The sequence below is a fragment of the Bacillus sp. EB600 genome, assembly GCF_024494385.1.
Taxonomy (GTDB): domain Bacteria; phylum Bacillota; class Bacilli; order Bacillales; family Cytobacillaceae; genus JAEVLT01.
Genome location: NZ_JAEVLT010000018.1, coordinates 1 through 93054 on the forward strand (window position 1 = coordinate 1; position 93054 = coordinate 93054).

General features: G+C 38.3%; 96 protein-coding genes, 1 tRNA gene and 1 pseudogene. 35 read left to right on the forward strand and 63 right to left on the reverse strand.

Features of this window, described 5'->3' with window-relative positions:
- Positions 1-377: 377 nt before the first annotated feature.
- The 11 genes and pseudogenes from JN080_RS17200 to JN080_RS17250 form a co-directional block, all read right to left on the reverse strand.
- Positions 378-773: an acyl-CoA thioesterase gene (locus tag JN080_RS17200; RefSeq protein WP_256237217.1), complete on the reverse strand. Its 396-nt coding sequence runs from the start codon at positions 771-773 to the stop codon at positions 378-380.
- Positions 774-852: 79 nt separating this feature from the next.
- Positions 853-1593, reverse strand: coding sequence for a 3-oxoacyl-ACP reductase FabG (fabG, locus tag JN080_RS17205; protein ID WP_256237218.1), 741 nt, complete (start codon positions 1591-1593; stop codon positions 853-855).
- Between the two features lie 204 nt (positions 1594-1797).
- Positions 1798-2946: pseudogene (locus tag JN080_RS17210) on the reverse strand (acyl-CoA dehydrogenase family protein).
- Between the two features lie 59 nt (positions 2947-3005).
- Positions 3006-6281, reverse strand: coding sequence for a fused isobutyryl-CoA mutase/GTPase IcmF (icmF, locus tag JN080_RS17215; protein ID WP_256237219.1), 3276 nt, complete (start codon positions 6279-6281; stop codon positions 3006-3008).
- Positions 6282-6305: 24 nt separating this feature from the next.
- Complete coding sequence (locus JN080_RS17220; protein ID WP_256237220.1) at positions 6306-7451, reverse strand: acyl-CoA dehydrogenase; 1146 nt, start codon at positions 7449-7451, stop codon at positions 6306-6308.
- Positions 7452-7589: 138 nt separating this feature from the next.
- Positions 7590-8360 (reverse strand): enoyl-CoA hydratase/isomerase family protein, encoded by a 771-nt coding sequence (locus tag JN080_RS17225; RefSeq protein ID WP_256237221.1) that lies wholly within the window; start codon positions 8358-8360, stop codon positions 7590-7592.
- A gap of 16 nt (positions 8361-8376) precedes the next feature.
- On the reverse strand, positions 8377-9222 hold the full coding sequence (locus JN080_RS17230; RefSeq protein WP_256237222.1) for a 3-hydroxybutyryl-CoA dehydrogenase: 846 nt from the start codon (positions 9220-9222) through the stop codon (positions 8377-8379).
- 39 nt (positions 9223-9261) lie between these two features.
- On the reverse strand, positions 9262-10440 hold the full coding sequence (locus tag JN080_RS17235) for a thiolase family protein (RefSeq protein WP_256237223.1): 1179 nt from the start codon (positions 10438-10440) through the stop codon (positions 9262-9264).
- A gap of 184 nt (positions 10441-10624) precedes the next feature.
- Positions 10625-11419, reverse strand: coding sequence for an enoyl-CoA hydratase/isomerase family protein (locus tag JN080_RS17240; RefSeq protein ID WP_256237224.1), 795 nt, complete (start codon positions 11417-11419; stop codon positions 10625-10627).
- A gap of 24 nt (positions 11420-11443) precedes the next feature.
- A complete protein-coding gene (locus tag JN080_RS17245) occupies positions 11444-12028 on the reverse strand; it encodes a TetR/AcrR family transcriptional regulator (RefSeq protein WP_256237225.1) in 585 nt (194 codons plus the stop codon).
- Between the two features lie 296 nt (positions 12029-12324).
- Positions 12325-12525 carry a hypothetical protein gene (locus JN080_RS17250; protein WP_256237226.1) on the reverse strand — a complete coding sequence of 67 codons (201 nt, stop codon included), beginning with the start codon at positions 12523-12525 and terminating at the stop codon, positions 12325-12327.
- A 467-nt stretch (positions 12526-12992) separates the two neighbouring features.
- Here JN080_RS17250 and JN080_RS17255 point away from each other — a divergent pair, with 467 nt between their 5' ends.
- Positions 12993-13577: a site-specific integrase gene (locus JN080_RS17255; protein WP_256237227.1), complete on the forward strand. Its 585-nt coding sequence runs from the start codon at positions 12993-12995 to the stop codon at positions 13575-13577.
- Between the two features lie 137 nt (positions 13578-13714).
- On the opposite strand, the gene JN080_RS17260 is transcribed toward JN080_RS17255, so the two are convergent.
- Positions 13715-13787, reverse strand: a tRNA-Val gene (locus JN080_RS17260).
- A 220-nt stretch (positions 13788-14007) separates the two neighbouring features.
- Between JN080_RS17260 and JN080_RS17265 the strand changes: the two genes are divergently transcribed.
- The 4 genes from JN080_RS17265 (at position 14008) to JN080_RS17280 (ending at position 16206) form a co-directional block, all read left to right on the forward strand.
- Positions 14008-14229, forward strand: coding sequence for a WYL domain-containing protein (locus JN080_RS17265; RefSeq protein ID WP_256237228.1), 222 nt, complete (start codon positions 14008-14010; stop codon positions 14227-14229).
- A gap of 158 nt (positions 14230-14387) precedes the next feature.
- Positions 14388-15116 (forward strand): alpha/beta hydrolase, encoded by a 729-nt coding sequence (locus JN080_RS17270; RefSeq protein WP_256237229.1) that lies wholly within the window; start codon positions 14388-14390, stop codon positions 15114-15116.
- A 148-nt stretch (positions 15117-15264) separates the two neighbouring features.
- The gene (locus JN080_RS17275) at positions 15265-15780 is read left to right on the forward strand and encodes a YjcG family protein (RefSeq protein ID WP_256237230.1); all 516 of its coding nucleotides are present in this window, start codon (positions 15265-15267) and stop codon (positions 15778-15780) included.
- A 3-nt stretch (positions 15781-15783) separates the two neighbouring features.
- Positions 15784-16206: a GNAT family N-acetyltransferase gene (locus tag JN080_RS17280; protein WP_256237231.1), complete on the forward strand. Its 423-nt coding sequence runs from the start codon at positions 15784-15786 to the stop codon at positions 16204-16206.
- 250 nt (positions 16207-16456) lie between these two features.
- Here JN080_RS17280 and JN080_RS17285 read toward each other — a convergent pair whose 3' ends face one another.
- Positions 16457-16708, reverse strand: a complete 252-nt coding sequence (locus JN080_RS17285) for a hypothetical protein (RefSeq protein WP_256237232.1) — start codon at positions 16706-16708, stop codon at positions 16457-16459.
- A gap of 118 nt (positions 16709-16826) precedes the next feature.
- Between JN080_RS17285 and JN080_RS17290 the strand changes: the two genes are divergently transcribed.
- A complete protein-coding gene (locus JN080_RS17290; RefSeq protein WP_256237233.1) occupies positions 16827-19121 on the forward strand; it encodes a UvrD-helicase domain-containing protein in 2295 nt (764 codons plus the stop codon).
- A gap of 66 nt (positions 19122-19187) precedes the next feature.
- On the opposite strand, the gene spoVIF is transcribed toward JN080_RS17290, so the two are convergent.
- From spoVIF to JN080_RS17330, 8 genes are all read right to left on the reverse strand, one after another.
- Positions 19188-19445 (reverse strand): sporulation-specific transcription regulator SpoVIF, encoded by a 258-nt coding sequence (gene spoVIF / locus JN080_RS17295; protein ID WP_256237234.1) that lies wholly within the window; start codon positions 19443-19445, stop codon positions 19188-19190.
- 122 nt (positions 19446-19567) lie between these two features.
- Positions 19568-19690, reverse strand: a complete 123-nt coding sequence (locus JN080_RS17300; RefSeq protein ID WP_256237235.1) for a YjcZ family sporulation protein — start codon at positions 19688-19690, stop codon at positions 19568-19570.
- Positions 19691-19821: 131 nt separating this feature from the next.
- Complete coding sequence (gene spoVAE, locus JN080_RS17305) at positions 19822-20178, reverse strand: stage V sporulation protein AE (protein ID WP_256237236.1); 357 nt, start codon at positions 20176-20178, stop codon at positions 19822-19824.
- Positions 20179-20182: 4 nt separating this feature from the next.
- Positions 20183-21208: a stage V sporulation protein AD gene (spoVAD, locus tag JN080_RS17310; protein WP_256237237.1), complete on the reverse strand. Its 1026-nt coding sequence runs from the start codon at positions 21206-21208 to the stop codon at positions 20183-20185.
- The gene (gene spoVAC, locus JN080_RS17315) at positions 21209-21685 is read right to left on the reverse strand and encodes a stage V sporulation protein AC (protein ID WP_256237238.1); all 477 of its coding nucleotides are present in this window, start codon (positions 21683-21685) and stop codon (positions 21209-21211) included.
- 14 nt (positions 21686-21699) lie between these two features.
- Positions 21700-22167 carry a sporulation protein gene (locus JN080_RS17320; protein ID WP_256237239.1) on the reverse strand — a complete coding sequence of 156 codons (468 nt, stop codon included), beginning with the start codon at positions 22165-22167 and terminating at the stop codon, positions 21700-21702.
- 248 nt (positions 22168-22415) lie between these two features.
- Positions 22416-23183, reverse strand: a complete 768-nt coding sequence (fabI, locus tag JN080_RS17325; protein WP_256237240.1) for an enoyl-ACP reductase FabI — start codon at positions 23181-23183, stop codon at positions 22416-22418.
- Positions 23184-23273: 90 nt separating this feature from the next.
- A complete protein-coding gene (locus JN080_RS17330) occupies positions 23274-25127 on the reverse strand; it encodes a monovalent cation:proton antiporter family protein (protein ID WP_256237241.1) in 1854 nt (617 codons plus the stop codon).
- A gap of 123 nt (positions 25128-25250) precedes the next feature.
- Here JN080_RS17330 and prpE point away from each other — a divergent pair, with 123 nt between their 5' ends.
- The gene (prpE, locus tag JN080_RS17335; RefSeq protein WP_256237242.1) at positions 25251-25991 is read left to right on the forward strand and encodes a bis(5'-nucleosyl)-tetraphosphatase PrpE; all 741 of its coding nucleotides are present in this window, start codon (positions 25251-25253) and stop codon (positions 25989-25991) included.
- Between the two features lie 74 nt (positions 25992-26065).
- On the opposite strand, the gene JN080_RS17340 is transcribed toward prpE, so the two are convergent.
- The 4 genes from JN080_RS17340 to JN080_RS17355 are packed head-to-tail and all read right to left on the reverse strand — an operon-like array spanning position 26066 to position 28852.
- Positions 26066-26959 (reverse strand): RluA family pseudouridine synthase, encoded by an 894-nt coding sequence (locus tag JN080_RS17340; protein WP_256237243.1) that lies wholly within the window; start codon positions 26957-26959, stop codon positions 26066-26068.
- A gap of 21 nt (positions 26960-26980) precedes the next feature.
- Complete coding sequence (locus tag JN080_RS17345; RefSeq protein WP_256237244.1) at positions 26981-27781, reverse strand: NAD kinase; 801 nt, start codon at positions 27779-27781, stop codon at positions 26981-26983.
- A 48-nt stretch (positions 27782-27829) separates the two neighbouring features.
- A complete protein-coding gene (gene yjbM, locus JN080_RS17350) occupies positions 27830-28468 on the reverse strand; it encodes a GTP diphosphokinase (RefSeq protein ID WP_256237245.1) in 639 nt (212 codons plus the stop codon).
- Between the two features lie 24 nt (positions 28469-28492).
- Positions 28493-28852, reverse strand: a complete 360-nt coding sequence (locus JN080_RS17355; protein ID WP_256237246.1) for a UPF0738 family protein — start codon at positions 28850-28852, stop codon at positions 28493-28495.
- Between the two features lie 127 nt (positions 28853-28979).
- On the opposite strand from JN080_RS17355, the gene JN080_RS17360 reads away from it, so the two are divergent.
- The 4 genes from JN080_RS17360 to JN080_RS17375 all read left to right on the forward strand — a co-directional run bounded on the left by JN080_RS17360 (position 28980) and on the right by JN080_RS17375 (position 31863).
- On the forward strand, positions 28980-29552 hold the full coding sequence (locus JN080_RS17360) for a CYTH domain-containing protein (protein ID WP_256237247.1): 573 nt from the start codon (positions 28980-28982) through the stop codon (positions 29550-29552).
- Positions 29553-29839: 287 nt separating this feature from the next.
- On the forward strand, positions 29840-30442 hold the full coding sequence (locus tag JN080_RS17365) for a lytic transglycosylase domain-containing protein (protein WP_256237248.1): 603 nt from the start codon (positions 29840-29842) through the stop codon (positions 30440-30442).
- 150 nt (positions 30443-30592) lie between these two features.
- Complete coding sequence (locus JN080_RS17370; protein WP_256237249.1) at positions 30593-31000, forward strand: globin domain-containing protein; 408 nt, start codon at positions 30593-30595, stop codon at positions 30998-31000.
- Complete coding sequence (locus tag JN080_RS17375; RefSeq protein ID WP_256237250.1) at positions 30997-31863, forward strand: ClpXP adapter SpxH family protein; 867 nt, start codon at positions 30997-30999, stop codon at positions 31861-31863. The genes JN080_RS17370 and JN080_RS17375 overlap by 4 nt, the downstream gene beginning before the upstream one ends.
- Positions 31864-32371: 508 nt before the next feature.
- Here JN080_RS17375 and pepF read toward each other — a convergent pair.
- The 5 genes from pepF to spxA form a co-directional block, all read right to left on the reverse strand.
- On the reverse strand, positions 32372-34192 hold the full coding sequence (pepF, locus tag JN080_RS17380; protein WP_256237251.1) for an oligoendopeptidase F: 1821 nt from the start codon (positions 34190-34192) through the stop codon (positions 32372-32374).
- 183 nt (positions 34193-34375) lie between these two features.
- Positions 34376-35572, reverse strand: coding sequence for a competence protein CoiA (locus JN080_RS17385; RefSeq protein WP_256237252.1), 1197 nt, complete (start codon positions 35570-35572; stop codon positions 34376-34378).
- Positions 35573-35675: 103 nt separating this feature from the next.
- A complete protein-coding gene (cls, locus tag JN080_RS17390; protein ID WP_305474217.1) occupies positions 35676-37187 on the reverse strand; it encodes a cardiolipin synthase in 1512 nt (503 codons plus the stop codon).
- Positions 37188-37271: 84 nt separating this feature from the next.
- Positions 37272-37937, reverse strand: coding sequence for an adaptor protein MecA (gene mecA, locus JN080_RS17395; protein WP_256237253.1), 666 nt, complete (start codon positions 37935-37937; stop codon positions 37272-37274).
- Positions 37938-38238: 301 nt separating this feature from the next.
- Positions 38239-38634: a transcriptional regulator SpxA gene (gene spxA, locus JN080_RS17400; protein ID WP_256237255.1), complete on the reverse strand. Its 396-nt coding sequence runs from the start codon at positions 38632-38634 to the stop codon at positions 38239-38241.
- 561 nt (positions 38635-39195) lie between these two features.
- Between spxA and JN080_RS17405 the strand changes: the two genes are divergently transcribed.
- Positions 39196-39423, forward strand: a complete 228-nt coding sequence (locus JN080_RS17405; protein ID WP_256237256.1) for a hypothetical protein — start codon at positions 39196-39198, stop codon at positions 39421-39423.
- A 452-nt stretch (positions 39424-39875) separates the two neighbouring features.
- Positions 39876-40871, forward strand: a complete 996-nt coding sequence (gene trpS / locus JN080_RS17410) for a tryptophan--tRNA ligase (protein WP_256237257.1) — start codon at positions 39876-39878, stop codon at positions 40869-40871.
- A gap of 97 nt (positions 40872-40968) precedes the next feature.
- Here trpS and JN080_RS17415 read toward each other — a convergent pair whose 3' ends face one another.
- The 4 genes from JN080_RS17415 to JN080_RS17430 form a co-directional block, all read right to left on the reverse strand.
- Positions 40969-41715, reverse strand: coding sequence for a YjbA family protein (locus JN080_RS17415; RefSeq protein ID WP_256237258.1), 747 nt, complete (start codon positions 41713-41715; stop codon positions 40969-40971).
- A 144-nt stretch (positions 41716-41859) separates the two neighbouring features.
- Positions 41860-42648 (reverse strand): DUF2268 domain-containing putative Zn-dependent protease, encoded by a 789-nt coding sequence (locus JN080_RS17420; protein ID WP_256237259.1) that lies wholly within the window; start codon positions 42646-42648, stop codon positions 41860-41862.
- Between the two features lie 130 nt (positions 42649-42778).
- A complete protein-coding gene (gene fabF / locus JN080_RS17425) occupies positions 42779-44020 on the reverse strand; it encodes a beta-ketoacyl-ACP synthase II (protein WP_256237260.1) in 1242 nt (413 codons plus the stop codon).
- Positions 44021-44140: 120 nt separating this feature from the next.
- Entirely contained in the window at positions 44141-45073 is a 933-nt protein-coding gene (locus JN080_RS17430; protein ID WP_256237261.1) for a beta-ketoacyl-ACP synthase III, read from the reverse strand.
- A gap of 205 nt (positions 45074-45278) precedes the next feature.
- Between JN080_RS17430 and JN080_RS17435 the strand changes: the two genes are divergently transcribed.
- Positions 45279-45503 (forward strand): hypothetical protein, encoded by a 225-nt coding sequence (locus JN080_RS17435; protein WP_256237262.1) that lies wholly within the window; start codon positions 45279-45281, stop codon positions 45501-45503.
- 28 nt (positions 45504-45531) lie between these two features.
- Here JN080_RS17435 and JN080_RS17440 read toward each other — a convergent pair whose 3' ends face one another.
- The 3 genes from JN080_RS17440 to JN080_RS17450 all read right to left on the reverse strand — a co-directional run bounded on the left by JN080_RS17440 (position 45532) and on the right by JN080_RS17450 (position 48019).
- The gene (locus tag JN080_RS17440; RefSeq protein WP_256237263.1) at positions 45532-45732 is read right to left on the reverse strand and encodes a ComZ family protein; all 201 of its coding nucleotides are present in this window, start codon (positions 45730-45732) and stop codon (positions 45532-45534) included.
- Between the two features lie 626 nt (positions 45733-46358).
- A complete protein-coding gene (locus JN080_RS17445; RefSeq protein WP_256237264.1) occupies positions 46359-47213 on the reverse strand; it encodes a hypothetical protein in 855 nt (284 codons plus the stop codon).
- 71 nt (positions 47214-47284) lie between these two features.
- Entirely contained in the window at positions 47285-48019 is a 735-nt protein-coding gene (locus JN080_RS17450; RefSeq protein ID WP_256237265.1) for an alpha/beta fold hydrolase, read from the reverse strand.
- Between the two features lie 193 nt (positions 48020-48212).
- Between JN080_RS17450 and JN080_RS17455 the strand changes: the two genes are divergently transcribed.
- Positions 48213-48395 (forward strand): YjzD family protein, encoded by a 183-nt coding sequence (locus JN080_RS17455; RefSeq protein ID WP_256237266.1) that lies wholly within the window; start codon positions 48213-48215, stop codon positions 48393-48395.
- Positions 48396-48461: 66 nt separating this feature from the next.
- On the opposite strand, the gene clpB is transcribed toward JN080_RS17455, so the two are convergent.
- The gene (clpB, locus tag JN080_RS17460; RefSeq protein WP_256237314.1) at positions 48462-51065 is read right to left on the reverse strand and encodes an ATP-dependent chaperone ClpB; all 2604 of its coding nucleotides are present in this window, start codon (positions 51063-51065) and stop codon (positions 48462-48464) included.
- Between the two features lie 287 nt (positions 51066-51352).
- The gene (locus JN080_RS17465; protein ID WP_256237267.1) at positions 51353-51532 is read right to left on the reverse strand and encodes a YjzC family protein; all 180 of its coding nucleotides are present in this window, start codon (positions 51530-51532) and stop codon (positions 51353-51355) included.
- Between the two features lie 289 nt (positions 51533-51821).
- Here JN080_RS17465 and JN080_RS17470 point away from each other — a divergent pair, with 289 nt between their 5' ends.
- Positions 51822-52514: a Crp/Fnr family transcriptional regulator gene (locus JN080_RS17470; RefSeq protein WP_256237268.1), complete on the forward strand. Its 693-nt coding sequence runs from the start codon at positions 51822-51824 to the stop codon at positions 52512-52514.
- A gap of 69 nt (positions 52515-52583) precedes the next feature.
- Here JN080_RS17470 and JN080_RS17475 read toward each other — a convergent pair whose 3' ends face one another.
- The 3 genes from JN080_RS17475 to JN080_RS17485 form a co-directional block, all read right to left on the reverse strand.
- Positions 52584-53309, reverse strand: a complete 726-nt coding sequence (locus JN080_RS17475; RefSeq protein WP_256237269.1) for a YwiC-like family protein — start codon at positions 53307-53309, stop codon at positions 52584-52586.
- Between the two features lie 341 nt (positions 53310-53650).
- Complete coding sequence (gene mobB / locus JN080_RS17480) at positions 53651-54178, reverse strand: molybdopterin-guanine dinucleotide biosynthesis protein B (protein ID WP_256237270.1); 528 nt, start codon at positions 54176-54178, stop codon at positions 53651-53653.
- Positions 54166-55431, reverse strand: a complete 1266-nt coding sequence (locus JN080_RS17485; protein WP_256237271.1) for a molybdopterin molybdotransferase MoeA — start codon at positions 55429-55431, stop codon at positions 54166-54168. Before JN080_RS17485 ends, mobB begins: the two co-directional genes overlap by 13 nt.
- 244 nt (positions 55432-55675) lie before the next feature.
- Here JN080_RS17485 and ric point away from each other — a divergent pair, with 244 nt between their 5' ends.
- Positions 55676-56374, forward strand: a complete 699-nt coding sequence (gene ric, locus JN080_RS17490; protein WP_256237272.1) for an iron-sulfur cluster repair di-iron protein — start codon at positions 55676-55678, stop codon at positions 56372-56374.
- A 78-nt stretch (positions 56375-56452) separates the two neighbouring features.
- Here ric and moaA read toward each other — a convergent pair whose 3' ends face one another.
- Entirely contained in the window at positions 56453-57469 is a 1017-nt protein-coding gene (moaA, locus tag JN080_RS17495; RefSeq protein WP_256237273.1) for a GTP 3',8-cyclase MoaA, read from the reverse strand.
- 360 nt (positions 57470-57829) lie between these two features.
- On the opposite strand from moaA, the gene JN080_RS17500 reads away from it, so the two are divergent.
- Entirely contained in the window at positions 57830-58528 is a 699-nt protein-coding gene (locus JN080_RS17500; RefSeq protein WP_256237274.1) for a Crp/Fnr family transcriptional regulator, read from the forward strand.
- Between the two features lie 26 nt (positions 58529-58554).
- Here JN080_RS17500 and JN080_RS17505 read toward each other — a convergent pair whose 3' ends face one another.
- Positions 58555-59685 carry a TIGR04053 family radical SAM/SPASM domain-containing protein gene (locus JN080_RS17505; RefSeq protein WP_256237275.1) on the reverse strand — a complete coding sequence of 377 codons (1131 nt, stop codon included), beginning with the start codon at positions 59683-59685 and terminating at the stop codon, positions 58555-58557.
- A 176-nt stretch (positions 59686-59861) separates the two neighbouring features.
- Complete coding sequence (locus JN080_RS17510; protein WP_256237276.1) at positions 59862-60170, reverse strand: metal-sulfur cluster assembly factor; 309 nt, start codon at positions 60168-60170, stop codon at positions 59862-59864.
- 365 nt (positions 60171-60535) lie between these two features.
- On the opposite strand from JN080_RS17510, the gene JN080_RS17515 reads away from it, so the two are divergent.
- From JN080_RS17515 to JN080_RS17525, 3 genes are all read left to right on the forward strand, one after another.
- Complete coding sequence (locus tag JN080_RS17515) at positions 60536-61345, forward strand: Cof-type HAD-IIB family hydrolase (protein WP_256237277.1); 810 nt, start codon at positions 60536-60538, stop codon at positions 61343-61345.
- 108 nt (positions 61346-61453) lie between these two features.
- Positions 61454-61612, forward strand: a complete 159-nt coding sequence (locus tag JN080_RS17520; protein ID WP_256237278.1) for a hypothetical protein — start codon at positions 61454-61456, stop codon at positions 61610-61612.
- Between the two features lies 1 nt (position 61613).
- Entirely contained in the window at positions 61614-61802 is a 189-nt protein-coding gene (locus JN080_RS17525; protein WP_256237279.1) for a DUF3813 domain-containing protein, read from the forward strand.
- Between the two features lie 60 nt (positions 61803-61862).
- Here the strand turns inward: JN080_RS17525 and JN080_RS17530 are convergent, their stop codons facing one another.
- Positions 61863-62264, reverse strand: coding sequence for an intracellular proteinase inhibitor (locus tag JN080_RS17530; protein WP_256237280.1), 402 nt, complete (start codon positions 62262-62264; stop codon positions 61863-61865).
- Positions 62265-62284: 20 nt separating this feature from the next.
- On the reverse strand, positions 62285-63127 hold the full coding sequence (locus JN080_RS17535) for a YitT family protein (protein WP_256237281.1): 843 nt from the start codon (positions 63125-63127) through the stop codon (positions 62285-62287).
- A 117-nt stretch (positions 63128-63244) separates the two neighbouring features.
- Between JN080_RS17535 and JN080_RS17540 the strand changes: the two genes are divergently transcribed.
- Entirely contained in the window at positions 63245-64102 is an 858-nt protein-coding gene (locus JN080_RS17540; RefSeq protein WP_256237282.1) for a DegV family protein, read from the forward strand.
- 43 nt (positions 64103-64145) lie between these two features.
- Here JN080_RS17540 and JN080_RS17545 read toward each other — a convergent pair whose 3' ends face one another.
- Positions 64146-64277: a DUF3941 domain-containing protein gene (locus tag JN080_RS17545; RefSeq protein ID WP_256237283.1), complete on the reverse strand. Its 132-nt coding sequence runs from the start codon at positions 64275-64277 to the stop codon at positions 64146-64148.
- 100 nt (positions 64278-64377) lie between these two features.
- Positions 64378-65241: a CvfB family protein gene (locus JN080_RS17550; RefSeq protein WP_256237284.1), complete on the reverse strand. Its 864-nt coding sequence runs from the start codon at positions 65239-65241 to the stop codon at positions 64378-64380.
- A 160-nt stretch (positions 65242-65401) separates the two neighbouring features.
- On the opposite strand from JN080_RS17550, the gene JN080_RS17555 reads away from it, so the two are divergent.
- Positions 65402-65893 (forward strand): YajQ family cyclic di-GMP-binding protein, encoded by a 492-nt coding sequence (locus JN080_RS17555; protein WP_256237285.1) that lies wholly within the window; start codon positions 65402-65404, stop codon positions 65891-65893.
- A 107-nt stretch (positions 65894-66000) separates the two neighbouring features.
- A complete protein-coding gene (locus JN080_RS17560) occupies positions 66001-66864 on the forward strand; it encodes an SDR family oxidoreductase (RefSeq protein ID WP_256237286.1) in 864 nt (287 codons plus the stop codon).
- Between the two features lie 118 nt (positions 66865-66982).
- On the opposite strand, the gene JN080_RS17565 is transcribed toward JN080_RS17560, so the two are convergent.
- The gene (locus JN080_RS17565) at positions 66983-67546 is read right to left on the reverse strand and encodes a DUF2777 domain-containing protein (protein WP_256237287.1); all 564 of its coding nucleotides are present in this window, start codon (positions 67544-67546) and stop codon (positions 66983-66985) included.
- A 174-nt stretch (positions 67547-67720) separates the two neighbouring features.
- On the opposite strand from JN080_RS17565, the gene asnB reads away from it, so the two are divergent.
- Both asnB and JN080_RS17575 read left to right on the forward strand, forming a co-directional pair.
- Positions 67721-69571 (forward strand): asparagine synthase (glutamine-hydrolyzing), encoded by a 1851-nt coding sequence (gene asnB / locus JN080_RS17570; protein WP_256237288.1) that lies wholly within the window; start codon positions 67721-67723, stop codon positions 69569-69571.
- A 189-nt stretch (positions 69572-69760) separates the two neighbouring features.
- Positions 69761-71302 (forward strand): alpha-amylase family glycosyl hydrolase, encoded by a 1542-nt coding sequence (locus tag JN080_RS17575; protein ID WP_375141685.1) that lies wholly within the window; start codon positions 69761-69763, stop codon positions 71300-71302.
- A 228-nt stretch (positions 71303-71530) separates the two neighbouring features.
- Here the strand turns inward: JN080_RS17575 and JN080_RS17580 are convergent, their stop codons facing one another.
- Both JN080_RS17580 and JN080_RS17585 read right to left on the reverse strand, forming a co-directional pair.
- Positions 71531-71890, reverse strand: coding sequence for a YisL family protein (locus JN080_RS17580; protein ID WP_256237290.1), 360 nt, complete (start codon positions 71888-71890; stop codon positions 71531-71533).
- Positions 71891-72011: 121 nt separating this feature from the next.
- On the reverse strand, positions 72012-73181 hold the full coding sequence (locus JN080_RS17585; protein ID WP_256237291.1) for a DUF418 domain-containing protein: 1170 nt from the start codon (positions 73179-73181) through the stop codon (positions 72012-72014).
- A 151-nt stretch (positions 73182-73332) separates the two neighbouring features.
- Here JN080_RS17585 and JN080_RS17590 point away from each other — a divergent pair, with 151 nt between their 5' ends.
- Genes JN080_RS17590 through JN080_RS17615 form a run of 6 tightly spaced genes read left to right on the forward strand, consistent with a single transcriptional unit; the run spans position 73333 to position 75293 of the window.
- Positions 73333-73554, forward strand: coding sequence for a spore germination protein (locus JN080_RS17590; protein ID WP_256237292.1), 222 nt, complete (start codon positions 73333-73335; stop codon positions 73552-73554).
- A gap of 18 nt (positions 73555-73572) precedes the next feature.
- Positions 73573-73803: a spore germination protein GerPB gene (locus JN080_RS17595; protein WP_256237293.1), complete on the forward strand. Its 231-nt coding sequence runs from the start codon at positions 73573-73575 to the stop codon at positions 73801-73803.
- Between the two features lie 26 nt (positions 73804-73829).
- Complete coding sequence (gene gerPC, locus JN080_RS17600) at positions 73830-74447, forward strand: spore germination protein GerPC (protein ID WP_256237294.1); 618 nt, start codon at positions 73830-73832, stop codon at positions 74445-74447.
- Positions 74444-74626, forward strand: coding sequence for a spore gernimation protein GerPD (locus tag JN080_RS17605; protein WP_256237295.1), 183 nt, complete (start codon positions 74444-74446; stop codon positions 74624-74626). Before gerPC ends, JN080_RS17605 begins: the two co-directional genes overlap by 4 nt.
- A 2-nt stretch (positions 74627-74628) precedes the next feature.
- A complete protein-coding gene (locus JN080_RS17610) occupies positions 74629-75015 on the forward strand; it encodes a spore germination protein GerPE (RefSeq protein WP_256237296.1) in 387 nt (128 codons plus the stop codon).
- Positions 75016-75074: 59 nt separating this feature from the next.
- Positions 75075-75293 (forward strand): spore germination protein, encoded by a 219-nt coding sequence (locus tag JN080_RS17615; RefSeq protein WP_256237297.1) that lies wholly within the window; start codon positions 75075-75077, stop codon positions 75291-75293.
- Between the two features lie 148 nt (positions 75294-75441).
- Here the strand turns inward: JN080_RS17615 and addA are convergent, their stop codons facing one another.
- The 5 genes from addA to JN080_RS17640 all read right to left on the reverse strand — a co-directional run bounded on the left by addA (position 75442) and on the right by JN080_RS17640 (position 85062).
- Entirely contained in the window at positions 75442-79227 is a 3786-nt protein-coding gene (gene addA / locus JN080_RS17620; RefSeq protein WP_256237298.1) for a helicase-exonuclease AddAB subunit AddA, read from the reverse strand.
- Positions 79220-82702 (reverse strand): helicase-exonuclease AddAB subunit AddB, encoded by a 3483-nt coding sequence (gene addB, locus JN080_RS17625; protein WP_256237299.1) that lies wholly within the window; start codon positions 82700-82702, stop codon positions 79220-79222. The genes addA and addB overlap by 8 nt, the downstream gene beginning before the upstream one ends.
- Before the next feature lie 192 nt (positions 82703-82894).
- Positions 82895-83449 (reverse strand): signal peptidase I, encoded by a 555-nt coding sequence (lepB, locus tag JN080_RS17630; RefSeq protein WP_256237300.1) that lies wholly within the window; start codon positions 83447-83449, stop codon positions 82895-82897.
- 19 nt (positions 83450-83468) lie between these two features.
- Positions 83469-84104 (reverse strand): TVP38/TMEM64 family protein, encoded by a 636-nt coding sequence (locus tag JN080_RS17635; protein WP_256237302.1) that lies wholly within the window; start codon positions 84102-84104, stop codon positions 83469-83471.
- A gap of 25 nt (positions 84105-84129) precedes the next feature.
- Entirely contained in the window at positions 84130-85062 is a 933-nt protein-coding gene (locus JN080_RS17640; protein ID WP_256237303.1) for an LCP family protein, read from the reverse strand.
- Positions 85063-85365: 303 nt separating this feature from the next.
- Here JN080_RS17640 and JN080_RS17645 point away from each other — a divergent pair, with 303 nt between their 5' ends.
- Complete coding sequence (locus tag JN080_RS17645) at positions 85366-85737, forward strand: YhjD family protein (RefSeq protein ID WP_256237304.1); 372 nt, start codon at positions 85366-85368, stop codon at positions 85735-85737.
- Between the two features lie 8 nt (positions 85738-85745).
- Here the strand turns inward: JN080_RS17645 and JN080_RS17650 are convergent, their stop codons facing one another.
- Positions 85746-86321, reverse strand: a complete 576-nt coding sequence (locus JN080_RS17650) for a competence protein ComK (RefSeq protein WP_256237305.1) — start codon at positions 86319-86321, stop codon at positions 85746-85748.
- Positions 86322-86684: 363 nt separating this feature from the next.
- Between JN080_RS17650 and JN080_RS17655 the strand changes: the two genes are divergently transcribed.
- Positions 86685-86930: an IDEAL domain-containing protein gene (locus JN080_RS17655; RefSeq protein ID WP_309144690.1), complete on the forward strand. Its 246-nt coding sequence runs from the start codon at positions 86685-86687 to the stop codon at positions 86928-86930.
- Between the two features lie 209 nt (positions 86931-87139).
- Here JN080_RS17655 and JN080_RS17660 read toward each other — a convergent pair whose 3' ends face one another.
- From JN080_RS17660 to JN080_RS17680, 5 genes are all read right to left on the reverse strand, one after another.
- On the reverse strand, positions 87140-88426 hold the full coding sequence (locus tag JN080_RS17660; protein WP_256237307.1) for a M48 family metallopeptidase: 1287 nt from the start codon (positions 88424-88426) through the stop codon (positions 87140-87142).
- 353 nt (positions 88427-88779) lie between these two features.
- Positions 88780-89085, reverse strand: a complete 306-nt coding sequence (locus tag JN080_RS17665) for an AzlD domain-containing protein (RefSeq protein ID WP_256237308.1) — start codon at positions 89083-89085, stop codon at positions 88780-88782.
- Positions 89075-89806 (reverse strand): AzlC family ABC transporter permease, encoded by a 732-nt coding sequence (locus JN080_RS17670; RefSeq protein WP_256237309.1) that lies wholly within the window; start codon positions 89804-89806, stop codon positions 89075-89077. Before JN080_RS17670 ends, JN080_RS17665 begins: the two co-directional genes overlap by 11 nt.
- A gap of 170 nt (positions 89807-89976) precedes the next feature.
- A complete protein-coding gene (lplA, locus tag JN080_RS17675; protein ID WP_256237310.1) occupies positions 89977-90966 on the reverse strand; it encodes a lipoate--protein ligase in 990 nt (329 codons plus the stop codon).
- Positions 90967-90982: 16 nt separating this feature from the next.
- Positions 90983-91717 carry an MBL fold metallo-hydrolase gene (locus JN080_RS17680; RefSeq protein ID WP_256237311.1) on the reverse strand — a complete coding sequence of 245 codons (735 nt, stop codon included), beginning with the start codon at positions 91715-91717 and terminating at the stop codon, positions 90983-90985.
- A 374-nt stretch (positions 91718-92091) separates the two neighbouring features.
- On the opposite strand from JN080_RS17680, the gene JN080_RS17685 reads away from it, so the two are divergent.
- Positions 92092-92997, forward strand: coding sequence for a nuclease-related domain-containing protein (locus tag JN080_RS17685; protein WP_256237312.1), 906 nt, complete (start codon positions 92092-92094; stop codon positions 92995-92997).
- The last annotated feature ends 57 nt before the right edge of the window (positions 92998-93054 follow it).

Sequence of the window (93054 nt, forward strand, 5' to 3'; positions counted from 1 at the left end):
ATAAATTTTCAAAAAAAGACTTCAATGGTATAGTAAAAATTAATCCCTGGTTGTTAAATATTCTAAATCTCTTAGATTTATGTTTTTTATTATAATGACATGATACAACTGGAACAATATCAACATTTATATAAGAAAGTAGAAACTATAATCGAGGTGATTGTGTGGAAATACGCCTTCTTGAGTACTTTGCTACACTTTGTGAGGAGTTGCATTTAGAATTTTTAATAAAACAGTACCAAGACGCTATTCATTTAACCTTAAACTAGATATTACGGAGAAAGTGTCAGTCCCATAACGCTTTAAATCGTTGGAGGACTGACGTCTATTTCGTTCCTTTAAATTTATAATATTTTAACAGACGGCGGAATGACTCCTTAGCTTAGATAAATGTATTCCTCAAGTTTTTCTCGAATTTGCGATGAAATAGTTTCAGGCTTTTGTGATCCATAATTAAAGTTCACATAAACGGTACTTCCTTTTTCCCATAATTGTTTATTTTGAAACAGTTCTTGATAGACAGTAAAACTTGTGTTTCCTATTTTTTTAATCCAAGTTTGAACTTCTACTTCTTTTCCATAGAAAAGTTGATGGAGATAATCAATGTTCATATTAACCAAAATGAGATTCCAGCTTTGAAAGGTTGAATCTGGAATAAATAATGAGTAGATTTCTTCTAGTCCAGCTTCAAGCCATACGGGTACGGTTGTATTGCTAATGTGACCAGTTCCATTAGTCTCTGATAAACGTGGATTAATTTTTGTTTTATACATTGTAATCCCCCATTCTTTTGTCCAATTTTACCTGTCTCCAGTCTAAGAAGTTTAAAAACATAGCCTGCCAAGAGATAGTTTAAAGTACCAATCCACCACCCACATTAATGACTTCACCTGTTATATATGAGGCTTCATCAGAGGCCAAATATGCAGTCATATTCGCTACATCAAAGGGATTTCCCACTCTGTTTAAGGGAATCTTAGTTATCATGATTTCCCTTGCTTTATCAGGAACCGATCTTGTCATATCCGTATCAATAAATCCCGGACAAATCACGTTACAAGTAATGTTATTTCTTGCTAATTCTCTGGATGCTGTTTTCATCAAACCAATTACACCTGCTTTTGAAGCAGAATAATTTGCCTGACCATAGTTTCCTTGCCATGCTACCGAAGAAATGGATATAATTTTTCCAGATTCATTTTCTTTCATAATTTTAGCTGCCTCTTTCGTACATAAAAAAGTTCCAGTTAAATTTACATCTATAACCTGCTGCCAGTCTTCTAATGTCATTTTATACAAGGTTGAATCCCTGTTAATTCCGGCATTATTCACAAGAATATCTACAGTTCCGAACTTTTCAATTGTAAATTTAAAAAGATCCTTAACCTCAACTTCTTTCGCGATATTGGCGACGAATGATGCTGCTATGTACCCCTTTTGTGAGAATTCTTCCACTGTTCCTTTACATATATCCTCATTCATATCCACTACCACTACTTTAGCACCTTCTAAACAAAGTTTTTCAGCAATTCCCTTTCCAAGACCTCTCGCTGCCCCTGTTACAATCGCTACTTTATCTTGCAATTTTCTCATTATCTTTTACCTCTCTAGTTATATTTTTCTAAAAAAAATTACAGTTACTTAGAAGTTCAAATTAATTTTCGGACATAAACCTTAAAAATGACCGCCTAACTTCCACTACGCAGGTTATTACTGCGTAATGAAGGTCTGTTCAAGCAGGCCGGCCATTTTTATGTCAGTCTTATAGTTTTGATCAATATACCAAGCTTTCAAATTTTATAAATCCAGTTGTTTAGCAATGATATTTTTCATCACTTCTGTGGTTCCTGCATAAATACTAGCAACTGGAATATCTCGATATCGTCTGGCAATCTCATACTCTTCCATATAGCCATACCCACCATGGAGATGAAGACATTCAGCAGCAACACGTTTTTCCATTTCACTAACCCACCACTTTGCCATGGACACTTCCTTAACCAAATTTTCACCTTTCACGTGACGTATTGTAATTTGATTGATATAGGTCCTGCCAAGCTCTATCTCCGTTGCCTTTCTGCAATTTTAAATTGTGTATTCTGAAATTTACTAATCGGCTGTCCAAAAGCTTGACGTTGCTTAACATAATCCATTGTTAAACGCAGCATTTCTTCCGCCTCAATCTGGCACTGAATGGTCACCACAAGACGCTCCTGCTGAAACTTATTCATCAAATGATAGAACCCTTTTCCTTCTTCTCCCAATAAATTAGAAACAGCAACTTTTGCATCCTCAAATATTAGTTCACTGGTATTACCGCTATGCATCCCAATTTTCTCAAGTTTTTTCCCTCTTTTAAATCCTTCTGTGCCATTTTCCACTACAATTAAGCTGATCCCGCGATGAGCAGGTGCTGCTTTAGGGTCTGTTTTGCAAACAACAATGGCTAAATCGGCCATTCCCCCATTTGTAATAAACGTTTTTTCTCCCTTTTAAAATATAATAGTCTCCTTCTCTTCTAGCAGTCGTTTTAATCCCTGCTAAATCCGAACCCGCGCCTGGCTCTGTCATAGCAATCGATGTAATTTTCTCTCCGCTGATACAGCCAGGTAGCCATTTCCGTTTCTGCTGATCAGTCCCTAAAGCAGCGATATACGGGGTAACGATTTCTGAATGTAAACATACGCCACTCCCCAAGCCTTGACCAACTCTCTCTAATTCCTCTATTAAAATCATTGAATAGGAAAAATCCAACCTAAGCCCACCGTATTCTTCATCTACCCAAGGGCAAAGAAACCCATTCTCCCCCAGCTTTAACCAGAACTCTCGAGGAATTTCCCGTGCTCTTTCCCATTCTTCATAAAAGGGGAAAGCATCTTTCTCCAGCATTTTTCGCAAAGACTTTCGAAACATCACATGATCATCAATAAAGATAGATGTTTGCATATTTAATTTGACCTTTCTTTTTATTAAATAGAGAATTTAACAATTTTATTTGGTTATTCCTACACATTCCTGCGATATTGCCCTCCGACTTCATACAAGGCTTCTGTAATTTGACCTAAGGATGCTACCTTGACACTTTCCATTAATTCTTCAAAAATATTGCCGTTTTGAAGAGCCACTTGTTTCAATTTTTGCAGGGCACTTGGACATGTCTCTTTGTTTCTGCCCTGGAATTCACGGAGATTTCGAATTTGCGTTTCTTTTTCTTCCTCTGTCGAACGGGCTAATTCAATTTCATAAGCGGTTTCTTCTGCATTTGGATTGATAAATGTATTGACACCAATAATCGGTAATTCTCCAGAATGTTTCTTATGTTCATAGAAAAGGGATTCTTCTTGAATTTTTCCACGCTGATACTGTGTTTCCATTGCCCCTAAAACGCCACCTCGATCATTGATCCGTGAAAATTCAGCTAATACCGCTTCTTCAACCAGATCTGTAAGCTCATCAATAATAAAGGCTCCTTGCAGCGGGTTTTCATTTTTTACGATCCCCAATTCTTTATTGATGATCATCTGGATGGCCATTGCCCTTCTCACTGAATTTTCTGTCGGTGTGGTAATCGCCTCATCGAATGCGTTCGTATGCAGGGAGTTACAGTTATCGTAGATAGCAACCAAAGCTTGTAATGTCGTACGGATATCATTAAAGTCCATCTCTTGGGCATGAAGCGAGCGTCCTGATGTCTGGATATGATATTTCAGCTTCTGGCTCCGTTCATTCCCGCCATACTTATTTTTAATGATCGTTGCCCAAATCCTCCTGGTGACGCGTCCCATTACCGTATATTCCGGATCTAACCCGTTACTGAAAAAATAAGAAAGGTTTGGTGCAAAATCATCAATATGCATGCCCCGGCTCAGATAATATTCTACAAACGTGAAACCATTTGCCAGCGTAAACGCTAATTGCGAAATGGGATTAGCCCCCGCTTCAGCGATATGGTAGCCGCTTATACTAACCGAATAGTAGTTGCGGACTTTATGATCAATAAAGAATTGTTGAATGTCCCCCATCATCTTGAGGGCAAATTCTGTGGAGAAGATACAGGTATTCTGGCCTTGGTCTTCTTTTAAAATGTCCGCTTGCACGGTGCCTCTGACGGTTTGCAGCGTCCATACCTTAATATTTTCAAATTCCTCTTCGTTCGGCTGGCGCCCGTTTTTCTCCACAAATTTTTCAACCTGCTGATCGATGGCTGTATTCATGAACATCGCCAGAATAATCGGCGCAGGCCCATTAATGGTCATCGACACACTGGTGGATGGGTGGCAAAGGTCAAACCCTTTGTAAAGCTTCTTCATATCATCCAATGTACAGACACTCACACCGCTGTTGCCAATTTTCCCATAGATATCCGGACGGTAGTCCGGGTCCTGCCCGTATAAAGTGACACTGTCAAAGGCGGTAGACAGCCGTTTGGCCTCATCATTTTGGCTGAGAAAATGAAAACGGCGGTTCGTCCGCTCCGGAGTCCCTTCACCGGCAAACTGGCGCTTCGGATCTTCACTGGTCCGTTTGAATGGAAACACCCCTGCTGTATATGGGAAATAACCAGGCAGGTTTTCTTTTAATCGCCAGCGGAGAATTTCCCCTGGATCCTCAAATTTAGGGACACTCACCCGCGGAATTTTATTTCCAGACAATGACTCGGTATACAATGGAGTAACCACTTCTTTATCCCGAACCTTTGTGACCAGTTGATTTTGCTGGTAGGATTTGCGAATTTCCGGCCACTCTTCCACCATTTTTTTACACTCTGGATCGATCTTGCCTTCGTATAGAGAGATCATTTCATCGAGTTTTGCTGAAAAGATTTCTGCTTCTTCTTTCGTCACGATGTTCCCGTTTTCACTCTCAATCAAGGCCTTCGTTCCCCGAAGCTGGTACCACTTACGAACCAGATTAACCTGTTCATCCGTGAACTTCCGATATTGATAAACAGATTGGACGATTTCCCCTAAATACCCGGTACGATTTGGAGGAATAATTAAATTTTGCTTCGTTACTTTTTGGATGTTGCTATCATAGGTAGTCGGCCAGCTGCCGTCGGACTTTTCTTCTACCTTCTTCATTAGATTGGCAAAAAGGACATTCGTTCCGGGATCATTAAATTGGCTTGCAATTGTACCAAAAACAGGCAATTTTTCGTCAGGGATTTCAAACAGCTGACGGCTGCGCTGATACTGCTTGCGGACGTCACGCAAAGCATCCTCTGATCCGCGGCGTTCAAATTTGTTAATGACAATAAGATCAGCAAAATCAAGCATGTCGATTTTTTCAAGCTGAGATGGAGCTCCAAATTCACTCGTCATGACATACATAGACAAATCACAAATCTCAACAATTTCGGAATCCCCTTGTCCGATACCGCTCGTTTCAATGATGACGAAATCATATCCGGCTGCTTTCACAATATTAATCGCTTCTTTTGTTGCCCGACTTAACTCGGACTTTGATCCGCGGGTAGCTAGACTCCTCATATAAACGCGGGGGTTGTTGATCGCATTCATCCGAATCCGGTCACCTAACAATGCTCCTCCTGTCTTCATCTTGGAAGGATCAACCGATATAATGGCAATGGAACGTTCCGGGAATTGATCAAGATATCGGCGTACGAGTTCATCCGTCAGAGAGCTTTTCCCCGCTCCCCCTGTTCCGGTAATTCCCAAAACTGGGACCATGGGAGCTTCCACATGTAACTGTTCTAACGCTGCTGAAACTTTTTCTTCTTCTTGATTCTTGCCTAGCTTTTCTTCAGCAAAGGTGATTAATTTAGCAATGGACCCCCAGTTTTTCTCTTGTAAGCCGGCAATATCTTGTTCAAGTTGCTTGGGTGTTAGATGATCACATTCCCGAATCATATGATTAATCATGCCCTGCAACCCTAGTTCGCGGCCATCATCAGGGGAAAAGATTCTAGCAATCCCGTAACCATGCAATTCTTTGATTTCGGAAGGAACGATCACCCCGCCCCCGCCGGCAAAAATCTTAATATGTCCTGCTCCTTGTTGTTGAAGCAAATCATACATATACTTTAAATATTCCACATGACCTCCCTGATAAGAGCTCATGGCAATTCCTTGTACATCTTCTTGAATGGCGGCATTTACCACTTCTTCTACAGAGCGGTTATGTCCCAAATGGATGACTTCGACACCCGAGTCCTGAAGAATGCGGCGCATAATATTGATGGCCGCATCATGGCCGTCAAACAATGCCGAAGCTGTCACAAATCTAACATTATGTGTTGGGCGGAAAACTTCTGTCTCCATCTTTTAGCACCTGCCTTAATCTATTTATTTATTACTTAATAGTTTCCCTGCAATGACCAAACGTTGAATTTCGTTTGTTCCCTCATAAATTTGTGTAATTTTGGCATCTCGCATAAACCGTTCGACCGGGTAATCTTTGGTATACCCGTAGCCTCCGAAAATTTGCACCGCTTCTGTTGTCACCTTCATCGCCGTATCACTGGCAAATAGTTTTGACATCGCTGACTCTTTTCCATATGGCAACCCATTCGACTCAAGCCATGCCGCTTGGTAGGTTAATAGGCGGGATGCTTCAATTGCCGTTGCCATATCTGCCAGTTTGAAAGAGATGCCTTGATTCGCGGAAATCGGCTTGCTGAATTGCTGCCGTTCTTTCGCATACCCTACAGCTGCGTCTAATGCCCCTTGGGCAATCCCAACCGCCTGTGCTGCAATGCCGTTTCGACCACCATCCAAGGTCATCATCGCCACTTTAAAGCCTTCCCCTTCTTTACCCAGCACATTTTCCTCCGGTACATGGCAGTCTTCAAAGATGATTTCCGCGGTCGGTGAAGACCGGATTCCCATTTTCTTTTCTTTTTTTCCTATTGAAAAACCAGGAAAATCTTTTTCGATAATAAAAGCGGTGATCCCATTCTTTTTCGAAGTTGGATCGGTTGTCGCGAAAACGATATACATATCCGCAATCCCCGCATTGGTGATAAAAATTTTTGAGCCGTTTAAAATATACTCACTCCCTGCTTTGCGGGCGGTAGTTTTCATCCCACCTGCATCGGAACCAGAGCCCGGCTCTGTTAAGCCGTAAGCACCAATTTTTTCCCCTTGTGCCATCGGTTTTAAGTATTTTTGTTTTTGTTCTTCCGTACCAAATTTATAGACAGGCCAGCCTGCTAAAGAAGTATGGGCAGAAAGGGTAACACCTGTTGATGCGCATACACGTGACAATTCTTCTACCGCTATACAGTACGATACATAGTCACTGCCGATGCCGCCGTATTCTTCCGGCCATGGAATCCCTGTCAAACCCAGCTCGGCCATTTTTTGAAAAATCTCCCGATCAAAGCGTTCTTCTTCATCGCGTTCTTCCGCTGTTGGTGCAATTTCGTTTCCGGCAAAATCCCGCACCATTTTTCGGATCATTTCATGCTCTTCTGATAATCGAAATTGCATCGTAACATCCCCTATTGGAAAAAGTTCATTTTCTTCTCTGAAGTTCTCAATCTATTATTTAGTGAATCTAATGATCGGCATTCATGCATTTTTTAGAAAAGAAACCAGCTCATTTTCTCCAGTATGTTTCACTAAAATTCACTTAAATTGAGGAGCTCGTTTTTCATAAAAGGCATTAATCCCTTCTTCGTAATCTTCCGATTGCATCAGAAGGGCTTGAATCATATTTTCCTGTCCTAATACATCATCCCAGCTTAACTTAACCCCATGGTTCAACATCTGCTTTACGTATTTATTGCTTACCTGCGGTCCATTTAATATAAATTGAGAGAATTCAATCGCTTCCTCGAGGACATCCCCTTCGGTGATCCGATTAATGATCCCCCAATTTTTGGCTTCTTCTGCTGTCATGATTTTCCCGGTTAGGATCCATTCTTTCGCTAAGCTTAAAGGTACCCGTTCTGAAAGTAACTTCATTAAACCCAAGTCAGGGATGACACCCACATTGACAAAACTCAAACCAAACTTGGCAGACTTATTTGCAACAATAAAATCAGAGGCAAGTGCCAGACTATAGCCCGCTCCTGCTGCAAATCCATGGACAGCGGACACGACATATTTATCGAGGTTTAGGATGGTTTTGGTTAAAGCCGAGGCTTTTTTCATATACGCAAGCTTTTCATTTGCTTGTGATAAATTCTTCATCGTCTCTAAATCTCCGCCTGCACAAAATCCTTTTCCTTCACCCGACACGATAATGACTTTCACATTTTCGTTTTTTCCAAGACTTTCTAAGTTATGTGTGAATGATTCAACTAAATCATTGGACAATGAATTGAGTTTCTCCGGTCGATTTAGGCGAATGAATCCAATTCCATTTTCAATCTTTATTAATGTCGCTTCATTCATGCAGATCACCTGCCTTTTAGTATTGATAAAATCCCTTGCCTGTCTTCCTGCCTAAATGTCCGGCACGAACCAGCTTTTTCAATAATGGACATGGACGGTATTTACTGTCAGATGTCTCTGTGTATAATGTTTCGATGACAAACAGTAAGGTGTCTAAGCCAATAAGGTCCGCTAGAGCAAGAGGCCCGATTGGATGGTTGGCTCCCAATTTCATGCCTTCATCAATATCCTCAGCACTGGCCGTTCCCTCTGCGAGCACAAAAATTGCTTCATTGATCATCGGAACCAAAATTCGATTAACGGCAAATAATGGTGCATCCCGTACCGTTATTCCTTTTTTGCCAAACTTCTCAACCAATTGCTTAATCTCTTCATAAGTTTCGTTGGATGTTTCCTGCCCGCGGACAATCTCTACCAGCTTCATCACGGGTACCGGATTGAAAAAATGCATTCCAATCACTTGAGAGGGACGGTTTGTGCAGTTGCCGAGTTCAGTAACACTTAACCCTGATGTATTGGAGGCAAAAATCGTGTTCGGTCTGCATACAGCATCAAGCCTTCGGAGCAATGATTTTTTGCTCTCCATGTTTTCAATGATCGCTTCGATGACAATATCCGCTTTTGCCAGTTCTTCAATATGAATCGTTCCCTGTATACGTCCGAGCGTTTGCTCCGCTTCCTCGCTGGAAAGTTTTCCTTTTTCAACAGACCGGTTTAGATTTCGCCGAATGTTATCAAGTCCTTTTTGTATAAAACTTTCCTTAACATCCTGCAGAATCACTTGATACCCTGCAGCTGCGACTGTCTGAGCTATTCCATTCCCCATCGTTCCTGCACCGATTACACCAATTAACTTTTCCATTTCTCGATCCCTCACTTTTAGACTTATTGTTTTTTCGTTTTATAGCGCTTCCACAATCATTGCGGCTGCAGGTCCACCGCCTGCACATAGAGATGCACAGCCATACTTAGAACCGCGACGCTGCATTTCATAGATTAACGTAGTCAGCAATCTGGCTCCCGTACAGCCAACAGGATGACCTAATGAAATTCCTGAACCATTTGCATTCACTTTATCCATCGGAATATTTAGTTCACGATTGACAGCTAAAAATTGGGATGCAAAAGCTTCATTTAGTTCCCAGTAATCAATATCATTCATTTGCAAGCCGGCAAATTGTAAAGCTTTATGAACTGCTGGAACAACCCCAATTCCCATTCTTTTAGGATCTACTGCAGCGGATGCGGAAGCGACGATTCTTGCTAGCGGCTTTAGTCCAAGCTCAATCGCCTTTTCCTTCGCCATTAGGATGACAGCTGCTCCGCCATCATTAAGGCTAGAAGCATTTCCGGCTGTTACGGTTCCTTCCTTTTTAAAAGCTGGCCGTAATTTGGACAACGTTTCGAAACTCGCGGCTGAATTGGGATGTTCATCATGATCAATCGTTTTCGTTGCTCGTTTTGTCTTCACTTCAACAGGGGCAATTTCCTGTTTAAATTTTTCATTTTGAATGGCTTCACATGCCCTCTGGTGACTAATGACTGAAAGTTCATCTTGTTCTTCACGGCTAATCTGATACTCCTCGGCAAGAGTTTCAGCGGTTACGCCCATGTGATAATCATTGAAAGCATCTACCAATGCATCATTTAGTAAGGAGTCCACAATTGAACTGTCTCCCATCTTCAACCCCCCGCGAACCTTTGGTAACAGATACGGAACATTCGTCATACTTTCGTATCCAACTGCTGCTCCAATATCAATCTTGCCCAGTATGATATTTTGGGCGACGATTTCTACTGCCCTTAATGATGAAGGGCATTGTTGATTAATCGTGGAAGCAACCGTCTCAACCGAACAACCGGATCCTAAAGCGACTTGCCTCGCGGTATTGCCTTTACAACCAGCTTGATATATATGACCTCCCACCACTTCTTCAATTTGATTTGCTTCAATCCCGGATACTTCAATTGCTGCTTTTAAAGCGTGTACTCCTAAATCCACTGCAGTTAATTCTTTAAACGCTCCGAAATAATCACCAATTGGTGTTCTTTTTGCACTAACAATAACAACTTCACGCATAGCTAATTCCTCCATTTGATAAAAATAATATCTATTCATTTTTTTAATGAATCAAAATCAAAATTTCTAACGTTCAATATACCTTCTAAACATCCTCTTTGTGCATTAGATGTAATGAAACAAATTAATTGTTTTTATAATACATTGAATATTCAGTTATTTTAACATATACAAGAGATAGAAGTTACCTTCCTGTAAAAACAGGACGATCTTTTTCAAGAAAGGCACGTACACCCTCTTTTTTATCCTCTGTCTCACATAATTCACCAAAGAATTTAGCCTCCATCTTGAGTCCTTTTTCCAATTCTTGAAGACCAGTCGCATCAATTGCCTTTTTAGCTTTGCTTACCGCAATGGGGGCCATATTGGTAATCGTCTTTGCAAGCGATATGGCTGTAGGTAAAGCTTGTCCTTTTGGCACCAATTTTTCGATGATACCGAATTGCAGCGCCTCTTCTGCACTAAACTTTTCACCTGAAAGAATCAGGAGCTTTGCTTTTCCTGCCCCGATTAATCGCGTCAATCGCTGTGTTCCACCGTAGCCTGGAATGATTCCTAATCCAACTTCAGGCAGCCCGAAAACGGCTGAATCATCGGCAACCCGGATATCACATGATAAGGCTAATTCGAGCCCCCCACCGAGAACATATCCTTGAATAGCACTGATTACCGGTATCTCTAATTCTGCTATATTTGTGAAAATTCTTTGCCCTTTCTTGGATAATGCAATTGCTTTTTCTTGATCTAAGCCGGTAAACTCCTTGATATCTGCCCCGGCGACAAAAGCCTTGTCACCTGAACCTGTTATGATGAGAGCACGACATCCTTTTTCTTCACGAATCCTATTGATAGCTTGATCCAATTCCTCCATGACATCTGCATTTAATGCGTTTACCGGTGGATGATTGATCGTTAAAATGCCAATCTGGTCTACCATCTCCATTTTTACCAGCTTTTGTTTTAAGTTAGGAAAATCCATTTCATAGCCTCCCAAAATAACTTTTTAAATCAATATTTTAAGTAAATATTCCGCATAGATTTTAGCAACGTCTTCTTTACTTTGTTTCCCCCCTGATGAGTACCATTGTTGGATCCAGTTCATTGCCCCTAATATGATCATGCGTGCCATTTTTGCTTCTTTTACACGGAATGAGCCATTTCTTTTTCCTTCCGCAATGATCTCGTCAAACAGTGATGAATATTTTTCTCGTTTTTCTAAAATGACACTGATATGTTGGTCAGCAAAAGTATTTTCTGGCTGAACAAGCATATTAAACATCTCTCGTTCATCAATTGCAAAGTAAATATGTGTAAAAATCGCTTTTTCCATTTTTTCAATAGATGTTATTTCTAATGCTAAAATGGCTTCTATTTCCTCTATGGCTTCACTTAAAATCATCTCATGGCATTGAAAAATCAATTCTTCCTTATTAGAAAAATAGTAATAGATTGCCCCCTTTGTCATTAGTAGTTCTGCCGCAATATCATCCATTGTCGCTCGATGGTATCCTTTCTTAGAAATCACCATTGCAGCAGATCTTAGCATGTCTTTTTTCTTCTTTAGCTGTTTTTTCATTTTAAGGTTCATTTTTATCGCCTACAATTTTCATTATTTTTCATAGATTACTTTCTTTCTATTTACATTCTAAACGGTAAAAATTTAAACATCAAGTATTTTTTAAATTTTCAGAATAATTTTAGTGGAATTCAATTTCAGTTCACCTATTCCCTCATCGAAATAATGGTTGACTTATTCAAATCGAGTAGGAGGGGGTGACTAACCCCCGACCTCTCAGTCGAGTAGTCCTTGGGATTTTCACCCAAAGACTCTCACAGAACCGTACGTGAACCTCTCGATTCATACGGCTCCTATCAATTAGCCATTTAAGGAGTTATTCCAAGAGCCCAATGTGCAAACATTCTGGGCTCTCTTTTTGCAATTTCTTTAAGCCACTTTTCAGCTTGCTTGCAATGTCCTCTAAATCTTTTGTATTTACACATTGCCCATTTAATCAGTCTTCGATTTAGACAGTCCATTGAGTATTTCACAGCGGATGGAGTGTACGGACATTCCATCTGCTTCATTTACTCTATACCACCTTCGGCAGTAAGGACTTTGTCTTGTGTTGCAGACTTATCCAATGGTACCTAGCCTTATATGAAGTTCGTATTCCACAGGCCGGAGGTTTGCCGCCCGCTTCCTTCAGATTCCGCGTCACCGCGGACACCCTTGCGTTAAGCTAACCACTACTACTGCCTTCGTGGCTCGGGACTTTCACCCTATAGACTACACCCATGCCGGGCGCACAACAAAAGAGCCGGTTAATTTTTACTTTAACCGGCTCTCTCAAAAATATGACCACATGCTTCCGCTTTTCAGGTAGTGCACGAAATGGTACACATACTTAATTTTTTTAATTGAACTGGATTGATCTAGATTACTTTTAAGGTACCTAAAACCCTTGATAAATAAGACTTTTTTTATTTTTTTTGAACATATTTAACGCAATTTATCCACTGGAATGCCTCTGGCAGCGTTGAGGTCAGCAAGTTTGAATTTGGTTATAAAAAACATTTTGAGTTCTATATATGTTACAGCCATTTTTACAGGAATGCGTCGAGGTGAACATCTCGGATTAAAGTGGAATGACATTGATTTTAATGCTGGTACTATTCATGTTCAGCGGAGCCTTACTCGGACAAAAAGCAATGGATTGATTTTAAGAGATGTTAAAACCAAGAGTTCAAATCGAATTATTGTCATATCTGATTATGTACTACAAATCCTTCAGGACGGAAAGGCCAAGCAGGATTTAATGCGCCAAAAGCTTGGAAACGGATACTCAGATCATGATTTGGTAAATTGCACTGAAGATGGGAAACCAATTGGCCCAAGAAATCTCTTGCGTCAATTCTACAGGCTCTTGGAAGAAGCTAACGTCCCAAAAATAACCTTCCATGATTTACGCCACTTGCATGCAACATTGCTCATGGCATTAGGGGAAAATCCAAAAATTGTTTCAGAACGGATGGGGCATTCACGGGTACAAGTTACGTTGGACACCTATTCCCACGTCAGTGCAGATATGCAGCGAAAAAGTGCTAACCGGTTTGAAAACGCAATCCTGCAAAATTAAAACGTGCATCGTTTGTGCAATAGATGTGCAATTTAGCAAAATTGGGTGGCTGGGAATTAAAAAAGACCACTTCCGAAGAAGCAGTCTTTTATCAAAGAACCCTTTGTTCCGAAGGGTTCTACGGGTTTGGCACCCAATGACCTGTACAGGGCTTGAACCTGTGACCCCCACCCTGTCAAGGTGATGCTCTCCCAACTGAGCTAACAGATCGTATAAAATATAATTTCACACTTCCAAATAAAATGTGAGGACATTTATAAATATAATATGTTTTTCTTTTAATGTCAATAATTATTTTTCATATTCTTTTTCATATGTATCATTATGATTTGCTCCACTTTATTTCAATAAAAAGAACACACGTTTTCTTTTTATTGAATAAAGAACACATATTCGTATATAATACTACTAAGAAAAGGAGTGGCTGATCATGAATCATCTTTTTGAAAGATCTAAAAATGAAAATCTGCCATTGGAAATCATTTATCTTTCCGAAGATCATCAGTTTTCACAGCGAAGGCTGATTGTCAAAGAAATTAACAATCAATACATTCGGGCCTATTGTCTGCTTCGGAAACAAATGCGGACATTTCGGGTCGAGAACATCCTGTCGATTATTCTGGATTCACGATCAAATAATTTACTTCACTAAGACATGCTTAAATGAAGCGAACCCATTGAATCAACGATCACCTCCGTATTTTGCATCCTCTAACCTTAACTTCCTCCCGCAGCATACTTACTTGAAGCTTTCTAACTATTTTTATGATAAAATCAACCATACCGATAACTGCCTGAGAGGTGATTGCAATGCTGTTTCCGCGAGGAACGGTTAAAGAACTTTTCTTTCAAAGTAAGGAGCTTGGAGAGGAGTTGGAGATTCTCATTCACTTTCCTGCCAACTATTCTCCCCTTTTTAAATATTCCCTCTTAATTGCTCAGGATGGGCGCGATTATTTTCAACTGGGGAGAATCGGCCGCTTTGTTGATGAGCTTTTATACAACCGTGAAATTGAGAATATGATTGTTGTAGGAATCCCCTACAAAAATATTGAAGACAGAAGAAAAAAGTATCATCCTAATGGCGAGCAGCATCAAGCCTATGGTCGCTTTCTGGCTCACGAATTAGTTCCTTTTTTAGATAAGGAATATCCTACTTACCAAATGGGCTCAACGCGTGCGTTAATCGGCGATTCGCTTGGCGCCTCTATTTCATTATTAACAGCGCTTCAATACCCATATACGTTTGGGAAAGTGCTGCTGCAATCTCCGCTTGTCAATGATCTTGTTATTAATAAAATTAAAACGTTTACTAAATCCGAACTGCTAGATATTTATCATGTCGTTGGAGATAATGAAACAGAAGTAAAGACAACCGATGGCAAAACAAGCAATTTTCTTGAACCAAATCGAATGCTTTCAAAACTGCTTCTGGAAAAATCATGTACATACTTCTATGATGAATTTAATGGAAATCATTCCTGGACCTATTGGCAGCCTGATTTAGAACGGGCCTTAAAATTAATGTTTCACTTATAACCAGATTTGTTCCGCCACAAAGTTTGCAGTATTTCATAACCAAGAAAATCTTGATATAATTATCGGAAACATACCTTAATAATAGCAATTTTTCATTTTGCCATACCGAAACGATCATTGAAATTACTTATAAAATGGAGGTATCAGTATGAAATATGGTGTTGTTATTTTCCCGTCCAAGGCACTCCAGGATTTAGCAAACTCGTATCGTAAGCGCTATGACCCACATTATTCGTTAATTCCTCCACATATGACTTTAAAAAGTCCATTTGAGGCAACGGAAAATGAAATAAAACCATTTTCAGATAAATTGCGTTCGCTTGCAAAAAGCTTCGAACCCTTTACATTAAAAACGACGAAGGTCAGTTCATTTAAACCAGTTAATAATGTTATTTATTTCAAGGTGAGTCCAACTTCAGAGCTTGATGGGCTTCATAATGAAATCAATCAACAATTTAGCGAACAAAATTTAGAATATTCATTTGTCCCTCATATTACTATTGGTCAGAAGCTTTCAAATGATGAACACTCTGATGTCTACGGCTCATTGCGGATGCTGAAAGTTGAACATGAAGAAGTGATTGACCGCTTCCATCTTCTTTATCAGTTAGAAAATGGCTCATGGACAGTATATGAAACATTTCGACTTGGAAAGGAAGCATAATAGGTGAACCTAAAGATTGTTGAAAATGAAAAAGAATTAAATGATGCATACTCCGTAAGAAAAATCGTTTTCGTCGAGGAACAAAATGTTCCTTTGGAGGAAGAAATTGACCAGTTTGAAGATGAGGCGACCCATTTCGTTTTATATAATGAAAGCTCTCCGATTGGAGCCGGAAGATTCCGGATTGTAGATGGCTATGGCAAAGTGGAACGAATTTGTGTTTTAAAAGATGCGAGAAAAATCGGCGCTGGTAACGTGATAATGAATGGTATTGAAAAGTTTGCTGAAGATAAAGAATTAAAGAAATTAAAGTTAAATGCACAAACTCATGCCATTCCTTTTTATTCTCAACTCGGCTATGAAGTGGTCTCCGAAGAATTCCTGGATGCCGGAATTCCTCATAAGACAATGATTAAAAAAATATAATAACAAAAGCGCAAGCGCCCGTTTAGCGCACGACAGGACTGGAGCACACCGACTGAGATAAAGGAAACACGAAGAGAGTTAGCGCATTCATGCTTGACTTATCGTAGGGAGGTGGGCGAAGTACACTAGTCGCTGGGCGATGTAGCTAGACGTTGATTACCTCATTCAAAGTTATCAACAGGTTATTATTTTGTAATTTCCTAGATAAGCAAAAAGCACTTGTCCAGAATTACGGGCAAGTGCTTTTTGGTTAAATACGTTCATTAACATTTCCCCCTATTCCCGTTAAAAAGGCATAGACCTTTTCTGCATCCCTCTCCGGTTGCTTAGTATGTTTACTCTTGGGTGAGACTTTTTTATTTATTGGAACTTCAAGTTGAAATAAATAGGCTCGTTTTAACTTATCGACCCTGACCGTTCGACTGTAACTGGATTTCACTGCTCTTATTCGATTTTGATATTCCTGGTATTGGTTGGGTTGAACTGGAGGTATATAGCCCATTCAAGACACTTCCTTTCCCATCTCTGCCAATTTTTTATATGCCAAAAAGCAAACCTATCACTCTGTTATATGATAAGATAGAAACTATCGGATTTCACATATATAGATGAGGGAAAAAATGAAAACAGCAAATTATCAAAACAGAATACTTACAATTGATCAACTTAAACGACAAGACTATCAAAAAATATATAATGCTGGAAAAAATGGTGAACTTTCATGCCCTGCCTGCCAGGAAAAGGTTCGTTTTTATCTTGGGATCCATGAATCCCCTCACTTTTTCCATATACACTTAGTTGGAAAAGAATGTCCTGATGCAATTCCTAGCAGCAAAAAAGAAGATGTTGAAGAACACATTGTTGAACGGGATGGCTTTCAGATTCCACAAGGAAGAACCATCGTAGAGGATAAATTGACAAGTGAGCTTTTTAAAGCAGTTAAAATCATAGATTCCGGAATACCCTTCTCCCTTAAAAATAGGTCAATTGAGCAAATTAATCAACCAATATACCTCAAGCAATTGGAAGAACAAGGTGTGCATTTGGACGAAAGTCAGTCTATCGCTGTCACAAGAACAGAGGGAGCACTGTTAGTACTGGCCGGGGCGGGCAGTGGCAAAACCAGGGTTTTAACAGCTCGAACGGCCTTTATGCTTGAAGCTAATAAAATTGATCCACGAAGGATTATGCTTGTTACCTTTACTTCAAAAGCAGCGAATGAAATGAAAAATCGCTTACTTTCATACCCGCAAGTGAATAAAGGAAAAGTCGGACAGCTTGTCACCGGTACATTTCATAGTATTTTTTATCGAATCCTTATGTTCCACTCACGTGATAAATGGAATGCTGCTAAACTATTGAAAAAGGATTGGCAGCGTGATCGGATTTTAAAAGAAGCGGGAAAAGAGATTGATCTAAGCGAAAAAGAGTTTGCCTTTGATTTGGCTCTCCAGCAAATTGGATTTTGGAAGAACTCACTAATCCTGCCTCATGAAGTAAAGACTGCTTCTGATTGGGATAAAAAAGTAGCTTTTTTATACCGAAAATATGAAGAATATAAAGCCAATGCTGATCTGTTTGATTTTGATGATATGTTGATTGGCTGCTATAAGCTGTTCCTTTCTTCACCAGAATTACTAAAACAGTATCAAGAGCGTTTTAGCTATTTTTTAATTGATGAATTCCAAGATGTCAATAAGGTACAATATGAGTTAATCAAACTGCTTTCGCGAATAAATCAAAATGTCTGTGCCGTTGGTGATGATGACCAATCTATCTATTCCTTTCGCGGCAGTGATCCAAGCTATTTACTTTCATTTGAAAAGGATTTTCCATCTGCAAAAATAATTACACTCGACCAAAACTACCGTTCATCACATGAAATTGTCACAACAGCGAATCAAATTATTAGGCTGAATAAAACAAGACGAGCCAAAAAAATGAATGCCCAATTTTCGCTGGGTATGCCTCCAGTCCTTTTCTATCCTTATGACGAAGAAGAAGAAGCAACCATGATCGTAACCGATATTCAGGAGAAAATAGCAAAAGGGTCAATCCCATCCGATTTTGCCGTTTTATTCCGGACACATGCCGGTTCGAGGGCAATTTTTGAACGGCTCGCTAATTCGAATCTTCCCTTTAAGATTGACTCAGATGCAGAATCATTTTATGACAGGCGAACTGTTAAAAGTATACTAGCCTTTTTAAAAATAAGCCTGAATGAAGACGATGTACATGCCCTTAGCGATATGCTGCCGTCCTTATTTTTAAAGCAATCTGCTCTAAATGATATTAAGGCAAACAGCATTTTAAGTGACTGCAGCTTGCTAGAGGCACTTGCCCACTTGAAAACAGCCCATAAGTTTCAGGAAAAGAAGGTAAAGAAAGTTGTTGAATTGACTCGAACATTGAAATATTCATCCCCACTTTCAGCTATAGAAACAATTGAAAAAGACATTGGCTTTCAAGACTTTCTGAAAAAAAAGGGGGATGAAGCAGGCAAACTCGAAAAAGGATCGGATGATATTAAGGACTTAAAGGTAGCAGCTAAAAACTTTGATTCGATCAAAAACTTATTAGAACATGCTGCTCATATGTCATCGATGAATAAGGAAATTAAAAACCTGGGGAAACACTTTCCAGACGCTATCACTCTTAGCACGATCCATCGGGCTAAAGGTCTTGAATATAATACCGTTTATATTATTGGCACTGTCGACGGCAGCCTTCCACATGATTTTGCTTTAAACAATGGGGATACTTCAGCTATTGAAGAAGAAAGAAGGCTTTTGTATGTTGCTGTAACAAGGGCTAAGAAGCACCTCTATCTGTCCATTCCCGAAAAAAGGCGGGGCAAAAAAGCGAAAGCCTCCCGCTTTTTGTTACCTTTAAAAAAAGACGTTAAAAAAGGATAACGTATGCTTCAGTATACATTCAATTAGCTAAAAAAAAGACCTGTTTCCAAGCCTAGGAAATCGGTCTTACTTTTTATTATTCATCATTTTTGTGATTGTATTAAAATCAAGCTGCTTGCCATCATTAACGATTGATTTTACAAGTTGATCTTCTACTTCTTTGCTCACTGGTTTATTGGCAATTTGTGATACTCTGCGTATGACATTTCTAACTGTTTTTTCATCTTTAAAATTGGCGTTTTGTAAAGAATTGGCTAAATCAAAAATATCTTTCATGTTTACGCCCGTTTTCTTTTCTATATTTTTAAAAAAACCATTATCCATTTTAAGATTCACTCCCTTTATCAATTACTATATTGTATGAAGGAAGTGAAGATTGGTGAAGTGATATATGTAGAAAGGGCTGGCCAATTTTAGCCAACCCTTTTTGTTAGTTCAAGCAGCTATTAATAGAAGCTTGCACCTACAATAATTAATAGGATGAACAATACAACGATTAACACAAATGTTGAACCGCCGTAAAAGCCGCCGCCATAACCGTAGCCGCCATAACCATATCCGCAGAACATAAGTCAGTCACCTCACTTATCTAGTCTCATAAATAAGATATGAGAAGGCTTGTAAAAGTGTATAGGCAAGCAACCGTACATCAAGAAAATTGGCAAATATCCCTCTATTTATAAGTTTAAGTCCGCTTCATTTACCCCTTTGGCTTAAAAACAAGTGCACCGATAAACCCAAAAATAATTGCTGCAGAAATACCGGAGCTTGTTACTTCAAACATTCCTGTTAATACTCCGACAATTCCGTGCAAATCGGCTTCCTGCATTGCGCCATTAACAAGAGAATTACCAAAACTAGTAATGGGGATGGTCGCCCCGGCACCGGCAAAGTTGATCAATGGCTCATAAAGGCCAATTCCACCTAAAACGGCACCTACAACTACAAGTAAGCTCAATGTATGTCCTGGCGTAAGCTTGGCAACATCAATTAGCAACTGACCAATGACACAAATGATTCCGCCGATGATAAACGCCCAAAAAAACATCGCTAACATTGGATCACCCCTCTTCTCCATTGGTTTCAATGGCTACTGCATGGGCAATACATGGAATACTTTCATTCTGCTGAAAGGTTAATGGAGACAATAATGCCCCTGTAGCACATACAAGTATGCGTTTATAGACACCTTTCTTCATCTGATTTAATAAGTGTCCATATAAAACAGTGGCGGAGCAGCCTGCGCCGCTTGCCCCCGCTTGAACAGGCTGATCTTCCTTGTAAATCATTAAACCGCAATCTTGAAATTGACTTTTTTTCACTTTTAGTCCGCTTCGTTGAATAAGTTCAAAGGCAGTTTCATTTCCTATTTTTCCAAGGTCGCCAGTTACAATTAAATCATAATAGGATGGGTCGATTTGCAAATCACGAAAATGAGCCATGATCGTGTCTGCAGCAGCAGGGGCCATTGCTCCGCCCATATTAAATGGGTCAGTCAATCCCATATCAATTACTTTACCAATTGTCGCAGCTCGGACGACAGGGTGTTGTTTTGAAGAATCATTAGGACAAACTAGAGCAATCCCGGCACCTGTCACAGTCCACTGTGCCGTTGGCGGCTTTTGGCCACCATATTCGGTAGGATAACGAAATTGTTTTTCCACTGCCGCATTATGGCTCGATGCGCCAGTCAATACATATTTTGCCCCCTGATAATTAACGACAAAGGAGGCCAATGCCAAACCCTCCATCGAGGTAGAACATGCCCCAAAAAGACCAAAGCATGGAATTTGAAGCGTTTTGGCTGCAAAGCTTGTTGGCGTAATTTGATTAATTAAATCGCCGGCAAATATAAATTGCACCTGTTCCTTTTGGATTTTCGCTTTATTTAAGGCTGTTTTCATCGCTTCCTCGATCAAAACTCTGTGTGCTTTCTCGTATGAATCCATCCCCATCCATAAATCCTCATGCAAGATATCAAAATCATTAACAAGGTTGCCGTTTGCTTCAAATGGGCCGCCTGAAACACCCGTCGCAGCGATCATTGGCCTGTTTTGGAAGACCCAGGATTGATGTCCTTTTAACAATTACAAAACCCCCCACATCCCCAATAATGTTTTGATTAATGCAACAACAAATGCAGCAAATACTCCAAATAAAATAACCGATCCAGCCAACTTAAACATATTCCCGCCAACCCCAAGAACAAAGCCTTCGGTACGGTGCTCAATTGCTGCGGATATAACTGCGTTTCCAAAGCCTGTCACCGGAACAGCGCTGCCAGCTCCCCCAAACTGGGCCAATCGATCATATACACCAAAGCCTGTTAGCAGCATCGCCAAAAAGACCATTGTTGCAACTGTCGGGTTTCCAGCTGTCTGCTCGGTAAAATTAAAAAAGTAAATGTAAAAATAACTAATTGCCTGACCAATTACACAAATTAACCCTCCAATAAAAAAGGCTTTGACACAATTTTTAAGGATTGGGCGTTTAATTTCATACTTTTTTTGAAGCTGTTGATAATTTTGCTGCTGCGGAGTTAAATTTTTTTGTTTGCTTGCCATAGCTATTTTCCTCCTTATGTTGTTTCATCTTTTAATTTAATAATTTTTTGCAGTTGTTTTTCTGCTTCCTTTTTTGAAAGATCCTTGGTCTTCATCGCTTCTTTTAGTCTTACTGCCTCCAGAAAAATTTTATAATCACTTGAGACTTTGAAATTTTCCTTTGGATATCTTTTTTCCAGGAATTTGTTTATTTTTGCTTCAATCGCTTTCATTCTGAATCGATTCATATGTTTCACTTTATAGACGACAAGTGTATCTTTTTTCCCTTTCATTACTGCCACATCATACACTTCTGGAAAGGAGCTGACATCATTCTTAATTTTCTCAACATGGCTTGGTTTACTTGTGCCAATCGTAATTGGAGCTGGATTGGTTGTCTTCAGAAGTGCACCTTTACTTTCATTGCCATGATTTTGCCCACATGCGGCCAACAAAACAAAAATTGCCGCAATAATTTGAATCTGTAAAAATCGTCCGGTCATTTTTCCACCTTCCAAACATTCTTGTTTTTAGGATTAGATATTTGTTGTTTTTATATTTCAACAATCGGTCCTAATATATGTACAGTTATTAATTTCTCCTTGCGCAAGAACTTTATCAGCCAAATCCATTAATGGGATTTTTTGGTTATGAAGGCACAAAAAATCGCCTATCCTTGGAGGGATAGACGATTATCATACAATTGAAACTGGTTATTCAAAATTCTACTTTGAGTACTAACAAAAAGTTTTTAAACAATATGGTATCCTGAATCAACGTGAATGTTTTCTCCGGTAATTCCACGGGATAAATCACTAAATAAGAAAACAGCAGTATCTCCAACCTCTTCCGGAGTTGTTGCGCGGCGAAGTGGAGCTTTTGCTTCAATTTCTTTTAAAATCAAATTGAATTCGCCAATTACTTTTGAAGACAATGTTCGGATTGGACCAGCAGAAATCGAGTTAACTCGGATCCCGTCTTTGCCAAGGTCTGCGGCAAGGTACCGGACACTTGCATCAAGTGAAGCTTTTGCTACACCCATGACATTGTAGTTTTCAATAACACGTTCGCCTCCCAAATAGGTTAACGTTACAATACTTCCGCCCTCAGTTATTAACCCTCTTGCTGCTTTGGCAACTGCTGTTAAGGAATAAGAGCTAATATTTTGCGCTAACAGGAAGCCTTCCCGGGATGTGTTTACATATTCACCTTTTAGCTCTTCTTTATTTGCAAAGGCAATACAGTGGGCAATGCCATGAATGACACCAACTTCGTCTTTTATTGCTGCGAAGCATTGGGCTATTTCTTCATCATTCGTGACATCACATGGTAAAACAAGCGTATTATCAGCTTTCAGGGAATCTGCAAGCTCGCGAACACTGCTTTCAATCCTTTCGCCTGCGTATGTAAAGATGAGTCTTGCTCCTGCTTGATGGAGAGAACGTGCTATACCCCAAGCGATACTGCGTTTATTTGCAACACCCATAACGACAAATGTTTTTCCAGCTAATGATAGCATTGAGTATGCCTCCTATAATAACAAGTTATAGTACTTGGTACTAATTTTACACTATTGGGCAAAAAATGAAAAGCAGCAGCCATCCAAACATTAATCCCCAAATTCCAGCTCTCTTTTTAATTCATCAACATACTCTTTAGAACCAGTTACAACCAACCTGTCATTCAGTTCTAATTCTGTATCCCCATGCGGGACAATCGAATCCTTTCCGCGAAAAATCCTGACAAAAATGGTATCGCCAATGAATGGAAACCGGCGTAATAGCATCCCGTCATACTGCTCGTTTTGCATTTGAATTTCATATAAGGCATTTTCCTGATTGGTAAAAATATTGATAACACTCGGTGATTCTATAAGGGCTCTAAGCAATACTTTTGTTGAAAAAAAGGAAGAAAATACTTCTACCTTTTGCTCGCTAAGGCTTTTTTCTAAATCCGGACTTTCAATCCGGGTAATGACTCTAGGTACTCCCGATTCCTTTACACCTACAGCAAGTATTGCATTAACTTCTTCATCTCCAGTAGATATAACAACCACATCTGCATGCTTTACTTCTGTTTTTTCAATGGACTCAAGAGAATAATCGGGGATCTCAATCACTTCAAATAAGGAATTTGCACTTTGTACATCAGAATTTTCTACTTTCTTATGATAAACCATAGTATCATACAATCCAGACATTAGCTCCCTTGAAATTGGCAGGGTTATCTGAGTGGCACCTAAGAAAACAACTTTACTTTTTTTATTTAGTGCCTCTGTTTTTTGAAATAGCTTTTTAAAGACAATCGGAGAAAAAATTGAAGTAATAACTGCTACTAAAATTAATGTACCGCTCATCTTTGAGGTAATAATTTTCATTCTTTCGCCTATTGTGGCAGCTGCAATTACAAGTGATAAGGTGGATGTTAATAAAAAGCCAGAGGCTACAACAGTCTTCGTATCATACCAAATTTTTAGTAGATACACCGGGACCAGCTTAGAAATAAACAATGCTAAAAGCAAAAGAGGAATTAACAATACTAGCTTGGGATCACTTAAAAGCACCCATAAATTAAGATTTACGCCAACCATTACAAAAAAGATAGGAATTAGAAATCCATAGCCAAAGGAATCCAGCTTATGAAGCAGTTCCTGATTGGGAGATAGCAAGGAAACAAGAACTCCGGCAAGAAAGGCACCCAAAATATTCTCGGCACCCACTTTTTCAGACAGACCAACTAAAACAATAATAAGCGTGAATACTCCCCTTGTACCAATTTGAACAGTACTCGTTGATAAGGCTTCAATATATGCCCGATTTTTAAATCCTCTCGCTATAAAATATAGACATACCCCTCCTGCAAAAAGGACAAGCAGCAGCCATGTATTCCCCTTTCCGCTTTCCTGGATTGATACGAAAACAGCAAGCAGGATCATTGTGACTAAATCAGCGATAACCGCTGTCAATAAAATAATTTGGCCGATTACCGTTTTGCTAATGTGGGCTTCTTTTATCGTTGGAACGACGACTCCTAAAGAAATGGTTGATATGATCATCGTCATTAAAAAAGCATTTTGAATAAATCCAGCCCAAACAAATAAAACTGACAATCCTAAAGAAATAACAAAAATACCTGCAAAAATAAAACCGGAAGCCAGAAAAGAATTGGGTTCTTTTTTACTGTTTGGAAGGGGTCTCCCCTTTTTATTATTTGAAAAAACCGTAAAATCAATTTCAAGACCACTTAAAAACATCAAAAAGATAAATCCCAGCGTGGAGAGGGTTCCAAGCCACGTGTCATCACGGACCACGTCAAACCCGCTCTTACCGATTATAAGTCCCATCAAGATTTCAGCGACGACAACCGGGATAAAGGCCAACTTTAAACGGTGTAGAATAATAGGTGTAACAAATGCAGCTGTGACAACAATAAGTAAGGAAATAACAGATGCATGCTGATCCATGAGGTCCACTTCTCCCTTCTTTGGTAACGTAATAAATAATAACTTATTCATGACCACGAAATAATAGATATAAAAAAAGAAACAAAACAAAAATAAACAAACTGGATTTAAGGAGGGTTTAACTTGAAAATTGATATTATTGGGGATATACATGGTTGTTTAAGAGAATTTCAAGACCTAACTCGAAAGCTTGGCTATAAATGGGAGACGGGTATTCCGATTCATCCCGAACAGCGCAGCCTAGGATTTGTAGGTGATTTAACTGATCGGGGCCCTGAATCACTTAAAATAATTGATATTGTCTGGAAGTTGGTTATTGACCAAAAGCAGGCCTATTATACCCCGGGAAATCATTGTAACAAGTTGTATCGCTATTTTATCGGCAATAAGGTGCAGACTAAGCATGGACTTGAAACTACTGTAGCAGAATACGTAGAATTAACCAAAAAAGATCAGCAAAAGGTTCGACATCAATTTATGGAGCTCTATGAAAAAGCACCGCTTTATTTAACACTGGATGACCAAAAGCTGATCATCGCCCATGCTGGAATAAAGGAGAAATATCTAGGTAAAACAAATTCTAAAGTCAAAACATTTGTCCTCTATGGTGACATTACGGGTGAAACTAATCCCGATGGTACCCCCGTTAGAAAGGACTGGGCAAAAGAGTATACAGGCAACGCCTGGATTGTATACGGCCATACCCCTGTAAAAGAAGTTAGGAAGGTTAACAATACCTATAATATTGATACGGGAGCTGTATTTGGAGGCAAGCTCTCCGCTTTAAGATACCCCGAAATGGAAATCATTTCCGTCCCTTCTACTATGCCATATGTAGCCGAAAAATTTAAGGAATTTGCCTAACAAAATAGTAAACATCAATTTTGGCAAAGGTAAAACCCAAATGAAGCACAAAGCTGACCAACACTTTATGTTGGTCAGCTTTGTTTTACCTTTTCCATATCCTCTGCAAGCGGTACAGAGAACTTCATTTCACTCATTTGAAATGGATGAATAAATTGGAGCTGTTTACAGTGTAATGCCTGGCGCTCAATTACTACTTTATCACCGCCATATAAATCATCACCTAGTAACGGGTGACCTAAAAAAGCCATATGAACCCTAATTTGATGGGTTCTACCTGTCTTCAACTGCAGTTCAATGTCAGTAAACCCACCATAGCGTCCCAGGACACGAAAGTGGGTGCAGGCATATTGTCCATCTGCACGCACTTCTCTTTCAATAATACTGTCTGTTCTTCTGCCTATTGGTTCCTCAATTTTGCCGCAGTCGGGGCTGAGACATCCACTTGCAAAGGCCTCATACGTCCTTTTAACCTCGCCCCGCTTCTGTGCTTCACTAAATAAATGATGGACATGACGATGCTTAGCAATTAAGACTAGTCCGGATGTATTTCTGTCGAGTCTGGTTACGATGTGTGAGGTTGCTGTTATCCTTTTTCTTTTATAATAACCAATAAGGGCATTTGCGAGACTTCCCGTTGGATGTTCCCTTGAAGGTATGGTGTTCATACCGGGAGGCTTGTTTACGACAAGCAAATAGTCATCCTCATAAATGATCTCTAATGGAATGTTCTCCCCGCCTAGCCCTTTACTCGGGGTTTCAGGCGGGAAATATAAGCGTAATAAATCATCCTGCTGAAGCTTGTAGCGAACATTTTCTTCTTGTTCATTAACGAGGATCGCCCCGCCTTTAAACTTAATATCTGTTAAAGCAGTTCGAGAAATATCTTGTTCTTTTAGAAAATCTTTGATTAGTTTTCCAACATTCTTTTGATCAATCACCCATTTAAGGCTAAAACGTGAGGACATCTTGATTACTCCATAATAGATTTAATCCGAATCTGAAATAAATGAATCGTGGACCCGCTTCCAAAATGGAAATGGCCGAAAACGTGCAAACCGGACTCTTTCTTCCGGGACCCGAAACTGGATTGATTTTACGTCTTTATGCAGGTAGGTCAAATGGTCGATTCCAACTTGAAAATCATCCCGATTGACAGGTTTTAACATACACGTATGATGTGCTGGTAAAATAAGCGGTGAACCAACTGTCCGGAACACTTTATTGTTAATGGATGCCATTTCCGCAACTTGGATTGCTGAAATCGATGGATGAATAATCGCCCCGCCAAGAGCTTTATTATAAGCGGTACTTCCAGATGGGGTGGAAATACAAAGGCCGTCACCGCGAAACCGTTCGAAATGCTCACCTCGAATTTCCACATCCATCACTAATGTTCCCTCTACGCTTTTTACAGTTGATTCGTTTAAGGCTAGGTATCGTGCTTCCTTCCCGCCATTCTGGTAGCGAATAATTACCTCTACAAGAGGATATTCAACTACTTGAAAAGGAGTCTTGGCAATCGCAATCACCAATTTTTCAATTTCTTCTGATGTCCAATCCGCATAAAAGCCAAGATGTCCGGTATGGATTCCGACAAATGCTGTTTTATCCAAACGACTTGCATAACGATGGAATGCATATAGTAGTGTTCCATCCCCGCCAACGGAAATCACAATTTCCGGTTGGTCCTCATCATAAATGAGTTCAAAATCTTGTAAATAGCTTCTTATTTTCTGCATTAACGTGTTTGACTTCTGGTCCCCTTTTGATGTAATGGCAAACTTCATTTTCGTTGACTCCTTATTTTTATATCATTTGCTTTTTTACATCGATTATTAACTGTTATCCTTTTGTTTTAGTTCTTTTTTTTGTGTAAAAAAAGCCTGTGCCTCCTGTATTTCACCACGGATAAGTGACATTTCCTCATCCAATCTAAATGCAGCCTCAGCAGCCCGCAACAGCCTCATTTGAATGTCCTCAGGAAAGGCGCCCTTATATTTATAATTCAGTGAATGCTCAATCGTGGCCCAAAAATTCATTGCCAGTGTACGAATTTGAATTTCAGCTAATATTTTCTTCTCTCCATGAATCGTTTGGACAGGATAGCGGATTACAACATGGTAGGACCGATAGCCACTGATTTTTTTATGAGAGATATAGTCTCTTTCTTCAACAATTTCAAAATCATTTCGATTTCTTAGTAAATCCACGACAGAGCGAATATCATCTACAAATTGACACATCATTCTTAGACCGGCAATATCTTGCATTTCAGTTTCTAATTCATCTAGTGGAATTCCTTTTTCATTCGCCTTATCAAGTATACTTGCAATTGGTTTTACTCTGCCCGTAACAAATTCGATCGGTGAATGGGAGGAAGCCAATTCAAATTGGCCCCGCATTCCTTTCAATTTTACCTTTAGTTCTGAAACCGCTTGTTTATAAGGGGCTAAGAACTTATCCCAATATATCATTTACACCCCAACCCTTAAGATAGCTTAAAATATCTGCTCTACTTTTCCGACCATTTCATCTCCGTAATTTCCATTCCCTTTAATATTGTTAATGACATATTCCAATTCTTCTTGAAAGGCAATTAATTCAATTTGTTCCTCTTCGGAAATGACCATAGCAGGGAATTTATTAATGACAGATTCCTTTAGTGTTGACCATATTGATTCGGGTAGTACGATATATGTATAATCATCATGACCTTCCATTAAGTAAATAAATGAAAAATGGTCTGAATCCACAAGGATATGCTCTCTTGGAATTAAACCAGTAATAGCTTCACTTGTGATTAAATGTAAACGATTATTTTCTATTTGCGCTGCATCTATTTTAATTGTTTTATTCATTCGAAAACCTCCCAGATTTACTCTCTTATTTTAACATAATTCGCTCCATTCTCCCAAGGATTGCTTTATACCTTTATAATTAAGAATAAGAACATTAGATTATTTTACCGGAAGGAATGAAAACCCTTTGTCACAAAACCTTGAAATTGAATTTAAGAATATGCTTACCAAAGAAGAATATCAAATGCTGATTCATTTTTATCACATTCCTGAAAACGATATTTTTTCGCAGGAAAATCATTATTTTGATACATCAGATTTTTTGTTAAAGGATAAAGGGTCTGCATTACGGATACGCCAAAAGGGTGGGGATTATGAATTAACGTTAAAGCAGCCATTTCAAGATGGATTACTCGAAACAAATCAACGATTGTCAATCGAGGAAGCGACCCTTGCTATTACAACAGGCAAACTTCCTAATGGAAGTATAAATGAGCTAATCTCAAATCTAGATATTCCTTTTTCAAAAATGGAGTATTTCGGATCACTTTTAACCAAAAGAGCTGAATTTTCCTATAAAGAAGGTCTGTTAGTTCTAGACCATAGTTTCTATTTAAATAAAGAGGATTATGAGTTAGAATACGAAGTAGAAAATTATCAAGACGGTCAGAAACTATTTTTACAGTTTCTTAAGCAGCATAACATCCCTCAACGGAAAATAAAGAATAAAATCCAGCGGTTTTATGAAGAAAAGCGATAGCGCCCGTTTAGCGCACGACAGGACTGGGGCCATATCGACTGAGATAAGGCGAACCTTCAATCAGCGAATGTTTTTCTCTCGCTGATTGTTAGTTGACCCACCGGGTTTTTACGGGCAGTTGAGAATCTACTTCCCGTTAATACGCGGCAAAGGAAACACGAAGAGCGCAAGCGCATTCGTGCTTGACTTATCGTAGGGAGAGGGGCGAAATACACTAGTCGCTGGGTGATAGAGTCAGACAGTTGTCAAAGTTCAAATTAAATAAAAATGATAGGGGGAACTGGTTTATGAATATCGATAAACTTAGAGCTATGTTGGATTTAAAGGCCGTACAAAACTTCAGCACAAACAATACTTCAGCTAATGAGACTTCCATGTTTCAAGATATATTAAACGAGATTCTTACAGACGATGAAAGAGCAGAATTTTCGAAACCGCTGAACAGTTCCCCAGTATCGACAGTAAGTCCGATCGCTATGACCTCTTTGCCACCGCTGTCCTTATTAAATACAACTAGTGATATGGATCAATTGATCAATCAAGCTTCTCAACAATGCGACTTACCAGCAAAATTAATTAAGGCCGTTATCCAGCATGAATCAAACTTTAATCCGAATGCCCTCAGTAAAGCTGGTGCTTCAGGCTTGATGCAATTAATGCCGGCAACAGCTAGATCTCTAGGTGTTAATGATGTCTTTGATCCAGAGCAAAACATCCTCGCCGGCAGTAAATACTTAAAACAAATGCTTGATAGGTATGATGGCAACCTTGAACTTTCCCTTGCAGCCTATAACGCAGGGCCTGCTAACGTGGATAAATACGGTCGAATTCCCCCATTTAAGGAAACTGCAAACTATGTTCAAAAAATCACTGACTCTTATTATAGCTAAGTCCTCCCCCCTGTTTCTGTAACAGGGGTTATTTGTGTTATAGAATAGGTTAGAATATTACAAAATAGCTTTTTAGAGGCTATTTATTTGAGATATAAAAGGGGCATTGCTAAAATAATGATATAGACACAAAATAAAGGAGTAATCAACATGATCGAGAAAAATACCACACCATTTGATGCCATCGGTGAGGAAAACTTGCACCGTCTTATTGACACTTTTTACGGCTTGGTTGGACAACATCCTGATCTTTCTCCTATATTCCCAGACGATCTAACAGAAACTGCAAGAAAACAAAAGCAATTTCTAACACAATATTTAGGTGGTCCGCCCATATACACCGAAGAACATGGTCACCCAATGCTGCGTGCACGTCACATGCCTTTTCCGGTTACTCCAAAACGGGCAAATGCTTGGTTATCCTGCATGCGTCAAGCAATCGAAAGGGTTGGTTTAGAGGGTCCCATCAAAGATGAATTTTATTCCCGGCTTTATTTAACTGCCCAGCACATGATTAATACTCCAGATGATCAAGACTTACTTGGTGACAATCTGTGAAGAACCAAGATCAATTGTTTACCGCTCATCATTGTTTTGGCAGCGATAAAAAGCCTGTGGAAATATACTTTTTTATTGACCCTGTTTGTGCCGAATGCTGGGCGCTTGAGCCAATCTTAAAGAAACTGCAAATCGAATACGGACGATACTTTTCTCTAAAACATGTGCTAAATGGGAAATTAGCAGATTTAAATGTAAGGAAAAAAAAGAAGTGCGACAATCGAATAGATTCTTTAGAAAAAACAACAAGTGCAGGGTGGTCTTGTGATAAGGAGATTTGGTTGGGGAATCCTGTCCATTCTCCATTTATTGCCTCAATTGCGATAAAGGCGGCAGAATTACAAGGAAGAAAAGCAGGAAACCGATTTTTGCGGATATTTCAAGAGATCCTTTTTTTGGAAAAGAAAAATATTACCAACTTTGAAGTTTTACAGGAATGTGCCGATAAGGCAGGATTAGATGTTGATGAGTTTATTTCAGATATTCATTCAAAAAGTGCTGCTAAAGCATTCCAGTGTGATTTAAAAATCACTTCTGAAATGGATGTTCATGAAATTCCCACTCTCGTTTTCTTTAATGAAAATGCTGAAGAAGAAGGAATTAAAATAGCTGGTGTGTATCCTTATGAAATTTATGTCCAAATTCTCGAGGAGATGCTTTCCGAGCAGCCACACCAATCATCGCCGCCACCACTAGAAGCTTTTATTAAATTTTTTAGACTTGTTGCATCCCAGGATATTGCAACTGTTTATAACATGTCGATTGCTCAAGTAGAACGTGAAATGAAAAAATTACTGTTAAAACAAAAAGTCGAACAAATCTCCGCAAGAAACGGAAAATTCTGGAGATATATAGAGGAATAGCCATCAGTACGTAAAGGATCAGGCTGTTTATTCTTTTTTAAATGAAAAAGACCCCAGCAAACGGTGCTTAGGGTCTTTTTTCTATAAATATACGAACAAAGGGGATGGGAGAAATTTTTCACGGTCAAACAAAGGGGTATATGTTTGTTGTGATCAACTTCACGTACATACTATAACATGGGAACATAGAGGATTCAACAGCCTTGTGTTTCATTTCACAATATTGTCAAATTCATAAATTAGGAAGAAGAATTATACAATAGAAATGGAAACACATTATAGGTAAAGGTGGAAAATTAAATTGAGGAAACTTAAAGTTTTCGCGATGTTACTTTTTATCCTATGCTCTTTCTTTCTTCATTTGCTGGCAATGTTAGATTCATTCCCCCTGCTGCTAAGTACCCCGCTCTTGTTTAGTTCATTTCTCCTCTTTTTTATGATGATTAATCATCAAAGTAAGTTTAAGGGACTTTAATAAAGCAGACTGCCATAGCAGTCTGCCCCCCTATTAAGATAACAGTTGTTCCATTTCGGTTAGCTTTTCTTCAAACACTTTGCAGGCATTTCTGACTGGTTCGGAGCTATTCATATCAACCCCAGCTTTCTTCAGCACTTCGATTGGGTAATCTGAGCTTCCAGCGCTTAAGAATTCTTTAATATAGCGATTGACTGCTGGATCGCCTTCTTCTAAAATCTGCTTACTTAATGCGGTTGCAGCACTGAAACCGGTCGCATATTGATAGACATAATAATTGTAGTAAAAATGAGGGATTCTCGCCCATTCTAAACCAATTTCTTCATCAATAACGATATCTTCCTCACCATAATACTTTTTATTTAAAGCATAATATTCGCTTGTTAACAAATCTGCTGTTAAGGCTTCGTTATTTTGCGCTTTTTGATGGATTAAATGCTCATACTCAGCAAACATTGTTTGGCGGAACACCGTGCCCCTAAAGCCTTCTAAATAATGATTCAACAAATAAATCCGTTTTTGCTCATCATCAATTGTCTTTAATAAATGATCATTTAATAATGCTTCATTGCAGGTTGAAGCAACCTCAGCAACGAAAATAGAATAATCACCATATGGATACTGCTGCGTTTTACGAGTGAAATAGCTATGAACAGAATGCCCAAATTCATGGACTAACGTAAACAGGTTATTCACATTATCCTGCCAGTTCAAGAGGATATACGGATTTGTTCCATATGCACCTGATGAATAGGCGCCACTGCGTTTCCCTTTATTTTCATGAACATCCACCCAGCGATTCTCAAAGCCAGTTTTTAAAACTTGTAAGTATTCTTCTCCTAATGGTGCAAGACCTTTTAAAATAATCTCCTTTGCTTCATCGTACTTAATTTCCATTTTCACATCTTTAACAAGCGGTGTATATAAATCATACATATGCAGTTCGTTTAGACCTAACACCTTCTTGCGCAGTTTAATATAACGCTGTAATAAAGGAAGATTTTCATTAACTGTTTGAACAAGGTTATCATAAACACTCTCTGGAATATTGTTTGAAGACAATGCAGCCTCCCTTGCAGAGCTATACTTTCTAACCCTCGCATTAAAATTGTCCTTTTTCACGTTACCGCTTAATGTGCTTGCAAAGGTATTTCGGTAATGTCCGTAGGTATCATAAACTGCTTTAAAGGCGTCATGCCGAACCCGCCCGTCTGCACTCTCGAGAAAACGGCTGTATCTCCCATGGGTAACCTCGACTTCGTTTCCATTTTCATCTTTAATCGAAGGAAACTCCAAGTCCGCATTGTTTAACATCCCAAATGTATTGCTTGAAGCGTTCATGACCTCTCCTGCTTCAGCTAATAATGCCTCCATCTCTGCAGAAAGAACATGCGGCCTTTGCAAATTGATTTCCTCGAGAGCATGTTTATACAATTGTAATTCTGATTTTTGCTTTAAAAAGTCAGTTATTTTTCCTTCGTCAATGGAAAGAATTTCAGGAACAATATAGGCTAGTTGGCTTGCAGCCTGTGAGTACAGATTCTTCATCCTGTCGTCCAAGCCTTGATAAAATGAATTCGTAGTGTCCTGGTCATATCTCATATGTGAATAAGCATAAAGTTTTCCAATTCTCTCAAGCAGCTTGTCTTGATTCTGAAGAGCTTGAAAGAGTGTATCAGCACTTTCAGCAAGCTTTCCTTCGAACTTCTTTACTTCTGGGATTAAGTTTTTAACTTCCTGGAATTCTTTTTCCCATTCCTCATCACTTGGAAAAATATCTTCCAATTTCCACGTTTCTTCTGTTGGAATTTCACTTCTAGCAGGAAGTGACTTTACTGCAGCTTCATTTGTCATATACATCCTCCATTCATTGAAAAAAATTTTTTCCCCTTTAGTTTATATCAATTATTCAAAACTAAAGGAAAAAACGATTCTAGCCTTAAGAAAATCGATAGTCATTATATATTCTCCACTTATCCCCTGCAGCCCTTTAAAATTGATAACATATCCTTTTTTATTATACCCATTCGCTTTCTTTCATTTATTCTTTTCAAAGATTTGGCGATTTTTTGTGAAAAATTGAAGGGTTAGTAGTTCCTTCTCCCGATTCGTTAGAGGGATATCCAAGCATCTTTGTACTTGATAAAAATTGTTCATTTTTTTCACTAACACGCCAAGCTTCTCTAACAAGCGGGTATAGTCGATAAAAGCTTCTAATGGTTTATGTTTTTGTATCTGAGGAAATTGTCGAGGGACAATTTCATTTTTCTTTATTCGCTTTGCCAAACTCCTTTCTATTTGCTGTATACTAATATATTCTCCAGGAAGCTTATTTCGCAAAACATCAAGATAGTAATAAGCTTGCCATATAAATGGAGGGGTTTGAAAGTATAATCCATGGGGAACCGGCAGACCAATTTCAGGGGGAAACAAAAAGAAATTAAGGCGATTGTTATATACTTCAGTAAAAAAACGTCTCTGGTGGACGCTGGGATATACAGACCAATTCAGTTTATACTTTGCACTGGCGGATATCCATTGATCTACATTCAACTTTGGCACTAATTTTGGCTCTAACAAAGCTGCAAGCTTTACTTTTTCAATTGGATTTGCAATTTTTTTAAGAAATACATTTTTTATGGAATACGGGAAGATTGAATAAAGGATTGTAATTATATTTTGATCTGGGGAAAAGCTGGGGATAAATAATTGACCATCCTTGGTCCGGCGCAAAAATAAATAGTGGAAGTTGGTTAAGCTTTCAGTGCGAAGTTTTTCCTTCAGATTATTGCCTCCAATAATCCATAATGGTGTATAACCGTGAGAAAAATAGTTTTCCGTTCTCTTTTTAAACAATTGTTCAGAAATGGTTGAACATTGAAACTCTAATGCGTATTTTCGGCCGTTATCATAAAAGAGAATATCTGGCCGCTGCTGAATTTCACGATCATAAAACTCCAGTACCGCCGGAACTTTTTGCTGCCTTAGCCACTGATAAAGCCTAAGTTTTCCTTCCATATGGTACTCCGTTTCATTTTCGTAAAAGTCACGGCAGTTTCCACCCTTCTTATGAGAAAAATGATAAATCTTCCTTTCCCCTAATTTAAGAATCACCCTCTCCTCACAAATCGGGCAAAAAAATTCCTCTTTCTGTCGAAGTGCTACCAGGGTTTCTTTCTTGAATGGGTAACCAAGACAAACCTTTTTTCCATTTTTCGTTTTTGCCATTAACATATTACTGCTCACCACCCTTTTCATACATTTCGGTTCATCATAATGAAAATCCTTCCGAAAATAAAAAAAAGCGGTTCATAATTTTGAATCCGCTAAGGTAAACCTATAGAAGTGGTGATAAAAGTCTTGCAGTCGACTCTAGCAACCGGATTCCTAAATTCCTTTCTCTGAATATCTCCAGATCCAGTTGTTCCGAATCCTTTAGATCATTTAGATATTCTGTAACCAATTTTTGCGTACTTTTTGTACGGTATAAGAAAGCATTCACCTCAAAATTTAGATGAAAGCTGCGCATATCCATATTAGAAGTACCGATCGACGCAAGTTCATGATCAACAATGACGATTTTGCTATGCATAAAGCCTCGTTGATACTCATAAACCTTTACACCTGCTTCGAGAAGTTCAGGAAAATAAGAGCGGGAAGCATGAAAAACAATCCGTTTATCAGGACGATTGGGTACTAACAACCGGACATCAACTCCACTTAAAGCTGCTATTTTGATTGCTGAGAAAATATCCTCATCAGGAATGAAATAGGGTGAAGCAATCCAAACGGATTTTTTTGCTGAGGTGATCATCGCAAAGAAAATATTTTTTATAACACTCCACTCATTATCCGGTCCACCTGCAATTAATTGAACACCGCCATGACTTTTATCACTTGACTGAGGCGACAAATATTCCGCTGTTAAAAAGCTGTAATTTGTCATATAATACCAATCCTGCAAAAAGATAAGCTGGAGCGTTCGAACTGCTTCCCCTTTTAACATCAAATGAGTATCCCGCCAAAATCCAATCTGTTTATCCCTTCCTAAATATTCATCCCCAATGTTTAAACCACCGACAAACCCCACATTACCATCGATAACAATGATCTTCCGATGGTTGCGAAAATTAAACTTACTATTCAAAAACGGCATCCTAACTGGTCCAAATGGAACTGTTTCTATTCCAGAATTTCGTAGTTCCGCAATATATTTTTTGGATAACTTCCATGACCCAACAGCATCAAACATAAAGCGAATCTTAACCCCTTGTTTCGCTTTCTCGATTAAGATATTTTTTATCTGCTCTCCAATATGGTCATTGCGGATAATATAATATTCGAGATGAATATGATGTTTTGCTTTTTTCAATTCCTTAAGTATATGGTAAAAGGTTTCCTCTCCATTTGTTAATGTTTTTGTTGCTGTATCAAAGGATATTGGACTATTCCCAAGTTTTTGTGCCAATGTAAATAATCTGCTCTGTTGAATCCCGAACTGAACTGCTTTTTCCTCACTTCTTGGATTATTTTCACCTTCTACTGTTAAGAAGGCCTGCTTATCAAGGAAGTATTTTTTTTTATACATCCGTTCCTTCCGGTAACTGCGTCCAAACAGCAGATAAAAAATAAATCCCACAAGCGGGAAGCTTCCTAATACCACTAACCATGTTAATGTCTGTGTTGGATGGCGATTTTCAAGGAAAATAACAAATCCGATAAAGATAACGGAAAGCGTGATCAATAAACTTAAATAACTAAAAATCCCACCTTGCAAGTCATCCTTAAAAACAAATACAAGGAAACTTACAATCACCAGAAATAAAATAACCCTAACTGTATTTTTCAGAATTACTCACCCGCCTACCGAACCTCTTTACTATTTAGGATAATGGTAAAAAAAACCGATTTCAATAACGAAATCGGTTACTAACTAATCAAAGTGTTTTCTTAATTCTGAAAAAACATTCTCCGAAATCAGTTCTTTTCCATACTCCTGAATTCTATGAATCGTTAATGATGTCTCATATCCATATTCAAGAAGAACACTTAAAATATCATCAATTTCATCTTCGTCAATTAAATCCTCAGGAAATTCTACATATAAGTAGTATTTTCCCTCAAAGTAAAAAAGCTTCGTCAATAGGTCATCAAGTTCTGACCGTTTTGACAACATAATGACGTCCTCAAAATCCTGAAAAGCAAGTAAAAATTCAAGAATATCTTCCTCTTCAAGTAGTTCATCATCATGAGAACCACGGGGATTGAGATGATGGTCTAAAAGATCCTCAATTCTCTCATCGACTGGAATATCCTTATCACCGGGAATGGGCAATTCAAATTTTTGTCCATCCTTAGAAATCTGGGCTTTTGTAACTAAAATTTCCAATCCCTTTTCTAATGCTTGGACCTGAATCCAAAGTGGACCCTCAACCGTAAATTCTTCCTCTTGATGGACTTCCTCCATCATTTCCCAAAAAAGTTCTTCGCTCCGCTCACGATTATACCAAATTTCTTCCCGATCGAAGCCTCTATCTTCTATATCAACGTATGAAATATAAAACTTAACTGTATTTTCATTTATACGTTCTATATCCATCGATCTTTCTCCCTTCCGTTTCCAGATTGAAGGGACTAAATACCCCCAAGCAGACGATACTGGATACCATTTACCCTTTATTAAAGGTTTTATTTAGTGCTAACATAAAGGTATACTCTTGTACTTATATTTTATGACAAAACCGATAATAAGGGAAATAAAATATCTAGAAAATTTATTTTTTCTAGATACCCATTGATTCATTCTATAATAACAAAAATACACTTACATCACAAATTCAAAGCTCCGAAAAGGTCCTAAAGATAAAACAAAAGACCTCCTAAAGAAGGCCTTTTGCATTTTAGTTGACCATTCGCTGTGCTTCGCGAAGCTGGAAGGTACGTACTTTTCTTGGTAAGAAACGTCGGATCTCATCTTCATTGTATCCAACCTGCAATCTTTTTTCATCAATGATAATTGGCCGGCGGAGTAAGCCGGGATTCGCTTTAATAAGTTCAAATAGGTCCTGAAGCGGCATGTTTTCCAAGTTTACATCCAATTTTTGAAACGTTTTTGAACGAGTCGAAATAATTTCATCCGTCCCATCTTCGGTCATTCTCAAAATTTCTTTAATTTCATCAATTGACAATGGTTCAGAAAAGATATTTCTTTCTTTATATGAAATCTCATGTTCTTCAAGCCACGATTTTGCTTTTCTGCATGATGTACAACTTGGTGAAGTGTATAATGTTACCATCAGTCTCCACACTCCTTTATTTTAAGGGTTCCGATTATATAAAAGCATTGTTTGAGTTAATAAAATTGTCGCTAAATTAAAATGAATTTAATTAAATAATTTATATCATAATTATACACCACTACCTAAAAAAAAGGTATCCTTTTTAAAAAATATTATTCAAACAAACTGATATGTAAACAAAAAAATAAATATTTACGAAATTTGTCGAAATTTCGCCTAATTTTTTCATATTATTTCTTTTAAATATCTTGCTTAGAAAAGGATATACTAAATAATTCGAATTCACGTCCACCTTTCAGACGGACATTTTGTTGAAAAAAAGGATATAAAATAACTTTTTTCTTATTTACATCTTTATATATTACTTCTCAAGGCTTAATTTTCCCTTAACACTTTCTCAATTAACATTTTGAAATGAAAACGGATACATGAATCCTGATATTTTTAACATTTTTCACTTTTATCTCTTCCTTTAAGTAAAAAGTTCTTTTAAAATAGAATAAGGAAGGCAAATGTACTTTTACAATCTTTGTTAATGATGAAACGGGAGGTTTTATTATGGCAGGTTATATAATCGACGTCGCCATTGTTACAGTCCTATCAGTGGGACTTGTTGCAATAATGGGTGTTATGCTAAATGGCATTGGGGAAAAGGTTTTCGCTAGAAATAAGAGAAATGAATTTGTTGATCAATCAGCAAGATTTCAGGTTGGCTGGAACAGCGTTGGCGGTAATTGGTCTAGTGTTGGAAGCCAATGGAAGGGTAAACGCAGTAAACAAAGATAAGAAACGCGGCAGCGCTCTGGTTCTATAAAATAAAAAAGTGATCTCACATTTGCGAGATCATTTTTTTATTTTATCTGTTTCAATATTTCTCATACTCTTCATCGAAGCAGAGGACAAAATGACCCTTTGCTATCTCCCGAAATGATAATGGTTCATTTTCAGCATATTGATGAACAATTGGATCATACGAATGCAGGGTGCGGGATCGTTCAAAAATTGATCGCTTCTACATGGCTGGCTACTTGTTTTTTGTATGCTGATCGGTCTGATTTTCTATTATGTTTAGCATGCTTGATTACAAATATTCATTTCATTATAATAGGAATAGAAACTAAAATTATAAGCAACAAGTTTGAGTAATTTAGGGTGGTACCGCGAACCATTCGTCCCTATAACTAGGATGAATGGTTTTTTATTTATGACTAACCATTGATTAGTAGGAGGAAATGGAAATGGAAACGATCTTTTCGGGAATTCAACCTAGCGGAATGTTGACGCTTGGAAACTATATCGGTGCATTAAAGCAGTTTGTTGAACTACAGGATGAATATAACTGTTATTTTTGTATCGTTGATGAGCATGCCATTACTGTTCCACAAGACCCTAAACAACTTCGTAAAAATATTAAAAGTTTAGCGGCGTTGTATCTAGCGGTCGGAATTGATCCTAAGAAAGCAACATTATTTATTCAATCAGAGGTTCCTGCGCATGCCCAGGCAGGGTGGATCATGCAGTGTGTTGCTTACATGGGTGAGTTAGAAAGAATGACTCAATTTAAAGACAAATCAGCGGGTAAAGATTCGGTCCTCGCCAGTTTGCTAACCTATCCACCATTAATGGCCGCTGATATTTTATTATACAGCGCTGATGTTGTTCCTGTTGGGGAAGACCAAAAACAACATATGGAATTAACCCGCGACCTAGCTGAACGGTTTAACAAAAAATATAATGATATTCTAACAATTCCTGAGGCTAGAATTCCGAAAGTTGGCGCAAGGGTCATGTCCTTACAGGAGCCAACAAAAAAAATGAGTAAATCTGATCCAAATAATAAAGGCTTTATATCCCTGCTTGACGATGCCAAACAAATCGAAAAGAAAATAAAAAGCGCTGTAACCGATTCTGATGGAATTGTGAAATATGACAGAGGTAATAAGCCGGGGGTTTCCAATCTGTTATCCATCTATTCAATTCTAGGCGGTAAACCCATTCCTAGTATTGAAGACATGTATAGTGGGAAGGGCTATGGCGATTTTAAAGCCGACTTAGCTGAAGTAGTTGTTAATGCTTTAACACCAATCCAAAACCGATACTACCAATTAATTGAATCCAGTGAGCTCGACGAGATCTTGGATGAAGGTGCAGCGAAGGCTAATGAAGTTGCCAGTAAGATGCTTAAAAAAATGGAAAACGCTATGGGGCTTGGTCGTAAAAATAGAAAAGCGTAAGCGCCCGGTTAGTGACGAATGGAACCAGTTATAACTTATAATACTAAAAAAAAGCCTGACCCCAAAGGTATCATTTACTACCTTTGGGGTCAGGCTTTTAATTTACTTTAGAGCCGTGCTCCATTTCCCATAATTTTTCAAAAAACGGCTGCCCTTTTATGATGTTTTCACAAAAATTCTCATGCTTTCCTGTCCAGCCATACTTAATCTCATTAAACAAACAATCCCATGCATCCTCAAATTGTAATTCCTGGATAGACGGATAACGCTCGGGACACCACTCTGTATACCAATATCGGACCTCTGCTTCATTTTTTGTCGAATGCAGTTGATCAAGCGCCATAAACAAAAGCTGCTTTAATTGCCGCTCTTTTCTAGTTAGCCCCGTCATTAATCCCGGCTCAGGAGACAAAATATGAAAGTCTTTAGCCAATAGATTTTCATGGAATGTATAATCTATTGCATCATGATTTTCAATCATTTCGTAAACTAATTGTTCTTGCCTCGGAATAAGCCTGCTTTTCCTGATTGGAATCGTATAGCCTATCGTATCAACCGCCATGATCCCCACACCATCAGTAACAACAAAACAATAATCTAACTGAACTCTTTCATGGTTTTTTCTTAAATAAGCTTTTTGAAAAATATCGTCTAGAAGCTGTTGCGGTAATTCTGATAGATCATTTTCAATATAGCGAAATAAAATTGGCTTAACTTTTATAAGGGGCACTTGGTCTAACAATTCAACCCCGTCATCCTTTCGCCATTCGTGAAAGTGGCAAACATTGTAACCATTTTCTTCTCCCTCAAACCAATTGACCCAAACATCATGAAGATACAACATTGTACAACCCCTCACTTCAAGATACTATTTGTCAATCAGTATGGGCAGAGATGAGTTAAATTATTCCTTTGTAGATAGTTAAAACCATTTAGTTTTTCTTTAAGCAAGGGGATGAAAAATCGTTTGCTATAATCCTTATTTTTTCTATAACTTATAACTAGTTTGGTCTATTAATTTTTCAGCAGAAAGTGTAAATGATTTTTTTGTTGAATAAGGATGTTTTTGATAATATTCGTGGACGATCGAAAATCCTGCCGCATATCCGACAAGTTTCGGAAACCGACCAAGCCCGTATAAAAGATCATCATGAAATTTCTCCTTTTTCTTACAGTCTAGATTATTTTTCAAATACCTTTCCCAAAACTGCTTGATTTGGTTTTCCGAATACAGATTGCACCACTCTGCTAAATATTTTTTTCCACAATTCTTTAAGACGGCATATTCCGCCAGTCCCTCGATAATGATCGAATCCAATAACGTATAATCCTCCATGTTTCCTTTCAACATGTTTAATCTACATATATGGTGGTATTCATGAACGAAGAGAGCTTCTACCTCTTTTAGATTGACATCCTCTGATAAAAACAAAAACATTTTATCTGGAAAAGATACCCCTGACTTACTCTTTTCTACTTTTCTAAAAAAACCGCTATTCGAATTGATCGGAAATAAAAAGACTGGGATTTTTGGTCCAGACCACTTCTCGGTATATAGCTGATAGATCTCTTCAATTCTAGTCCATGTATGATTATCGATCATTTTTTCCAAAGTATTCCGGCTCATCCTTGACGGTTTAAACATTCCAAATCGCAATAACTGCTGGTAGATTTCATGTTTGTTTTGCCCTTTAAAGTATGGAGCCAACCGTTCACAAATTCTTGTTGGATAGTTAAACTCCTGCTGCAGCCATAGATCAGTTTTAATGATCCCCATTTTCCCCACTCCAATTTGTGTTACTTATCTAATGGTATTTTATTAATGAGATAAAAATGGGTTCACAGCGCAGTTGATGTTTGTAAAAAAAGGGCCTGACATGGATTAACCAAGTCAGGCCTCTGCTTTTCTACTTATTATACTTTTTAAAGATGATTGTTGCGTTATGTCCGCCAAAGCCAAGAGAGTTGCTCATCACAGTGCTAATCTCTTGGGTGCGGGCAGTATTCGGTACATAATCTAGGTCACACTCTGAATCTGGAGTTTCCAAATTGATCGTTGGCGGAAGAATGCTGTCCCTTAATGACAGCACTGAAAAAATTGCTTCAATACCGCCAGCTGCTCCAAGAAGATGTCCTGTCATTGACTTTGTAGAGCTCATTGCTAATTTATAAGCATGCTCCCCAAAAGCTTCTTTTACAGCAGCAGTTTCAAATTTATCATTGTATTCGGTACTTGTTCCATGAGCATTGATGTAGTCAATCTCTTCAGGCTTTAGTCCTGCATCGTTCATAGCCATTTTCATAGCCCTTGCTCCACCTTCTCCACCTGGAGCAGGTGCAGTAATGTGATAGGCATCGCCTGTTGCTCCATAGCCTATAATTTCCCCATAAATTTTTGCACCGCGTGCTAAGGCATGTTCAAGTTCCTCAAGAACAACAATCCCTGACCCTTCACCAATAATAAATCCATCACGATTCTTATCGAACGGCCGACATGCTGTTTTTGGGTCTGGATTTGTAGAAAGCGCTGTGTTGGCGCAAAATCCAGCGACAGACATTCTTGTGATTGGTGCTTCTGCCCCTCCAGTGATCATCGCATCAGCATCTCCGCGTTGAATCACCTTAAAAGCATCACCGATTGAATTTGTACCAGTTGCACAGGCTGTAACAGTACATGAATTAAACCCTTTCGCACCTAGTAAGATCGAAACCTGGCCTGCAGCCATATCTGGGATTAACATTGGTACGAAAAAAGGACTAACCCTGCGGTACCCTCTTTTTAGAAATGTCTCAAATTGTTGTTCGAAGGTTTCCATACCTCCAATTCCAGATCCAATCCAAACACCGACACGAGCAGCATTCTCCTCAGTAATAGTAAGATTGGCATCCTTGGCAGCCATCTTTGCTGCTGCAACTGCAAACTGGGTAAAGCGATCCATTTTTCTAGCGTCTTTTCTGTCCATGAAAGCTTCCGGATCAAAGTCCTTTACTTCTGCGGAAACCTTGGCGGGATATTCATCTGCATTTACTCGTGTTAATGGTCCGATTCCTGATTTACCTTCAATTATATTCTTCCAGGTGGTTTCAACATCGTTTCCAAGCGGAGTGACTGCTCCAACGCCCGTCACCACTACTCTGCGCTTTTCCATTTTGTGCATCCCCTTATCTGCAAAATTTAAGTAAGATATTCAATTGTTATAGCTCAAACTTTATTTCAATTTAAAATTCCCTCATTGTCTAGTACCATCATTCAAGGTATGCTTTCGCATTTATTTACCCCAACGGATCGCAATCGCTCCCCAAGTAAGTCCGCCGCCGAATCCGACCATAACGATAACATCATCATCCTTAATTTTTCCGGCTTCTAATTCCTCGACAATGGAAATTGGAATGGATGCAGCGGAAGTATTGCCATATTTATTAATAGTTTTGGACATTTTCTCCTCTGGCATCTCAAGTCTTTGTCTAGATGCTTCCATAATCCGAATATTGGCTTGATGTGGAATAAAGAAATCGACTTCATCCTTTGAAATTCCAGCTTTATCTAGTACATGAATACAGCTTTCTCCCATTTGGCGAACAGCAAACTTAAATACTTCACGGCCATTCATGATGATATACTCGTCTTGATAGAGGTGTTTTCCTCCAGTCCCATCTGCACCAAGCTCAAAGGAAAGGATTCCTCGATTGCCTGATACAGGTCCGATTATAGCTGCACCTGCACCGTCTCCAAAGAGAACAGCAGTATTACGATCATTCCAATCGGTAATTTTCGAAAGCTTTTCAACCCCAACGACTAACACATTTTTATAGGCATTTGTCTCAATAAATTGTTTTGCTGTAATAATTCCATACATAAAGCCGGCACATGCTGCACTAATATCCATCGCTGCCGCTTTTGTTGCTCCTAATTTTTCTTGAAGCATACATGATACCGATGGAAACGGACGATCTGGTGTTACCGTTGCAACTAGAATTAAATCAATGTCCTCTGCATTTATGTTTGCATTTTCAATCGCCTTTTTTGCGGCTTCGAATGCCATATCGGATGTATCAATATCGTCTCCGGCTATTCGGCGTTCTTCAATCCCTGTCCTCGTGCGGATCCATTCGTCTGAAGTATCCATTCTTTTTTCAAGATCAGCATTTGTAACAATATTTTCTGGTATATATCTTCCTATTCCGACGATACCGGCGTTCATACACCCATCTCCTTTAAACATATAAATCATTCTTACTATATTTTATTTTGTTATTATCAATTATTATGACTTGGTACTAATTTTAGCAATGATTTTTGAATAAGGCAACCTTTATATCAAGTTAACTTCCGCATCTATCCATACCGATGACCAAAATAAATCATATTCTAAATATTAGGAAGAATAGAGAGGGGTAAGATTACGCATGGAAGAAGACAAGAAGAGTGATGGCAAGGTCGCTGAAGACCCATTTTCACGGATGATGTTTGGTTCAAAAAGTGAGGTGGAGGAAAACCAAGTTCAACAAGCTTCTTTAGATTATGAAGAATTAATGGTAAATATTGACTCCCTTATCGAATCCGCACAAAATTTAAAACCATTGTTCCATAAAGTCTTTCCGATCATCGAACAATTGTGGAAAAAAGAGTAAAGAGGATGCCATCATCATCCTCTTTCGCTTACTCTTGATTTACTTCCTTACTTGCTTCTTCCCTTCCGAGTTCATAGGCCTCTTGCATAACTTTTGTAAATAATTCCATAAATGGCTGAATCACATCTAATGACAACTCCACGCCAGCTTTATCTAGTTGCTCTTTTGCCTGGGGCAAATATTTTAAGGCAATTTGCATAAATTGTAGTGATTTATCTTGATCGTTCATATAGAAGTCTCCTTTTAGTTGTTTGTTTCCTTGTTTCATTTTAATTTTAAATTCGTTTATTCATTTTTATTTTGCTAGTGCTTCTTGATAGAATCCCTCAATTTCCTGCTGCCATTCATATGTAGCAAATGATCCCTACTTTATGGGGATTTTACAAGTGAAAAGCAACCATATCCCTCTAACGCATTTCTGCTTCCAAGAGTAAACCTCTCACTTTGCTGATTAACCACCTATATTCTAACCTTATGAAAAAAAAATGAAAAGCTAATTTTGCAAAGAAAAGCGGAAACGACCGTTTAGCGCACGACAGGACTGAAGCACACTGACTGAGATAAGGTGAAACTTCAATCAGCGAGGTTTTATTCGCTGATTGTTAGTTAAGCCAATCGGGTATTAACGGGCAGTTGAGAATCTACTGCCCGTTAATACGGGATAAAGGAAACACGAAGAGCGTTAGCGACTCGATGTTGACTTATCGTAAGGTAGTGGGCGAAGTACACTAGTCGCTGGGCGCTGGCCCACTAAAAGCGCCGCCGTCCTGGCGGCAACGTCGGCACTAGCACGTCCTGTGCGTCGGAGCTAGACAATTCTAAAGTTAAAATACTTTCTTATCTTTCAAAATGAACTTAGGATTCATCCTCCAAGTCGCGTAAGAGGGATATGTGTTCCCTTTGAATCGTAAGTGATTCACTGTATGGAGTAATATTTTGTAAAGATAGCTTTACTATTTGTTCATCACTTTTAATGTCTACACTCTCACATTCACTTTTTATGCTTTGGTCAATTTTTAGAAAGTCAGCACAACGCTTCCAACTCTCAGGAATACCGCTTTCAAGCAAGAAACTTCCCGGTTTACCTGTTTGGATTGTCTCAAACATCGGGTCAAGTGCGTCATTAATAAAAATAGCATCAAATGGCCATTCTCTTATTACAATTTGTTCTTCTATTTTATTTAGCTGGTTTAACAGCAATCTTTGAAAAAGAAATGAAGGTGGCTGCCAAGGACCAAAGATTGTTGGTAAATAAACAAGCTGGATCGAGCGATCCTTCCGTTTTGTTTCCTTTAAAAAATCCTTTACATCCTCGATGCCATTTAAATCGTTAGAACCTGTTATCAATTGAATCGGGAGCAGGTAGACAATCTGGTTTTTAGTTTGTTTTTGTTTGTTTAAAGATTGGACCATGTTTGCGAATACTTTTTTAGTAGTTAATGCAGATTCTTTATATGTCATTAACAAATCATAGAGTGAAATAATAATAATCGCAGGCCCGCTTTCAGCTTCGCTCAGATTATCCGAATCCTGTAGTGCCTTCTCTACAAAATTTGCATTTCTGCCAACTTCTAGTCTTTTTTCTTCTACAAATAAGGCATCTTCCATATTAAAATGAATCCCGGTTACACAATAGCCTTTTTCAAGAAATCCCTTGCAAAGGTGAAATCCAACAAATTCATGAACACCATAAATAATAACCTTGTCCAATTTAGCTCCCCCCAATTAATTCCTAATGAATCCTATGCAGATTCATTAGGAATTATTTCATTTGGCTTAACTCACAAGACTTTCTCATGACTGTTAAAAAATTTTACAATCATGGTTCCCAGCTGCTGCTTTTTTTCAGGGAGTATTAAGCTAGACTCAACAGTTTTGTTTTCAACTTCATGTTTTATTAATGACTGGTTATACTTCGTTTGGTTATAGGATCTGCCGCCAGTCAGAACATGAATCATTTTAATCGGTATCCCACTATCAAGGGGAATATCCTCTTCACAATTAGAAATTTCAACTTCTAGTTGCTTAAAACTGCATTGATAAGCACACTCCAATTCCTTTGAGAGCTTTTTGTAAAAGAATTTATGCTCTCTTTCCTGTTCAAGGTGATGCTTCAATGAAAGGATTGGATTAAGAAAGACGACAGACCTTATCTGGTCCCTCATTTTTTTCATCAATTTTAGAGCTGTAAGGGCACCCATACCTTCAGCAAGAATATGAATTTTGCTATTTAAAATTTCTGATCTTATCACATGTTGATACAATCTTTCTGCTAAGTCCGCGGCTTTCTCACTTCCCCAACTTCGTCCATAAAGGTTTGAGGAAAATACCATGTACCCTGATTGTTTAAATTTATTTATAATAGGCAGCTTCCCTTCATTCTGTGACCAGAAGCATTTTCGAGCATCTACGAAATGACGTTCATCTCCTAAAATCAAGATACCAAACCCTGTAGGTTTTTCAGGGTAATGGATCGTATTCCACTCAGTATCAAGCTGAAAATTCCGGTTCTCCATGATTAAACTCCTTTTGCCAGTTTTCCTCACCTTATTTTATGTTGCTTCCAATAAAGTGAACGGGGCCAGCGCCTATTGTTACAATACAAACTAAAAAAAATAGCAAAATGTCGAAATTATCTTTTATTATTTCTATTTTTTTTTGCATATGGTAAGATAAAAATGGATTATAATAGGTAAGAGGTGAAAAATTGTGCGATTTTTTTGGTCTTTATTCTGGGGATTCCTTCTTGTACAAATGTTGACTTACGTGATCACTTCCATGCTTGGAACTGCGTATGATTTTAAAATTGGTAGCATTCTAGCTTTAGTTGTTGTAGTTTTGGTGTATGCAATATCAGCAGTTATTCCAAACGACCCAGTCGAAAAACATTAATTTTTTCTTTAAAGGTCATCCTGCTATGCACAGGATGACCTTTTTACTTTTAGTCAACGTCCCTTTTTAAACGATCGCTTCCGCTTCTATTCTTATTTCTCCATTTTCGATAGTGACGTTTACCTTTGAATGATCGTGAATATGCCCAGCAATAATTTCACGAGCAAGCTTTGTTTCAAGATTTCTTTGAATAAATCTCTTTAATGGTCTTGCACCATAGATTGGATCGAATCCATTAACTGCAATAAATTCTTTTGCTTCCTCTGTCAGCGTAACTTCAATCTGTTGTTCGTTTAATCTTTGCTGCAGTTCTTTAATAAGCTTTACCACAATATCTTTTATTTCCACTACTGATAACGGCTTGAACAAAATAGTTTCGTCAATCCGATTTAAAAACTCGGGGCGAAAATGGGCCTTTAACCCATTTAAAACATTTTTTCTCGTGTCCTCATCTATCTCATTTCCTTGTCGTTCAAGCAATAGATTGGATCCAATATTAGAGGTCATGATGATAACTGTATTTTTGAAGTCCACCGTCCGTCCCTGCGAATCTGTTATCCGTCCATCATCCAGTACTTGCAATAAGATATTGAAAACCTCAGGATGCGCTTTTTCAATCTCATCAAGCAGAATAACTGAATATGGTCTTCTTCTAATGGCTTCTGTCAACTGCCCGCCTTCTTCATATCCGACATAGCCTGGAGGCGCCCCAATTAACCGTGAAACAGCATGTTTCTCCATATATTCGGACATATCGATACGAATCATTTGATCTTCACTGTCAAATAATGATTCTGCTAAAGCCTTGGCTAATTCAGTTTTCCCAACACCAGTAGGTCCAAGAAAAAGGAATGAACCAATTGGACGATTGGGATCTTTGATGCCTGCTCGTGCCCGTAATACAGCATCTGTTACTAATTGAACCGCTTCATTTTGGCCAATAACACGTTCATGTAGAAGACTTTCTAATTTCAGTAATTTTTCTCGTTCACCCTCAACAAGCCTTGCAAGCGGGATGCCTGTCCATCTAGCCACAATATTGGAAATTTCTTCTTCGGTAACTTCTTCTCGGAGCAGCTTTTCTTCATTCTGCATGGCTGTTTTCGATTCCATTTCTTTTAATTCTTTCTCAGCTAATGGAATCTTTCCATGACGCAATTCTGCTGCTCGATTTAAATCATAATCATCCTCTGCGTTTTGCAAATCCCTTCGCAGTTTTTCGAGTTCTTCCCTTTTTTCGCGTAATCTTTGAATACCTCCTTTTTCTTGAATCCATTGTGCTTTCATTAAATCGGCTTGTTCTTTTAGGTTCGCCAATTCTTTCGTTAGTCCTGCTACTCTTTTTTTACTTACTTCATCCTGTTCCTTTCTTAAAGCAGCTTCTTCTATTTCTAACTGCATGACCCTTCTGGTAACTTCATCAAGCTCAGTTGGCATTGAATCAATTTCGGTTCGGATTAAGGCGCAAGCCTCATCAACAAGATCAATTGCTTTATCTGGGAGAAAGCGCTCTGTTATATATCGATCAGATAGGGTAGCCGCTGCTACAAGTGCCCTGTCATGAATTTTGACACCATGATAGACTTCGAATCGCTCCTTTAAACCACGTAAAATCGATATGGTATCCTCAACATTCGGCTCTTGGACAAGGACCTGCTGGAACCTTCGTTCAAGTGCAGCATCTTTTTCAATATACTTTCGATATTCATCTAATGTTGTGGCACCGATGCAGTGAAGCTCCCCGCGGGCGAGCATTGGTTTAAGCATATTACCTGCGTCCATCGCTCCTTCCGTTTTTCCTGCACCTACAATTGTATGCAGTTCGTCAATGAACAGCAGGATCCGCCCTTCACTTTTTTTCACTTCATTAAGAACAGCTTTCAATCTTTCCTCAAATTCACCGCGAAATTTTGCCCCTGCAATCAACGAGCCAATATCCAAGGAAAAAACTGTCTTATCTTTAAGGCCCTCCGGCACATCCTTTCTGACGATCCGCTGTGCAAGTCCCTCCACGATCGCGGTTTTCCCAACACCAGGCTCACCAATTAGAACCGGGTTATTTTTTGTTTTCCGGGATAAGATCCGAATGACATGTCTTATTTCGGTGTCTCTGCCGATAACGGGATCCATTTTCCCCGTTTTAACCTCAGCAACGAGATCTCTGCCATATTTTTTTAAAACATCATAAGTAGCTTCTGGATTTTGGGATGTCACTTTTTGATTCCCCCTTATTTCTTTAATTACTTGTAAAATTTGATCGGCAGTTATTTTGTAGGTGTTTAGTGCTTTGGCTATGGCTGAATCATTTGTATAGACTGCAGCTAATAATACATGCTCAACAGACATATATTCGTCAGAAAAGTTTTTTGCCAGTTCCTCTGCTTTTACAATGATCCTTTGCAATCGGGCAGTTATATAAAGTTTTCCTTGTTCAGCACCTGTTCCACTTACTTGAGGAATTTTTGCTAGTTCCTTTTTTAAAGAATTCTCAATTTTTTGCTGTTCAATGTTTAATTTATGCAGAATGGTGGAAATCAAGCTATCCTCTTGGCTCATAAGCGATAAGAACAAATGTGGTTCATCAACCTCTTGATGGTTTGACTTTATTGCCAATGATTGTGCATCCATTAATCCGTTTTGTAAACGTTCTGTCATTTGGTTCAAGTCCATCATTTTCACTCTCCATTTGACCATTTTTGACCTTTTATTTTATTATAGTCTAAGAAAAAATGAAAGAAAAGTCATCCGATTTGGATGACTTTTCAATTTAATAAATAAGGACATCTCTTTTAACTTTGAGAACTGTCTAGCTTCAGCGCCCAGCGGCTAGTGTACTTCGCTCACTTCCCTACGATAAGTCAACATCGAAACGACTATAGCTCCGTGTTTCCTTTTTCTCAGTCAGTGAGCTCCAGTCCATACGTCGCTTAACGGGCGCTTCCGCATTTCTATTTAATTTAAGGTTTTCTTAAGTAAGTCCATTTGCGATTGTGGTTGGAGTTTTCAGGGAATGCCTCCCCTGCCTTCAGCTTGATCTTCTGCGGGTTATTTATAGTGCTGCCTGTCTCACCAATTTCAATATATATTCCATTGTTAGGCGCTTTTTTCCCTGCTCCAAATTGCCGGTTTTGTCCCAATCCAATTCCTCCTTTCATTTGTCTTTTTTTATTATTTCCTGTTAGGGATTTGATGATAAATGGAAGTTTTTTTAGTTTTTTACCAGCAATGCACTAATTTACAGCTATTTTCCTGTAATGCATATAAAAAAGATACAAATTATGACTAAAATATGAAATAATAACTGATATCATTGAAATGCATTTGTAGTAAACACTATAATGATAGTAGAATCATGATTACTCATGTCCGACTTACTTTAAAAATTTTTAAACAATTGATCTCCCCTTTAAAGGTGGTTATATAATTATGCAGTCAATCGAAAAAATTCCAACAGCACTGCAAGAACTATTCGAAATAGTTCATCATACAAGAAAAGTTGAAAAGGGCACTTTCCTTTTTCAGGAAGGTTCTCTTGCAAATGAATTGTATATTATCCATAGTGGCATTGTTCAAATAAATAAAATTATTCCTGATGGAAGAGAACTAACAATACGTATGTGTACGAGCGGAGATTTAATCTGTGAACTCGATTTATTTTGTCCCGCTGAAAAATATTTACTAAGCGGCCGTGTTACTGAAAGCGGAGAAGTTTCTGTCATTATGAAAGACGTCCTTGAAGAAAAGCTCTCGAAAGATCACATCCTTGCAGCAGAATTCATGAGATGGATGGGTTTCCAATTCCGTAAAACGCAAGCAAAATTTCGCGATTTAGTCCTCAATGGAAAAAAAGGAGCACTTTATTCAACTTTAATTAGAATTGTTAATAGCTTTGGAGAAAAGACAAATGAAGGGTTCTTAATTAGTGTTCCTTTAACAAATCAAGAATTGGCAAATTTCTGTGGTACATCCAGAGAAGTAGTCAATCGTCTCCTAAGTGAATTGCGTAAAGAGGGAGTAATCTCCGTCAATAAAGGGATCATTACCATCCATAATCTAGAATTCCTTCGTAATGAAATTGATTGTGAAAACTGTCCAATTGAGATCTGTAAAATAAACTAGAAATACTTCAGCGTCAACTGAAACATATAATAAAAGCTCAAGCATATGAGATGCTCGAGCTTTTTTTGTTTATCCCGCCACAATTAATTGAATACTGATAATAATAAAGAATAGTGCTGCATTAACAATTTCATATATACCCACTTTTTTTGTTGATAAAGGTTTTCCATAAAAGCCTATTGCTCTAAGTAAACTCGGTATATAGGCAATTGCCGCGATCCAATACCCAAGAACAAGCCAGCAAATTGGTACAAGAATGTGGTAAATCCAAGATATCCATTTGAACTGAACATTCTTCCTTTCCCTGATCATGGTTTTAACATAAAAAGTGCAGCCAATAAAAAAAAGCACTGATGATGAAAAAACAAAGACGGCCATTGCAGTTACCGACCCGGCACCCAGAAAACTACTTGCAATACTTGCAAACGAAAAAGCGAAGATTGCGCTAAAGTCATTCATAAGAGCACGGTCTTTATTTTTAGCTGAATAAAACGCATTTATAATAAAAAAAGGAATCATTAGCAGTCCAAAGTAGATAATGCCGTAATTTTTAAAGAGTGGAAAAAGCAACAATAAAACGGCTGGGACCATATATAGGAATGTCCATTTCGTATAGAATGGGATTTTTTTCTTTTTGAATAATAGAAGCATCGGATAGGTTGCTAAATATAATAAAAGCCATCCGATAAAAAAAGGAACATGCTGCCAAACAACCCCGCCTTCAATTGCCCCCAGCCAAAATGGAATAATTACCATTGCCCAAGCACCATGTTGTTTTGGTAAAAATAATTTCATGTCGATCACTCCTTTTCAGCTATTTTAACTATAAGACAGCTATACTGAAAGGTAAGTGAATCAAATCACAGAAAAATAAAAAGAAGGCCTCAGCCTTCTAAATTGTAACGTATTTTTCATAAACTATGGCTCAAGTGAGTGTGGAAATACTCATGTGAATTTTACATTCACGTAACTGGTAGCTTCTTTACACAGTTGAAATGAGCATTTCCATAACTCCCTTGACCAAATATATCAACAAACATTATATCCCCTGAGTTCATTATATACTTAATTGAGAAAAGGGGCAGTGACTATAGTCACAATTTTGTCATTTTTTAAATTAATTTTTCAAACGAAGCTCATAACTGACTTTTTAAATAACCTATCGCCCACTCAATTGACCTTTTATCATTTATTTGGAAACATGGGATATCTATTTGAGAATCTACTTCTAGTTTCAATCTTTCATCCCAGGTAATAACGATCTTTATATCCCTAACTTCTTTTAATAATTCAAGATCTTCAGCTTTTCTTACTATCAGTAATTTAGGAAATAGCTCACCTTTAAATCCTTCTAGTAAGATAACATCTGGTTTAAAAAAGCTCAATAAGTCAATTTCCTCTTTTAAAGTCCAGTTTGGCTTCTCAGCTCGCAATAAAAGGCGGCCATCACCTTCTACTATTGATGCAAGCGCCCCAGAATCGAGGTGCTTCGAGGAATCCTTGTTTTCAATAACACTTGGTTTTCCACCATGCCCATGGTGTTTAATGGTAACGATGTTCATACCCTCTGTCTTAAGCTGATTAATCAGTTGCGACACAACTGTCGTTTTCCCGCTATTTTGATAGCCAACCACCTGAAAAATAACAGGTTTTACCAAGGCCATTCACAACCCTGCTTATCCTCAAGCATCAGGACTTCTACTTCTGTCCCTATTTCATAACCTCTTGTGCCTCCCGGAAGGATCATTAATGAATTGGAACCAGCAAGACTCATAATGATATTTGATTTATCTAATCCACTTGGCGAAATTCGCAGCTTCCCATCGACAATAGTTAGAGCACTTCTTACAAATCGTGTAAATGGATTTGCTTTTGGAAAATTGGCATCAAGAATTGCCTTTTCTTTCCGAAGATGTGGTTTTTGTGAGAATAGCATCCTCCTGATAACAGGGCGGGCGAATAATTCAAATCCAACATAACATGCAGAAGGATTCCCCGAGAGTCCAAAAAGCAATTTACCATTATACTCGGCAACGGTCGTAACACTTCCAGGCCTCATTGCTACTTTATTAAATAAAACATTTGCCCCTAGCTTTTGGTATATTTCAGGAAGGTAATCAAAATCGCCTACCGATACTCCCCCGGTTGTTACCAATAGATCAACCTTATCCAAGGCATCTTTAACAGCATTGAAACACGTTTCAAATTCATCTGGAAGCTTCCCTAAGTAGTCTACCTTACCACCAACGCGCTCAATTTGTGCTGAAATCATATGGGAATTGCTATTGCGAATTTTCCCAGGAACTAATGGCTCGTTTACCTCTAAAAGTTCTGTACCCGTTGCAAATAAGCCGATAACCGGTTTTCGAGCGACAGGAACATTAGCATATCCAAAAGTAGCGAGCATAGCTTGGATTCCTGGATTAATCACTGTTCCTTTTTCCACAAGGATCTCTCCTTCCCTGGCATCTTCACCATGAAAGGAAACATTTTCTCCCTGTTTAAAGCTCCGTTTAATCGTCATATAAGATTTTCCATTTTTTTGAGAGGTTGGTGCAACCTCAAACATGACAACGGCATCTGAACCCGCTGGCATCATTGCACCGGTCATAATTCTAACAGCCTGATTTTCCTTTAGTGTTTTAGTCGAAACCATTCCAGCTCCTATGTGATCGATAACCTCAAATTCAATCGGATTTGTTAATGATCCTGCCTTGGTATCCACAGACCTCACTGCAAAGCCATCATATGGAGCCCTATCAAAGTGGGGAACGTCACAAGTTGCAATTAAATCCTCCGCAAGAAAACGACCATAGCTATCATCGATCGAAATCAATTCCGGTGTCCCACTATATTGGTATTCCATTATTTTTTGGACAGCATCCCCAATTGAAATCGGTGTTCTTCTTTCAAACATTCTCATCAGCTCCTAAAACAAATAAGTTTACATTATTAAACGGTTAGACATTTCATATTCAGTAATTAATATTATCACTATAATTTCAATTAAAACACAGTAACACATGGAACTATGGGAAGAACTCTTCAAGTATTAATTATAAAGAAAAATCACCCAAGAAGTGTGATGCCCATCACCCATTTTTCTCTTTCATTCCTATATGCTTATGTCATGCGATGCAAAATAGAGGAGGATTACACAAATGAATATCCCTTTTTCAAAAAATTCTCTAGTTAAAGATATAGTAAATGAACTGCCTAAGTCTAGCGACATCTTCAAAAAACATCGGATCGATTTTTGCTGTGGCGGCAATATTCCATTAATACAAGCAGTAACAGAAAATGGAATTGATATGGATCAATTATTATCAGAATTAAACGATGTCTGTGAAAAGAGCCAGTCAGGAGAAACAAACCTTGAGGTTTGGACGGACTCAGATTCAAATACAATTATTGATCACGTTATTTCCAACTATCACCGTCCACTTGAAGAAGAACTTACTATGCTTAGTCCATATGTAACGAAGGTTTCCCGTGTACATGGCGATAACCATCCAGAGCTTCTTAAAGTGAATGAATTATTCTACGCGTTCAAAAAGGGAATGCTTGAACATATGGTCAAAGAAGAAGCAGTTGTTTTCCCCCTAATTAAACAGCTAGAGGCAAATACTGTTGAAAACCGTGAGGAAGCAATTAACATGATCAGTGAATTGGAAAAAGAGCATGATGAATCAGGTTCTCTATTGAAAGAATTGCGTACTGTTACAGCAGATTTTCAATTACCCTTTGATGCTTGCGGGACATACACTTTAGTTTATCAGCGACTTGAAATGCTTGAAGAAGAAACCTTCATGCATGTACACCTTGAAAATAATATCCTATTTCCTAGGTACCTAAAATAAGCTTAAACAGTTATCCATAGTGGCCAAGTCTATAATTTCCTAGAACATGAAAAAACTCTCCTTCAGAGAGTTTTTTCTTTATCCGCCGATATAGGACATTTCAATTTTCTTTCGGTTTTTACGGGTTTCTGCTGTTCTCTCATCTGAGTATCTGTCCGTTCTTCCCGACCAAATTTCAATGATTCTTTCACGAAGCTGCTCATCGGTAGCGCCATTTCTCATAAAGTCACGAATGTCATGACCATTTCCATTGAACAAACAAGTGAATATCTGTCCATTGGCGGATAATCGGGCCCGGGTACAGCTGCTGCAGAATGATTCAGAAACGGAAGTGATAAAACCTACATCTACTTGTGAATCTTTATAATGATATAGCTTTGCTACCTCTCCAAAGTAAGTAGGCTCTAGTGTTTCAAGCTCATAATGTTTTATTAGGAGTTCATAAATCTCTTTTTTTGTAACAACATCATCCATTTTCCAACCGTTGGTCGAACCTACATCCATATATTCAATAAATCGAAGCTGCAGGCCTTCATTCTTACAGAATTCAGCCATCGGAATAATTTCTGAATCATTCAACCCTTTTTTTACAACCATATTTATTTTTATGCCTAACCCTGCCTGTTTTGCCGCATTAACCCCATCTAATACGGGCTTTGTACCAATACCGCGCCCATTAATTTTCCCGAATAACTCATCATTTAGGCTGTCTAGACTTATATTAACTCTTTTTAATCCTGCCCTTTTTAGATCCTCCGCAAGCTTGGATAGAAGTACCCCATTGGTTGTAAGCCCAATATCATCCAGGCCTTCAATAATTGAAAGCTTTTTTACGAGGGTTGGTAAATCTTTCCTCAACAGGGGTTCTCCGCCCGTCAGCCTGATTTTTTTTACTCCTAATGCTACAAAAATTTTAGCTAAACGTTCAATTTCTTCATATGTTAATAACGCACTTCTTGGTAAAAAAACAAAATCGGAGCCAAATTTATCAGCTGGCATGCAGTATTGGCAACGAAAATTACAACGATCGACAACAGAAATTCTTAAATCGTGCAACGGTCTATTCAATCTATCATTAATAATGGTATTTCCCAATAGTATCAACTCCATTATTTTAAAAGCGGATATAAAACAAGTTTACCAATATGAGAATAAAAATACTGTTATTTTTTTCACTTTCATTTCAATCCAAATAAGTTAGTGGGAGTATTAATTGATCTTAGCAGCAACGGAATTCTTTATTTTACTTCCTTACATGCCTGCTTAGATGTTAAAAATGTCACATTTAAGAGTAGTTAAGCCGCTTTTTACGAATAGTTTTCACTGTATTGTCATTGTTTAGATCAATTATACATATCAACTTGCGCTAAAATAAAGTAAAAATAGCAGTCGTAACATAAAAAATACTTTTTTAAAGATAACATCGACTTCATTTCAATAATAAGGGTGAGATAATTGCTAACAAAAATAAAACCAACGCATTCAATTCAAATTAAAGAATTGCTCCAATTTGCTGACCGGAAATTTAAGAGTGAAAGAGGTGCTTTTTTATTTCAAGAAGGAATGGAAGCTGCAGAGCTTTATATTATTCTCTCCGGGCGAGTCCAAATCAGCAAAATTACTACAGACGGCCGTGAACTTTCATTACGAATTTGTGGGGAAAATGATATTTGCGGCGAATTAACCTTATTCACTCCAGATCCTAGATATTTATTAAGCGCCAAAGTTTTAGAGGAAGGTGAAGTAGCAGCCATTCGAAAAGATGTTTTGGAAAATGAAATTTTTCAAAACAGTTCGCTTGCGTTTGAATTTATGAAATGGATGAGTGATCATTTCCGAAAAACGCAAACAAAATTCCGTGATCTTGTTTTAAACGGAAAACGGGGCGCACTTTTCTCTACACTTATCCGTATGTCAAATAGCTTTGGTGTAAAACTAAAAGATGGAATTTTAATTGATTTGCCATTAACAAATCAAGAACTTGCCAATTTTTGCGGAACTTCTCGGGAAAGTACCAACCGTATTTTAAGCGAATTAAGAAGAGATAAAATTATTTCCGTAAAAAAAGGTAAAATAACTATTTTAAATTTACAATTCTTAAAGGATGAAATAGGCTGTGAAAATTGCCCAGCCGTGTATTGCAATATAGAGTAAAGGGACGGTTCTTCCGTCCCTTTTGTTTATACTTCTTGTTTTTCTTTTTCCCTTAATGCTTTGGGTATATACACACAGAAAGGTTCACTTTCAAGATAATCTCCCGTCATTGCATAGGCTCTCGACCTAGACCCTCCACAGACATGCCGGAATTCACAAATACCGCACTTTCCTTTATAAAGATTAGGATTTCGCAAGGATTGGAAAATTGGTGACTCTCTGTAAATTTCGGCCAATGGTTGTTCACGAACATTTCCTGCTTTAATAGGTAAAAGACCACTCGGGTAAACATCGCCAATATGTGAAATAAACACGAACCCATTTCCATCATTGACACCCTTCGGAGCTCGCCCAAGACCATCAATTGAGCCGGTTAACCCTTGCTCAGTCAGGGCATTTAAATAGGTGATTTCTTGCGTTTCTCCTTTTGCTTCCCGCATTTTTTGCTGGATTACAACGCGTCGGTAGTGCTGCGCTGCTGTTGTCTTAATATCAAAAGAGACACGTTTGCTTAATTCATAAAGCCATCTGAATACTTGCTCGTGCTGTACAGGTGAGATCATATCGGATACCTGGCCTCTGCCAGTCGGAACAAGAAAAAATACACTCCATAAAACACATTTTAAATCTTCGACAACCTTTGCCATTTCATCTAAGTAATCTATATTATATTGAGAAATAACGGTATTGATTTGCACAGGGATATTAAGTTCGTGTAAATATTTTATTCTTTCTAATGTTAAATCAAAGGATCCAGCAGTACCTCGAAAATGGTCATGAATATCGGCAGTCGGACCGTCAAGGCTAAATGCCCAACGGGATAATCCAACTTCCTTTGCTTTCTCCATTGCTGCTTTTGTTACGTTCGGTGTTGCACTTGGAGTCATTGAGACCCGGACGCCCTTCTCAACAGCGTACTTGGCAATATCAAATACATCCTCACGCATCAAAGGGTCTCCTCCGGTAAACACAAGCATTGGATTATTCATTTCGTATATTTGATCTATTAGCTTTTTCCCTTCTTCAAATGTTAATTCGCGGGGATCACGATGATATTGGGCCTCTGCACGGCAATGCAAACACTTTAATTGACAAGCCCTTGTTAGTTCCCAAATAACAATAAATGGGTCTTTATTAAAATTACGGCTAAACACCATATAAAACGCCTCCTAAAACCGACTTTTTCAATCCTACAGGCCTTAATAATAGTATTATAATGGTGTTTATATTTTCATAAAGTGAACTAACTCACTGCCGTGATCATGCATACGGTAAAAATATGACCAAAAAAGTGCCCTCTGTACTTCTTTCAGAGGGCACCGCACTATTGTTATTATTTAATTCCCAGTGCAATTTTAGCATATCTTGACATCATATCTTTATTCCAAGGTGGATTCCAAACAATATTTACTTCGACATCTTTAATTTCAGGAATATCAGCTAATGCCCTTTTTACTTGATCAATAATCGTTCCAGCAAGTGGACAGCCCATTGCAGTTAATGTCATGTTTACAGTAAGATTTCCTTCCCCATCCATTTCAAGATCATAGACTAGACCTAAATTAACAATATCAATCCCAATTTCCGGGTCGATTACAAGCTCAAGCGCACCCATAATACTTTCTTTTAGTTCGTCATTCATATATATCACTCCTTTTATTTGTCTAGCTTCTTCTTTTCTTAATCATAATTGTTTGATACCCCATGAACATCAATAAGAGCCTTTTTCATAAACTTCTTTAAGCTTGTTTATCTCACTGGTGGAATTTATTACTTGTTCCCAAACACTGATATAAAGCGTCTCCTCCTTAATTATACAAAATGTAAAAATTTCATGAAGTGAAATTTTTTACAGGATAGATATAAAATTGTTAACATAGTAATTATAGAAAGAGTAAAAACCTTTTTCCACTTTTATTAAAATAAAATTCCTAGCTAAGTTTAACATCTAATAGAACATTTTTCTAAAAAAAAACTTAAACCAAATGATGAAGAAGAAGGTGACTTATGACTGAGCGACACTTAATTGCATTAGATCTAGATGGAACTTTGTTAAAAGATGATAAAACCATATCTTTTAAAACAAAAAAGATAATAAAAAAAGCAAAAGATCAGGGACATGTTGTAATGATCGCTACTGGAAGACCGTTTCGTTCAAGTGAAATGTATTATCATGAACTGGAGCTTGATACTCCTATTGTTAATTTTAACGGTGCCTTTATTCATCATCCACTCGACCAAAGTTGGGGAACCTACCATTACCCACTCGATATTAAGGTTGCAAAGGATATTGTGGATGTCTGCAGGTCTTATCATTTTTATAATATTGTTGCTGAAGTGATGGATGATGTTTATTTTCACTATCATGACGAAAAATTATTGGATATTTTTGGGTTCGGCAATCCAAAGATTACTACAGGGGACTTAGCCAATTACTTACATGAATCGCCGACAAGCCTATTAATTCATACAGAGGAAGAACAACTTAAGCCCCTTCGCCACCACTTATCCGCAGCACACGCCGAAGTTATTGAACACCGCAACTGGGCAGCCCCATGGCATGTTATCGAAATTATTAAGAGCGGACTAAATAAAGCGGTTGGTTTGGAAAAAGCAGCAAATTATTATAACATCCCAGCTGAAAGAGTCATTGCCTTCGGTGATGAGGATAATGATTTAGAGATGCTCGAGTATGCTGGCCGTGGCATTGCAATGGGTAATGGGATCGATCAAGTAAAAAATATCGCCAATGATATTACACTTAGCAATGAAGAAGATGGGGTTGCTGCTTATTTAGCGCAATTTTTGAATCTTTAGTGAAGTGTCAGTGATTACCTAATTTGATAATAGTCCAATCGGGCATACTACTAAGGAAGCAGCGAGGCTGAGGCTGTTTCGACAAGCTCAAATATTGGAGGGATTCGAATGGGTAAAGGTAGATCAAGCAAATCGAGACGCTTTGTCCAACAAGGAAAAGATTCCGTGACGATGCATTCCAAGCGCATTCCCTATCACATGACGTATGCGGAAGCAGAAGCCTATAAAATGTCCAATACACATGAGACTTCCTTTGGAGGATTATAAGATGGGTAATCAACTTTTCCAAGAAGCTAGAAGATTTGTTGAGATGGCCAGAACCGCAAGTCCTGCTGACAGACAAACTGCAATGGAGAAAGCAAAAAATGCATTAAGCTCTGCTTATGCAAACTCAACCATTGCCGAAAAAAGTCAGCTCCATGAAATGCAAGATGAGCTTGAAAACCTTAGTCATTAAGCTTTAAACGAAAAGGAGGATGTCGCAAAGGGTTCTGTCCCTTTTCAACAACCTCCTTTTCTAATGATAAAATTGTTCGAGAGTAATTGGATAGGAATGAATCATTTTCCCATTTGCATTGCGCTCATACAAGGTTAAGACCACACCTCCATTATCAGGAAGCGCTGTATCTGGAATATTTATTATGATTTTAAATGGATGCCATTTTTTTGTTTTTCCGTCTACTTTAACCTTTTTTTCACGAATGAATTGGACATGCCCATCTTCAACTGTATAAAAAAGAGTGCTATTCTTTGGTTTAGCTTCGCCGGTAATAACATAGTTCCCCTTAAATCCCAATTTATAAATTTTCCGATAAACCTCATCTCGCATCATAGTGTCTTTACTCGTATGCTGGTACCCTCTGATATCAGCCGTGGGAGTAATAATTAGTAACAAAAAAGCAATCAAAATTGCACGCATTCGGGTAACCTCCTCATTGCTTAATCTCTGCGAAAAAAACCGACCACATTTGTTGTCTCAATAATATTTGTGAACGCATTTGGGTCTACTTCATTTATAATTCGCTCTAAATCAAACAGCTCGTAGCGGGTGACGACGATCATCAGCAAATCCTTTGATTCATTTGTATATGCCCCTCTTGCTGGAATTGCTGTGATTCCTCTGACAAGCTTGGAATGGATCGCTTTCCTCAATTCTTCCCCTTTTCTGGTGACGATCAAGGCCGTCAGCTTTTCATGTCTTGTGTGTATCGTATCAATTACTCTTGTTGTAGTGTAAAGGGCAACAAGCGTATAAAGTGCTTTTTCCCAACCGTATAAATAGCCAGCGGTGAAAATAATAATTCCATTTAGGATGAACATATAGTTGCCAATAGGTTTATCCTTCTGACGAGAGAGTACCATTGCGATAATATCCAATCCGCCAGTTGATGCTCCCCATTTTAAAGTAAAACCAACCCCTACCGCTAAAATCACACCGCCAAAAACAGTATTTAAGAGAATATCATGGGCCACCTGTTTAATCGGGATCATTTCTAAAAAAATGGTAGAAAAGAGAACACTCATGGAACTATAAATGGTAAATGATTTCCCTACCTTTATCCATCCAATAATGGCAACAGGGATATTAAGAATTAACAGCAGATAACCCATTGAAATGTTTACTGGTGTATATTCTGTTAACACTTTTGATAATAATTGAGCAATCCCTGCAAATCCACTGGAATAGACGTTTGCTGGGATTAAAAATAAATTCATTGATATGGCAACTAAAAATGCACCGAAAATAACAACAACCGTTTTTTTTGTTTGGAGCCAAATCATTCCGCCACCCCCAATAAAATAGCTTCAATACACGTTATAATTGTTAATTGTATTTTTGCATTGAAACCGATAAACTTACCTTATGAACTAAATTGGCTTGAAAGCAGGTGAGCATGAATGCAAGTAAAAATACTCGCAGATAGCGCATGCGATTTACCGCTTGATTTTTATAACGAGTATAACGTGACATTATTTCCGTTAAAGGTACAATTAAATGGCATTGAATATGAAGATGTAAAAACCATTGAACCTAAACTGGTCTACGATGCTATCCGAAATGGAACTGTCCCGAAAACTTCTCAGACTTCTCCATTATTGTTTGAACAAGTCTTTACCAACATGGCTGAGAATAATGAAGACGGAATCTACATTGCTTTATCCTCTGCACTATCTGGTACGTATCAAACCGCTGTTATGATTCTTGACCAAGTTAAGGAAAATTATCCTAACTTCCATTTAACAATTGTCGATACTAAGTGTGCTTCCCTTGGTTCAGGGCTAATTGTGATGGAAGCAGCTAGGCTTGCGGCTAAAAATACGCCAAAGGAAGAGATTTTACAGAATGTCTTGTTTAGAACCCAACATATGGAACATCTGTTTACAGTAGAAGATTTAGATTACCTCGCAAAAGGGGGACGCGTTTCCAAGGCTTCAGCCTTTCTTGGAGGATTATTAAATATAAAACCACTTTTAAATGTTGAGGATGGTAAACTCGTTCCAATTGAAAAAATAAGAGGAAAAAAGAAACTCCTTCGCCGGATCCTTGAAATCATGAAGGAACGAGGTACAGATTTAAATGAGCAAATCATTGGGATCAGCCATGCGGATAATGACGAAACTGCATCAGAAATGCAAAAGATGATTGATGAAGAATTTCATCCGAAAGATGTCTATATTTCAGCAATTGGCTCTGCCATAGGCGCCCATACTGGACCAGGAACAATTGCGATCTTTTTTTTGAATCAGCTGCCTTGAAGAAAGAAAATGAGTGAGATACTTATCTCACTCATTTTTTCGGTCAGAGATGATCGGTGTTCTTCGAGTATTGATTCTTGCCTGCTTTCCGATTCTTTTCGCGCATCATATTTTTTTCATGGCGAAGGGCGTTGTTATCCTGTGCTTTTTTATCATTATCAGAAGTAGTTGGCATGCATACTCTCCTTTCCTTAACCTTCCTTACATACAATAGTTTTTGTTAATAAAGTGAGAGTATGTACAGAAAAAACAAGCATCATTCCATGCTTGTTTTTTTAATCCTTCTTTACGTATGTCCAATTGTCTTCCTGATAAATTTTCTTTTCCTTCAAAAGCTTTCCTAACGCTCGTTTAAAAGCACCTTTGCTTAGTTGAAAACGCTCTTGAATTTCTTCCGGCATGCTTTTATCGCTAAACGGCATCGCACCGTTTCTGCTCATCAAATATTCATAAACCCGTTGTGCATCCTGATCCAAGGCTTCTTCTTTCCGAGCTAGCAGTGATACATTGATGGTCCCATCTTCCTTAATATCGATAATCCGCCCCTCAACTTTTTCACCGAGCCGAGGCTCTGTTAAACGCTGTGATTCATGAATAAAGCCTTTAAAGCCTTCGATTGTATAAATCCAGCTTCCTACCTTTGCCGTTCGATAGATATGACCCTGAACGTTTTTATTAAATTCTTTTCGCGTTGCTTTCGTAGAAATGGACTGAATCACCTGATCACTCGCAAGCCTCGCATATAGACGATAATTCCGGTTCACCCTTAAGGTAATATAAAGCATATCACCAATCTCCGGCCAAACAGATTTATGCGCAGGCAGATCTTCCTCGCCAAGCAATAAATCCTTCTGAATGCCAATGTCTAAAAACACTCCGATACCTGGCTTAATATCTGTAACCTTAACCCAATTGTATTTACCTGCCAAGACTTTAGGGATTACTGTTGTGGCCGAGACTCTTCCATGCGCATCCGGATAAAGAAAGACCTCCAAACTTTCCCCCTCTTCATACTCATATTCGGTTTCATTTATATGCAACAATACATCTTCTTGTCCGTCTGTTAAAAAAAAGCCAAATGGTGCTTTTCGAGCAACCGTTAAAGTGGTAACCTGTCCAACCAATTCCATCAATGACAAATTTAACCCCTCCTCATTTCTTTTTAATGGTGCTTTTTCCAAAAGGTTGTTTGAACTGCTATATTTTACTATAATGAAGCCATAAAGGGAAATTTATATAAAAAAATGAATCATCTCCAGCGTTGTATAGTTGGAATTGAAGAATGCGGAGGTTTTTTACATGGCCAAAGAAAGTTCATTTGATATTGTATCCAAAGTTGATTTTTCTGAAGTAACCAATGCAATTACACAAGCAATGAAGGAAATCCAAACACGCTATGATTTCAAAGGAAGCAAAAGTGAGGTCTCGCTTGATAAAGAAGAACTAGTTTTAATTTCTGATGATGAGTATAAATTAGACCAGCTTAAGGATGTATTGCTGGGAAAGCTCATTAAAAGAGGTGTTCCCATTAAGAATCTTGATTATGGGAAAATCGAAAAGGCATCGGGTGGAACCATTCGCCAAAGAGCCAAGCTTGCCCAGGGAATTGACAAAGAAAACGCCAAAAAGATTAACACCATTATTAAAAATAGCGGCTTAAAGGTGAAAAGCCAGGTGCAGGACGACCAGGTTCGGGTCAGTGGAAAAAGCCTTGATGAGCTCCAACAAATCATTTCCGCCGTAAAAGCAGCTGACTTATCGATTGATGTTCAATTTATTAATTATCGTTAGAAGCGAAAAGCCTTACTGCTTTTTGCTTTTTTCTTTATCCATTTTTTTCTATGTTTGTTCTTCGTCAAAAAAGGAATTATGAAAGTAGAAGAAATGGAGGAGATTGAATGAGTAAAAACAAGCAGAAGGTATTTCCAGCACAGCATCAAAATCAGCAGCCCGGGCTGGAAAGTGAAATGAATCCAAAACCCATTTCCGTTCAGCAAAATTATAAAGGAAGTGGTAAATTAGCGAATAAAACAGCTATCATTACTGGCGGTGACAGCGGCATTGGGAAATCTGTTTCTATTTATTTTGCAAAAGAAGGTGCTGATGTTGCAATTGTCTATTTGAAAGAAACCACAGATGCAGAGGAAACCAGGCGGCTAATCGAAGCTGAAGGCAGAAAGTGCCTGCTTTTTTCAGGGGATATTGGTTCTGAAGAATTTTGTAAAGAGACCGTTGGCAAAGTGCTCGCAGAGTTTGGAAAAATTGATATTCTCGTAAACAATGCTGCCGAGCAGCATCCACAGAAAAGTCTGTTGGATATTACATCAGCACAGCTTGAGAAGACCTTTCGAACAAACATCTTTTCCTTTTTTTATATGACAAAGATGACTTTGCCCCATTTACACAAGGGAGCATCAATCATCAATACCGCATCGATCACCGCTTATGAAGGCAATGAACAATTGTTGGATTATTCTGCAACAAAAGGTGCCATTGTTTCTTTTACACGTTCCCTCGCTAAATCATTAGCCCCACAGGGAATACGTGTCAATGGTGTTGCCCCAGGTCCGATTTGGACACCGCTCATTCCTTCAACCTTTACTGCAGATCAGGTTGAAACATTTGGTTCAGACACGCCCTTCAAAAGAGCGGGACAGCCTTGTGAACTTGCACCAAGCTATGTCTACCTTGCCTCAGAAGACTCATCCTATGTAAGTGGCCAAATGCTCCATGTAAATGGCGGGACCATCGTAAATGGATAATAAATATTTTTGAGTGGCACCTAACGATAGGTAAGAATATGGAACTAAAGGTTCCTAACTTGGAGCAATTGGATCATTCGTGAAAAAAGGAATCCCTACCTCACAGGGATTCCTTTTTTCACGAAATCATTTTCTCAATAATTAGCCGTTTGCCAGTATTTAATGTGAATTCAAAGCGATCATTGGTTTTTTCGTAATAGCAAAAGTGATGCTGCACATTGCAAATTTGTGATTGATTGTCAAAAACCATAAAGTTTACTCCATCTTTACGGGTATCATCCGCCAAAAATGTTAAATGATTATAACAATAAAGACAATCATAGATCGAAAAATCTAATGAATTTAAGGTTGTGACGAATTGGAAAAAGGCATCGTCATTAATTGCATCTAATAATCTTTCAAGCGAATAAATGATATGCTTTCGCACCCTAACGAGGTCCTGATCGCGGAGTAATAAAGTTTCCTTCCCAATTGCCATTTTTCCAGACGCAATCAGGACTCCTCTTTTCCAGCGATTCAAGCGAAATATTTCAACTTCCTGCTGCAGAAAATCCTCCATTAATGAGGCTTCCTCTGTTTCTGCATCAAAAAAAATCCATTGATCGTTAATTTGTTCAATTGCCCCTTCTGTGTAGGCTCTTACTTGTGTGTTGTATAGTTTTAATCGTTGCTGTCGATTCATCACTTAACCTCCGTGATTGATACTTTCTTCTTCTTTGTAGACATCTTCCTGCTTTTTTATAACAGTCAATTACGTTTTTAGGACAATTAACCAAATAAACTGGGCTGAATAGTATATAAAACAATTTCCTAAGAATTTTAACTGCTCCATTTATTGGAGAGAGGAGGCAGTGATATGTGCGGAATTTCAGGTTGGGTTGATTTTAAAAGAGATATGCGAAAAGAAACGAATGCTATTGAAAAAATGGCGCACACGTTAAGTAAACGAGGGCCGGATGAAACAAATATTTGGAATGATATTCATGTCGGTTTTGGCCATAAACGGTTAATTGTCGTTGACCCTGAAGGAGGAAGGCAGCCAATGTCAAAGTCCTCCAACCATGGCAGCCATTATACCATCTGTTATAATGGAGAGTTATATAATACCGAAGACCTTCGCAAAGTTCTCCATACTAAAGGATATTCTTTCAAGGGTCATTCTGATACAGAAGTATTGTTAACAGCCTATATAGAATGGGCAGAAGACTGTGTCCATTATTTAAATGGGATTTATGCTTTTGCTGTATGGGATAGTGAACAAGAAAAGCTTTTCATTGCGCGTGACCGTTTAGGTGTTAAACCTCTATTCTTTTCGGAACAAGGCAACGGAATTATCTTTGGTTCTGAAATTAAGGCTATCCTTGCAAACCCTGAAATCAAAACGGTGCTTGACCATTCAGGACTAGCCGAAGTATTTGGTTTAGGACCGTCTAAGACCCCAGGAACAGGAATTTTTAAAGGGATCAACGAACTTAGACCAGCACACGCTCTCACTTTTTCAAAAAATGGTTTAAAAATTTGGCGCTATTGGAATGTAAAAAGCAGCGAACACACGGAGAATGCGCTTGAGACTGCCGAACATATCCGCTATTTAGTCACGGATGCTGTTACAAGGCAGCTTGTTTCTGATGTTCCCTTGTGTACATTCTTATCCGGTGGTCTAGATTCAAGTATTATTACTGCCATTGCCGCAGCTGGATTTACAGATCAAGGTAAAGGCCCCCTTCATACTTATTCAATTGATTATGAAGGAAATGACGTCCACTTTAAAGCAAATGAATTTCAGCCAAATGCAGATGGAGTTTATATTCAAAAGGTTTCAGATGCTTATAATACCATTCATCATAAAAAAATAATTTCTCAGGACCAATTAGCGTATGACCTCATTGAAGCTGTCTATGTAAGAGACTGCCCCGGAATGGCTGATGTTGACTCGTCGCTGTTGTGGTTCTGTAAGGAAATCAAAAAAGACTTTACCGTCAGCCTTTCCGGTGAGTGTGCTGATGAAATATTCGGGGGATATCCATGGTTTCACCGTAAAGATGACCTCGAACGCCCGGGTTTCCCATGGATGCGTTCTGTAAACGAGCGGCAAAACTTATTAAACGAGCACTGGCGAAATAAATTAACAATTAATGATTACGTAATGGATAAGTACAATCAAACGATTGCTGAATCCCCTATTTTAGAAGGGGAAAGCGGAGAAGCAGCCCAGCGCAGACAGTTATTTTATTTAAATATGATATGGTTTATGACAACCCTCCTCGACCGAAAGGATCGGATGAGTATGGGGGCAAGTCTTGAGGTCCGGGTCCCATTTGCCGATCATCGCTTGGTTGAGTATGTTTGGAATATCCCCTGGGAAATCAAAATGTACGACAACCGGGAAAAAGGGATTTTACGAAAAGCATTTGAAGGTGTTCTACCTGAAGAAGTTCTTTACCGAAAGAAAAGTCCCTATCCAAAAACACATAATCCACAGTATACCTTGGCAGTCCAATCAATGCTGCGGGAGATCTTAACAGATAAATCCTCCATATTACATGAATTATTTGATAAGGATTACTTGCAAAGTATTGTAGAATCCGGGGGCGCTGCCTTTAAAGAACCATGGTTTGGTCAATTAATGACAGGACCCCAGTTATTGGCCTATTTAGCACAAATTCACATCTGGTTTAAAGCTTATAACATAAACATTTCTGATTAGTATAGCGAAATGGCAAGAAACAAGCTCCATCTTCAAAAAAATCTGTCCCAAGTGATAACTCTTTGGGACAGATTTTTTTGCATCATTCAGATAATATTTTTCAAGAAGAGGACAAGATTGTTGGACAAAACCCTTTATTTCATTAAAATGTATGTAGGGAAGGGAGACCTTCCTTTTTAATGAGGGGGAATGGGATTGAAAAAAGGGGTTTTTCTTTTAACACTAATTATAGTATTGGTCATTTCAACCGTACCGGCAAGTGCAGCGGTAACAAAAAACGACCGAAAGTGGCAGGATGAGTCGATTTATTACATAATGGTGGACCGCTTCAATGATGGGGACTCAAGGAATGCAATAGACGTAGATACAAAGAATCCGCTTAGCTTTAACGGCGGGGATTTCCAGGGAATCATAGATAAACTAGATTACATCAAAGATATGGGTTTCACCACTATATCACTGACGCCTATTTTTGATAATGCAAAACAAGGCTACCATGGCTATTGGATTCAAGACTATTACAAAACAGATGAGCATTTTGGCTCAATGAAAATGTTTCAAAAGCTTGTACAAGAAGCGCACAAGCGCCAAATAAAAGTAATGATTGATTTTGTCGCCAACAGTGTGGCCCCTACCCATCCATGGGTACAAGATCCAACTAAACAAGGATGGTTTCATCCAAAGCAGTTTAACGATACTAACCAACATCTGCTTGAAAATAGTTGGATTGGCGGACAGCCTGACCTAAACCAGGAGAATCCTAAGGTTAAAAAGTATTTAATCGATACTGCAAAATGGTGGATAAAACAAACAGATATTGATGGGTATCGTTTAGCCGCTGCTAATTACGTCCCTATTACATTCTGGTCAGACTTTTCCAAGGAAATAAAGGCAGTAAAGAAAGATTTTTATTTGCTTGGAGATATTCAATCCGACGACCCAAATGTCGTCACTCAATACAAAAATACCGGTATAGACGGTTTTGTTGACACAAATTTAAATAAGGATTTACGGAAGGGTTTTGCTACGACCGATCTGCCATTATCGAGCCTATTTGGCGATTGGGAAAAAGACCAGCAAACAATTAAAAATCCTTACTTAATGGGAACATTCATGGATGACCCTCAATCGACTAGGTTTACCCAGGACATTGTTGCGAACAAGCAATTCCCTGGTTCGCGCTGGAAGATGGCTTTAACCTATTTGTATACAACACCGGGGATACCGGTTGTCTTTTATGGTTCCGAAATCGCCTTAAATGGAGGAAACGCTCCTGATAACCATCGCCAAATGAGTTTTAGAGCAGATAAGGATCTGATTGATTATCTAACAAAGCTCGGCCAATTAAGGAAACAGCTTCCATCCTTAACAAGAGGAACATTTGAAAAGCTTTACGAAAAGAATGGTATGGTAGTCTATAAACGTGTTTATCAAACTGAAACGGCCGTCATAGCTATAAACAATACGAGCAAGTCACAGCATGTTACCATATCAAGCAAACAGCTAGAGGATGGAAAAGAATTGCGAGGCTTATTAAATGGAGACGTAACGAAAAGTACTAACAACCAATACAACATCATCCTTGACCGTGACAATGCTGAAATCTATGTATTGGCTACTAAATCTGGAATAAATGTGCCATTAATTGCGTCGATTACAGTCGTTTATGCTGCCTTTTTCGTTTTTCTTTATTTTATTTTCAAGAGACGGAAGAACAAGAACCAAAAATAAAAAAGAAAAGCGGAAGCGCCCGTTTAGCGCACGACAGGACTGGAGCACACCGACTGAGATAAAGGAAACACGAAGAGCGGAAGCACATTCGTGCTTGACTTATCGTAGGGAGGTGGGCGAAGTACACTAGTCGCTGGGCGCTGGAGCTAGACAGTTATCAAAGTTTAAAGATAAATTCTGATACTAAAAGAAAGGCTGCTGAATAAATTCAGCAGCCTTTCTTCACACTTAGAATATATGAATTCCAAGCGGTAATTTAAAGCCTAAATATAAAACTAGTAATAGCGCTACTACAAATTGAATCCATAAAACGGATGTTCTTTCTTTTTTGGCTGTTTTTATGAGAATCAATTCAAACAAGGCGATGATCCAAAGTCCAACAACCGCTTTTAAAATGTACAAAAGGCTTATATGATAAACTGAAGAAAACAGCATACCGCCTGTTAGTAAAATAAGTAAATAAAATACCCTTATTATCATGTGAAGGATCTTATAGCCTTTTGCTTTTCCGCTTTTATTTAAGCTTAGTGCGATAAAAAATAATACTAATGTCAAAAACCATGCTGTGATATGGGTATCAGTAGTCATTCAATTTCCTCCTTATGGAAGTCCATAGATTCGAAAATATCATACCACAGCCAGCACAAAAAAACTAAAAATACGATTTACACATTATTTAACATATTTTTATTAGAAAAGTAAAAAAACATTAAGAAGTCTTTTTCCACCTTGGAACCTTCAAATAGGTAATACAGCGCCAAAGCCATTCCACCGGACCATAGTCATGTCTTCTCATCCAAAAAATACTGAACATGGCTTGGAAAACAAATAGGCCTAAGGCTAACAAACTGCCACTAAATAAGGAAGTCTTCCCAAATAACTGCAGCCCATAGCCATAAAAAACTAAGACTGCCAAACTGGATTGCAACAGATAAGTAGATAATGACATTTTTCCAGCAAATGAGAAAAACACTAGAAACCTTGCAGCTCTTTTTTTCCGGAGCAAAATTACAATCATACTCGCATAGGAAACTGCTTGAAGACTACCGCCAAATACATCCTGCAGATAGTCAACTGCCCTACTATTTCCAGCAAAATACGGAAGCAATTTAAACAGCATACCAAAAAGAAACGTCCATACCAGGGATCCCTTCCACTTGCCCTCATTTCCTTCAACCTTTTCAAGCAATCTCAATTTCGACAATCCTGCTCCAATTAAAAACAGCGGGAAAACGGTAAATAAAAGCAGGATGAGGGCTTGCGGGTTGTACTCCATCATCCAATCATGGACTCTTTGCCCAGTAATCTCTGCAAAGGTGCCCTGCTGATAGATTTGAACTACTGCTTGTGCCAGTTTACTATATCCATTGCTTCCAACAGGATTAGGATGAATGAAATCCAGCCCGGCTAGAAACAATGCAAATAGGGTATTGGCTATTGCGTACAAGAAACAGCCGAACAAAAATATTATTTTGGGAGCCATTTTTAAAAACCAGAGCGTAAGAAAACCTACTAATGCATAAACCATTAAAATATCACCATGCCAAATAAAAAAGGCATGAATAAAGCCAATTATAAACAGAAAGCAAAATCTTCTCGTCACCATCCTGTTAAAAGGCAGGTTTTTTTTCAGAGTTCGCTCGCGAAAGATCGTCAGACTGTAGCCAAACAGGAGCGAGAACAACGGGTAAAAACTGGCCTGAAAGAAAAGATCAATAACGATGTATGTAAAATGATCCCTCGGGTCTGTCCACCATTTTAATGGATTGAGATAAAGAAATGGTGAGTGGAACGACATCATGTTGACAATCAGGATTCCAAACAAGGCAAATCCTCTGATTACATCCAATGCTAAAATCCGGTTATTGCTTTCAAGCATAAGTTTTACTCCTTTATTTGTGTTTATACCGGTCAAAAAACACAGTTCATAGGATCAATTGTTGGAACCATTTTTTTGGGCGAATGAATCACATTACATTCGCCCATACATACGATAGTAGAAATAACATACCAGAAAAGGGTGAAGCAAAATGCCAGCTATTGTCGGGATTGCCCAGGTGCTTTCATTAGGGAGCAGTTCTATTTTTCATATTGGAGATGTATACAAAATGATGCCTTTGTCAAATGCCAAAACTTTTTCAGGAGCTGGTTCATTTAACACCGGTGAAAGTTTAAGGTTGCAAAATACTCAAAGTTCTACAAATGCACTTGATCCTGATTCCATTGATCAAGGAATTATTCTTAATGCTTAAGCGTAAGGGTGGTTCTGAATGAATTTTTATATTCAGCAGTCGATTCATATCCATTTTATCAAAATTGGCGGAATTACCAATTCCTCTGTCTTACAAATTGGCAGTGCCGGTATCATCAAGCCCACATCCCATTTATATAATACCGGTGGATTTACCGGGCCGGCTCCGTTAGCACATAAACCAGGTCCACCAACAACTTCCCCATTGCTTTTAGCGCCATCCGTTCCATTACAAGCACCCGTAACGTAAATCAAAGCTTATCGCGAGGTGATTTTATGCATCAAGATTATTACCAATACATTCAATGGCTGCAACAGTGTGTCCAATCACAAGAAAATCGGCTTGTTCGTTTAGAACAATTGGTACAACAAATGGCTGCTGAACTAAGACAAGTAAAAGAAAAGCCGCCGATTCATGTTGGTACAATTGAATACAAGTTTGACCAATTAAAGGTAGAAACGGTCGAAGGTACTCTAAATATTGGCTTGAATCCCTCTGATTTACAAGGAATTGAAGATTTTGCCACAGGTAATAAAGATATAAATACCCCTGTTCATCCAAAAGCACAAATGCAGCGGTCGATGGAAATAGAAGAGGATATTTATAACTATTTAGAAACAGATTTACCTAACATTATTGCCGAAACACAAACCAAATTAAATATTCATCCAAATGAGGCCTATTTATCATTCATCAAAGAGGATATTAAAAAACAACTTCCAAGCCGAATTGACTTCCATATAAAATCGGCTGCAGCACAAGCTCGAACAGAAGAAAACGTGAATGCGCTTAATGAGCATATTATTAATGCCATTAAGCAAGAAATCCAAAACGGAGTACATGCCTTTTTTCAACATTTACCTGAAAATCTGAAAGGAATGAACCAGCAATGATTTTTGAAGTTTATAACAGAGATATTTGCGTTGATTCGATCCGAGTCATTGGGGTTGCCAGCTCATCACTATTGATGGTTGGTGATACGCAAACCATTCAGCTCATGTCAACTTTTGATACCCCGGCCGAATCATTAATTATCGGTCCATTTGTCCCATTAGCTGCGGAAGTGTCCTAATCATGCTCCAACGTAGCTCTTATGTTGATCACGTCTATGTAAAAGTTACCTCCTTTTCCTCGATCGTGCAGCTTGGTGATTCCTGTATTATTAACGGATTCTCCCGGGCCTTAGCCGTACAAAGGGAGGCAGAAATTGAATATGGAAATGAAGGTAATTACGAAGCCTATCCCACTTTTTCAGAACCAATCCCATTTGAGCCTATCCATGAGAATGTTTCATTTCGATCACATCATCTTAATCCGATTATTAAAGTTAATAAACTAAATGTTATCGGGGTTTCTTCCGCATCAGTTTTACACGTTGGCAACAGTAATCACATTTCTATGGAAACAAGAGTAAAGCATATACGGCAGCTGCTTCCACAAAGTGAGGAACAAAGTAGATAAGGTCAGCATATCTTACCTTACGCCCATGTATAACGAGTTTAGAGAAAAGGATGTTTGATATGCCAGCGATAATTGGACCGGTTCAAATTATAAATGTCGGTGGGGGGATTGTCCAATTCGGCGACGCCGCCTGGATTTCCCCGAAAAGCAGCAGCAAGACATATGCTGGTTCAGGCGGCTTCAATACAGGAGGATTCATTGTTACAAATAGTGGTATAAACGGTACCAACGTGCTTGATACAAATCTAATTGACCAGCCGACAATTGGAAATAGCTAAAAAAGACATAAACCAATTAATGGTTTATGTCTTTTTCTATGGAAAAGGGGCGGAGCTACGCAAAAAGTAATCAGTATAACTAATTTTAGAACAATCAATTGATTTCTCACTTTGATTTTGAGATAGACTTGCTTCGCACACACCGCCTTTATTTTTTGTTCAAATTTAAGAAATGAGCCCCATCAAAGAAGAACAAATACCTTTCGGACACTTTTCGTTTCCATATTTGCTCAATTGCTTTTGTGTACAAATTAATTTGCAGTTTATAGCGATCTTCAAGAATTGGTCTAGCCTGTTCAAATCCCTCTTTAAACCGGCCAGTTATTCCATCAGATTTATAATCTAATAAAACAAGTCCATTTTCATCTTCGAAAATACAGTCAATGACCCCTTGAACAAATACATGTTCATTTTCGCCTTTCCAATCCATATACACTTCTTCGGCTGGAAGCGTCAAGGTAAAAGGAACTTCCCGCTGAACCCTGCCTGCAGCTGCCATTCGTTTGCCTAAAGGAGATTCAAAAAATTGTACTATAAGCTCTGGGTCAATGATCTGGGCTTGTTCCTCAGTAAGCAGCTCCTGGTCAATCATCAAATTCAATTGCTCGTTAATTGAATTAAGACTGACCTGTTTGGATATGTCCACATGCTGCATCACTAAATGCAGTGCCGTTCCTCGTTCTGCAGGTGACAATGATTTCTCTTGCATAAACCTTGGACGGTTTAAAATCGACTTTTTAAATTTCCGAACCAAATCAGTTCCGCTGTACTCATCTGAGATTTCCCGCTGTCTTTTTATCTCTGATACCGATTGTTTCGATCGATGGCTGGAAGCATCAGGATATAAATATTTCCATGAAAGGCGCTGATTTACTTCATCTGCAAATGGAGATTTTACAGGCACGATCTTCATTTCCTTCACAAGATTTAGAAATTCATCCTCGTCTTCTTCTTGAATCATCTCTTGTTTTTTAATATCCTCTGCAGTTAATCTCGTGATTTTCCATTTGGAGGGGTAACAGCTAATTTCCTCCGGAACAAGCGGATTGAGCAAGTTTGTTTGGACCAGCTCCTCACAATCATGGTGACGGATAAGTGCAGGGCCAATCCAATCAAGATAACTTTTTGCAGAAGCTCTCACATAGTCTTTTAACAACCACTCGTTATTTGCTGACCCTTCTTGCCATTGTTCGATTTGTTTCTCGGTATCCTTTACTGAGCCGATTAAATATAGCTTTTCTTTTGCTCTTGTCATCGCCACATAGAGAATTCGCATTTCCTCAGCAAGCATTTCCATTTTTTTCTTGCGTTTAAAGGCCAGTTGCGGCAGTGATGGATAGGAAAATCTTTTTTCTACATTTACATACCTTGCCGCAAAGCCGAACTCTTTATCGAGCATATATGGTTTTCGAAGATCCATCATATTAAAATTTCTGGCCAGCCCGGCAATAAACACAACCGGAAACTCGAGCCCTTTGCTGCTGTGAATCGTCATGATTCTGACGACATCCTCCTGCTCTCCAAGCGCCCGTGCGGCTCCAAGGTCACCGCCTCTTTCGGTCATTCTTTCAATGAACCGTAAAAAACGGAATAACCCGCGGAAGGATGTTTCTTCATATTGGCGGGCACGGTCGTATAATGCCCTTAAGTTCGCTTGTCGCTGTTTTCCTCCTGGAAGTCCGCCGACAAAATCATAAAACTGAGTATCCCGATATATTTGCCAAATTAATTCCGATAAAGAGCCTTGTCGAGCCATCGTCCGGAACTTACGGAGCAGGTCATAGAAGGTTCGTACTTTATCATAGAATCCTTCTTCATCTTCCAGCGGTTTTTGCCGGCAAAACAGCGAAACAGCATCCCAAAATGAGCCCATCTTTTGATGGATCCTTACTTTTGCCAACTCCTCCTCGTTAAGACCGACAATCGGAGACCGTAATACAGATGCTAACGGAATATCCTGGACTGGATTATCGATGACCTGCAATAAAGACATCATGATCGCCACTTCTGTTGCTTCAAAATACCCCGTTGACAAATTAGCATAAATTGGAATGCCCTGCTGCTTAAATTCTTCCATAATCTGCGGTGCCCATGTCATTGAACGCAGGAGAATCACCACATCCCGATACAAAAGCGGCCGCATTGATTTTGCTTTTGGATTATAAACTTGTGCACCGCCAGCGATTAGTTCTTTTATCTTTCCGGCCATAATCCTTGCTTCAAGCTGTGATTTTTCAAGATCAACTTGATCAAATTTGCTTTGTTCTGCAGCTGTATCCTCTGTTATCTCAGCAGAAGGCTCATTTCCCGCTTCAAGATCCATTAGCAACAGCTCGACCGGATAGGACTCTTTTTCAGGATAAGAAGCACCCGCTTTTAATTCTGCCCGTTCATCATATTCGATCTCGCCAACCTTTACCCCCATTATTTGCTTGAATAAAAAATTGGTAGCTTCCAATATCTCATGACGGCTTCTGAAATTGCAGGCGAGGTCAATCCTTACTCCAGCAGCCTTCCCATCATGGGTAAACTGATTATATTTTCCTAAAAATAAATTTGGTTCTGCCAACCGGAAACGATAAATGCTTTGTTTTACATCCCCAACCATAAACAGGTTTCCGAACTGCTCTTCATCCTTCGAAACAAGCTTTAAAATTGTTTCCTGCACCATGTTGACATCCTGATATTCATCGACAAATACCTCTTTAAAATGACTGCGATACGCTAATGCAGCATCCGACGGAAGCAATTCACCTTCTCGGCTGCTCTCGCTCGTTAAAATTTCAAGGCAATAATGCTCCAAATCCGAATAGTCAACGAGCCCCTTCTCCTGTTTCTTTACTGCAAATCGCTCCGAAAACGATTGAACAAGCTGAACAAGCGTTTGGATAATTGGTCTCATATTCTTCATATCCTGTAAAAAGCTTTCCGGTTTCCTTGAAAAAAGTTCATCCTGGAGATCTTGAATTTTTTTCTTTGCTTGATCGCGGAGCTTTTGAGCCTTTTCTGTTAGGGACTTATCATATTCATCACCTTTTACTGACTTTGCCCTTGAAAATGACCATGTTTGCATTGCCTGATAGAGTGTTTGCCAAGAATCCTTTTTAGCCAGAATAAGTGTATCAATTATCTGTAAATCGGCAATAAAATTATCTGCTTTTGGAGCGGGCCCCCCTGGAAGCTTAGTTAGCTCAAGTGCCCGTTTAATCATTTCTCTTGATGCTTCTAATTGGAGCTCGATATCATAAAGAAGAGCGTCAATAAATGGAAGCTCTTCAAGGTTTGTCACTGCTTCTACATCGTACATAGAAACAATCTTTTGTAAATATTGATCCGGCATCGGATTCGATCTCGCAAAATCAAAAATTACGCGAACAATCTCCTGTAAGTCAGTGTCACTCCGGTCATTTGTAAATGTATCAACGAGCGTGAAAAAAGCTTCATTATCTTTTTTTCCATACTCTTCTTCAAATAACTCATCGATGACTTCGTCTCTCAGTAATTGTGCTTCTGTTTCGTCTGCAATTCGAAAACCAGGATCCAAATCAATTAAATAATAATATTTACGAATTACCTCCATACAAAAGGAATGGAGTGTGGAAATGGATGCTTTATTTAACAGGCTCAACTGTGCTCGTAAATTTCTTGACTTCGGATCCTGAATAATAGCTGCTTCTAAAGCCTCACCAATCCGATGGCGCATCTCAGCGGCAGATGCACTTGTAAAAGTTACCACTAATAATTCATCAACATTCACTGGATCATCAGTAGAAAGGATCTTTTGAATAATCCGTTCAACCAAGACAGCCGTTTTTCCTGAACCTGCAGCGGCGGCAATGAGGATATTTTTATTTTTGGCCTTAATCGCCTTCCATTGATCCTCGGTCCAGGTTGCACTTTCAGGCTTTGGCGGGATATTTAAGACGTTATCCATTTTCCTTCTCCTCCCTTCTTATTAACTCAAACACTGCTTCATTTGATTGCGGAGTGAGGTTTCGATAGTGATTATTTTCAATTGCTTCATCAAATTGACAAACCGATTTATAAGCACAAAATGTGCAGGGTGTTTTTTCCTTTAATTTGTATGGAGCAATTTCGACATTTCCGTCAATAATCTCATTACCTGTCTTAACATAAAGCTCCCGAACATAGTGCCGTAAATCTTCAAATTCGTTCATGCTCGCAACCTTTGAGTTTTTCGTTAACGTTCCGTCCTTTTTAATGCCAGCAGAGATGATTTGCGAATTACCAGACTCCAGTGATTGATCCATCAACCGGATGACATTTTGATCACTAAGCATTAATCCGTTCATTTTAAATTTTTTCAGCAATTCTTCTTCAATTTGTTCTATCGTCAGCATTTTCGAAGAATGAATGATTGGGTTATGAACATGAAAATATAGCACACCCGCCGGGGTTGCTTCCATCTGAACCAACTCATTTGAATAGGTCATGATGATATCAAGATATGTCAGCATCTGCAGGGATAGGCCAAAATATACCTCACTTAAATTCAAGTCCTTTTCACTCGATTTATAATCAACTATTCTTAAATAGACACTATCCTTTTCGTCAACAGCTTTATCAACGCGGTCAATTCGTCCAACCAGTTCCATCTTTTTGCCATTTTTCAATGAGAAGGATAATGGCGGCAGCTTGCCTTTTGGTCCAAAGCCCAGCTCCAATTCAAGCGGAGAAAAACCGCTTAATTTTGCATGTTCACTTAGAACAAAGGATGCTCTTGTAATGATTTGCTCTAATTTCCGTTTTATATAGTGATGTCTGGCCGAGCTTAATAAAATTTCATTTTGCAGCCTTGGTGCCAGCGCGCTAACTGCTTGTTTTGCAAGATGTTCACACTGTTCTTTCGTTAAATTAGCCCAGGAAATGTTCTGCTCATTAACAATTTCGGCAATATGCTTTAATGCGGCGTGGAACAATTCTCCAATATCAGGGGCTTCCAAGCGGAAGATCTGCCGTTCACGAAGCTTCAAACCATGGCGGGCATAATGAGAAAATGGGCAGCCATTATAAAGCTCCATTCGTGAAACACTTGCTTGAATCGCATCACCGTATAATTCGTCCGCAACCTCATTAGTAAGCTTCGCTGTTTGATTTGTGTAGAACAAGCTTGAAAGGACCTTTTGAGCTTTGTCCTTCAATGGACCCTTTACATAATAATGATAAACATCCCACCAGAAATCATTTACCGGATAGTTTCTTTTTTTCAATTGAAGCTGGCTCGTCAAATAGGACAATGCTGTACTGGAGCTTGCAATGAAAGCCATCTGATCAGCTTCTGGAAGCTCAGCAGGATCGTTTTCATAAAAATGCTCATGATGGTTTGGAAAAAGCTCTCCGATTCTTTTTATATAGGACGACGGGATCAATGCTTTTCCCTCATCATTCGCAAGTGGATAGCTGATATAAAGCACCTCTGAGGGAGTTGTAAATGCTTTATAGGCTAAAAGGTTTTCATCAAGCAAACGTGTGCGGCTTGCCGGTGCCACCTTCATCCCTGCTGATAATAGCTGTTCACGGTCTTCATCAGCTAATATTCCGTCATCAGACATCTTCGCTGGAAGTACTCCTTCATTTAAGCCAATCACAAATGCTGCCTTGATTTCCGAGAGTCTTGATTTTTCCAAATCAGCAATAATTACCTGATCCAATGATGGAGGGATTAGGGAGAAATTCAATGAATCAAACCCAGCCTCCAAAATAGATGCAAATTGCTTAACCGCTATCTTTTCCTCTCCAAGAATTTCAACATATTGATCTAAAAGATCAATAACCGCGTTCCAAACCTGGTCATGCTCACGGACTTTAACTAGATTGCCGCTCTTTTCTGCTTCGTTTTTCCACTTTTCAAGCTTAGCGGGAATCTCCAATTCTTCTAAATATAAATAGACTGCTTCGCAGAGCTTCCGGCCAGAATCTGCCTTTTTCAAACGACGCGAAAGTCTTGAGATAGGAGCCGTTATCATCAGTCTTAATTCATTTATTTCCTGTTCTACTTTTTTGTCTGCATCGGTTTGAATGATCGAGTCAATTTCAAGTCCACTAATCCTTCGATACACCCAGCGATCCTTTCTTGTCCACTTCTCGCCCTTTATTCCATATGCTAGGACATAGTTTTCCAGCCTATCCATCTTTTCACGCAGCCGGCCTGGTGCTTCCTGAAGCGGAAATAATAGCTCCGTCTTGATGGCGCGAAAAATCGGCTCATACCTCCAGTAACTCGTAACAACCTCAAGACTTGAGCGAATGAATTCAATGAGCGGATGATTTAGCATCGTCCGTTTCTGATCAATAAAGTAGGGAATGTCAAAATCAGAGAAAACAGGCTCGACGATTTCATGATAGTCCCGGCCATTCCTAATTAGCACTGCAATATCTCGATAGCGGTACCCTTTTATCCTGACCAAATCAAAAATCTCTCTGGCAATCCCTTCAATTTCTGCTCTCCGGTTAACAGCCTGACCGATATGAACAGCGGATTCTCCTGAGAAAGGGGCAACAGGGAGACTATCAAATTTCGCTTCTAAATGCTGTAAAGATTGCTCGGCCCATTTTTTTGCCTCCGTTAAATGGACTGGGGCATCAATATGAATTCCTTCATTTTTTGCCAATTCGTATATGGAATTGCAGGCATTCCCAGATAACCGGAATAAATCTAGTTCATCAGGGGCTGAGTCAAGATAGAGCTTGTCCGTTGTGAATGAAATTGTTACCCGTTCGCAATGCTTTACTAATTTGGTGATGACGAGATATTCCTGCGGTGTAAAGCTGTAAAAACCATCTATATAGATTTCGGCATCCTTTAAGTATCGAGAGGAAGATGCTTTTTCAGCCAACAGCCGGAAGTAATCCTCTGAATCAATGTATTTATCAAATATAGCTTCTTCAAAACTTTTATAGATAATTTCCAAATCATTTAGCTTATCCTGTAAGGCCTTCGATGTTCCTGCCCTTAAACCTTCTTGGGTCAGTTCCTCCGGCCGGACACAATACCGTTTAAACTCAACCATCATTTGTTCAACCTGTTGAATGAATCCATTTTTATCGGCTGCGCGGTTAAATATCTTTAACTGTTCTTTTTTATCCTCAATGATTTTGCGAATAATCATACTGATTCCGACACTGCTTAGATGGTAACGGCTAATACCGCCGGTTTCTTGTAAAATCCTCCAAGCCAGGCGGGAAAAACTATAAACCTGGGCACGGATCATTCCTCCAAGTGCCGGGTCTGTTGATAGCCTGTATTCCGACAAGAATGTCATCTGTTCAGGAACAATATAAATAATCGGTGTACCGTCGGGATTCTCTATCAGCTGACTGCGGATTTCATCAAGAAACATCTCAGTTTTCCCGCTGCCCGTTCTTCCGATTACCATTCTTAACGACATAATTTAACCTCCAGTCTAGTAAATCCTTTCAGACTCGTTACCTTCCATTCTATCACAAAAGGGGCACAAACGTTTGGAAATCCATACATTACCTTTCCATAAATACTCCGAAATTGTACTTCTTAGTAAGTTTATTTTCTAGTTATATTAGTAAACAAAAAACATGCTTAGGATTCCAAGCATGCCTTTTGTTTAAAAGTGTACGTTTACCTCATTTAAGGGCCAGTATCTTAGGTCGACTTTTCCAACAACCTCTTTACTGGAAATAAAACCAAAGTGACGGCTATCCCAGCTTCCGAGGCGATTATCTCCAAGAACAAATAACTTCCCTCTTGGCACTGTTTTTTTACCGGTGATTTCCTCCAGCGTAAAGTCACCTGTAAACTTTCCTCCCGGCATTTTTTGCTTGTACACATCCAAGAAGGGTTCAGCTACCTTTTGCCCATTTACGAATAGTTGATCATTACGATAATCAATTTTATCTCCTGGCAGGCCAATAATTCGTTTAACATAATCCTCTTTTTTATTGGCGTGGAAAACAATTACGTCAAAACGTTGAAGATCATCAACCTGGTAACCGATTTTGTTGACAACCAGTTTATTCCCCTCTTGTAACGTCGGCATCATGGATTGACCTTCAACAACATAATTTGAAAAGAAAAATGTTCGAATAAAAGCAAAAATAATAATGCCAATCCCCAATGCTTTTACCCATTCGAGACCCTCTTTCTTCCATTCATCCCTCATTGAAACTCCTCCCATTTTCCTACCCTCTACTTCTATCTATTTCTCCATTATGGACGCTTTCCAAACTCTTATTCAATTTTACTTCAATTCTCTTGCCAAAATACCACAGAATAAAAATAATAATCGTTACAATTACCGATCGTAAGGGTTTTGTAAGTAAGGAATGAAGATCATAGCCGACAAAGCTTATTGTAAAAATCATTACCATTTTACCAATTAAAACAGCCAACCCGTATTGGACTATACTGATTTTCGAAAGTCCAGCAACGATGTTTACAAGCGCTGATGGAGTAAATGGAAAACAAATCATTAAAAAGAGCGGACCAAATCCATGCCTTTCTATCCATTTCATCAGTTTTTGAACTTTAGAATGCTTGGATAAAAAAGAAAAAATTCTTCGCTGACCGAATTTCCTGACAACTAAAAACACAATCAATGCACCCAGACAAGCACCTAGCCATGAATATAAAAAGCCCAGCCATAAACCAAATGCATTTGCATTTGCCATTACAAAGATAACGAGCGGAAGAATAGGTAAAAACGCCTCAATCATTGGCAGTAAGATACCGGGAATCGGCCCAAATGAACGATATTGCTTAATTAATTTCATGATATTTTCAAGCGTGAACCATTCTTCGAATGATCCAAAATCCATGGGCTCGCCTCCCTTTTTTTCTTTTCTACTCAGAAATAAATTGGTTGAATGCCTGCTTATTTTTCGCTAAGTCGACCGCCAAAACATCTCCTTCGCCTTTTATCCGTGGTTCTGTAAAACTGTTATCAACAGGAATCCTCAATGTTGGAACATTTCCTTTGTTTTTCGTTAAATAATCCTTGGCCATAAATAATATATCAGTGGTATTCATGTTCGTATTGATATACGGTTTTACCACTCCTACTAATTTAGGAAGCTTGGGAACAGTTTCAAATCCCATTAATTGTTTCCCTAATAAGTTAATCACCTTCTGCTGCCGCTGTACCCTGCCAAAGTCTCCAATGGCATCATGGCGAAAGCGAACATAACTAAGCAGCTGCTGCCCATTTAGCCTTTGTAACCCTGGATTTAAAGGGGGATCAACAAATGCTGACATTTTCTTTTCTACATCTACTTCAACCCCATTTGGAAAGGCTTCGTCAATTAATTGGACAAAGCCCTGGAAATCGACAATCGCATAATATTGGAGATCAATGCCAAAATTTTGTTTAAGGGTTTTCCGCATCAGTTCCGGGCCGCCATAGGCAAACGCAGAGTTTATTTTATGTTTCCCGTGACCCGGAATGGAAACATAGATATCCCGCATAATCGATGTAAGTTTAAACGTCCCTCTATTTTCATTATAAGAAGCCACCATAATCGTATCTGAACGGGAATTTTCTTTTTCCCTTGCGTCGCTTCCTAATAATAAAATATTCGTATCCCCATATTGGTCCTTTTGTCCTTCAAAGTTATAAAAAACCTGAGATTTTTTTTCAACTTTCTTTAATGATTGAGACACGCCTTGCTCATATTGAAAATAGGTATAACCAATAATTGCGATAACAAGCAAGACCAACGTAAGCAAAATAGCTTTCCATTTCTTCTTTTTCTTTTTTTGTTTTTGTTCATATCTCATTCATCAATCCATCCATTCAAAAAAATTATTTTACTACTACGCATTTTAAAAGTTAGTTTTCCCCAGCAGTTCTCTTCTATAAAAAACTTTCTCATATATCCCCTTACTTTTGCAACAAAAAACCGCTAACACTTGTAAGTATTGCGGTTTTTTTACTATTTTACTTTCCTTACGATAAGTTCACATGGACAATTGAAACCAATCCATTTTTATCGAAAGGGAAGTTGCGCTTTAAGCGGATTTTTTGTATGATAATAGCAAACGTATGTTCTTTTAAATAACCGAAAGGAGCATTTTCGACCGATGACGAAAATTCCTGAAGAAGACCGTAATATCATAGAAAAGGCTATTTATTTGCCAATGGTGTTAATTATTTTAAATCGTGATTTATCTGTAGTGGAAAAAAGTCCTTTTAAATTAAAAAAACCTTATGTGGACCTTATCGAGGAAACAATGAAAAGCATTCAAAGAGAGTTAGCAGAGGTAAAACAATATATGAAAATAAATAACCTTAAAGTATTGGAAACAAATCGGGACGATGCTTTTACAATGTATATGTTTTTATATAAAGGTTATGAAGAGCATCATAATTACTTTAATCCAAGAATTCGAAACAAAGTTCAAGAATTAATGGGAGTTTATTTCTCAAAAAAACACTCGTCCCGCCGGGAATAGACATTTACCTAACTCTGATGTTCAAAAAAATTACCCAGGCCATACTCACGCGAGGCCTCAGAAGCTTCAATAATTTTTGATCTGTTCATCACATAAAAAGATTTTCTTTCTGTCTGACCGATTCTTTGCATAAGCTTAGTTCTTAACAAGGCTGTTCGTAACATCTGATTTTCAAAAGAACTGTGTGATATCGGCAAAATAAAAGATTGCTTATTTTGAAAAGTAACTAGTGTTTGGCGGGGATCCGTTCGACGGTAATTCATGATGTGTTCATGAGAAACCCAAATACACTCAGATCGGGTAGGCGATGTGGTTGGAAAAAAATAGATGAAATTAGTCGGATCAATGACAATCGGAACCTTGTGTGTGATCCCGATTAACTGCTTTGTTCCTTCCTTTCTTCCTTCAAAGCTGCTGGAAAAATACTCACAGCTTTTTTTAATGATATCAAGCGGTTTAAATGGGGATAGAAATTCATCTTCTAGTTCATATATCTGTGAATACACCTTACTTCCATATACCACAGGTTTAATGAACATTGTATACGGATTTACCTCATACTCTTCAATTTGCCTCTGCTTCAATTTATTTCAACTCCTTTTCCATATTTTTTTCATCATAACATGATTATTCCATTATTTATCATGTGTCTAAAATTGTTACGAAATTATTCATAAAGTGAAACTTCTATCAGTGGGGTTTATTTTCATCCCCACTGATGGTTAGTTGCAGCCCACAGGATGTGGCGTTCTTAGTCTGTGTTCCTATAATCGGACTTTTACAAGCAATCGTTCCCCCACTTATCCTTGTTCTTCTACCCAAGTCCTAAAATGGATCTTACTGCCCGTTAAAGCGAGATAAAATTTTTTATATTTAAATTTTACAGAATTTTTAAAATTCACTGATTTTATATTGAAAACTCCATATAATATTAAAAAGCCACAGAGGTGATTTTCTTGAAGGATAAATCCTACACGGAATTAATGAAAATCAGTGCAATGAACCGCAATCAGGCGAAAGAGAATTTTATTCAAAATCTGTACATTGAAATAATGTTGGCTGAAATCCAATTAACCTTGGAAAAAGAAAAATTAGTAAAAAGAATTGACAATGCCATTGATGATAATGATAAAGAGACATTCCTCCTTTTATCCAAAGAATTTATAGAGCTTACCAAACGATTTGGAACATAGAAAAGCGGAAGCCCCCGTTTAGCGCTCGACAGGACTGGAGCTCGTCGACTGAAATAAAGGAATCACGAAGAGCGATAGCGCATTCGTGCTTGACTTATCGTAGGGAGATGGGCGAAGTACACTAGGCGCTGGGTGCTGAAGCTAGACAGTTATCAAAGTTTGAACTTTTATACTATTTATTACTACATCAACCTAAAAAAAAGAGCCTGTCATGGCTCTTTTTTTATTTCTTCTTTGTGTTTTACTTCATAGTCTTCGAGCATCGCAATCCGGTCAAGCATGGTTGGATGGTCGTACCTGAAAATTTTCACCAAAAGTGGTGGATTTACCTGACTAAGCCCAGAACGAGTAAGTTCTTGAAAAGATGTAATGGCATCTGCCGGATCTTTTGTCATATTGATTGCATACCGGTCTGCTCTTGTTTCTTCATAACGGGATATAAGATTAGTTAACGGGCTTGAAGCAAACAAAAGGATCGAAATGATAAGGAAAAAAAGCGGTAATGAACGAATATCCCTGACATCTGAAATCTTAAATTCCCTTCCCCAGCGCTTCACGGCCCAGTTCATAATCCGATAGGTTAAATACAGGCCAATGAGCGATAAGAGCAGATACAAGGCGATTCCATAATAAATATGTTTTTCAACGTAATGACACATTTCATGAGCCATAATAAATAAAATTTGATTGTCTGAGAGCCGGTTTAAAGTCGTATCCCAAAGAACAATTCTTGCATTCGAACCAATCCCAGTTACATAGGCATTCATCGAGTTTGTTTTTTTGGCCATATCCACTTCAAAAACTTGTTCAGCAGGAATATGCGCTTTATTAGCCATCACGAGGATTTTTGTTTCAAGCTCCTTATTTTTTAATGGGTAAAAATCGTTATATAGTGGATCAATAACTACAGGCTGCAAAAACATCATAAATAAAGTAAATGGAACAGATAGCAGCCATGCATATAGCCACCACCGTTTTTTACTTTTTTGCATGACCCAATACAAAATTGGGACAATAATCAGCATTGTACCGTAATTAATCCAAAAATCAATGAGCTCGTCCTTCATCCAAGATGGAAAGGTTTGAGTGGAAATATGATACGTCTTTGATAAGGAATAGCTAATAAACTCAAGTGGAAAGGTGGCCAGAAAAGCAAAAAAGGAAAGCCAAATCACATAAATAGCAATTTGAATAATTCTATATTTCGATGAACTTTCCGCCCATCGCTTAAAGGCCTTTGAAAGACCTAATAGTAAAATTAAAAAATAAAAAAGCCATTCAAAAGGTGTAGATAAGAAAAATAATAAGTTTCTTATTTTAGAATACTCTTCACTAAGCATTAATTCCCTGCCATTTAGAAAGGTAGCTGGATCGGCTTGTGTTCCTTGATATTCAAATGGTAAATTTGTATTGGAAAAATCGAATAAATACCAATAAAAAAACAATCCATATATAACATAGGCTAAAACTGCATAAACTCCCATTTTTCTAGCCATTCGGTGGTCCCCCTTTTTTGTACAGGCTCTCTATACTTAGTTTAGTTCAAAAACTCCTATTTAGAACAGAAAATAAAAAACGCGGAAGCGTCCGTTTAGCGCACGACAGGACTGGAGCACACCGACTGGGATAAGGTGAAACTTCATTCAGCGAATGTTTTTCTCGCTGTTTGTTAGTTCGACCGCGTATTAACGGGCAGTTGAGAATCTACTGCCCGTTAATACGCGGCAAAGGAAACACGAAGAGCGTAAGCGCATTCGTGCTTGACTTATCCCAGGGAGGTGGGGTGGGCGAAGTACACTAGTCGCTGGGCGCTGTAGCTAGACATAAAAAAAACTGCTTTGGAGCCGCCTTAAAATATAGAGGAGTAAACTGCCAATACAGCAATGGAGCCAAGCACAACAATAATGACATTTGCACCTAAAAAAGCGGTAATGAAAGCTGCTGCTGCTCCCAAAATTCCATACCAAATATCTTTTTGAAATAATAGTATGCCTGGAAATATTAACGCACCAAGTGTAGCATATGGAACATTTTTCAATACTCCCTGTATAAACGGAGGTAGCTCTTTGCCTTTAAAAATAACAAATGGCAGCATTCGTGGAATATAGGTAACCAGCCCCATCCCAATAATCATCAAGACAATTTTATTGCTCATATTTGTCACCCCGTTGTTTCCTTTTAAAACCCTCTGCGGCTTCAATAATAACTGCAGAAAGAATGGTAGCTGAAACAATTGCCCAACCCGGAGCCATTATTTTTCCAAAAGTAAATATTGAATTAAACACAGCAGCCATAGAAGCTAAAAAAACTGCTTTTACACTTTTTTTCATTGATGGAACTAAAAGTCCGATGAACATCGCATATAGAGCGACACCCATGCTTTCTTGCAAAGTCTGGGGAAGGCTTGACCCCACCAAATGGCCAAGCCCGGAGAAAACGACCCAGCTCCCATAAGCTACCGAAATAATTCCAAACATATACCCCGGTGTAACGTTTCCTTCTTTTGTTGCAGCAACCGAAAATGTTTCATCCGTAATCCCAAAGGCATAGATAATCTTGTTCGAGAGATGATCCTCTTCACTTTTTTCATTTAAAGAAGTAGCCATTAGAAAATGGCGGATATTCACAATAAACGTTGTTAATATAATTTCAAAAATTCCCGTTCCAAGGGTAATAAGGCTCAAAGATATGTATTGTGATGCCCCAGCAAAAACAATAACACTCATTAATACTGTTTCATAGATCGATAATCCCGAAGTTTTGGCCAGTAGTCCAAATGTTAGGGCAATCGGAAAATAACCAATTCCAATGCTAATCCCAGCTTGAAATCCCCTTTTAAATTCAGATGCATCTTTTTCTAATGTAAGATCTGCCAACTTTACCATCTCTCTCCTTCAAAAAGGTTCTCTTCATAAGAATATATTTTAACAAATATTCAATTTTATATAAACCTCCAAAAAGAAAAAGACACGCTGAAATTAGCAATGTCTTCTTCTTTTTTTGGGGCTGTATTAATTATATTTTTCATTTCAACGCAAGGACTTATTTAATAAAGTAAGTTAAGGAATTCATCCTTCGATACGTTTCCAAAATAATAGGTTGTATCCACATCCGCTAAGGCTTTTTCCAATTCACCTTTTTCATAGCGCGTATTTTTGAGTTTGTTTTCAATCTCACTCACATCGCCGACACCAAAGAAGTCACCATATATTTTACAGCCTTCTATTACGCCCTTGTTCACCTCTAACCGTACATCTATTTGTCCGACAGGGAACCGATGAGAATGCTGTAAATTAAATTTTGGTGATTTTCCATAATTCCATTCCCAATTTTGATAGCGTTCCTTTGAAAGCAGATTGATTTTCTCCCAATCTTCAGTGGTAAGTTGGTATTCAGGGATATCATTTTGACCTCCAAAAATACTTTTTAATAACAATGAGCGGAACTCTTCAATTGATAATTTATCGGATAAAAATTCAGAAATATTAGCAACCCGGCCGCGAACTGATTTAATCCCTTTTGATTCAATTTTGTCTTTTTTCACTTTTAAAGCAGAAGCTACATTTTCCATTTCGGAATTAAGCAAAAGGGTCCCATGGCTAAACATTCTGCCTCCTGTTGAAAATTGAGCATTTCCGGAAATCTTCTTCCCCTCTGCCTCGATATCATTTCTACCGCTTAATTCAGCATTTACACCCAAGTTTTTAAGAGCAGCAATAACCGGTTCAGTGAACTTCCGGAAATTATGAAAACTTTCCCCATCATCCTTAGTAATAAAGCTAAAATTCAGGTTTCCCAAATCATGATAAACCGCCCCGCCGCCCGAAAGTCGTCGAACAACGTGAATGCCATTTTTTTCAACATAGTCGGTATTGATTTCTTCAATTGTATTTTGATTTCTTCCAATAATGATGGAAGGCTCATTTATGTAAAATAATAAATACGTTTCATTTATATCCAAATTTTTTAGTGCATACTCCTCAACAGCCAAATTGATACGTGGATCTGTAATGCCTTTGTTATCAATAAATAACATCGATTGTTTTGCTCCTTTATAGTGAAATCGTTAAAAATTCCTCTGCAAGTTTAATTATACCAGAATACTTTGTTGAAGCCTCACTGATTAACTCCCTGGTATTTCCATAATGGGGCAGATGGGTAAGACAAAGCTGTTTAGCAAGGGCCTGCTGAGCAAGTTCACCCGCTTCGATACTCGTCATATGACCAGCTTGCTTTCCATCTTGATTTCCGTAAAAATTACATTCACACAATAGTAAATCAGCCTGTGTACTAAAATCAATCAGCTCGTTTTTGAAAGAGCCGTCACCCGTATACACAAGTGTTGTTCCACCCGCCTCAATCCTCATCGCATAGCATGGAACAGGATGATCCGTCTTTAGAAAAGTAATTTGAAAAGGACCAACCGATATACTTTTAGAAGGATCGAGCGCAATTCCCTTTGTAATATCTTTATAGGTCAGCTTTGAAAATTCATTCTGATTAAAATGATGGCCCAAAATAGGCAAAGTTGTCATTTGTTTACCTAGGTATCCTTGGATCAGTCGCGCATGCTGCAGAACTCCAATATCAGCAATATGGTCAGGATGATAATGAGAAATAATCACGGCATCAAGCTCTTCCGGCCGCAGCACATTCTGAAGCTTTGCCAGAACACCACTTCCACAATCAATCAAGAGATTAAACCCATTATGCTCCAACAAGTAACCTGAACTGGCACCATTTTTTTTCGGGTACCCTCCCCAAAATCCAATAACAGTCAGCTTCATTTTTAAAACTCCCTTCAAAAAGAATCACCTTTTTATTAATATACTCAAAAGTTTTCAACCTTTCAGATTTAGTTCTGTGTACAAGTACAATTTTTTGACAATTTTACCCTGTTATATTACAATAAAATATGTCAATGAAGAACATTTATTGTATGTGTAGCGATAACTTCCCTTCTTTGTTATGACTGCTATTCATACATCCCTTCCTCAATAGTTTCCTTGCAAAACCAGCCTTTATATGAGGCTGGTCTTTTTTTTTATAAAAAATGACTTTAGGCAAAAAATTAACAAAATAGATAAAATTACTTTCTATTATTTCATAATTTTTTTATAAAATTAATGAGTAGCCTATCAATTCAAAGAGGAAGTGAATCATGACAGTAAAACCTCGGTCTGTATCACTTGAATTAAGTGCATTAAGGTCTTTAAACACACGAATGGACTTATCAGCAGAAGATAAAAAGCACTATGTAAACCTGGAAAAAGGTTATCAAGGGGAGGTAATGTTTGACCAATTAACAGTAAAACTTCACAATGGCATGTTAGTAATAAACGATTTATGTCTTGAGTTTAACAACACCATTTTCCAAATTGATACGTTAATCATTTCTCAATATACCATTTACCTTTTCGAAGTAAAAAATTATGATGGTGATTTTTATTATGAGTCAGACAGTTTCAAAACGTTATCCGAGAAGGAAATTCTAAATCCTTTGGACCAATTAAAACGCTGTAAAATCTTACTTCAACAGTTACTGCGAAGCCTTGGGTTTCAGCTACCTATTGAAGGTTACGTAGTTTTCATTAACCCCAAGTTCACTTTATACCAAGCCCCTTTAAAAGCACCAATTATTTTTCCAACTCAGCTGTATCGTTTTATGAATACATTAAATCAGAAACCGTCAAAATTAACTGATCTGCACAGGAAGATGGCGGATCAATTAATCTCAATACACAAAATTATTTCCCCTTATACTAAATTACCAACCTACGAATATGAACAACTTGTAAAGGGGTTAATCTGCTCTGAGTGCTATTCGTTTATGATTTATGACGGAGAAAGGAAAGTAATTTGTGAGAAATGTGGATGTCACGAAGTTGCAGATTCTGCTATTTTAAGGAGCATAGAGGAAATAAAGATACTTTTTCCGAATAAAAAAATTACAACTGATTGTGTATTTAATTGGTGTAAGGAAATTGATTCTAAAAAGAAAATCAGAAGGATCTTAAAGGAAAACTATAAAATGGTTGGATATGGAAAATGGGGCTATTTTGAATGAATGAGTTGATTGATTCCACTTTATACTAATTAATCTTTGGGTGACTGAGGAGACATC

What these genes read in the sequence shown, in the direction of transcription:
- JN080_RS17505 (WP_256237275.1), bottom strand. Translation starts at nt 59,685, where the DNA reads ATGGTGTTTAGCCGTAATTTTAATAAAGACCCATTTATTGTTATTTGG.
- spxA (WP_256237255.1), bottom strand. Translation starts at nt 38,634, where the DNA reads ATGGTAACATTATACACTTCACCAAGTTGTACATCATGCAGAAAAGCA.
- JN080_RS17340 (WP_256237243.1), bottom strand. Translation starts at nt 26,959, where the DNA reads ATGTCCTCACGTTTTAGCCTTAAATGGGTGATTGATCAAAAGAATGTT.
- JN080_RS17520 (WP_256237278.1), top strand. Translation starts at nt 61,454, where the DNA reads ATGGGTAAAGGTAGATCAAGCAAATCGAGACGCTTTGTCCAACAAGGA.
- asnB (WP_256237288.1), top strand. Translation starts at nt 67,721, where the DNA reads ATGTGCGGAATTTCAGGTTGGGTTGATTTTAAAAGAGATATGCGAAAA.
- JN080_RS17345 (WP_256237244.1), bottom strand. Translation starts at nt 27,781, where the DNA reads ATGAAGTTTGCCATTACATCAAAAGGGGACCAGAAGTCAAACACGTTA.
- JN080_RS17485 (WP_256237271.1), bottom strand. Translation starts at nt 55,431, where the DNA reads ATGTTTGAAAGAAGAACACCGATTTCAATTGGGGATGCTGTCCAAAAA.
- JN080_RS17240 (WP_256237224.1), bottom strand. Translation starts at nt 11,419, where the DNA reads ATGGATTTTCCTAACTTAAAACAAAAGCTGGTAAAAATGGAGATGGTA.
- pepF (WP_256237251.1), bottom strand. Translation starts at nt 34,192, where the DNA reads ATGACAAATGAAGCTGCAGTAAAGTCACTTCCTGCTAGAAGTGAAATT.
- icmF (WP_256237219.1), bottom strand. Translation starts at nt 6,281, where the DNA reads ATGGAGACAGAAGTTTTCCGCCCAACACATAATGTTAGATTTGTGACA.
- JN080_RS17300 (WP_256237235.1), bottom strand. Translation starts at nt 19,690, where the DNA reads ATGTTCTGCGGATATGGTTATGGCGGCTACGGTTATGGCGGCGGCTTT.
- JN080_RS17435 (WP_256237262.1), top strand. Translation starts at nt 45,279, where the DNA reads ATGGAAGAAGACAAGAAGAGTGATGGCAAGGTCGCTGAAGACCCATTT.
- JN080_RS17250 (WP_256237226.1), bottom strand. Translation starts at nt 12,525, where the DNA reads ATGAAGCAGATGGAATGTCCGTACACTCCATCCGCTGTGAAATACTCA.
- spoVAE (WP_256237236.1), bottom strand. Translation starts at nt 20,178, where the DNA reads ATGTTAGCGATGTTTTTTTGGGCGTTTATCATCGGCGGAATCATTTGT.
- JN080_RS17525 (WP_256237279.1), top strand. Translation starts at nt 61,614, where the DNA reads ATGGGTAATCAACTTTTCCAAGAAGCTAGAAGATTTGTTGAGATGGCC.
- JN080_RS17565 (WP_256237287.1), bottom strand. Translation starts at nt 67,546, where the DNA reads ATGAATCGACAGCAACGATTAAAACTATACAACACACAAGTAAGAGCC.
- JN080_RS17265 (WP_256237228.1), top strand. Translation starts at nt 14,008, where the DNA reads ATGAATCATCTTTTTGAAAGATCTAAAAATGAAAATCTGCCATTGGAA.
- JN080_RS17640 (WP_256237303.1), bottom strand. Translation starts at nt 85,062, where the DNA reads ATGAGATATGAACAAAAACAAAAAAAGAAAAAGAAGAAATGGAAAGCT.
- lplA (WP_256237310.1), bottom strand. Translation starts at nt 90,966, where the DNA reads ATGTTATTTATTGATAACAAAGGCATTACAGATCCACGTATCAATTTG.
- fabF (WP_256237260.1), bottom strand. Translation starts at nt 44,020, where the DNA reads ATGGAAAAGCGCAGAGTAGTGGTGACGGGCGTTGGAGCAGTCACTCCG.
- spoVIF (WP_256237234.1), bottom strand. Translation starts at nt 19,445, where the DNA reads ATGGATAATGGTTTTTTTAAAAATATAGAAAAGAAAACGGGCGTAAAC.
- JN080_RS17515 (WP_256237277.1), top strand. Translation starts at nt 60,536, where the DNA reads ATGACTGAGCGACACTTAATTGCATTAGATCTAGATGGAACTTTGTTA.
- JN080_RS17290 (WP_256237233.1), top strand. Translation starts at nt 16,827, where the DNA reads ATGAAAACAGCAAATTATCAAAACAGAATACTTACAATTGATCAACTT.
- JN080_RS17555 (WP_256237285.1), top strand. Translation starts at nt 65,402, where the DNA reads ATGGCCAAAGAAAGTTCATTTGATATTGTATCCAAAGTTGATTTTTCT.
- JN080_RS17510 (WP_256237276.1), bottom strand. Translation starts at nt 60,170, where the DNA reads ATGAATGACGAACTAAAAGAAAGTATTATGGGTGCGCTTGAGCTTGTA.
- addB (WP_256237299.1), bottom strand. Translation starts at nt 82,702, where the DNA reads ATGTCGTTAAGAATGGTAATCGGAAGAACGGGCAGCGGGAAAACTGAG.
- JN080_RS17540 (WP_256237282.1), top strand. Translation starts at nt 63,245, where the DNA reads ATGCAAGTAAAAATACTCGCAGATAGCGCATGCGATTTACCGCTTGAT.
- JN080_RS17320 (WP_256237239.1), bottom strand. Translation starts at nt 22,167, where the DNA reads ATGACCGGACGATTTTTACAGATTCAAATTATTGCGGCAATTTTTGTT.
- JN080_RS17680 (WP_256237311.1), bottom strand. Translation starts at nt 91,717, where the DNA reads ATGAAGCTGACTGTTATTGGATTTTGGGGAGGGTACCCGAAAAAAAAT.
- JN080_RS17660 (WP_256237307.1), bottom strand. Translation starts at nt 88,426, where the DNA reads ATGGCTAGAAAAATGGGAGTTTATGCAGTTTTAGCCTATGTTATATAT.
- JN080_RS17635 (WP_256237302.1), bottom strand. Translation starts at nt 84,104, where the DNA reads ATGGATTTTGGATCATTCGAAGAATGGTTCACGCTTGAAAATATCATG.
- JN080_RS17370 (WP_256237249.1), top strand. Translation starts at nt 30,593, where the DNA reads ATGATCGAGAAAAATACCACACCATTTGATGCCATCGGTGAGGAAAAC.
- JN080_RS17405 (WP_256237256.1), top strand. Translation starts at nt 39,196, where the DNA reads ATGGCAGGTTATATAATCGACGTCGCCATTGTTACAGTCCTATCAGTG.
- addA (WP_256237298.1), bottom strand. Translation starts at nt 79,227, where the DNA reads ATGGATAACGTCTTAAATATCCCGCCAAAGCCTGAAAGTGCAACCTGG.
- gerPC (WP_256237294.1), top strand. Translation starts at nt 73,830, where the DNA reads ATGCATCAAGATTATTACCAATACATTCAATGGCTGCAACAGTGTGTC.
- trpS (WP_256237257.1), top strand. Translation starts at nt 39,876, where the DNA reads ATGGAAACGATCTTTTCGGGAATTCAACCTAGCGGAATGTTGACGCTT.
- JN080_RS17270 (WP_256237229.1), top strand. Translation starts at nt 14,388, where the DNA reads ATGCTGTTTCCGCGAGGAACGGTTAAAGAACTTTTCTTTCAAAGTAAG.
- JN080_RS17430 (WP_256237261.1), bottom strand. Translation starts at nt 45,073, where the DNA reads ATGAACGCCGGTATCGTCGGAATAGGAAGATATATACCAGAAAATATT.
- JN080_RS17610 (WP_256237296.1), top strand. Translation starts at nt 74,629, where the DNA reads ATGCTCCAACGTAGCTCTTATGTTGATCACGTCTATGTAAAAGTTACC.
- JN080_RS17575 (WP_375141685.1), top strand. Translation starts at nt 69,761, where the DNA reads ATGGGATTGAAAAAAGGGGTTTTTCTTTTAACACTAATTATAGTATTG.
- JN080_RS17230 (WP_256237222.1), bottom strand. Translation starts at nt 9,222, where the DNA reads ATGGAAAAGTTAATTGGTGTAATCGGTGCAGGAACGATGGGGAATGGA.
- clpB (WP_256237314.1), bottom strand. Translation starts at nt 51,065, where the DNA reads ATGGACTTGAACCAAATGACAGAACGTTTACAAAACGGATTAATGGAT.
- JN080_RS17605 (WP_256237295.1), top strand. Translation starts at nt 74,444, where the DNA reads ATGATTTTTGAAGTTTATAACAGAGATATTTGCGTTGATTCGATCCGA.
- JN080_RS17440 (WP_256237263.1), bottom strand. Translation starts at nt 45,732, where the DNA reads ATGAACGATCAAGATAAATCACTACAATTTATGCAAATTGCCTTAAAA.
- JN080_RS17285 (WP_256237232.1), bottom strand. Translation starts at nt 16,708, where the DNA reads ATGGGCTATATACCTCCAGTTCAACCCAACCAATACCAGGAATATCAA.
- JN080_RS17615 (WP_256237297.1), top strand. Translation starts at nt 75,075, where the DNA reads ATGCCAGCGATAATTGGACCGGTTCAAATTATAAATGTCGGTGGGGGG.
- JN080_RS17330 (WP_256237241.1), bottom strand. Translation starts at nt 25,127, where the DNA reads ATGGATCAGCATGCATCTGTTATTTCCTTACTTATTGTTGTCACAGCT.
- JN080_RS17535 (WP_256237281.1), bottom strand. Translation starts at nt 63,127, where the DNA reads ATGATTTGGCTCCAAACAAAAAAAACGGTTGTTGTTATTTTCGGTGCA.
- JN080_RS17450 (WP_256237265.1), bottom strand. Translation starts at nt 48,019, where the DNA reads ATGGAGAACCGGAATTTTCAGCTTGATACTGAGTGGAATACGATCCAT.
- JN080_RS17585 (WP_256237291.1), bottom strand. Translation starts at nt 73,181, where the DNA reads ATGCTTGAAAGCAATAACCGGATTTTAGCATTGGATGTAATCAGAGGA.
- JN080_RS17225 (WP_256237221.1), bottom strand. Translation starts at nt 8,360, where the DNA reads ATGAATGAAGCGACATTAATAAAGATTGAAAATGGAATTGGATTCATT.
- JN080_RS17415 (WP_256237258.1), bottom strand. Translation starts at nt 41,715, where the DNA reads ATGTTGTATCTTCATGATGTTTGGGTCAATTGGTTTGAGGGAGAAGAA.
- JN080_RS17545 (WP_256237283.1), bottom strand. Translation starts at nt 64,277, where the DNA reads ATGCCAACTACTTCTGATAATGATAAAAAAGCACAGGATAACAACGCC.
- fabG (WP_256237218.1), bottom strand. Translation starts at nt 1,593, where the DNA reads ATGAGAAAATTGCAAGATAAAGTAGCGATTGTAACAGGGGCAGCGAGA.
- fabI (WP_256237240.1), bottom strand. Translation starts at nt 23,183, where the DNA reads ATGCTATCATTAGCTGGAAAAACATTTGTCGTTATGGGTGTTGCAAAT.
- JN080_RS17590 (WP_256237292.1), top strand. Translation starts at nt 73,333, where the DNA reads ATGCCAGCTATTGTCGGGATTGCCCAGGTGCTTTCATTAGGGAGCAGT.
- JN080_RS17560 (WP_256237286.1), top strand. Translation starts at nt 66,001, where the DNA reads ATGAGTAAAAACAAGCAGAAGGTATTTCCAGCACAGCATCAAAATCAG.
- ric (WP_256237272.1), top strand. Translation starts at nt 55,676, where the DNA reads ATGAATATCCCTTTTTCAAAAAATTCTCTAGTTAAAGATATAGTAAAT.
- JN080_RS17220 (WP_256237220.1), bottom strand. Translation starts at nt 7,451, where the DNA reads ATGCAATTTCGATTATCAGAAGAGCATGAAATGATCCGAAAAATGGTG.
- JN080_RS17645 (WP_256237304.1), top strand. Translation starts at nt 85,366, where the DNA reads ATGACGAAAATTCCTGAAGAAGACCGTAATATCATAGAAAAGGCTATT.
- JN080_RS17475 (WP_256237269.1), bottom strand. Translation starts at nt 53,309, where the DNA reads ATGAAATTATTTTTACCAAAACAACATGGTGCTTGGGCAATGGTAATT.
- JN080_RS17245 (WP_256237225.1), bottom strand. Translation starts at nt 12,028, where the DNA reads ATGAACCTTAAAATGAAAAAACAGCTAAAGAAGAAAAAAGACATGCTA.
- JN080_RS17530 (WP_256237280.1), bottom strand. Translation starts at nt 62,264, where the DNA reads ATGCGTGCAATTTTGATTGCTTTTTTGTTACTAATTATTACTCCCACG.
- JN080_RS17580 (WP_256237290.1), bottom strand. Translation starts at nt 71,890, where the DNA reads ATGACTACTGATACCCATATCACAGCATGGTTTTTGACATTAGTATTA.
- yjbM (WP_256237245.1), bottom strand. Translation starts at nt 28,468, where the DNA reads ATGATATATTGGGATAAGTTCTTAGCCCCTTATAAACAAGCGGTTTCA.
- JN080_RS17595 (WP_256237293.1), top strand. Translation starts at nt 73,573, where the DNA reads ATGAATTTTTATATTCAGCAGTCGATTCATATCCATTTTATCAAAATT.
- spoVAC (WP_256237238.1), bottom strand. Translation starts at nt 21,685, where the DNA reads ATGGCAAGCAAACAAAAAAATTTAACTCCGCAGCAGCAAAATTATCAA.
- JN080_RS17235 (WP_256237223.1), bottom strand. Translation starts at nt 10,440, where the DNA reads ATGCGTGAAGTTGTTATTGTTAGTGCAAAAAGAACACCAATTGGTGAT.
- lepB (WP_256237300.1), bottom strand. Translation starts at nt 83,449, where the DNA reads ATGAGGGATGAATGGAAGAAAGAGGGTCTCGAATGGGTAAAAGCATTG.
- JN080_RS17200 (WP_256237217.1), bottom strand. Translation starts at nt 773, where the DNA reads ATGTATAAAACAAAAATTAATCCACGTTTATCAGAGACTAATGGAACT.
- mobB (WP_256237270.1), bottom strand. Translation starts at nt 54,178, where the DNA reads ATGGCCTTGGTAAAACCTGTTATTTTTCAGGTGGTTGGCTATCAAAAT.
- JN080_RS17665 (WP_256237308.1), bottom strand. Translation starts at nt 89,085, where the DNA reads ATGAGCAATAAAATTGTCTTGATGATTATTGGGATGGGGCTGGTTACC.
- mecA (WP_256237253.1), bottom strand. Translation starts at nt 37,937, where the DNA reads ATGGATATAGAACGTATAAATGAAAATACAGTTAAGTTTTATATTTCA.
- JN080_RS17685 (WP_256237312.1), top strand. Translation starts at nt 92,092, where the DNA reads ATGACAGTAAAACCTCGGTCTGTATCACTTGAATTAAGTGCATTAAGG.
- JN080_RS17385 (WP_256237252.1), bottom strand. Translation starts at nt 35,572, where the DNA reads ATGTTAATGGCAAAAACGAAAAATGGAAAAAAGGTTTGTCTTGGTTAC.
- JN080_RS17470 (WP_256237268.1), top strand. Translation starts at nt 51,822, where the DNA reads ATGCAGTCAATCGAAAAAATTCCAACAGCACTGCAAGAACTATTCGAA.
- JN080_RS17355 (WP_256237246.1), bottom strand. Translation starts at nt 28,852, where the DNA reads ATGAATAAAACAATTAAAATAGATGCAGCGCAAATAGAAAATAATCGT.
- JN080_RS17275 (WP_256237230.1), top strand. Translation starts at nt 15,265, where the DNA reads ATGAAATATGGTGTTGTTATTTTCCCGTCCAAGGCACTCCAGGATTTA.
- JN080_RS17420 (WP_256237259.1), bottom strand. Translation starts at nt 42,648, where the DNA reads ATGGGGATCATTAAAACTGATCTATGGCTGCAGCAGGAGTTTAACTAT.
- JN080_RS17365 (WP_256237248.1), top strand. Translation starts at nt 29,840, where the DNA reads ATGAATATCGATAAACTTAGAGCTATGTTGGATTTAAAGGCCGTACAA.